General features: G+C 68.0%; 113 protein-coding genes and 1 pseudogene (1 of these 114 only partly in view). 56 read left to right on the top strand and 58 right to left on the bottom strand.

All coding sequences use genetic code 11. The features are described from left to right. Positions 1-566, bottom strand: the 5' portion of a protein-coding gene (locus EAF64_RS12680; protein WP_129069368.1) for a hypothetical protein. The gene continues 223 nt to the left of window position 1, outside the view; only the first 566 of its 789 coding nucleotides appear in the window; the start codon lies at positions 564-566; its stop codon lies beyond the left edge, outside the window. A 52-nt stretch (positions 567-618) separates the two neighbouring features. After that, positions 619-3,099 (bottom strand): DUF5059 domain-containing protein, encoded by a 2,481-nt coding sequence (locus EAF64_RS12675; protein ID WP_129069367.1) that lies wholly within the window; start codon positions 3,097-3,099, stop codon positions 619-621. A gap of 134 nt (positions 3,100-3,233) precedes the next feature. Between EAF64_RS12675 and EAF64_RS12670 the strand changes: the two genes are divergently transcribed. Beyond that, the gene (locus tag EAF64_RS12670; RefSeq protein WP_129069551.1) at positions 3,234-3,746 is read left to right on the top strand and encodes a CinA family protein; all 513 of its coding nucleotides are present in this window, start codon (positions 3,234-3,236) and stop codon (positions 3,744-3,746) included. Here the strand turns inward: EAF64_RS12670 and EAF64_RS12665 are convergent. Together EAF64_RS12665 and EAF64_RS12660 are read right to left on the bottom strand one after the other, a co-directional pair. Beyond that, entirely contained in the window at positions 3,737-4,501 is a 765-nt protein-coding gene (locus EAF64_RS12665; RefSeq protein ID WP_129069366.1) for an SAM hydrolase/SAM-dependent halogenase family protein, read from the bottom strand. The two genes, EAF64_RS12670 and EAF64_RS12665, sit on opposite strands and share 10 nt — an antisense overlap. Positions 4,502-4,526: 25 nt before the next feature. Then, complete coding sequence (locus tag EAF64_RS12660) at positions 4,527-5,060, bottom strand: nicotinamide-nucleotide adenylyltransferase (protein WP_129069365.1); 534 nt, start codon at positions 5,058-5,060, stop codon at positions 4,527-4,529. A 167-nt stretch (positions 5,061-5,227) separates the two neighbouring features. On the opposite strand from EAF64_RS12660, the gene lonB reads away from it, so the two are divergent. Together lonB and EAF64_RS12650 are read left to right on the top strand one after the other, a co-directional pair. Further along, positions 5,228-7,354, top strand: a complete 2,127-nt coding sequence (gene lonB, locus EAF64_RS12655; RefSeq protein WP_129069364.1) for an ATP-dependent protease LonB — start codon at positions 5,228-5,230, stop codon at positions 7,352-7,354. Between the two features lie 3 nt (positions 7,355-7,357). Continuing rightward, positions 7,358-8,254 carry a CPBP family intramembrane glutamic endopeptidase gene (locus EAF64_RS12650; RefSeq protein ID WP_129069363.1) on the top strand — a complete coding sequence of 299 codons (897 nt, stop codon included), beginning with the start codon at positions 7,358-7,360 and terminating at the stop codon, positions 8,252-8,254. Between the two features lie 58 nt (positions 8,255-8,312). Here the strand turns inward: EAF64_RS12650 and EAF64_RS12645 are convergent, their stop codons facing one another. The 6 genes from EAF64_RS12645 to EAF64_RS12625 all read right to left on the bottom strand — a co-directional run bounded on the left by EAF64_RS12645 (position 8,313) and on the right by EAF64_RS12625 (position 11,857). Continuing rightward, positions 8,313-8,981 carry an FAD-binding protein gene (locus EAF64_RS12645; protein WP_129069362.1) on the bottom strand — a complete coding sequence of 223 codons (669 nt, stop codon included), beginning with the start codon at positions 8,979-8,981 and terminating at the stop codon, positions 8,313-8,315. After that, on the bottom strand, positions 8,982-9,587 hold the full coding sequence (locus tag EAF64_RS12640; RefSeq protein ID WP_129069361.1) for a hypothetical protein: 606 nt from the start codon (positions 9,585-9,587) through the stop codon (positions 8,982-8,984). A gap of 50 nt (positions 9,588-9,637) precedes the next feature. After that, entirely contained in the window at positions 9,638-9,877 is a 240-nt protein-coding gene (locus EAF64_RS21030; RefSeq protein WP_193767670.1) for a hypothetical protein, read from the bottom strand. 85 nt (positions 9,878-9,962) lie between these two features. Next, the gene (locus EAF64_RS12635) at positions 9,963-10,424 is read right to left on the bottom strand and encodes an MGMT family protein (protein WP_129069360.1); all 462 of its coding nucleotides are present in this window, start codon (positions 10,422-10,424) and stop codon (positions 9,963-9,965) included. A 35-nt stretch (positions 10,425-10,459) separates the two neighbouring features. Then, a complete protein-coding gene (locus EAF64_RS12630) occupies positions 10,460-11,122 on the bottom strand; it encodes a hypothetical protein (protein ID WP_129069359.1) in 663 nt (220 codons plus the stop codon). Between the two features lie 63 nt (positions 11,123-11,185). After that, positions 11,186-11,857, bottom strand: a complete 672-nt coding sequence (locus tag EAF64_RS12625; RefSeq protein WP_129069358.1) for a hypothetical protein — start codon at positions 11,855-11,857, stop codon at positions 11,186-11,188. Between the two features lie 102 nt (positions 11,858-11,959). On the opposite strand from EAF64_RS12625, the gene trpC reads away from it, so the two are divergent. From trpC to EAF64_RS12605, 4 genes are all read left to right on the top strand, one after another. Further along, positions 11,960-12,739, top strand: coding sequence for an indole-3-glycerol phosphate synthase (trpC, locus tag EAF64_RS12620; RefSeq protein ID WP_129069357.1), 780 nt, complete (start codon positions 11,960-11,962; stop codon positions 12,737-12,739). After that, positions 12,736-13,983, top strand: coding sequence for a tryptophan synthase subunit beta (gene trpB, locus EAF64_RS12615; protein WP_129069356.1), 1,248 nt, complete (start codon positions 12,736-12,738; stop codon positions 13,981-13,983). Before trpC ends, trpB begins: the two co-directional genes overlap by 4 nt. After that, entirely contained in the window at positions 13,984-14,829 is an 846-nt protein-coding gene (trpA, locus tag EAF64_RS12610; RefSeq protein ID WP_129069355.1) for a tryptophan synthase subunit alpha, read from the top strand. It abuts the gene before it with no gap. A gap of 139 nt (positions 14,830-14,968) precedes the next feature. Continuing rightward, complete coding sequence (locus EAF64_RS12605; RefSeq protein WP_129069354.1) at positions 14,969-15,772, top strand: 2-amino-3,7-dideoxy-D-threo-hept-6-ulosonate synthase; 804 nt, start codon at positions 14,969-14,971, stop codon at positions 15,770-15,772. 126 nt (positions 15,773-15,898) lie between these two features. Here EAF64_RS12605 and EAF64_RS12600 read toward each other — a convergent pair whose 3' ends face one another. Beyond that, on the bottom strand, positions 15,899-16,654 hold the full coding sequence (locus EAF64_RS12600; RefSeq protein ID WP_129069353.1) for an SCP2 sterol-binding domain-containing protein: 756 nt from the start codon (positions 16,652-16,654) through the stop codon (positions 15,899-15,901). Positions 16,655-16,883: 229 nt separating this feature from the next. Between EAF64_RS12600 and EAF64_RS12595 the strand changes: the two genes are divergently transcribed. From EAF64_RS12595 to EAF64_RS12575, 5 genes are all read left to right on the top strand, one after another. After that, entirely contained in the window at positions 16,884-17,957 is a 1,074-nt protein-coding gene (locus tag EAF64_RS12595; RefSeq protein ID WP_129069352.1) for a DHH family phosphoesterase, read from the top strand. Between the two features lie 72 nt (positions 17,958-18,029). Beyond that, entirely contained in the window at positions 18,030-18,455 is a 426-nt protein-coding gene (locus tag EAF64_RS12590; protein ID WP_129069351.1) for a DUF5791 family protein, read from the top strand. 2 nt (positions 18,456-18,457) lie between these two features. After that, entirely contained in the window at positions 18,458-19,354 is an 897-nt protein-coding gene (locus EAF64_RS12585; protein WP_129069350.1) for an SDR family oxidoreductase, read from the top strand. Between the two features lie 99 nt (positions 19,355-19,453). Next, on the top strand, positions 19,454-20,626 hold the full coding sequence (locus EAF64_RS12580) for a DHH family phosphoesterase (RefSeq protein WP_129069349.1): 1,173 nt from the start codon (positions 19,454-19,456) through the stop codon (positions 20,624-20,626). A gap of 231 nt (positions 20,627-20,857) precedes the next feature. Continuing rightward, positions 20,858-21,946, top strand: coding sequence for an aldo/keto reductase (locus EAF64_RS12575; protein ID WP_129069348.1), 1,089 nt, complete (start codon positions 20,858-20,860; stop codon positions 21,944-21,946). Here the strand turns inward: EAF64_RS12575 and EAF64_RS21025 are convergent, their stop codons facing one another. Next, positions 21,947-22,117: an HVO_0758 family zinc finger protein gene (locus EAF64_RS21025; protein WP_193767669.1), complete on the bottom strand. Its 171-nt coding sequence runs from the start codon at positions 22,115-22,117 to the stop codon at positions 21,947-21,949. A gap of 145 nt (positions 22,118-22,262) precedes the next feature. Between EAF64_RS21025 and EAF64_RS12570 the strand changes: the two genes are divergently transcribed. Then, the gene (locus tag EAF64_RS12570) at positions 22,263-23,360 is read left to right on the top strand and encodes a glycosyl transferase family 2 (protein ID WP_129069347.1); all 1,098 of its coding nucleotides are present in this window, start codon (positions 22,263-22,265) and stop codon (positions 23,358-23,360) included. Positions 23,361-23,366: 6 nt separating this feature from the next. Here EAF64_RS12570 and EAF64_RS12565 read toward each other — a convergent pair whose 3' ends face one another. Further along, complete coding sequence (locus tag EAF64_RS12565) at positions 23,367-24,146, bottom strand: response regulator (protein ID WP_129069346.1); 780 nt, start codon at positions 24,144-24,146, stop codon at positions 23,367-23,369. Between the two features lie 105 nt (positions 24,147-24,251). Here EAF64_RS12565 and EAF64_RS12560 point away from each other — a divergent pair, with 105 nt between their 5' ends. The 5 genes and pseudogenes from EAF64_RS12560 (at position 24,252) to EAF64_RS12540 (ending at position 27,542) form a co-directional block, all read left to right on the top strand. Further along, positions 24,252-24,722, top strand: a complete 471-nt coding sequence (locus EAF64_RS12560) for a DUF7109 family protein (RefSeq protein ID WP_129069345.1) — start codon at positions 24,252-24,254, stop codon at positions 24,720-24,722. A 57-nt stretch (positions 24,723-24,779) separates the two neighbouring features. Then, on the top strand, positions 24,780-25,379 hold the full coding sequence (locus EAF64_RS12555; RefSeq protein ID WP_129069344.1) for an NUDIX hydrolase: 600 nt from the start codon (positions 24,780-24,782) through the stop codon (positions 25,377-25,379). A 318-nt stretch (positions 25,380-25,697) separates the two neighbouring features. After that, positions 25,698-25,940 (top strand): annotated as a pseudogene (locus EAF64_RS12550) (DUF7388 family protein); the annotation flags it as partial. Continuing rightward, entirely contained in the window at positions 25,937-26,389 is a 453-nt protein-coding gene (locus EAF64_RS12545) for a hypothetical protein (protein ID WP_129069343.1), read from the top strand. The pseudogene EAF64_RS12550 and the gene EAF64_RS12545, both read left to right, overlap by 4 nt. 25 nt (positions 26,390-26,414) lie before the next feature. After that, positions 26,415-27,542: an NAD(P)/FAD-dependent oxidoreductase gene (locus EAF64_RS12540; protein WP_129069342.1), complete on the top strand. Its 1,128-nt coding sequence runs from the start codon at positions 26,415-26,417 to the stop codon at positions 27,540-27,542. On the opposite strand, the gene EAF64_RS12535 is transcribed toward EAF64_RS12540, so the two are convergent. Then, on the bottom strand, positions 27,543-28,028 hold the full coding sequence (locus EAF64_RS12535) for an Hsp20/alpha crystallin family protein (protein WP_129069341.1): 486 nt from the start codon (positions 28,026-28,028) through the stop codon (positions 27,543-27,545). It abuts the gene before it with no gap. Continuing rightward, positions 28,025-28,183 carry a DUF7559 family protein gene (locus EAF64_RS21020; protein WP_193767668.1) on the bottom strand — a complete coding sequence of 53 codons (159 nt, stop codon included), beginning with the start codon at positions 28,181-28,183 and terminating at the stop codon, positions 28,025-28,027. Before EAF64_RS21020 ends, EAF64_RS12535 begins: the two co-directional genes overlap by 4 nt. Positions 28,184-28,252: 69 nt before the next feature. On the opposite strand from EAF64_RS21020, the gene EAF64_RS12530 reads away from it, so the two are divergent. Continuing rightward, on the top strand, positions 28,253-29,044 hold the full coding sequence (locus EAF64_RS12530) for a DUF429 domain-containing protein (protein ID WP_129069340.1): 792 nt from the start codon (positions 28,253-28,255) through the stop codon (positions 29,042-29,044). On the opposite strand, the gene EAF64_RS12525 is transcribed toward EAF64_RS12530, so the two are convergent. Together EAF64_RS12525 and EAF64_RS12520 are read right to left on the bottom strand one after the other, a co-directional pair. Continuing rightward, positions 29,035-29,685 carry a MaoC/PaaZ C-terminal domain-containing protein gene (locus tag EAF64_RS12525; RefSeq protein WP_129069339.1) on the bottom strand — a complete coding sequence of 217 codons (651 nt, stop codon included), beginning with the start codon at positions 29,683-29,685 and terminating at the stop codon, positions 29,035-29,037. The genes EAF64_RS12530 and EAF64_RS12525 overlap by 10 nt on opposite strands. A gap of 94 nt (positions 29,686-29,779) precedes the next feature. After that, positions 29,780-30,604, bottom strand: coding sequence for a hypothetical protein (locus EAF64_RS12520; RefSeq protein ID WP_129069338.1), 825 nt, complete (start codon positions 30,602-30,604; stop codon positions 29,780-29,782). 115 nt (positions 30,605-30,719) lie between these two features. On the opposite strand from EAF64_RS12520, the gene EAF64_RS12515 reads away from it, so the two are divergent. Then, positions 30,720-32,441, top strand: a complete 1,722-nt coding sequence (locus tag EAF64_RS12515) for a radical SAM protein (RefSeq protein WP_129069337.1) — start codon at positions 30,720-30,722, stop codon at positions 32,439-32,441. 10 nt (positions 32,442-32,451) lie between these two features. Here EAF64_RS12515 and EAF64_RS12510 read toward each other — a convergent pair whose 3' ends face one another. Next, positions 32,452-32,637, bottom strand: coding sequence for a DUF7836 family putative zinc-binding protein (locus tag EAF64_RS12510; RefSeq protein WP_129069336.1), 186 nt, complete (start codon positions 32,635-32,637; stop codon positions 32,452-32,454). Between the two features lie 195 nt (positions 32,638-32,832). Here EAF64_RS12510 and EAF64_RS12505 point away from each other — a divergent pair, with 195 nt between their 5' ends. After that, on the top strand, positions 32,833-34,692 hold the full coding sequence (locus EAF64_RS12505; protein ID WP_129069335.1) for a flippase-like domain-containing protein: 1,860 nt from the start codon (positions 32,833-32,835) through the stop codon (positions 34,690-34,692). Here EAF64_RS12505 and EAF64_RS12500 read toward each other — a convergent pair. After that, positions 34,689-35,195: a DUF84 family protein gene (locus tag EAF64_RS12500; protein WP_129069334.1), complete on the bottom strand. Its 507-nt coding sequence runs from the start codon at positions 35,193-35,195 to the stop codon at positions 34,689-34,691. The two genes, EAF64_RS12505 and EAF64_RS12500, sit on opposite strands and share 4 nt — an antisense overlap. 151 nt (positions 35,196-35,346) lie before the next feature. Between EAF64_RS12500 and EAF64_RS12495 the strand changes: the two genes are divergently transcribed. The 6 genes from EAF64_RS12495 (at position 35,347) to EAF64_RS12470 (ending at position 41,268) form a co-directional block, all read left to right on the top strand. After that, positions 35,347-36,660, top strand: coding sequence for a wax ester/triacylglycerol synthase domain-containing protein (locus EAF64_RS12495; protein ID WP_129069333.1), 1,314 nt, complete (start codon positions 35,347-35,349; stop codon positions 36,658-36,660). Positions 36,661-36,890: 230 nt separating this feature from the next. Beyond that, complete coding sequence (locus tag EAF64_RS12490) at positions 36,891-37,862, top strand: transcription initiation factor IIB (protein WP_129069332.1); 972 nt, start codon at positions 36,891-36,893, stop codon at positions 37,860-37,862. Between the two features lie 85 nt (positions 37,863-37,947). After that, the gene (locus EAF64_RS12485; protein ID WP_129069331.1) at positions 37,948-38,991 is read left to right on the top strand and encodes a DNA-methyltransferase; all 1,044 of its coding nucleotides are present in this window, start codon (positions 37,948-37,950) and stop codon (positions 38,989-38,991) included. Between the two features lie 67 nt (positions 38,992-39,058). Continuing rightward, a complete protein-coding gene (locus EAF64_RS12480; protein WP_129069330.1) occupies positions 39,059-40,024 on the top strand; it encodes a calcium/sodium antiporter in 966 nt (321 codons plus the stop codon). A 47-nt stretch (positions 40,025-40,071) separates the two neighbouring features. Then, complete coding sequence (locus EAF64_RS12475) at positions 40,072-40,761, top strand: type I 3-dehydroquinate dehydratase (RefSeq protein ID WP_129069329.1); 690 nt, start codon at positions 40,072-40,074, stop codon at positions 40,759-40,761. Positions 40,762-40,854: 93 nt separating this feature from the next. After that, positions 40,855-41,268: a zinc ribbon domain-containing protein gene (locus EAF64_RS12470; protein WP_227738961.1), complete on the top strand. Its 414-nt coding sequence runs from the start codon at positions 40,855-40,857 to the stop codon at positions 41,266-41,268. 21 nt (positions 41,269-41,289) lie between these two features. On the opposite strand, the gene EAF64_RS12465 is transcribed toward EAF64_RS12470, so the two are convergent. The 11 genes from EAF64_RS12465 to EAF64_RS12415 all read right to left on the bottom strand — a co-directional run bounded on the left by EAF64_RS12465 (position 41,290) and on the right by EAF64_RS12415 (position 57,138). After that, complete coding sequence (locus EAF64_RS12465) at positions 41,290-42,804, bottom strand: aldehyde dehydrogenase family protein (protein ID WP_129069327.1); 1,515 nt, start codon at positions 42,802-42,804, stop codon at positions 41,290-41,292. A gap of 118 nt (positions 42,805-42,922) precedes the next feature. Then, complete coding sequence (locus tag EAF64_RS12460) at positions 42,923-44,089, bottom strand: 3-dehydroquinate synthase II (RefSeq protein ID WP_129069326.1); 1,167 nt, start codon at positions 44,087-44,089, stop codon at positions 42,923-42,925. 126 nt (positions 44,090-44,215) lie between these two features. Further along, on the bottom strand, positions 44,216-47,200 hold the full coding sequence (locus EAF64_RS12455) for a carbohydrate-binding protein (RefSeq protein ID WP_193767667.1): 2,985 nt from the start codon (positions 47,198-47,200) through the stop codon (positions 44,216-44,218). A gap of 278 nt (positions 47,201-47,478) precedes the next feature. Continuing rightward, the gene (locus EAF64_RS12450; protein ID WP_129069324.1) at positions 47,479-50,595 is read right to left on the bottom strand and encodes a DUF7286 family protein; all 3,117 of its coding nucleotides are present in this window, start codon (positions 50,593-50,595) and stop codon (positions 47,479-47,481) included. Further along, a complete protein-coding gene (locus tag EAF64_RS12445) occupies positions 50,592-51,491 on the bottom strand; it encodes a DUF7284 family protein (protein ID WP_129069323.1) in 900 nt (299 codons plus the stop codon). The genes EAF64_RS12450 and EAF64_RS12445 overlap by 4 nt, the downstream gene beginning before the upstream one ends. Then, positions 51,491-51,880, bottom strand: a complete 390-nt coding sequence (locus EAF64_RS12440; RefSeq protein WP_129069322.1) for a DUF7285 family protein — start codon at positions 51,878-51,880, stop codon at positions 51,491-51,493. The genes EAF64_RS12445 and EAF64_RS12440 overlap by 1 nt, the downstream gene beginning before the upstream one ends. Further along, positions 51,858-52,328: a DUF7283 family protein gene (locus EAF64_RS12435; RefSeq protein ID WP_129069321.1), complete on the bottom strand. Its 471-nt coding sequence runs from the start codon at positions 52,326-52,328 to the stop codon at positions 51,858-51,860. The genes EAF64_RS12440 and EAF64_RS12435 overlap by 23 nt, the downstream gene beginning before the upstream one ends. 34 nt (positions 52,329-52,362) lie before the next feature. After that, entirely contained in the window at positions 52,363-54,117 is a 1,755-nt protein-coding gene (locus EAF64_RS12430) for a type II secretion system protein (protein ID WP_129069320.1), read from the bottom strand. Further along, positions 54,114-56,021, bottom strand: coding sequence for an ATPase, T2SS/T4P/T4SS family (locus tag EAF64_RS12425; RefSeq protein WP_129069319.1), 1,908 nt, complete (start codon positions 56,019-56,021; stop codon positions 54,114-54,116). The genes EAF64_RS12430 and EAF64_RS12425 overlap by 4 nt, the downstream gene beginning before the upstream one ends. 26 nt (positions 56,022-56,047) lie before the next feature. Next, a complete protein-coding gene (locus EAF64_RS12420; protein ID WP_129069318.1) occupies positions 56,048-56,542 on the bottom strand; it encodes a DUF7311 family protein in 495 nt (164 codons plus the stop codon). After that, complete coding sequence (locus EAF64_RS12415; protein ID WP_129069317.1) at positions 56,542-57,138, bottom strand: DUF7310 family coiled-coil domain-containing protein; 597 nt, start codon at positions 57,136-57,138, stop codon at positions 56,542-56,544. The genes EAF64_RS12420 and EAF64_RS12415 overlap by 1 nt, the downstream gene beginning before the upstream one ends. 162 nt (positions 57,139-57,300) lie before the next feature. Here EAF64_RS12415 and EAF64_RS12410 point away from each other — a divergent pair, with 162 nt between their 5' ends. The 5 genes from EAF64_RS12410 to EAF64_RS12390 all read left to right on the top strand — a co-directional run bounded on the left by EAF64_RS12410 (position 57,301) and on the right by EAF64_RS12390 (position 61,610). Then, complete coding sequence (locus tag EAF64_RS12410) at positions 57,301-58,761, top strand: CARDB domain-containing protein (protein ID WP_129069316.1); 1,461 nt, start codon at positions 57,301-57,303, stop codon at positions 58,759-58,761. A 96-nt stretch (positions 58,762-58,857) separates the two neighbouring features. Further along, positions 58,858-60,105, top strand: a complete 1,248-nt coding sequence (locus EAF64_RS12405) for an inorganic phosphate transporter (RefSeq protein ID WP_129069315.1) — start codon at positions 58,858-58,860, stop codon at positions 60,103-60,105. 36 nt (positions 60,106-60,141) lie between these two features. Continuing rightward, positions 60,142-60,555, top strand: a complete 414-nt coding sequence (locus EAF64_RS12400; RefSeq protein ID WP_129069314.1) for a universal stress protein — start codon at positions 60,142-60,144, stop codon at positions 60,553-60,555. A gap of 61 nt (positions 60,556-60,616) precedes the next feature. Then, positions 60,617-61,327, top strand: a complete 711-nt coding sequence (locus EAF64_RS12395) for a hypothetical protein (RefSeq protein ID WP_129069313.1) — start codon at positions 60,617-60,619, stop codon at positions 61,325-61,327. 25 nt (positions 61,328-61,352) lie between these two features. Beyond that, entirely contained in the window at positions 61,353-61,610 is a 258-nt protein-coding gene (locus tag EAF64_RS12390) for a hypothetical protein (RefSeq protein ID WP_129069312.1), read from the top strand. A 32-nt stretch (positions 61,611-61,642) separates the two neighbouring features. On the opposite strand, the gene EAF64_RS12385 is transcribed toward EAF64_RS12390, so the two are convergent. After that, positions 61,643-62,989, bottom strand: a complete 1,347-nt coding sequence (locus EAF64_RS12385; RefSeq protein WP_129069311.1) for an alkaline phosphatase family protein — start codon at positions 62,987-62,989, stop codon at positions 61,643-61,645. 620 nt (positions 62,990-63,609) lie between these two features. Between EAF64_RS12385 and EAF64_RS12380 the strand changes: the two genes are divergently transcribed. Beyond that, the gene (locus tag EAF64_RS12380; protein ID WP_129069310.1) at positions 63,610-64,896 is read left to right on the top strand and encodes a carboxylate--amine ligase; all 1,287 of its coding nucleotides are present in this window, start codon (positions 63,610-63,612) and stop codon (positions 64,894-64,896) included. Here EAF64_RS12380 and EAF64_RS12375 read toward each other — a convergent pair. Continuing rightward, a complete protein-coding gene (locus EAF64_RS12375; protein ID WP_077205437.1) occupies positions 64,893-65,423 on the bottom strand; it encodes an inorganic diphosphatase in 531 nt (176 codons plus the stop codon). The genes EAF64_RS12380 and EAF64_RS12375 overlap by 4 nt on opposite strands. A gap of 326 nt (positions 65,424-65,749) precedes the next feature. Here EAF64_RS12375 and EAF64_RS12370 point away from each other — a divergent pair, with 326 nt between their 5' ends. Then, positions 65,750-66,109 (top strand): PadR family transcriptional regulator, encoded by a 360-nt coding sequence (locus EAF64_RS12370; RefSeq protein ID WP_129069309.1) that lies wholly within the window; start codon positions 65,750-65,752, stop codon positions 66,107-66,109. Here EAF64_RS12370 and EAF64_RS12365 read toward each other — a convergent pair. Both EAF64_RS12365 and rnhA read right to left on the bottom strand, forming a co-directional pair. Continuing rightward, complete coding sequence (locus EAF64_RS12365; protein WP_129069308.1) at positions 66,106-66,723, bottom strand: DUF7108 family protein; 618 nt, start codon at positions 66,721-66,723, stop codon at positions 66,106-66,108. The two genes, EAF64_RS12370 and EAF64_RS12365, sit on opposite strands and share 4 nt — an antisense overlap. Then, positions 66,716-67,309 carry a ribonuclease HI gene (gene rnhA / locus EAF64_RS12360; RefSeq protein WP_129069307.1) on the bottom strand — a complete coding sequence of 198 codons (594 nt, stop codon included), beginning with the start codon at positions 67,307-67,309 and terminating at the stop codon, positions 66,716-66,718. The genes EAF64_RS12365 and rnhA overlap by 8 nt, the downstream gene beginning before the upstream one ends. 192 nt (positions 67,310-67,501) lie before the next feature. Here rnhA and EAF64_RS12355 point away from each other — a divergent pair, with 192 nt between their 5' ends. Beyond that, positions 67,502-68,467: a transcription initiation factor IIB gene (locus EAF64_RS12355; RefSeq protein WP_129069306.1), complete on the top strand. Its 966-nt coding sequence runs from the start codon at positions 67,502-67,504 to the stop codon at positions 68,465-68,467. A gap of 67 nt (positions 68,468-68,534) precedes the next feature. On the opposite strand, the gene EAF64_RS12350 is transcribed toward EAF64_RS12355, so the two are convergent. Beyond that, on the bottom strand, positions 68,535-70,226 hold the full coding sequence (locus tag EAF64_RS12350; protein ID WP_129069305.1) for a histidine kinase N-terminal 7TM domain-containing protein: 1,692 nt from the start codon (positions 70,224-70,226) through the stop codon (positions 68,535-68,537). Between the two features lie 145 nt (positions 70,227-70,371). On the opposite strand from EAF64_RS12350, the gene nreA reads away from it, so the two are divergent. Then, on the top strand, positions 70,372-71,628 hold the full coding sequence (gene nreA, locus EAF64_RS12345) for a DNA repair protein NreA (protein WP_129069304.1): 1,257 nt from the start codon (positions 70,372-70,374) through the stop codon (positions 71,626-71,628). 56 nt (positions 71,629-71,684) lie between these two features. Then, complete coding sequence (locus tag EAF64_RS12340) at positions 71,685-71,951, top strand: preprotein translocase subunit TatA (protein ID WP_129069303.1); 267 nt, start codon at positions 71,685-71,687, stop codon at positions 71,949-71,951. Here the strand turns inward: EAF64_RS12340 and EAF64_RS12335 are convergent. The 3 genes from EAF64_RS12335 to EAF64_RS12325 form a co-directional block, all read right to left on the bottom strand. Next, the gene (locus EAF64_RS12335) at positions 71,948-72,385 is read right to left on the bottom strand and encodes a DUF302 domain-containing protein (protein WP_129069302.1); all 438 of its coding nucleotides are present in this window, start codon (positions 72,383-72,385) and stop codon (positions 71,948-71,950) included. The two genes, EAF64_RS12340 and EAF64_RS12335, sit on opposite strands and share 4 nt — an antisense overlap. Before the next feature lie 56 nt (positions 72,386-72,441). After that, positions 72,442-72,729 carry a DUF5789 family protein gene (locus EAF64_RS12330; protein ID WP_129069301.1) on the bottom strand — a complete coding sequence of 96 codons (288 nt, stop codon included), beginning with the start codon at positions 72,727-72,729 and terminating at the stop codon, positions 72,442-72,444. A gap of 83 nt (positions 72,730-72,812) precedes the next feature. Beyond that, complete coding sequence (locus EAF64_RS12325) at positions 72,813-73,892, bottom strand: tubulin/FtsZ family protein (protein ID WP_129069300.1); 1,080 nt, start codon at positions 73,890-73,892, stop codon at positions 72,813-72,815. A gap of 121 nt (positions 73,893-74,013) precedes the next feature. Between EAF64_RS12325 and EAF64_RS12320 the strand changes: the two genes are divergently transcribed. Continuing rightward, a complete protein-coding gene (locus EAF64_RS12320) occupies positions 74,014-74,907 on the top strand; it encodes a DUF7139 domain-containing protein (RefSeq protein ID WP_129069299.1) in 894 nt (297 codons plus the stop codon). 17 nt (positions 74,908-74,924) lie between these two features. Here EAF64_RS12320 and EAF64_RS12315 read toward each other — a convergent pair whose 3' ends face one another. Together EAF64_RS12315 and EAF64_RS12310 are read right to left on the bottom strand one after the other, a co-directional pair. After that, on the bottom strand, positions 74,925-75,473 hold the full coding sequence (locus EAF64_RS12315; RefSeq protein ID WP_129069298.1) for a mechanosensitive ion channel family protein: 549 nt from the start codon (positions 75,471-75,473) through the stop codon (positions 74,925-74,927). Between the two features lie 55 nt (positions 75,474-75,528). After that, positions 75,529-76,821, bottom strand: coding sequence for an MFS transporter (locus EAF64_RS12310; protein WP_129069297.1), 1,293 nt, complete (start codon positions 76,819-76,821; stop codon positions 75,529-75,531). Between the two features lie 145 nt (positions 76,822-76,966). Here EAF64_RS12310 and EAF64_RS12305 point away from each other — a divergent pair, with 145 nt between their 5' ends. Then, positions 76,967-77,290, top strand: coding sequence for a transcription factor S (locus EAF64_RS12305; protein WP_129069296.1), 324 nt, complete (start codon positions 76,967-76,969; stop codon positions 77,288-77,290). Positions 77,291-77,293: 3 nt separating this feature from the next. Continuing rightward, entirely contained in the window at positions 77,294-77,893 is a 600-nt protein-coding gene (locus EAF64_RS12300; RefSeq protein ID WP_129069295.1) for a hypothetical protein, read from the top strand. Here the strand turns inward: EAF64_RS12300 and EAF64_RS12295 are convergent. From EAF64_RS12295 to EAF64_RS12275, 5 genes are all read right to left on the bottom strand, one after another. Then, the gene (locus tag EAF64_RS12295; RefSeq protein ID WP_129069294.1) at positions 77,890-78,288 is read right to left on the bottom strand and encodes a hypothetical protein; all 399 of its coding nucleotides are present in this window, start codon (positions 78,286-78,288) and stop codon (positions 77,890-77,892) included. The genes EAF64_RS12300 and EAF64_RS12295 overlap by 4 nt on opposite strands. Positions 78,289-78,291: 3 nt before the next feature. Next, the gene (locus EAF64_RS12290) at positions 78,292-79,011 is read right to left on the bottom strand and encodes a methyltransferase domain-containing protein (RefSeq protein ID WP_129069293.1); all 720 of its coding nucleotides are present in this window, start codon (positions 79,009-79,011) and stop codon (positions 78,292-78,294) included. 1 nt (position 79,012) lies between these two features. Further along, positions 79,013-79,393, bottom strand: a complete 381-nt coding sequence (locus tag EAF64_RS12285) for a nascent polypeptide-associated complex protein (RefSeq protein ID WP_129069292.1) — start codon at positions 79,391-79,393, stop codon at positions 79,013-79,015. A 99-nt stretch (positions 79,394-79,492) separates the two neighbouring features. Further along, complete coding sequence (locus EAF64_RS12280) at positions 79,493-81,085, bottom strand: LEA type 2 family protein (RefSeq protein ID WP_129069291.1); 1,593 nt, start codon at positions 81,083-81,085, stop codon at positions 79,493-79,495. A 168-nt stretch (positions 81,086-81,253) separates the two neighbouring features. Then, positions 81,254-81,742 carry a PUA domain-containing protein gene (locus EAF64_RS12275; protein ID WP_129069290.1) on the bottom strand — a complete coding sequence of 163 codons (489 nt, stop codon included), beginning with the start codon at positions 81,740-81,742 and terminating at the stop codon, positions 81,254-81,256. Between the two features lie 166 nt (positions 81,743-81,908). On the opposite strand from EAF64_RS12275, the gene EAF64_RS12270 reads away from it, so the two are divergent. Beyond that, positions 81,909-82,091 (top strand): hypothetical protein, encoded by a 183-nt coding sequence (locus EAF64_RS12270; RefSeq protein WP_129069289.1) that lies wholly within the window; start codon positions 81,909-81,911, stop codon positions 82,089-82,091. Here the strand turns inward: EAF64_RS12270 and EAF64_RS12265 are convergent. Further along, a complete protein-coding gene (locus EAF64_RS12265) occupies positions 82,088-82,585 on the bottom strand; it encodes a LabA-like NYN domain-containing protein (protein ID WP_129069288.1) in 498 nt (165 codons plus the stop codon). The genes EAF64_RS12270 and EAF64_RS12265 overlap by 4 nt on opposite strands. Positions 82,586-82,887: 302 nt before the next feature. Between EAF64_RS12265 and dapA the strand changes: the two genes are divergently transcribed. The 8 genes from dapA (at position 82,888) to EAF64_RS12225 (ending at position 90,028) form a co-directional block, all read left to right on the top strand. Beyond that, positions 82,888-83,808 (top strand): 4-hydroxy-tetrahydrodipicolinate synthase, encoded by a 921-nt coding sequence (gene dapA / locus EAF64_RS12260; protein ID WP_129069287.1) that lies wholly within the window; start codon positions 82,888-82,890, stop codon positions 83,806-83,808. Beyond that, positions 83,805-84,563, top strand: coding sequence for a 4-hydroxy-tetrahydrodipicolinate reductase (gene dapB / locus EAF64_RS12255; RefSeq protein ID WP_129069286.1), 759 nt, complete (start codon positions 83,805-83,807; stop codon positions 84,561-84,563). The genes dapA and dapB overlap by 4 nt, the downstream gene beginning before the upstream one ends. Further along, on the top strand, positions 84,560-85,390 hold the full coding sequence (locus EAF64_RS12250; RefSeq protein WP_129069285.1) for a 2,3,4,5-tetrahydropyridine-2,6-dicarboxylate N-succinyltransferase: 831 nt from the start codon (positions 84,560-84,562) through the stop codon (positions 85,388-85,390). Before dapB ends, EAF64_RS12250 begins: the two co-directional genes overlap by 4 nt. Next, positions 85,387-86,634, top strand: coding sequence for a diaminopimelate decarboxylase (gene lysA, locus EAF64_RS12245; protein WP_129069284.1), 1,248 nt, complete (start codon positions 85,387-85,389; stop codon positions 86,632-86,634). The genes EAF64_RS12250 and lysA overlap by 4 nt, the downstream gene beginning before the upstream one ends. Beyond that, positions 86,622-87,530 (top strand): diaminopimelate epimerase, encoded by a 909-nt coding sequence (dapF, locus tag EAF64_RS12240; RefSeq protein WP_129069283.1) that lies wholly within the window; start codon positions 86,622-86,624, stop codon positions 87,528-87,530. Before lysA ends, dapF begins: the two co-directional genes overlap by 13 nt. After that, a complete protein-coding gene (locus EAF64_RS12235) occupies positions 87,530-88,621 on the top strand; it encodes a M20 family metallopeptidase (RefSeq protein ID WP_129069282.1) in 1,092 nt (363 codons plus the stop codon). Before dapF ends, EAF64_RS12235 begins: the two co-directional genes overlap by 1 nt. Positions 88,622-88,662: 41 nt before the next feature. Beyond that, the gene (locus EAF64_RS12230; protein ID WP_129069281.1) at positions 88,663-89,442 is read left to right on the top strand and encodes a sulfite exporter TauE/SafE family protein; all 780 of its coding nucleotides are present in this window, start codon (positions 88,663-88,665) and stop codon (positions 89,440-89,442) included. Positions 89,443-89,575: 133 nt separating this feature from the next. After that, on the top strand, positions 89,576-90,028 hold the full coding sequence (locus tag EAF64_RS12225; protein ID WP_129069280.1) for a hypothetical protein: 453 nt from the start codon (positions 89,576-89,578) through the stop codon (positions 90,026-90,028). Here EAF64_RS12225 and EAF64_RS12220 read toward each other — a convergent pair whose 3' ends face one another. From EAF64_RS12220 to EAF64_RS12210, 3 genes are read right to left on the bottom strand one after another with little or no spacing between them, the layout of a single operon-like run. Continuing rightward, positions 90,029-90,679 (bottom strand): helix-turn-helix domain-containing protein, encoded by a 651-nt coding sequence (locus EAF64_RS12220; RefSeq protein WP_129069279.1) that lies wholly within the window; start codon positions 90,677-90,679, stop codon positions 90,029-90,031. It lies immediately after the preceding gene. Positions 90,680-90,733: 54 nt separating this feature from the next. Then, entirely contained in the window at positions 90,734-92,122 is a 1,389-nt protein-coding gene (purB, locus tag EAF64_RS12215) for an adenylosuccinate lyase (protein WP_129069278.1), read from the bottom strand. 48 nt (positions 92,123-92,170) lie between these two features. Then, complete coding sequence (locus tag EAF64_RS12210) at positions 92,171-92,365, bottom strand: hypothetical protein (protein ID WP_129069277.1); 195 nt, start codon at positions 92,363-92,365, stop codon at positions 92,171-92,173. Between the two features lie 345 nt (positions 92,366-92,710). Between EAF64_RS12210 and purH the strand changes: the two genes are divergently transcribed. Beyond that, positions 92,711-94,324 carry a bifunctional phosphoribosylaminoimidazolecarboxamide formyltransferase/IMP cyclohydrolase gene (gene purH, locus EAF64_RS12205; RefSeq protein WP_129069276.1) on the top strand — a complete coding sequence of 538 codons (1,614 nt, stop codon included), beginning with the start codon at positions 92,711-92,713 and terminating at the stop codon, positions 94,322-94,324. Positions 94,325-94,470: 146 nt separating this feature from the next. Here the strand turns inward: purH and EAF64_RS12200 are convergent, their stop codons facing one another. After that, entirely contained in the window at positions 94,471-95,676 is a 1,206-nt protein-coding gene (locus tag EAF64_RS12200; RefSeq protein WP_129069275.1) for an acyl-CoA dehydrogenase family protein, read from the bottom strand. Between the two features lie 167 nt (positions 95,677-95,843). Here EAF64_RS12200 and EAF64_RS12195 point away from each other — a divergent pair, with 167 nt between their 5' ends. Next, on the top strand, positions 95,844-96,491 hold the full coding sequence (locus tag EAF64_RS12195) for a hypothetical protein (protein ID WP_129069274.1): 648 nt from the start codon (positions 95,844-95,846) through the stop codon (positions 96,489-96,491). On the opposite strand, the gene EAF64_RS12190 is transcribed toward EAF64_RS12195, so the two are convergent. The 6 genes from EAF64_RS12190 to EAF64_RS12165 all read right to left on the bottom strand — a co-directional run bounded on the left by EAF64_RS12190 (position 96,482) and on the right by EAF64_RS12165 (position 101,241). Then, positions 96,482-97,687, bottom strand: coding sequence for an acyl-CoA dehydrogenase family protein (locus tag EAF64_RS12190; RefSeq protein WP_129069273.1), 1,206 nt, complete (start codon positions 97,685-97,687; stop codon positions 96,482-96,484). The two genes, EAF64_RS12195 and EAF64_RS12190, sit on opposite strands and share 10 nt — an antisense overlap. A gap of 178 nt (positions 97,688-97,865) precedes the next feature. Next, positions 97,866-98,429 (bottom strand): SCP2 sterol-binding domain-containing protein, encoded by a 564-nt coding sequence (locus EAF64_RS12185; RefSeq protein WP_129069272.1) that lies wholly within the window; start codon positions 98,427-98,429, stop codon positions 97,866-97,868. Between the two features lie 210 nt (positions 98,430-98,639). Further along, on the bottom strand, positions 98,640-99,371 hold the full coding sequence (locus EAF64_RS12180) for an SCP2 sterol-binding domain-containing protein (protein ID WP_129069271.1): 732 nt from the start codon (positions 99,369-99,371) through the stop codon (positions 98,640-98,642). Positions 99,372-99,581: 210 nt separating this feature from the next. Next, positions 99,582-99,950, bottom strand: a complete 369-nt coding sequence (locus EAF64_RS12175; RefSeq protein WP_129069270.1) for a 2Fe-2S iron-sulfur cluster-binding protein — start codon at positions 99,948-99,950, stop codon at positions 99,582-99,584. Beyond that, positions 99,947-100,207: a hypothetical protein gene (locus tag EAF64_RS12170; protein ID WP_129069269.1), complete on the bottom strand. Its 261-nt coding sequence runs from the start codon at positions 100,205-100,207 to the stop codon at positions 99,947-99,949. Before EAF64_RS12170 ends, EAF64_RS12175 begins: the two co-directional genes overlap by 4 nt. Positions 100,208-100,209: 2 nt before the next feature. Next, a complete protein-coding gene (locus EAF64_RS12165) occupies positions 100,210-101,241 on the bottom strand; it encodes a ribonucleotide-diphosphate reductase subunit beta (RefSeq protein WP_129069268.1) in 1,032 nt (343 codons plus the stop codon). 266 nt (positions 101,242-101,507) lie between these two features. Between EAF64_RS12165 and EAF64_RS12160 the strand changes: the two genes are divergently transcribed. After that, positions 101,508-102,164 carry a helix-turn-helix domain-containing protein gene (locus EAF64_RS12160; RefSeq protein WP_129069267.1) on the top strand — a complete coding sequence of 219 codons (657 nt, stop codon included), beginning with the start codon at positions 101,508-101,510 and terminating at the stop codon, positions 102,162-102,164. A gap of 54 nt (positions 102,165-102,218) precedes the next feature. After that, positions 102,219-104,660: a dihydropteroate synthase gene (folP, locus tag EAF64_RS12155; RefSeq protein ID WP_129069266.1), complete on the top strand. Its 2,442-nt coding sequence runs from the start codon at positions 102,219-102,221 to the stop codon at positions 104,658-104,660. Positions 104,661-104,678: 18 nt separating this feature from the next. On the opposite strand, the gene EAF64_RS12150 is transcribed toward folP, so the two are convergent. Next, entirely contained in the window at positions 104,679-106,127 is a 1,449-nt protein-coding gene (locus EAF64_RS12150; RefSeq protein WP_129069265.1) for an acetyl-CoA hydrolase/transferase C-terminal domain-containing protein, read from the bottom strand. A gap of 54 nt (positions 106,128-106,181) precedes the next feature. Beyond that, positions 106,182-107,240: a glycosyltransferase family 4 protein gene (locus EAF64_RS12145; RefSeq protein ID WP_129069264.1), complete on the bottom strand. Its 1,059-nt coding sequence runs from the start codon at positions 107,238-107,240 to the stop codon at positions 106,182-106,184. 124 nt (positions 107,241-107,364) lie between these two features. Here EAF64_RS12145 and EAF64_RS12140 point away from each other — a divergent pair, with 124 nt between their 5' ends. The 3 genes from EAF64_RS12140 to EAF64_RS12130 are packed head-to-tail and all read left to right on the top strand — an operon-like array spanning position 107,365 to position 111,049. Further along, a complete protein-coding gene (locus EAF64_RS12140; RefSeq protein ID WP_129069263.1) occupies positions 107,365-109,167 on the top strand; it encodes a S9 family peptidase in 1,803 nt (600 codons plus the stop codon). A gap of 53 nt (positions 109,168-109,220) precedes the next feature. Next, positions 109,221-110,162: an ABC transporter ATP-binding protein gene (locus EAF64_RS12135; protein ID WP_129069262.1), complete on the top strand. Its 942-nt coding sequence runs from the start codon at positions 109,221-109,223 to the stop codon at positions 110,160-110,162. Then, positions 110,159-111,049, top strand: coding sequence for an ABC transporter permease subunit (locus EAF64_RS12130; protein ID WP_129069261.1), 891 nt, complete (start codon positions 110,159-110,161; stop codon positions 111,047-111,049). The genes EAF64_RS12135 and EAF64_RS12130 overlap by 4 nt, the downstream gene beginning before the upstream one ends. The last annotated feature ends 104 nt before the right edge of the window (positions 111,050-111,153 follow it).

Genomic DNA, 111,153 nt, shown 5'->3' with positions numbered 1-111,153 from the left:
CCGCCCTCCTCGAACGGGAGGAACCCGGCCGTCGTGTCAGCCACCGCTCCGTCCTCCGTGACGAGCGGGGACGCCGGGTCGGCCGCCTGGAGACTGTAGAGCATGACCGACAGTGAGGCGGTCACCTCACCTTCGGGCGGGGCCGACCGGTGGGCGAAGTAGTCGGTGTCGAAGCAGGTCACTGTCACCGGGCCGACCGTTCCCTCGACCCAGGCCTCGATCCCCGAGGTCCACTCGGTGCGGTCGGTCACGCCGAACGCGTGCTCGACACCGTCGGCGACCGGGTAGCCGGTGGTGACCTGTTCGTCGAGCGTGACGACGGTCGCACCGACCGGGTCCGGCGCGTCCCGGTACCCGACGATGGCCCCATCCCCGTGCGTACCGGCGGCACTCGCGGTTCCGTCTTCCACCGTCGCCAGCAGGACCGTCTGGAGCGCCGTCTCGCGATCACCGGACGCGAGAACGGAGTCCCAGTGGCTGCCGTGACGCTGGCGTGTGCCGTCTCGCCGGCCGTCCGCCGGTCCGCGCTCGCCGAACAGCCCGCCAAACCAGTCGAACAATCCCATGCGTGACCTGCCGGCCGACGGCCCGAAAAAACCACCCCCCGGGGCGCGCCGACTATTCCTCGACGACGATTTTGCCTTTCATCCCCGCCATCTCGTGGGGGACACAGTAGTACTCGTGGATCCCGGTCGTCTCGAAGGTGTGGGTGTAGGCCTGGCCGGACTGGACGGCACCCTTCCCGTTCTCCCATCCGGTCTCGGCGGCAGACTGGGATTCGAAGCCGCCGGAGGCCCAGTACTCCGCATCCTCGGGAATCTCGTTCCCGTAGGCGACGACGTTGTGTGCCTCGCCGGCGCGGTGTGCCCACGCGACTGTATCGCCCACTTTCACCGTGAGCTCGGCTGGCTCGAAGGCGACGGCCTGCATGTCGACGACGTGGGCGGCGTCGTCCGGCACGCCCTCGACGACGTTGGGGCCGCCCTGGAGGTTCGTCTCCTCGCTCTCGCCGCCGGACTCGCCGCTCCCCTCGCCGACGGGGGCCTCGCCGACGGCCCCCACGACGGCGAACTGCGCGCGGATCGACGCGTCGGCGTACGCCGTCGCGGCGCTGTCGACGCCCGCCCCGGAGTCGAGTGCGCCGATGTAGTCGTCCAGCGCGGCCTCGTAGCCCTCGTAGGCGCTCGCGTCGGCGTCTTCGAGCAGCTCGTGGACCTCCGCCCCCTCGAAGGCGGCGAAGGTATCCTGCATCACGGGCGTGACGGCGCTGGCCTCGACGGTGGTGCCGCCCGAACCGACGACGGCGTAGGCGGCGTCGACGGCCTTCCCGTAGAAGGTCGTGGCGGTGCCGTACACGTCGCCGCCGTTGCCGGCTGCGGACCCGACCGCGGAGAGGTCGCGCTCGAAGGTCCCGTACAGCTCCGCGTCGGCTTCCTCGATGGCCTCGTGGAAGCCGCCGGCACCTTCCTCGAAGCCAGCAAAAGTCTCCTGCACGACGCCGTTGGCGCGGGCGGGCTTGCCGAGCGCGGCGACACCCGCGGCGTCGAAGATCCGGGCGGCCATGTACGCGGCCTCGCCGGCACCGACCTGGCCGGTCGACCCGGCGGTCGTCTCGAAGCCGAGCAGTTCGTCGAGTACGGCCGTGGCGTGGGTCTCGACGCCGCTGTCGTTCGTGTTCTCGAAGGCCGTCCGCAGGGAGCCCAGGTGTGACTCGAAGGACTCGTAGGACTCGGCGTCGGCGTCCTCGAAGGCCTCGTGGAAGCCGAGTTCGTTCTGCTCGAACGTCTGGAACAGCGACTGGGCGATGCCGGCGGCGGCGTTGTTGCCGCCGAGCCGGTAGATCTCCCGGGCGTCCTGGACGCGTGTTCGGAAGAACTCGGCTTCCAGAACCGCCCCACCGGTGCCGCCGACCAGCGCCTCGATGCCGGCGACGAGGTTGTCGTCGACCGTCGCGAGCGCGTCCTCGATGCCCGAGGAGTTCCCGTCCCCGATGGCCGAGATCAGCGAGTCGAGACCGGTCTCGAAGCCTTCGTAGGCCTCGCCGTCGGCCTCCTCCAGCGCGTCGTGGGCCTTCGCACCCTCGAAGTGGGCGAACACGTCTCGGGCCGTCGTCTGTGCGGTGTCGGTCTCGCCGCGGGCGGCGACCCAGTGCGCGTCGTGGACGCGTGCGCGATACGTGGTGAGGACGGCGGCGTGGGCCTGTACCTCACCCGCACCGCCCATCGAGGCGAGCGTCACGGCGTCCCAGCCCTGTGCCTGGTAGGCGGCGAGTTGCCCCGCGCCGGCGACCTTCTCGCTGGCCGCGACGGCGTAGGCACCGGTGGCCGACGCGCCGAGTGCGGTACTCGTCGCGCTCCGCAGATTCTCCATGTTCCCGGACCGTGCGGCCGAAATGGCGTCCTCCATCGCGCCTTCGAGGCGCTCGTAAGCCTCGCCGTCGGCGCTCTCGACGGCGTCGTGGGCGGGCGAGGTCTCCCACCAGCCGAGCACTTCCTGCCCGACCGTGGCCGCGCCCTCGGTGTCGCCGGCGGCGGCGAGCAGTTCGACGTCGTTGACGGCCGCGCCGAACCGGAGCACCTCCAGCGCGTTCGCGCCCGTCTCGCCGATGCGGGTGATCGTCGCCTCGCGCAGGTTGGTGTTGGCCGTCCGCCAGCCGTCACGGGCGGCCTCGACGTCGCCCGTGTTCAGCCCTTCGTTCATGACGACCAGTCCGTCCTCCTCGAAGCCGCGGTAGTTGGCCTCGTTCGTGGCTTCGAGGGACTCGTGTGCGCCGTACTCGCCGTTGGCACCCTCGAAGCGGGCGAAGACGTTCTGCCCGACGCTCGCGCCCGCGTCGGCGTGGCCCGCGACGCCGAGGGCCAACGCGTCGTCGAGTCGCGTTCGCATCGCCGTCCACTCCGCGGCCACGGCCGCCTCGACGCCGACGCTCGCCGAGGTGGCCGCCTCGTCGTCCTCGGTCGAAGCCGGCGTGTCAGTGGGCGCGTCCGTCGCCGTGTCCGTCGGCGTGCCGTCCTGATTACTGCCGCTACACCCTGCGAGTCCCAGCCCCGCGGCCACCGCCGTGGCCGTCCGGAGCAACTGTCTCCTGTTCGGTTGCATCTGTTTTAGGTTGGCCTAATCCTCACTTAACTCCGTCGAATTTTAGGCCGGCCGAAAATCCCCGAATAATGTCGGGAGAGAACATGTTCGGACCATTCGTGGGATTCAAATCTATCGGTGTCGTGGGCCTGGGCATGCACGAGTTCTCGGACGAGCCACTGATCGAGACCCGGGTCGGGGACGCGCTGGCGGAGTGTGGCGAGACGCTAGCGGCCGCCGAGTCGTGTTCGGGTGGGCTGATCGCCTCGCTCGTGACGGACGTGCCGGGGTCCAGCGACTACTTCGACCGTTCGTACGTGACCTACAGCGACGAGGCCAAACAGCAGGTGCTCGGGGTCACCCGCGAGGCGCTCGACGAGGCGAGCGCCGTCTCGGCACGCGTCGGCCGGCAGATGGCAAAGGGGGCGCGCGACACCGCCGACGCGACCTGGGGCCTCTCCACGACCGGCGTGGCCGGGCCCGAGCGCGACCGTGCGGACCACCCCGTGGGTACCGTCTTCGTCGGCGTCGCCCAGGCTGCGCCGTGGGGGAGCGGCGAGTCGCGGACCACCGTCGAACGCTACCAGTTCGACGGCTCCCGGACGGAGATCAAAGAACGCGTGGTCAGACAGGCGCTCTCGGATCTGCTCGACCGAATTCAGGAGTAGTCGAGCGACACCGTGTCGCCCACGCGCACGTCGAAGGCCGCCTCGCCACGACCCCGGTTGACGGCCAACTCGACGTTCTCGTGGCTCCCGACGGTCACCAGTCGCTGGCCCGCCCCGACCGCGGCGTACGTCGGCTCGACCGGCGCGTCCGCCCCGTTCACCGTGACTCGCCCCCCGTAGCGACCGTCGAGGACCTCACCGGGAACGTTCGTGATCGCGTTGCCGAAGCCGTCGACGACCAGGATCTCGCCTTCGGCGTGGTCGTCCTCGACCGTCGGCTCGGGGAAACTCGTGTCGACCCACCCGTCGACCGGCGCGAACGCCTCGTGGCTCTCGAACGCGTCCACGCCGGCTTCGTGGACCAGCGCGGCCGCGGGCGCGAAGACGTCTCGCCCGTGGAACGTCGAACTCGCGGGGTCGCCCAGATCTATCTCGAAGACTTCGATCTCCGCCCCGGCCGCCAGCTCGCGGGCCGCCGGCAGGCACACGCCGTTGTCGGGGCCGACGAGGGCGTGCTCGCCGGCGCGGACGACGACGGCGGCCCGGTCGGTGCCCACGCCGGGGTCGACGACGACCAGGTGGACGGCCGGCGGGAACCATGGGAGGACCTCCCGCAACCAGAAGGCCGCGGTCCGCACGTCCTGTCGGGGGAAGTCGTGGGCCACGTCGACGAGGCGAGCGTCGGACGTCTGCAGAACGACGCCCTTCATGGCGGCGGGGTAGGGGGTGCCGAAATCGGAGGCGAGGGTTATCATGTCGGTTGGTGGTTCGCCGCGCGGGTCAGTGGTCGTTCTCGGTGGCGTCGTCGCCGTCGTCCCCGGAGATCTGTCGGAGTCGTTCCAGTCCGTCGACCTCGTCGATCACGTCGACGACGGCGTCGGGGACGAGGTGTTCCCAGTCTTTCCCCTCGATCATCCGCGACCGGATGCGTGAGCCCTTCAGGTCCCCGCGGTTGTACATCTCGGACTGGCGGACCTCGATGCCGTCCTCCTCGAACAGGCGGATCACCAGCGGGTTGTTCGAGTAGGCCACGTCGAAGTTCGGCGACATGGACTCGACGTGGCTGGCCCACACCGAGTTGCGGTTGATGTCCTCCAGCGGGACGACGTAGGTCTGCTTGTCGAGTTCGTCGAGGACGCGCGACAGCATCATGATGCGCTCGCCCGCCGTGAACGGATTCCGGACGGTGTGTGACGCGTCGGCGCTCCCGATGCCGACGACCACCTCGTCGACGTCCTCGGCGATGCGGTCGGTCATCTCCCGGTGGCCGTCGTGGAACGGCTGGAACCGGCCGATGTAGAACCCCCGTGTCATACGAGTACCTACGCGGGCAGTTTCATAAAATCCGCGAGTCGCCGGCGGCGACCCGGTGCCGCACCCATACGGCCGCTGTCTTGCGGTTTTCCCGTTCCCACGGGTCGGAATAGGGGAGAAAGTATATCAGTCGACAGCCCTTCCTTTTCTCTAACAGCAACGGTTCTATGAGCAACAATACGGACACCGACGACGACCCCGAAGACGGGGGGCCCGACTCCGCCGAGGAGTCCCCAGCAGCGTTCGAGGATGCGGTCGACGACATCGACGACGTCGACGGCATCGAGAGCGTCCACGACGGGGACGACGAGGAGCCCGGGGTTCCCGACGGCAACGAGGGCACCATCGACGACCTCGGTAGCGAGGTCGAGATCGACGCGCCGGTCGACGAGGAGAACGCCGAGGACGACATCCTGGGCGGCCTCGAGATCGACTCGACCCACGACATCGAGGTCCCGGACCGACTGGTCGATCAGGTCATCGGGCAGGACCACGCCCGTGACGTGGTGAAGAAGGCCGCCAAGCAGCGGCGCCACGTCATGATGATCGGTTCGCCCGGGACCGGGAAGTCGATGCTCGCCAAGGCGATGAGCCAGTTGCTCCCCAAGGAGGAACTGCAGGACGTCCTCGTCTACCACAACCCAGACGACGGTAACGAGCCGAAAGTTCGGACGGTACCCGCCGGCAAAGGCGACCAGATCGTCGACGCCCACAAGGAGGAAGCCCGCAAGCGCAACCAGATGCGCAGCTTCCTCATGTGGATCATCATCGCCATCGTCATCGGCTACTCGCTGCTGATCGTCCAGCAACCCCTGCTGGGCATCCTGGCGGCCGGTGTCATCTACCTCGCGTTCCGCTACGGCTCGCGGGGCAACGACGCGATGATCCCGAACCTGCTCGTCAACAACGCCGAGCAGAACACCGCGCCCTTCGAGGACGCGACCGGTGCCCACGCCGGTGCCCTGCTGGGCGACGTTCGCCACGACCCGTTCCAGTCCGGTGGCATGGAGACGCCCAGCCACGACCGCGTCGAACCCGGCGCGATCCACAAGGCGAACAAGGGCGTCCTGTTCGTCGACGAGATCAACACCCTCGACATCCGCAGTCAGCAGAAGCTGATGACGGCGATCCAGGAGGGCAAGTTCTCGATCACGGGCCAGTCAGAGCGCTCCTCGGGTGCGATGGTCCAGACCGAGCCCGTCCCGTGTGACTTCATCATGATCGCGGCCGGGAACCTCGACGCGATGGAGAACATGCACCCCGCCCTGCGCTCGCGGATCAAGGGCTACGGGTACGAGGTGTACATGGACGACACCATCGAGGACGACGCCGAGATGCGCCGGAAGTACACCCGCTTCATCGCCCAGGAAGTCGAGAAAGACGGACGGCTCCCCCACTTCGATCAGGAGGCCGTCGAGGAGGTCATCCTCGAAGCCCGCCGTCGCGCCGGCCGGAAGGGTCACCTGACCCTGAAGCTGCGTGACCTCGGTGGGCTAGTGCGGGTCGCCGGCGACATCGCCCGCGCCGAGGACAAGGAGTACACCGAGCGCGAGGACGTGCTGCAGGCCAAACGCCGCAGCCGCTCCATCGAGCAACAGCTCGCGGACAACTACATCGAGCGCCGGAAAGACTACGAGCTCACCGTCAACCAGGGCGACGTGGTCGGCCGCGTCAACGGGCTCGCAGTGATGGGCGAGGACTCCGGTATCGTCCTCCCCGTCATGGCCGAGGTCACGCCCTCGCAGGGCCCCGGTGAAGTGATCGCCACGGGTCAGCTCAAGGAGATGGCCCAGGAGGCAGTGCAGAACGTCTCGGCGATCATCAAGAAGTTCTCGGACGAGGACATCACCGAGAAGGACGTGCACATCCAGTTCGTCCAGGCCGGTGAGGGCGGGGTCGACGGTGACTCCGCCTCCATCACCGTGGCGACTGCGGTGATCTCCGCGCTGGAGGACGTGCCCGTCGAGCAGAACATCGCCATGACCGGCTCGCTGTCGGTCCGGGGCGACGTGCTGCCCGTCGGCGGTGTCACGCACAAGATCGAGGCCGCGGCCAAGTCCGGCCTCGACAAGGTGATCATCCCGAAGGCCAACGAGCAGGACGTGATGATCGAAGAGGAGTACGAGGAGATGATCGAGATCATCCCCGTCTCCCACATCAGCGAGGTCTTGGAGGTCGCCCTCGCGGGCGAACCCGAGAAGGACGGCCTCGTCGACCGCCTGAAGAACATCACCGGTAAGGCGCTGGAACAGCGCGAAGTCGGTCGCTCCAGCGGCAGCCCGAGCCCCCAGTAAGCCGTGGCGCAGTGGGGCGCGTTCGTCGGACTGACGGGCGTCGTCCTCACCCTCTTACTCGCGCTTGCCCGACTCTCCCAGACCCTCGTCCGTGACGACGCGGACGAGACGGGACCGAGCGACGCACCCGCTTCCGTACCCGACCGCCGACGGAGCGACGAGATTCCGCGGTTCGTCCCGCCGGCGGTCGACGACACCCACGCCGACGAGCGACCGCTCCGGGCGGATGGCGAACTCGCGGCGACCGGTGCGCCCGGTGGCCACAGTACGCGTGGGGACCCCGCGGCCGGTGACCTCTCGACCGGAACGCTCCTGGCCAACGTCGCGCTCACGCAAGGCCTGTTCGGCGGGCTCTTGCTCGCCGGCGCGTGGTACTTCGGGATTCCCGCGTCGGCCTTTGGCGTCACCGACGCGGGGCTCTCGACGGGCCTCCCGGCGCTCGCGGTCGGCGTCGTGCTGGGTGTCACGCTGTACGCTGTGAACGAGATCGGTGCGGCCAGTGCCGACGCGGTGGGCGTCGAACACGACGAGCGCCTGCGGTCGATGCTCGCGCCGGATTCGGCCGGCGGGTGGGTCGTCCTCCTGCTGGTGGTCCTCCCGATCATCGCGGGTGTCGAGGAGTTCATCTTCCGGGCGGCGGTGATCGGCGCGACCACTGCTGGCTTCGGCACGTCGGTGTGGGCGCTGGCAGTCGTCTCCTCACTGGCGTTCGCGCTGGGCCACGGCGCGCAGGGACGGGCCGGCGTGATCGTCACCGGGTCGCTCGGGTTCGTCCTCGCGGCGGCCTTCATACTCACCGGGAGCTTTCTGGTGGTGTTCGTCGCCCACTACCTCGTGAACGCCCTGGAGTTCGTGGTCCACGAACTGCTGGGGATCGAGTGGGCGGAAACGGTCGCTTGACCGACCGACGAACGATATTCGCTCGATCTGCTCCGGGGCTCTCCGTTTCCGAGGATAGCTATTTACGTTGTGATCTCGAGCCGACTTCGGGATACGTGAAGTCGCCGTCGACGTGGAGCTTCCCGTCGGGCTGTCGGATGGTGTTCGGCTGGGGCCGGTAGCCGGGTTCGGTGACGTTCTTCACGTCCAGCAGGTCCCAGCCGGCGGCTTCGGCACCCTGGAAGAACAGCTCTTCTTTCGCCGTGACGGGCGCGGGCGCGACCTCGCACACCTCCTCGATCTCCCGGTAGCAGGGCACGCGGTCGGCGTAGTCGAGGGGCCAGTGACCCTGTTCGTCGATGGACGCGGGGTAAGCCCGTGGGTGGTTGCCGGTGTAGTGCAGGGTGGTGCCGCCGACGCCGGAACACTGGAGGATCGCGCCGTCGCCGGGGAACTTCCGGACGTAGAACCCCCGCTCGTGGTCGGCGGGGCCGAAGACCAGCTTGTTCACCATCTCGGACTCGCGGGTGGTGAACTGCTCGTCGAGTAACTCGCCGCTGAGGTCCTCGACCGAGGCGGACGCTTCGCCGCCGGGCTCTTCGTGTGGCTTCGGCCACTGCTCGTTGCCGTGGAACGGGCCGGCTTCCAGCACTAGCACGGAGAGGCCAGCCTCGGCGAGTTTCCAGGCCGCGACGGGGCCGTCGCCGCCCGCACCGACGATCACCGCGTCGTACTCGTTCGAGACCATCTACGCCCCCTCCGGATACGGTTCCTCGTAGCCGCTGGTTTCGTAGTCGTTCTCCCGGAAGTTGCCCGAATCGCGGGCGATGCGTACGTCGCCATCGAGGTCTTTCCAGACGTCACCCCCGCCGAGCGGACTGTCCGGTTTGTCGACGTAGCCTCTGAGTGCGGCGTAGCCGGAGGCGTCGCCGGGATACCCCGTCTGTCGCCAGCTCTGGACCGCGGCTGGGTCGTTCGGGTGCTCGCGCTGGCTCGGCGGCCGGGTGAACTCGTCGTAGCCCTGCCACTCACTGTAGTAGATGACTTCGGCGAACCCGACCACCAGTTGCCCGACGAGGCCGGCGTCGGCCTCGAACAGGAAGCCCGATACGGGCGAGAGCTCCAGTTCGTAGCCGTCGAGCAGGCCGATGGCTCGCAACCGGTCGCGCCGCGAGCGCTTCGAGAACGGTCCGGCGGCGAAGCGGACGGCCCAGGCTGCGGCGTCGTCTGGTTCCAGCAGGGTCAGCGCCCGGTCGACGCTGGGTTCGTCCTCGTTGTCGCCCCGGTCGAGCAACTCCGTCGCGGACAGATCGAGCACCGCCGCCACCGGCCCCGCGATGGGGACGTTCCCCACCTCACCGATGTAGGGGAGCCCGAACGTGAACAGGGCGTTCGCGTAGGTGATCAGGAACTCGTCGAGGCCGACCGCCAGCCCCCCGGGACGTGTTCGGCCCCCAGCGGCTCCGCCAGCTCCGGCGTCTCCGGGAGCACCGCGTCCACGACGGCCCGGACCGTGATCTCCGTGTGTGTCTCGAAGGTCAGCGACGACCCCGTGGCCGAAGCCCGCCCCGAGACGGCGACCGCGCCCCCACCCGCCGCCACGCCGCGTAGAACCGCTCGCCGCGATACGTCGGTCTTCCCCATGACCTGTTGTCTGCAGAACAGGTGTACATAAGTTCGCGGTAGAGCAAGCCGTAATTTACTCGCCACGTCGCGTCGCCGGTTCGATTCAGATGCCTTCGACCGAGCGGAGTTTGTCGACGACGGCCGGTGGGGTCGCACCGGGACCGTCCCGGACGCGGTGGTCGGGGACGAACAGTGGTGCGGGGTTCTCGGTGAGCGCTTCCCGGACTGCCCGAACGTCGTCGTCGCTCTCGTCGTCCAGCCCGGGGGCGATCCGTGCGAGTTGCGCGACCGAGGAGTCCTGGCCGTAGGGAATCTCGCGCACGGCTTCGAGCACCTGTCGCTGGTCGGTCGGGACCGTCAGCGCGACCTGGACGTCCTCGAACCGCTCTTCGACGCCGTCGAGGTAGGCATCGATTCGATCGAGGATGTCGTGGTCGTCCTCGGCACCCTCGTCGGGTGACTCCGGGAACGAGACGGAGATGACCCGGCCCTGTGCGATCCCGACCTGCACGTAGCGGCCGAGATACGCCGATTCGCGTGCGTAGATGCCCGCAACGTCGCTCATGTTCCTCCGAACGGGCGACTGTGCCTTGAAACTGGCTACAGGATGACTGCCCGTTCGTCGGCCAGTGTCGACGGTACGGCGAGACGCACCGTCGTGGTCGCGCCGCTCTCGGTCGCGATCCGCAGGACTGCATCCGCCTCTGGTTCCAGCGGCTCGCCGAACCCGTCAGCCCCCGATACCTCGTCGTCCGTACCGAGAGCAATGGTCAGTTTCAGCCGGTCGCCCGGTTCGTTCAGGACCGGCGCCGAACCGTCGGAATCCTTGATCGGCGTGGTTCGGAAGGTTCCGTCGACGGCCGTGTCCGTCGCGTCACTCGACGCCGCGACCACGTCGTAGGAGCCGTCGTCGTCGACCCACTGGATCACCAGGTCGCGGAGGTCGACGGGGTCAGACCCCGGCGCGAGCGCCACCAGCAACTCGACCGCGCTGATGCGTTCCTCGGCGACGAGACCGACCGTCGAGATCACGTCGAGCCGGTCGGTGACCTGCGGGTCGTCGGTTTCGCGTGACTCGTCTTCGGTCGTCGGTTCGGCGGTCGGTGTTCCCTCGTCCGTCGCCGCGTCTTCGTCCTGGCCCGCCGTGTCGTCCTCGTCCGCCGCGTCCGCAGGGTCGGTCGAGCCGTCCTGCCCGCTGCAGCCGGCTACCGCCAGTGTCGTGGCGGTGACGCCGGCCAGTCTGAGCACCCGTCGGCGATGCATGTGTCCCGCTATCTCATCCCCGACTGGTAACTGTTGGTTCCGTGACGCGCGGCGAAACGCCGTTCAGCGGACGCCGAACTCGACGGTCCCCTCGATCTCCATCACGTCGGTCGGCGCCAGGAGCCGGGCGTCCGTGGTCGACCCGCCGGCCGTCGTGAGCCGGAGGCCGACCACGTCGTCTGCCCGCAACACGCGACCGAAGTGCGTGCTGTCGTCGTCCAGTCGCCGGTGCCGGTCGTCGATCTCCTCGTCGTCGTCCCCGAGGTCGAACACCAGTCGGTGGCGCTCGTCTGCCGTCGTCAGCGTCTCGTCGGCACTGGTGCCCCTGCCGGGTACGATGCCGAAGTAGCCGTCGGCGTCTGTGTCGGTCGACCGCGCGGCCAGGTCGTAGCTGTCGTTCGCCGTCTTCCAGGTGACGGTGACGCCGGTCAGATCCACTTCCTCCACCCAGTCGGCCTTGGCGACGGTCACCTCGACCGTCCCGATCCGACGCTGGGCGACGTTGGTCCCGACCGCCGAAATCACCCGGAGTGCCGACGGCAGCGACCCCTCGTTCTCCGACTCCGCTGGTCCCGCGGACTCGCCCTCGAACCCGCCCGGTCCCACCGTCGTCGGGGTCGGGCCCTGGTCGCCGCCGTCGCGCTCGCCGTCGCCGCCGTCCTCACCGAGACAGCCGGCCGCACCGGCCGCCCCGAGGAGTGCCAGCCCTCGGAGGAACTCTCGTCTACCCGTCATTTCGGTTCGACGGTTCGCCGTGGCACCTCTTCAGCCTATTCCTCGGCTCACCGCCACCGTGGCGCAAGTCTTATGTGCAGTTCCGTCCGTCAATGTACAGTAATGGACGCTAGTGAAGAGATTGCACCAGCGGTGAGGTCGATACTCGCTGCCGCGCGCGAGCGGGGCGGGGGCGACGAGCGGGTGTCGGTCGACGCGCGATCGTTGCCCGACGCGTTCGCGGCCGCCGAGGCCGACGACCGGGTGCCCGTGATCGCGGAAGTGAAGCCGACGAGTCCGACGACCGACGGGGAGCGGACGGACGACCCCGTCGAACTCGCCGAGGCGATGGTCGCCGGCGGTGCGGCGGCCCTCTCGGTGTTGACCGAACCCGATCACTTCGGCGGATCACCGGAGAGCCTCCGGCGGATCCGCGAGGCCGTCGACGTACCGGTCCTGCGGAAGGACTTCGTCGTGCGCGAGGCCCAACTCGACACCGTGGCGGCCGACGTGATCCTCCTGATCGTCCGCTTCCTGCAGGAGGACGACACGGACGACCTGGGGGACCTGCTCGCGGCGGCCCGGGACCGGGGCTTTCAGGTCCTCGTGGAGGTCCACGATGGCGACGAACTCCAGCAGGCACTTGACGCCGGAGCCGATATCGTGGGTGTGAACAACCGCGACCTGGCCGAGCTGGTCGTCGATCTGGACACGTTCGAGCGCGTCGCGCCCGACGTGCCCGAGGACGTGACCCTGCTCGCCGAGAGTGGGATCGAGACCACCGACGACGTGGCCCGGATGCGCGCGGCCGGAGCCGACGGACTGTTGATCGGCAGTGCGATCATGAACGGATCGGTCGCGGAGAACACGTCACGACTGACACAGACGGAGACACAGACATGAGCGAGACAGGCAAATTCGGACAGTACGGCGGACAGTACGTGCCGGAAGCGTTGATGCCGGCGATCGAGGAGCTGACGGACGCCTACGAGCGGTACGTCCTGGACAACGAGGACGGGTTCATGGACGAGTTCCGCGAGCGACTGCGCGACTTCGGCGGCCGCCCCACGCCGCTGCAGTACGCCGACCAGCTCTCGGAGCGCTACGACACCGACGTCTACCTCAAGCGCGAGGACCTGCTCCACGGCGGCGCACACAAGCTGAACAACGCCCTGGGACAGGTCCTGCTGGCCAAGTACATGGGCAAAGACCGGATCATCGCCGAGACCGGGGCCGGCCAGCACGGCACCGCCACTGCGATGGCGGCGGCCCATCTGGACATGCCCTGTGAGATCTACATGGGGCGGACGGACATCAACCGCCAGCGACCCAACGTGTTCCGGATGCGGCTCAACGGGGCCGAGGTCAACCCCGTCACCGTCGGCCGGGGCACGCTGAAAGAGGCGATCAGCGAGACGATGCGGGACTGGGCGACGACCGTCGAGACCACCCACTACGTCATCGGGTCGATCGTCGGGCCCGATCCGTTCCCGCGGATGGTCCGTGACTTCCACCGCGTCATCTCCGACGAGATGCGCGAGCAGAGCCTCGACCGACTCGGCAGGCTACCCGACTCCGTGCTCGCGTGTGCCGGCGGCGGGTCGAACACGATGGGTGCGTTCGCCGAGTTCGTCGACGACGACGCGGTGGACCTGGTGGCCGTCGAGGCCGGTGGCTCCTCCTTGACCGTCGACGAGGACGAAGGCGTCGCGCCGAACTCGGCGACGCTGTCGACCGGCGTCGAGGGCGTCCTCCACGGCGCACGCACCAAGCTCCTGCAGGACTCGGACGGGCAGATCATGGAGTCCCACAGCGTCTCGGCGGGGCTGGACTACGCCGGCGTCGGGCCGGAACTGGCCTACCTCGTCGACGAGGGACGGGTCACACCGGTCAACGTCGGTGACGACGCCGCGCTGGAAGGGTTCCACCGCCTCTCACAGGAAGAGGGGATCATCCCCGCGCTGGAGACCGCCCACGCCTTCGGCTACCTCCACGAGAACCCCGACGCGGTCGGCGACGTCACACTGATAAACGTCTCGGGTCGTGGCGACAAGGACCTGGAAACCGTCATCGAGGAGACCGAGAAGCGCGACCTGGACGTCGACGTGGAGATGAGCGTGTTCGAATCGTCGGGGGGTGCGATGTAGATGGCGAACAACCCTGCCCTCGCCGCGGCGTTCGAGCGCGACGAACCCGCGTTCGTCCCGTACCTGGCGGCCGGCGACCCCGACTACGACGCGTCTATCGAGTACGTCGAGGCGCTGGCCCGCGGCGGCGCGGACGTGATCGAACTCGGCCTGCCGTTCTCCGAACCGATCGCCGAGGGCACGACCATCCAGGACGCCATCGTCCGCGCGCTAGACGCCGGTATGACCCCTGACCGGTACTTCGAGTTCGTCGAAGACCTCGACGTGGACGTGCCGCTGGTCTGTATGACCTACTACAACCTGCTCTATCAGTACGGCGACGAGCTGGGGCCACGACCCTTCGTCGAGAAAGCGGCCGACGTGGGACTCACGGGGTTCGTCGTGCCCGACCTCCCCGCTGAGGAGGCCGACCCGCTCCGGGCGGCCTGTGACGAGTTCGACCTCGACCTCGTGTTCATCGTCGCGCCGACGACGCGGGGCGAGCGCCTCGACCGGATGCGCGAGCAGGTGTCGGGGTACGTCTACGTGCAGGCGCGGCTGGGGACGACCGGTGCGCGCGACGACGTGAGCGATCAGACCGAGGTGAGTCTGTCACGCATCGACGACTGGGACGTGCCCAAGGCCGTCGGCTTCGGCATCAAAGAGGGCGACCACGCCGCGCGAATCGTCCGTGCAGGGGCCGACGGGGCCATCGTGGGCTCCGCGCTGGTCGACATCGTGGCGGCGGGCGAGGAGAACGACGATCCGGTCGCCGACGTGGCCGACCGGCTGGAGACGAAGGCCCACGAACTGAAACAGGGGGCTCTGCGCGGGGCCGAACAGCGCGCCGAGGCCAGCGGCGACTGACGGACGTGTTCCGGGGCCGACGGAATCCGGCACGGCCACACACTGGACGCGAACTCACCGACAGCGACCGCCCTGTCGTGGGCAGTCGTGTCGCAGTCTCGCAACGCTTATGTCCGTACTTGCCACACCTTCACCTAATATGAGTACGGGGAACACAGCGCGGCTGGCGCGCATCGGGACACGGGGACGTCATCTCATCGTCCCCATGGACCACGGCATCACACTGGGGGCCGTCAAAGGCCTCAAGGACATCGAATCGACCATCGACGCGATCACGCGGGGCGGGGCGGACGCGGTGCTCACCCAGAAAGGCGTCGCGGGGCGCGTCCACGAGAACAAGAACGGCGCGGGCTATATCTGTCATCTCAACGGTTCGACGGCCATCGGTCCGGACGAAAACGACAAGCGCACGACCGGGACCGTGGAGGACGCCATCCGGGCCGGGGCCGACGCCGTCTCCTTCCACATCAACGTCGGCTCGACCTACGAGCGCGAACAGATCGAGGAACTCGCGGCGGTCACGAGCGAGGCCGACCGCTACGGGATGCCGGTTCTCGCGATGACGTACGCGCGCGGCCCGGACATCGACTCCGACGCCGAGGACTACAACCAGGCCGTCGGTCACGCCGTCCGGCTGGGCGAGGAACTCGGCGCGGACGTGGTCAAGACCGGCTACACCGGCGACGCCGAGAGTTTCCAGCACGTCGTCGAGTCGACCAGCCTGCCCGTCGTCATCGCGGGCGGCGCGAAAGGCACGGACAAGGAGACCCTGCAGATGGTGCGGGGTGCGATGGACGCCGGCGCGGCCGGCGTTTCGATGGGCCGGTCCATCTTCCAGCACGACGACCCCGAAGCGATCACGCAGGGCGTGGCCAGCGTCGTTCACGACGACGAGACCGCCGAGGAGGCCGCCCGCGAGGCCGGCCTTGCAGTGGAAGCCTGAGCAGGTACCGTTGTACGGTGTCGACCAGCATCCGCGCGACCGAGCGGAGCGAAGTCGCGCCTTCTTCGCCCACGTCTTGCAAGGAGTGGTTCGCCTCCGGCGAACCCGACGCCGAAAAAGGTGGGTTCAGAAGAGAAACCGCTTGTCCGTCTGCGTGGCCACGTCGACCATCACCAGCTGGGCGTCCATGTACTGCAACGTGTTTTTCATGTCGGCGGTCACGTTCAGCGTCCCGCCCATCACGGCGTCGAGGAGGCCCAGTTCGCCCGACAGCAGGCGCTTCCAGTCCTCGTACTCGCCGGTGAGGCGGACGCGGTGGTCGCGTTCGTCCGCCGACTGCATCGTCGCCGTCTCCCGACAGTCGCCGTCGACCATGTTGAGCCAGGCGAAGACGTGGCCCTCGTCGGTGACGTGTTCGTCGAGCTCGTCGACGAGGTCGTCTAGCACCTCCGGCATGATGTTTCGGAGGCCGGGCCAGACTTTCTCGGGTGATTCGTCGATCGACGTTTCGAGCAGTTCCGCGGCCGCTCGCTCCTGGAGGGTGCCGGTGCGAGCTTCGATGTTGGCCTGAATCTCTTCGGGGGCGGTCTGCAGGACGGCTTCGAGCGTGCTGTCGGGCAGGGACCTGATGGCGTCGCCGAGGTTGCGCCAGAGTTCCTCGGGCAGGTCGTTGACGGCGTTCTCGAAGATTGGCAGGTTGCGGATCTCGAAGACGAAATCGCCGTTCCAGTCGGTGCCCCAGCCGTCCATCTCCCGGTCGAGGGCCTCGCTCTCGCAGAGGCGTTCGGCGTAGGTCTCCAGCCACGCCGTCGTCGGGAAGTACTCGTGTAGTTCGTAGTAGGTCAGTTCGTCCGCTGGCGTCCCCTCCTGTTGCGTACTCATGTGGTCTCACCCCGTGGTCGCCACGGACGGCACCCGTCCCGCTGGCGCGGTACCGTCCGGCGTCACACTACCTAACCCAACACGTCGCGCAATAAAATCTTGTCCGATTCCGTCAGCAGGGAACGACGTCGGCGAGCGCCGCGGCCGCTCGTTTCGCGTCCGTCGGTCGCAACCGACCGGTAGCTACCCAGCGAGGACGCTTATAGGCCTGTAACTGCCGGTTGGGACTATGGCTCCCGTACAGCAAGACGAGGAGGGCGGCGAGTCGGAGTCGGCCGTTCCGCGCCCGGCGACCTCGCGCATCGACGAACTGGCCTCTGTACTGGCCGACGCGGGATCGCTGGGCATCGTCTGTCACGACAACCCCGATCCCGACTCCATCGCGAGCGCGCTGGCGCTCGAACTGCTCGCCGACGCCTGGGGCGTCGCCGAGATCGAGATCGTCTACGGCGGGTCGATCACCCACCAGCAGAACCGTGCGTTCGTCAACCTGCTCGACCTCGATCTGTCCCGCCTCGACGAGGTGGACCTCGGCGGGTTCGACTGCATCGCCTTCGTCGATCACTCGATACCCGGCGTCAACAACAGCGTTCCCTCCGCCACCACCGTCGACGTGGTCATCGACCACCACGACTTCCCGGAGCCCCCCGAGGCCGAATACGTCGACGTGCGGGACCGCTGTGGCGCGACCGCGTCGATACTCGTGGGCTATCTCACCCAGAGCGACGTGCCCATCTCCGAACCGGTGGCGTCGGCGTTACTCTTCGCCCTCCACCGCGAGCGGCTGGATTACGTCCGGCACCCGACCGCCGAAGAGTACCAGGCCGCTCTCACCGTCTTCCGGCAGGCCGACGTGCCGCTGGTCGAGGAGATGTACGGGTCGGCCTTTACCCCCGCCATGCTCGATGCCATCGGCGAGGCGATCCGGAGTCGGACGGTCCGCGGATCGAGCCTCGTGGCGACCGTCGGTCGGACCAGCGAGAGCGGCGCGATCCCGCAGGCCGCCGACTACCTCCTGAATCTGGAGGGGATCACGACGGTCCTGGTGTTCGGGCTGGTCGACGAGACCGTCCGACTCAGCGCCCGGTCGATCGACCCCCGGGTCGACATCGCCGACGCGCTCCGCGCCTCCTTCGCCGACGTGGGCCAGGTCGGCGGCCACGGCGACATGGCCGGCGGGCAGATCCCGCTGGGCCTGTTCGCGGACCACGGTGACGACGACCCAGATCTCCTGTCGTTCGCCGACCGCCGGATCCGCCATCGCTTCTTCGACGCGATGCACCTGGAAGACGACGACGGCTGAGTGGGGTCGCTCGACTCGCCACGACCTGCGGGAACTGACACTGATTTAGGGCGGGACGCACTACTCGGGTACATGCTCAGAGACGAGTTCGAGGCAGTCGGGGACCGCGACCCCGAGGACCTGCTGGCCGCCTACGAGGCGGTTCTGACGGACGTGATCGAGCGCCAGGGCGTCGAGACCGTCGCCGCAGAGACCGAGGTCGACGAGGCGACGCTCTCGGCGCTCGTCGAGGGTGCGTCGCCCGACGTGACGCTGGAGGGGGCGGCGTCGATCCTCGCGACCGACCCGGACCGGCCCGACGCCGACTTCCTCGTGGCCGACGCCCGTGACGTCCTCCTGATGGGAATGAGCAGCGCCGTCCTCGACGTGGAGGCGATCCAGTCGGGGATCGACAGCCAACTCGAAGCCAAGGAGATCCAGCAGAAAGTCGAGGGGCGCTACCCGATGACCATCGCCGAGTACGCCCTGCTCCACACGTACATCGAGAGCAAGAAGTGACCATGCACGTCGTGATCCTGGGCTGTGGCTACGTCGGCCTGGAACTGGGACGGCAACTGTCGACCGATCACGAGGTCGTCGGCGTCCGCCGTTCGGAGGCGGGCGTGGATGCCATCGAGTCGGCTGGGTTCGAGGCCGTACAGGCGGACGTGACCGATCCCGCCGATCTGGAGCGGGTCCCCGACGCCGACGCGGTCGTGTTCGCCGCCAGTTCCGGCGGTCGCGGGGCCGAGGCCGCCCGCGAGATCTACGTCGACGGCCTCCGGACCGCCGTCGAGCACTTCGCCGCCCGCGAGGACCCGCCGGCACGCCTGATCTACACCTCCAGCACGGGCGTCTACGGCGACCACGACGGCGACTGGGTGGACGAGACGACGCCGCTGGACCCGACGACCGAGAAGACCGAGGTACTCGCGGAGGCCGAGCGGATCGCCACCGAGGTGGCCAAAGAGTACGGCATCGACGGCACCGTCACCCGCTTCGCCGGGCTGTACGGCCCGGACCGCTACCGGCTGGAGCGCTATCTCGAGGGACCGGTCACGGAGGGGTATCTGAACATGGTCCACCGCGACGACGCTGCGGGCGTCGTGCGCTACCTGCTGGAAACCGACCGCGGCCGTGACGACGTGGTGCTGGTCGTCGACGACGAACCGGCACCGAAGTGGGAGTTCGCGGACTGGTTGGCCGACGAATGTGGCGTGCCCGAGCCGCCAAAACGGACGAAAGCTGAGCGGTTGGCCGACGACTCGCTGTCGGCCGCGGCGCGCCGGCGGATCGAGACGAGCAAGCGGTGTTCGAACGACCGGCTCCGCGAGTGGGGGTACGACTTCTCGTTCCCGACCTACCGCGAGGGCTACCGGGCGGCCATCGCGGCCTATCGAAACGGCGAGTACCAGTAATACCGCCGTACAGCACCGGAACGTGCGCGTTGGTAGCGGCTTTCGAGTTTTGTGCCGATGGGGAACCTTCATGTTAGTCGGGCTTGACACAACGCGAGTATGCCACTTGCAGCCGCGGGTGGTGTCGGGCTCGGTGCAGCCGTCGATACCACCGCGGCGTTCGCCCTCGAAGGTCCATCGCTCGTGGCGGTGGCCGTCGCCGCGCTCGTCGCCCTCGGCGTCGTCGCCTGGCTCGTCGCCCGCCTCCGTCGCTCGAAGGGGGCGAAACTGGAGCGGCTCCTGGCCGCCCGCGACGAGGTGTCGGTGTTGCTGCACCCCAACCCCGACCCCGACGCCATGGCCAGCGCCATGGCGGTCCGGACGCTCGCCGAATCCGTCGACACCGACGCGACGATGCAGTACACCGGTCAGATCCGCCATCAGGAAAACCGCGCCTTCGAGACCGTCCTCGACCTGGACTTCGAGCGCGTCGAGGACGCCAGCGAACTCACGTCCAAGGAAGTCGTCCTCGTCGACCACAACACGCCGAGAGGCTTCTCCGGCGCTGACAGCGTCGACCCCTTCGCCGTCGTCGACCACCACCCCGGCGAGGGCACCGGCTCCGAGTTCACCGACGTTCGCACCGACAACGGTGCCTGTGCGACCATCTGTACGGAGTACTTCGAGAAACTCGGCTGGGAACCCATGGACCCCGACGACGAGGCCGGCACCGAACAGCTCCCGACGGCCCTCGCGACTGGCCTCATCTACGGGATCCAGTCCGACACCAAACACCTCACGAAAGGCTGTTCGGCCGCCGAGTTCGGGGCCGCCTCCTACCTCTACGAGGGTGTCGACGAGGACATGCTCGACCGCATCGCCAACCCCGAAGTCGACGCCGAAGTGCTGGAAGTGAAGGCCCGCGCCATTACCAACCGCGAGGTCCGCAACGCCTTCGCCTTCGCCAACGTCGGCGAGGTGAACAACGCGGACGCCATCCCGCAGGCCGCGGACGAACTCCTCCGGCTAGAGGGCGTCACGGCTGTCGTCGTCGCCGGCGAGAAGGAGGGCACCGTCCACCTCTCGGGCCGCTCGCGGGACGACCGCGTCCACATGGGCAAGACCCTCCGGGCGGCCGTCGACGACATCCCGATGGCCGAGGCGGGCGGCCACGCCCGCATGGGCGGCGGTCAGATCTCGCTGGATCACATGGAGGGACTGGGTCCCTCGAGGGGCATGACGATGCCCGAACTCACGGACCGGCTGTTCGACGCGATGAGCGGCGATATTTAAGCCACCCATTTTTTACAGACGGGGGTGCGCGCCGGGCACCCCCGTCTGCTCACGGGCGGCTTTGCCGCCCGTTCGCATGGTCTGAGGGAGCTTTGCTCCCTCACTATTTCCAAAAACTCGGGGAAAAACTGCCGGACGCGAGCCGCCGGCTCGCGTCCGGTACGACACGGAGTGGTGACCGCACCACCCGCGACCGCCTTCCCTTTACTCCCGGCCGCCCAACCCACGCCCATGGCTACCCGCGAGGCAACCTGGGACTATCGGGACCGCCACCACGAGCGGTTCGCCCGCACCTACTTCCGCTCGTTCGGGAACTGCGTCGTCTCCTCGGTCGGCGTCGGCACGTACCTCGGCGACCCGACCGACGAAGCCGACGAGGACTACCACGAGGCCGTCGTTGAGGCGCTGGAGTCGGGGATCAACGTCGTCGACACGGCGATCAACTACCGGTGTCAGCGATCCGAACGCGTCGTCGGCGCGGCCATCGAGGCCGCCGACGTGGACCGGGAGGCCGTCCTCGTCGCGACCAAGGGCGGGTTCGTCCCCTTCGACGGAGAGCGACCGGCCGACCCAGGACAGTTCGTCCGCGAGGAGTACCTCGACACGGGGCTGGTCGACCTGGACGACCTCGTCCGGGGTCAGCACTGCATCGCGCCCGAGTATATCGACGACCAGCTCGACCGGTCGCTGGAGAACCTGGGGCTCGACACGGTCGATCTCTACTACGTCCACAATCCGGAGACGCAACTGCAGGCGAAATCCCGGGACGCGGTCTACGATCAGTTAGAGGACACGTTCACCCGACTCGAAGAGCGGGCCGTCGACGGGGACCTGCGCCACTACGGCGTGGCCTCCTGGGAGTCGTTTCGGGTGGCGGCGGACGCGGACAGCTACCTCTCGCTTCCCGAGATCGTCTCGCGCGCCCGGACGGCCTCGGATCGGGCGGGGACGGAGGCCACCCACCTCCGGGCGGTCCAGTTGCCGTTCAACGTGTTCATGGCCGACGCGTTCACGGTCGAATCGCACGACGGTGCGGAGGGGCCACAGTCGGCGCTGTGGTTCGCGAACGACGCCGGGCTGGACGTGTTCACGAGCGCGTCGATCATGCAGGGCCGGCTGGCGACGGAGATGCCGGAGCAGGTCGAGGCGAGACTTGACGGGGAGACGCGGGCACAGCGGGCGATCAACTTCGCGCGGAGTGCCCCGGGCGTGACGAGTTCCCTGGTCGGGACGGGCTCGCCCACCCACGTCGCGGAGAACGTCGCGGCGGGGACGTTCGAACCGCTGGGGGCCTCGGCGTTCGATGCGGTCTTCGAGTGACTATCCCACTTTCTTCCACTCGCGGCCACACTCGGGGCAGAACCTGACGGTATTGAGTTCGTCGGGGTCGTTCCTGGTACCGAGTTGCTCCCCACACGCCGCACAGGTGAGTCGCTCGTAGGTGTCTTTCTCGATGTCGCCCGAGCGTAGCCCCTTGCGGACGGATTCCATAGCCGGCCATACTCGTGGGCTCATTAAAAAGCCCGCGCCGTCGCGTCAGACGCGCGTTCGACGGTCGGCTCCGTCCGGTCGCCAGGAGGCCCACACACGGCCGAGAACGGCGGGTTTTTTCGGGCCCAGTCCTTACGACGGGTCGATGGAATACGTCCAGGAGCGGGTGGCGACGCTTCACGCGTTCGCCGACCGCGTTCCGGAGGCCCCGACGGAGAGCGCGGCGGTCGTCGTTCCCCTCACCGAGCGGGAACACGCCAGCCTCGCCGCCGAGCGGGTGCTGACGACGCTGGATCGGGTCGACCCCGCCCGGGTGATCGTCGCGTTGCGGGCCAGCGAGGAGCGCGTCGACACCGTCGCCCGCTGGCTCGACTCCTTCGAACTCGGCCCCGAAGTCCTGTGGTGTAACGCCCCCGAGGTCCGGGACGCGCTCGGCGAACACGGGCTGAACGGTCCCGCCGGAAAGGGGCGGGACGTGTGGCTGGCGCTGGGACTCGCCGCACAGGAGGAGTACGTCGCGGTCCACGACGCCGACGCGACGACCTACTCGCGGGCCCACGTTCCGCGGCTGCTGTTCCCGCTCGCCCGTGGCTACGACTTCTCGAAGGGCTACTACGCCCGCGTCGAGAACGACCGGCTGTACGGCCGGCTGTTCCGGCTCTTCTACACGCCGCTGGTCCGGGCGCTCGACGCGGACGACGACGCCCCCATCGTCGACTACCTGGCGAGTTTCCGCTACGCGCTGTCCGGCGAGTTCGCGGCCACGAGTGACCTCGTCAGGCGACTGCGCGCACAGCGGGGCTGGGGACTGGAGGTCGGAACGCTCGGCGACGCCTTCGAGATCGCCGGCTTCTCCGACACCGCACAGGTCGACCTCGGGCAGCACGAACACGACCACCGCGCGGTCGGCGGGCCACAGGGACTGGGCGACATGTGTCGCGAGGTCGCCACTGCGCTGTTTCACGCCGTCGAGGGCGCCGGTCTGGACCTCGACTACGACCGACTCCGCGAGCGGTACCGGAGGATCGCGGACGACCTCGTCGAGCAGTACGGGGCCGACGCGGCGTTCAACGGGTTCGCGTTCGACGCCGCCGGCGAGCGAGAGCAGGTCGCGACGTACGCCGAGGCCATCGCTCCGCCGGACGAAGACACCAGGCTCCCCGCCTGGGCGGAGACGGACCTCGACCCCGAGACGGTCGAACGGGCCGCCCGACAGGGGCTGGACCGCGCGACCGACCGGTGACTGGTCTCACTTCTCGTCGTCCCGCCCGGACCGGTCCACCGCCACGCCCATGACGGCGGGCTGGCCCTCGTAGCTGATCCGGCCGCCGTGCATCTCGAGGTCGAGCGTGGAGCCGTCGCGGTGTTTGCCGGCGATGCGGTAGTGGATGTCGTCGCTCTCGCCCGCCAGCCGTCTCTCGAGGTTCCGCCGGACGCGGTCGCGGTCGGACTCGGCGACCAGGTCGAGCGGTGACATGCCGACGATCGTCTCCCGGTCGTAGCCGTGGATCGAGGCGAGTTTCTCGTTGACGAACCGGAACTCGCCGCCTTGGATGAGGTAGATGCCGACGAGATCCTGCTCGACGAGGCGCTGGTACTGTTCTCTGGTGGCCCGGAGCTCCCGCTCGGCCCGGTGGCGCGCGACGGCCGTCTCGATCTTGTTGGCCAGCACGTCGTAGTGGTCGATCCCCGACTGCTTCTGGAGGTAGTCGGTCACGCCCGCGGAGATGGCCTCGCTGGCGATCTCCTCGCTCCCCTTCCCCGTGTAGAGGATGAACGGAAGGTCGTCGTACTCCTCTCGGACGCGGTCGAGGAAGGCCAGCCCGTCCATCCCCGGCATGTCGTAGTCGCTGAGCACGCAGTCGACTGCCGACGCCGCGAGCCGCTCCAGCCCGGTCGCGGCCGTGGTCTCGTGGACCACTTCGAGCCGGTCGGACGACTGCTCCAGACAGTCCCGGGTCAGGTCGAGCAGGCCCGTCTCGTCGTCGACGTGGAGCACCCGGATCCGATCGTCGGTCGATGCGCGCACGGTTCCTTACATCTTGGGAATGACACACAATAAACGTGGGCCCTGGTACGAGGAGTCGTCGGTGGGCCCGTCAGAGTAAAGAAGGTGCCACCCGCCGGTCCGGGCATGGACGTGACGGGCGACGAGTTGGCGGGGGTCGTCGACCTGTTCGACGCGCTGACGGCCGCGGAACTCGGGCAGGCACTGGTCGAACTCGCCTACCGGCAGGGCGAGGACCTGGAGCCGGCGGCGTTCGACGGGGACATCGCCGCGGCCCTGGAGACGTACCATCTGGTCGCCTTCGAGCCGTCGGTGGCCGACGAGACGTGGCTGGTGCCCGGGCCGGTGGCGTTCCCGGAACTCCCCGAGGACGCGACGGACCTGCCCCACATCCTCGACGTGCCCGACCGGACGGTCGACCGCGAGCAGTTGGGGGCGGCCGCGGAGGAGCGCTTCCGTGCGGACACGGCACGGGCCGTCGCGGACGGCGACGACGAGCGGATGCGGGAACTACTCGACGTGAGCTACGAACTCGAAGTGTGGGGGCCGGTCGACCTCGCGGCGGCGCGAGAGCGGCTCGACGACGCGCTAGCATGACTCACGGACTCCGGTGTCCCCGGGCAAATTAAGAGCGCGGGGGCCCACATGCAGGGTATGGACCTGGAGCGGGTCGGGAATTTCCGGGCGACCGGAATCAACGACGAGGAGCGCGAGGCCGCCGTTCTCGCGCCGATCATCGCTCGTGACGGCGGTGAACACCTGTTGTTCACCAAGCGGGCGGACCACCTCGGGGAGCATCCGGGTCAGATGAGTTTCCCCGGCGGTGGTCGCGAACCCAGTGACACGGATCTGGAGGCGACCGCGCTCCGGGAGGCCAACGAGGAGATCGGGCTCGATCCCGCCCAGGCCGGCATCGTCGGCCGACTCGACGACATCAGCACCGTGACCCGGTACTCCGTCCGGCCGTTCGTCGCACGGATCCCAGACCAGGAGTACGTCCCAGACGAGCGCGAGGTCGCCGAAATCGCGGTGCTGGCGGTCGCGGATCTCACCGACCTGGAAAACTACGAGTCCGAGCGCCGCGACCATCCCCACTACGGCGACATCCGCCTGCACTTCTTCCACGTCGACGGCTACACCGTCTGGGGCGCGACCGCCCGCATCCTCGTGCAGTTGCTGGAACTCACGACCGACTGGGAGATGCCGGCGGAAGCGGATCGGGAGGTCGACCCGGACGCAGACCTCCCAATGTAGCGGCCGGTGGACGCGAATCGAGGGCTGCGTTCGGAGGATGCAGACCTCCCAATGTAGCGGCCGGTGGACGCGAATCGAGGGCTGCGTTCGGAGGATGCAGACCTCCCAATGTAGCGGCCGGTGGACGCGAATCGAGGACTGCGTTCGGCGAGGAAGCGACAGCGTTTTGCGGGCCACTCCCACACTGGCGCACAACGGGCCGCGGGAACGCGGCCGGTCGAGACCATGGTGACCGAAGGTGCGCTGGCCAGGACCGGCGTCGACGCGGTGGCGCGCAAACCCACGGAGGTCGACCTCCCGCGAGCGCCGCGGCTGTCGGTCGACGCGGTCGGGGCCTACACGGCGCGTCGCGGGCCGGTCCGGGCGGCCCTGCCCGACGGGGCCGCGACGGACGCGACGGCGACGGGGCGGGCCAGGGAAGTCCTCACGCAGGCCGTCCGGGACTACGCGCTGGTCGGCGACGGCGAGACGGTCGAGAACCGGGTGGAACGACTCCGCGACGCCGTGGCCGACACGGTGGTGGCCTACCCGGCCCGCGGTCTCGACGCGCTCCGACGATGAGCGTCGATCGGGCCCGCGTCGCCGGTGTCGTCGGTGTCGTCGGCCTCTTTTTGACCGTGCTGGCCGCGGTCCTCGAGACGTCGCCGGGGCTGGCCGCGACGCTCGCCTGGGCGGCCGAACTGTTCGTCTTCGTCTCCTTCCGGATCGCCGTCCTCGCCGTGTTCTGTCTGGGTTTTGTCGTCATCGTCTACTCGGCGTACCACCAGCGCCAGGGGAGCGTCGACGAGGCGGCCGCCCGCCGGATCGCCTTCGGCGTCGCGGGCGTCCTCGCGCTGTCGCTTTTCTTCCCCCTCGTCGTGCTGGACGACCTCGCCGTGCTGGCCGGTGGCGTCCTGCGGCGGGCCGGTGTCGACGTCGACGGCGTCCTCGCCTTCTACGCGAGCCTCGCCGTGTTCGGCAGCCTGACGCTGGTCGGGTTGGTCGACGCCGTCCGCCGACGCCGGGGCTAAGTACGGCCGCGCCCCACGTCCACCGATGACCGATTCGGTAGCCGTCGTCGGCGGTGGTGCGGTGGGCGTGACCGCGGCCCGCGCCCTCGCCGACCGCGGCGCTGACGTGACGCTGTTCGAGCGTGGAGCCATCGCGGCCGCGAGCACGGGCCGTGCGGCGGGCATCTGCTACGACGCCTTCGCGGGTCGGATCGACGCGGCGGTCGCGGCGCGGGCGATGGCCCACTTTCGCGACCTGGCGGCAGAGACACGGTTCTCGCTCGTCGAACGTCCCTACGTCTGGCTCGCTCGTGAGGGCGACGAGGCGCGGGCCGAGGCTATCCGGGAGCAGGTGCCCAGGATGCGCGAACGGGGCCGTGCCGTCGAACTGCTCGATCCGGTGGCGCTGGCCGCCGAGTTTCCCGCACTACGGACCGACGACGTGGCAGTCGCCGCCGTCGCGCGTGACGCCGGCTGTGCCGACCCGGCCGAATACGCCGCCGCGGTGGCCGAACGGGCCCGTGAGGCCGGCGCGACGATCCGGACCGAGACCGAGGTCGCTCTGACCGACGGTCCCGCGGTCGTGACGCCCGACGGCACCGTCGAGTTCGACGCGGTGCTGGTCGCGGCCGGGGCACACACGCGCCCGCTGCTGGCAGAGGCCGGCGTCGCGGTGCCGATCAAGGCCTACCGGGTGCAGGCGCTGGTCACCGAACCGATCCCGGCGAGCGAGCGCGTCCCGACGTTGTACGACGCGACCGAGCAGTTCTACTGGAGAGCGCGCGACGGCGGTCTGCTCGTCGGTGACGGCGTCGAAAAACGCGACTTCGACCCGGAGGACTGGGATCGGACGGCCGACGAGGCCTTCCTCGACAGCGCAGTCGAGCGTGCCGACGCGGCGCTGGCGACCGGGGAACCGCGACCGGCGGCGGTCGAGCGCTCCTGGGCCGGGCTCTGTACCGCCACGCCGGACCGGGATCCACTCCTCGGCGAGATCGAACCGGACCGCTTCGTCGCGGCGGGGTGGCACGGCCACGGCTTCATGCGTGCGCCGGCGCTGGGAAGAACGATCGCTGGGGAGATTCTGGGCGACGACGGCATCGAGGAGTTCGACCCGACGCGGTTCGACGGGGACGAACAGTTCCCGGTCGTCGAGGGGATGACCGTCGAGTAGCTAGGCGTCGTCCGCTTCGGGTGCGTCTCCGTCCTCGGCTTCGTCGTCGGTGGCCGATTCCTCGACGTCTTCGACGTCTGTCGATTCCTCCTGGACGTCCATCTCGCGGGCGTCCTCGTCCTTTGGAACCCGGACTTCGAGGGTCCCGTTGCGCCGGAGGGTGGCGTCGGCGCCGGTCGGATCGACGGCGGCGTCGGCGGGGAGGGTCACGCGGCCGTCGAGCGACAGGCCGCGACCGGGGACGAGCATCTCGAAACCCTCGTAGAAGTCCCGGAACCGGTCGATTCGGACCTCGACGGCGTTGTCGTCGAACCGGACCTGGACGTCGCTGCTGGTCGCGCCGGGCGCGTCGAACACCGCCAGGAAAGCCTCCTCGGATTCGAGCAGGTCCACCGGGATCGGGCGCCGTTCCTGAACGCGACTGGCGGCCCGGCCGACGGTCTCCATGACCGTGTTGCCGATCGAGCGGCCCAGTTCCCGGATCATAGTTCGATCTCCTCGAGGCCGTCTGTTTCACCGCAGTACGGGCACGTGAAGTCCGTGACCCCGACGTCGTCGGGCATGTCGTAGGTGTAGTGAAGCTCGAACATGTCGAGTTCACAGTCCCCGCTCGTGCACCTGACTTCGAGCGTTTTGGGCATACCCATCGGTAGGGCGGCCTCGCCTATCAATGCCCCGGCTTTTTGCCCTCGTCGCACCCATCTCGAGGCATGCTCCACGGCGTCGACTTCAGCGGTGCGGCCCAGGCCGGCCACAACATCTGGATCGCCGAGGCCACGGTGGACGGGGACGAACTCCGGATCGAGTCCTGTGATTCGGCCGCCGACCGCTTCGGCGTCGCCGAGCGCGCCCCCTGTCTCGGCCAGTTGAGCGCCTTCCTCCGGGACGCAGACACCGTCGGACTGGACTTCCCCTTCGGCGTGCCCGCCGCCGTCCACCAGCGCGATACCTGGGAAGGGAGTCTGGAGTGGGTCGCCACCGCCGCGACCGACGCCGACGAGTTTCAGGAAATCTGTCGTCCCCGGGCGCGCGAGGCGACCGACGGTGAGCGGGCGGACATCCGCCGGGAGACCGACGGGCCCGTCGGTGCGCTCTCGCCCTACGGGAGTCACGTCTGGAAGCAGACCTTCTTCGGCATCCGGGACGTGCTCGCGCCGCTGGCCCGCACGGACGATGTGGCCATCCGCCCGATGCAAGACGACGGCGAGACGGCCCTCTGTGAGGTGTACCCAGCTGCGACGCTCGCCAGCTGTGACCTCCCCGCGGCCGAGTACAAAGACGGCGGCGAGCCCGCGAGGGAGCGCCGTCGGACCATCGTGGAGGGACTGGAAGCCGAGACGCCCCTCGCGTTCTCACAGGGTGTCCGCGCCGAGTTGATCGACGACGCTGGCGGGGACGCGCTGGACGCGGCCGTCGCCGCGCTCGGAACGTATCGCGCACGGGAGGCGAATTTCGAGCCCGATCGCCCGTGGGACTCGACGGAGGGTCACATCTACGTCTGATCGGGCCCGGGCATCTCGTCGACGAGGATGGTCGCGGTCCCCTGGATGACGATGTCGCCGTCGCCGTTCTCGACGCGGGTCGAGACCCGGTAGCGCTCCCGCGCGAGTTCGTCGACGATCGTACACCGGGCGGTGTAGGTGTCACCGACCGCGGCAGGGGCGACGAACTCCAAGTGCTGGTCGAGATAGACCGTCATCCCCGGGAGCGCGGCCAGGGCGGCGCTGATGAGGCCCGCGACGAGCGTCCCGTGGAGGATGCGCTCGCCGAACCGCGTCTCGGCCGCGAACGCGTCGTTGAGGTGGAGCGCGTTGGTGTCGCTCGTCACCTTCGCGAACTGTTCGGCTTCCTCGTCGCCCAGTCGCCGGGTCAGTGTCACCTCGTCGCCCACGTCGAGGTCGTGTTCGTCGGTTACCGAGAGGTGGAACTCGCCAGGTGTCCCGCCGTAGGGCATCCGGGTGGTCTGTATCCCCTCGATCTCCTGGAGGTAGGGAAAGTCGGCCTCGACGTACCGCTCGGGATCGGCCTCGAAGTGTTCCTTGCATCCCTCCGAACAGAAGTGGTACGTCCGTCCTCGATACTCGACGGTCGCGCCGGGATCGTCCGGATCGACTTCCATGCCGCAGGCGATGTCGACGACCATGACTCCGTAGACGGGAACTGCGCCCGTAGTGGTGTGTGCCAGTCGCTCACGGGGTTGTTGCCGTCGGCTGCAGGCTGACTTCGCGCCGCCTGCCTCACCCCTCGCGGGCGACGGCGAGAAACACCAACGCGAACAGTCCCGTGACCGCCGCGGCCCACCAGCCGACCGGACTCCCCAACCGAGTCAGCGCAACCGCGCCGACCACGAGCAGGACAGCGAACGCACCGGCGACCGCCCGAACGGCGGGGTTGGGGTCCCGTTCTGACTCGTCCCCGCTCGTCTCGACGATGGCGTCGAGCGCAGCCGTCGCGTCGTCGGCGACGGCAGCGGGCACGAGGAGCCACGACGGGACCGCCCCGAAGCTCCCCGGCCCCGACGCCGAGAGCCGGACGATCACGAGCGGGCCGATCCGGCGGGTGCTGTAGCCGGTGACCCGCGAGAGGTCCCACTCGCGGTAGTCGTTGCTCGCCGTCCCCGAGTCGGGGTCGATCTCGCCGTGGGTCGAACAGGCGACGCCGACCGCACCGGCGAGGAAGCCGGCGACGAACAGCCCGCCCGCGAGTCGTCGGTCGATCACCAGCGCAGTCGCGAGCGTCGGGCCGCCCGCGATCCCGGCCGCGACCCGCTCTCTACCGGGGATCGTCGGCTCGCGACCGCTGAACGGAAGCTTCCGCTGGGACTCGTCGGTGAGCATCGGCAGGAGGTACAACAGCGAGAACGGGCCGCCGACGAGCGCGAGGACGACGACGAGCAGACGGAGTTCGGTACTGCCGACGACGAACACGAGGACCAGACCGAGCGCGCCGAGTGCGACGATCCCCGCGTAGACGCCGAAGACGGCCGCCATCCCGGCCCGGACGAGCCAGCGGAGCCACGGCTCGGTACCGTAGTCGTACCGCCACGAGACCGCGGAGGACATGAGCGGCGATACGCGGGGCGGTCCCAAGAACGTGGGGGAGGGCGGCCGCGGAGGTCGCGAGCGGGGATCGTGCGAGTCAGTCATCGTTATACGCGTCGGCGGGCAAGGACCGCGCATGACCGACCCGGCCGAGATCGACGTGACCATCGTCGACGGCTACGTCGACGAGCCGGCGCACTTCGGCGTCCCCCCATACATCTCGACGTATCCCCGCTACACCGCCGGGGCGCTGGTCGACGCCGGCGTCCCCCGCGAGCGCATCACCTACCATACCATCGACGCGCTCCGGGAGGAACAAACGCGGTGGCGCGACGTGGAGGACGCGGATCTGCTGATCTACGTCGGCGGGATGACCGTCCCCGGGAAGTACGTCGGGGGGACGCCCGCCGAACCCGACGAGGTGCGGCGCATCGCCTGGACCGCGGAGGGCGTCTCGATGATCGGCGGGCCCGTCCGCTTCGGCGTCGGCGAGGCCAACGAAGGGGCTTCCGAGACCGCCCGGGACGACCTGGACTTCGACTTCCTCGCGATGGCCGACGTGGAAGCGGCGGCCTACGATCTGGTCCACGACGGGCTGGAGGGGTTCGAGGATCGCTACCGTGGCGTGCCCGAGGAGACCCGCTGGGCGAAACAGGGCGCGTTCGTCGTCGAGCAACACCCCAACCACCCCGAGTACATCCTCGCGGAACTGGAGACCTCGCGGGGCTGTCCCTATCGGTGCTCGTTCTGCACGGAACCGATGTACGGCGACCCGGACTTCCGCCCTCCGGAAAGCGTCGTCGACGAGGTGGCCGCGCTGGCAGACCACGGCGTGTCCGACTTCCGCCTGGGCCGACAGGCCGACATCCTCGCCTACGGCGGCGACGGCGAAGCACCCAACCCCGACGCCCTCCGGGAGCTGTACAGCGGCATCCGCGAGGTCGCGCCCGATCTGGACACGCTCCACCTGGACAACATGAACCCGATCACGGTCGTGAAGTGGCCCGAGAAGTCCAGGGAAGGCATCCGGACTATCGCCGAACACAACACGCCCGGTGACACGGCCGCGTTCGGTCTGGAGTCGGCCGATCCGCTCGTGCAGGACGAGAACAACCTCAACGTCTCCGCCGAGGAGTGTTTCCGGGCGGTGAAGATCGTCAACGAGGAGGCCGGCTGGCGGCCGGGCGGCGATCCCGAGACCGCACCCAACTTCGGGAGCGATGCCAGCCCGCGGCTCCCGAAACTCCTCCCGGGGATCAACCTCGTCCACGGGCTGAAAGGCGAGCGGGCAGAGACCTTCGAGCACAACAAGGCGTTCCTCCAGCGGGTGTACGACGAGGGACTGCTGCTCCGCCGGGTGAACATCCGGCAGGTGATGGCCTTCGAGGGGACCGACATGGCCGACACGGGGGCGGAGATCGCCCACGACCACAAACAGCAGTTCAAACAGTACAAAAGCGAGGTCCGGGAGACCATCGACAACCCGATGCTCGAGCGGGTCGCCCCACCGGGGACGGTCCTGCCCGATGTCCACCTGGAGTACCACGAGGACGGCTACACGTTCGGCCGGCAACTGGGGACCTACCCCCTGCTCGTCGGGATCCCGGGCGAGCGCGACCTCGGGCGGACCATCGACGTGGCGGTCACCGACCACGGTTATCGCTCGGTCTCGGGGGTGCCCTACCCGCTCGATCTCAACGCCGCGTCGATGGACGAGTTGACCGAGATTCCAGGGATCGGCAAACAGACCGCCGGGAACATCCTCGTGGACCGGCCCCACGAGTCGGTCGGTGAGGTCGCACCGGACGCGGAGCTGGACCGGTTCGTGACGGTCGAAAACAAACCGAGCGCCGACTGACCGCGACCGCTCAGGCGGTCTGCATCTCTTTCAGGACTTCGAGGTCGCGGTCGGTACGCATGAACTCGGCGGTCCGACGCTCGGCGTCACAGTCCGGGCAGGTGAACGTCGCGTCCGCCGCCGGGAGGTCGGTCGGCCCGTCTTCCCAGTCTTTCTCACACTCGGGACACAGGAGTTGCACGAACGCTTCGTTCATACCTGTCCGTGCGCCCCGCGGACGTGAAAAAGTGACGGCGGTTCCCGGCTCGAAAGAACGGACGGGACGGGTTTTTGTGACGGCGGTCCTGCCCGGCCGGAACCGTCTCTGGTCGGGGCTGTGGGGTCCCGACTTCGACCTGGACCTGCGTGAGCTAACAGAAGGTACTTTTGCGCGCTGGTGGAAAGACCGGCAATGAGTCCGACTCGGGAGGTGAGCGTCGTCCTCCCCGCCTACGACGAGGCGGCGACCCTGGCGGACACGGTCGAGATCACCATCGAGACGCTCGAATCCTTTCTCCCCGCCGAGTCGTTCGAGGTGATCGTCGCCGAGGACGGCTGTGCAGATCGGACGCCCGAGATCGCCGAGCGACTGGCCAGCGAGGACGACCGCATCAGTCACTACCACAGCGACGAGCGCCTGGGCCGGGGACAAGCCCTCGGACAGGCGTTCCGAGCCGCCGAGGGGCAGACCCTCGTCTACTTCGACACCGACCTCGCGACCGACATGCGCCACCTCGAGGAACTCGTGGAGCGGGTTCGCTCCGGCGAGTACGACGTGGCGACCGGGTCGCGGTGGGTCCCCGGGGCCGACGCCGACCGGCCGGCCAAGCGGGGCATCCCCTCGAAGGGGTACAACCGGCTGGTCCGCCTGTTCCTCCGCTCGGACCTGCTCGATCACCAGTGTGGGTTCAAGGCCTTCGAACGCGAGGCACTGCTCGACCTGCTGGACGACGTGGAGGACGACCACTGGTTCTGGGACACCGAGGTGCTCGTCCGAGCCCAGCGGGCCGGCTACCGGGTCGCGGAGTTCCCCGTCGAGTGGACGCCACAGGGCGACTCGAAGGTCGACCTCGTGCGCGACGTGTTCGGGATGGGCAGTCAGATCGTCCGGACCTGGTGGCAACTGACGGTGAGTCCGCGCCTGACCCGCCGGGTGAGCATGGCCGCCGGGTCGGTGCTGGTGTTCGTCGCGCTGGCGCTCATGCTCGTCTATCTGGAGCCGGCCGCCGTGCTGGACGCGATCACGGGGGCCGACCCGGTGCTGGTCGCGCTCTCGGGCGTGGTCTACCTGCTCTCGTGGCCGCTCCGGGGCCTGCGCTACCGGGACATCCTGTCTCGGCTGGACTACGACGGCGACACCTGGTTCCTGACCGGGGCGATATTCATCAGTCAGACCGGCAACCTCGTGTTCCCGGCGCGGGCCGGCGACGCGGTGCGGGCCTACGTGGTGAAGGCTCGCCGGTCGATTCCCTACCCCACCGGGTTCGCGTCGCTGGCCGTCGAGCGGGTGTTCGACCTGCTGGCGATCACGGTGCTGGGCGGGAGCGTCCTGCTCGGCCTGGTCGCGACCGGCGGGACCGAGGAAGTCGCCGCGGCCATCGCGGCGGACGTGGGCACGGTCACCATCGGCGGGGAGACGCTGAACCCGGCCGCGGCGGCCGGTACGGCGATGCGGGTCGCCGCCGGCGTCGGCCTGGTCGCCATCCTCGCCGTGGCGGTCATCGTCGTCAACGCGCGCCGTGACACGAACCTCGTGCGCCGGGCGGTTCGCGCGCTCAGCAACGATTCGTACGCGGAGTACGTCGTGGGTGTGATCGAGCGGTTCGTCGGCGACGTGGAGCGGGTCGTCAGCGACCGCGGGGCCTTCTTCCGGGTCGGCTTCGGGAGCCTCGCCATCTGGACGCTGGACGTGGTGACCGCGGTGATCGTGTTCGCGGCCTTCGGGATCGAGGTGACGCCGTATCTGACTGCGGTGGCCTTCTTCGCGGTCAGCGTCGGCAACCTCGCGAAGATCCTGCCGCTCTCGCCGGGCGGAATCGGACTGTACGAGGGGGCCTTCACGATCATCGTCGTGGGCCTGACCGCGACCCCGGGACTCACGGCGCTGGTCGCGCTCGCCGTCGCCATCGTCGACCACGCGGTCAAGAACCTGGTCACCATCGCCGGCGGACTGACCTCGATGGCCTGGCTCAACGTCTCGCTGACGACTGCGGTGGCCGAGACCGAGGAGGCCAGCGCCAGTGCCGCCGACGCCGGCGACGAGGCGGCCTAGTACTGGTCGGTCACGAACGGGCCGGCGGCGCTCGCGACGGCGTGAACCAGCGCGGACTCGCGGTCGATCCGTTCGCCGGTGAGCACGCCCGCCGCGCCCTCCTGCTCCGCGACACCCTCGGTGTCGAGCAGGTCGTCCATCACCGGCCCGAGTTCCGCACCGTCCGCGACGCGGGCGGCCACGTCGTCCGGGAGTGTGAGACTCGGCCCGCCGCCGATACCCCAGCGCTCGCCGTCGGTGACGGCAGCCCACATGATCAGGAAGAGGCCGTCGGCCCCCTCGACGCGGGCGACGCCGCCCTCGATGCCGACGCCGAGTCCCGCGCCGGTCGCGGCCAGCGCGGCTTCGGCGCGGTTCCGTGCCCCGCTGATCGTCTCGTCGCGCCCGCGGGGTTGTTCGGGGACGCCCGACGCCACGTCGACCGGTTCGGCGACCGCGTCGGGGAGCGCTCGTCTGGTCGCGGCCACCTTCACCGGATTCTCGCTACCGACTGCGACACGCATGTCGGACCCTGGGGCGGGGGTGATCTTGTGCGTTGTGTCCGAACCCCGCTCTCAGGCCGTCCGTTCCCAAAAATCGAAGCGTTTGGTGTGAATTTATGTGCGACCACGGTTTTCTCCCGTGTATGTGGGGTAAAAAACGGGGTGACGACCGGTGAGTACGACAGTTCCGTTCTCGATGATCGAGGAGTCGGTGCATCACATCGAACACGAGTTCCAGCCCTGGAACATCCAGGCGGAACTGGAGACGACGGTGACGGTCGACGTCGACCGGCTCGGCCAGGCCGCGGCGACGGCCTGTGCGGTCCACCCGATCGCCGGGGCCCGCAAGCGCCCGAGCGATCTCGCCTCGACCCGCTTCGAGTGGGAGCTTCCCGACGACGAGTACGAGGTCGAGGTCGGCGCGATCGACGGCCAGGGTCGGGACCTCGAAGAGATCCAGAACCAGCTCTACTACCGGCGGTTCGACCTGACAGAGGAACCGCCGTTCCGGGTGCTGGTCGTCCGGGGCGAGGGGATCGACGGCGGCGACCGGATCCTGGTGAGCATGAACCACGTCGCCGCCGACGGCGTGGGGACTCTGCGGATCGCTCAGGCACTCTGTGAGGCGTATCGTGGCGACGAGCCGATGCAGGACTCCGTGACCTTCCGGGAGTCGCGCTCGATGCTCGACGACCTGCGCCCCTCGTCGCTGGACGACGGGCTGAACGTTGTCGATTCGGCGACGCGACACATCCAGAACGTGGTCGACTCCCCGACCCGTATCGCCGAGGTCGGCGGCACGGACGACCTGGGCTGGCGGTTCGCTCGCCGCAAACTCGACGCCGGGCTGACGGCGCGACTCGTCGGTGACCGGCCCGACGGCGTTTCGGTCAACGACGTGTTGCAGGCGGCCCTGCACATGGCTATCGCGGAGTGGAACGAGGATCACGGGAAGTCGGCCCGAAAGATCAGCGTCATGATGCCGATCAACCTCCGGCCCGACGACTGGTTCTACCAGGTCGCCGGGATGTACTCGATGTTCGAGAGCGTCGAGACCCGTTCCCGTGACCGGGTCGATCACACGACGGCGGCCCGGGAGATCGGCGAGCAGACCGAGGAACTCACCGAGCGTGACCGGGCGGCCGCCCTCTACAAGATCCTGGAGATGTTGCCGCCGGGGACGCCCGTGGAGCTGAAACGCCAGTTGCCGCGTCTGCTCCGTGGCCCCGGCCGGCGACTGCTCGACACGGCCATGCTGTCGAACCTCGGCCGGATTCCGGCGATGCCGTCGCTCGAACCGGACGCCGAGGAGCGGCCGTGGTTCTCGCCGCCGGCCTGGCGGGGGACGCCGGTCTCCATCGGTGTCGCCACCTTCCAGGGCGAAGTCAACCTCTCCTTCCGGTACCTGCGCAGCCAGTTCGACCAGCAGGCCGGCGAGGAGTTCGCGGACTACGTCGTCGACCACGTCGAACGCGCCATCGAGTGACGGCCGACCGACCCCGTTTCTCGACGAGCCACGTGTGGGGTGTCACACCGTAACAACGTATTAATACTCTAACCATCCGGTCGAAATCAGATACGTAGAACCCGTTACCCGGGGAACAGCGAAAGACACCGAAACATTTAAATAAGTTTCGCCGTAATGTATTTGCTACCCACGACTGTCCGGGAATTTTCAGGTCACAGCCTGCCCGGATAGCATTCGCCTTCGTACCAATGAGCGAGAACACGAGAGCGCGAACGCGCACGACCGACGAGACGACAGAAGAGGAGACTGGCGAGGCCGAAGCGGTAGACTGCCCGGAGTGTGGCGGTCACCTCGTCATGGACAACGAACACGGCGAGACGGTCTGTGAGGACTGCGGCCTGGTCGTCGAGGAAGACGAGATCGACCGCGGGCCCGAGTGGCGTGCGTTCGACGCCAGCGAGAAAGACGAGAAATCGCGTGTCGGTGCCCCGACCACGAACATGATGCACGACAAGGGGCTCTCGACCAACATCGACTGGCGCGACAAGGACGCCTACGGCAACTCCCTGGGCAGTCGCCAGCGACAGAAGATGCAGCGGCTCCGGAAGTGGAACGAGCGGTTCCGCACCCGTGACTCCAAGGAGCGCAACCTCAAGCAGGCGCTCGGTGAGATCGACCGCATGGCCTCCGCCCTGGGCCTCCCCGAGAACGTCCGGGAGACCGCCAGCGTCATCTACCGCCGCGCGCTGGACGAGGACCTCCTGCCAGGCCGTTCCATCGAGGGCGTCTCGACGGCCTCGGTCTACGCCGCCGCGCGCCAGGCCGGCGTTCCACGGAGCCTCGACGAGATCACGGACGTCTCGCGGGTCGAGAAAAGCGAGATCGCCCGCACCTACCGGTACGTGGTTCGGGAACTCGGCCTCGAAGTGAAGCCGGCCGACCCCGAGAGCTACGTGCCGCGGTTCGCCTCGTCGCTGGAACTGTCCGACGAGGCCGAACACCGCGCCCGCCAGCTTCTCCAGAACGCCAAGGAACAGGGCGTCCACTCCGGGAAGTCCCCGGTCGGCCTCGCCGCCGCCGCCGTCTACGCGGCCGCCCTGCTGACCAACGAGAAGACCACCCAGGCCGCCGTCTCCGAGGTCGCGGACATCAGCGAAGTCACCATCCGCAACCGCTACCACGAACTGCTGGAAGCCGAGCAGGACCTCCCGATGGCCTGACTGGCTGAGGCTTTTCTCCCACAGTCGGTACCGCCGGAGCGACAGGACCACAAGAGTCGAAAGGGGGCCGCGCGTGGCCACTCGCATGGAGACCGAGCACAGGGTCGTCCTCGACGACGCGCGCACGCTGGCCGCCGTCGACGACGACGCTGTCGACCTCGTCGTGACTTCGCCCCCCTACCCCCTGGTCGAGCAGTGGGACGACCTCTTCGCGGAGCTGGACCCCGCCATCGAGACCGCACTCGACGACGGCGACGGCGACCGCGCCTTCCAGCTGATGCACGACGTGCTCGACACCGTCTGGGCCGAGCTCGAACGCGTCCTGGCCCCGGGTGGCCTCGCCTGTATCAACGTCGGCGACGCCACTCGTACTGTGGACGGCCAGTTCCAGCTGTGGCCCAACCACACCGAGATCGTCAGCCGGATGCGCGACCACGGCTTCACCAGCCTGCCCGAGATCCTCTGGCGGAAACCCACCAACAGCCCGAGCAAGTTCATGGGTTCGGGCACACTGCCGCCCAACGCCTACCCGACACTGGAGCACGAACACGTCCTCGTCTTTCGCAACGGCGACCTCCGGGAGTTCCCGCCGGGCGACGACGACCGGTACGAGAGCGCGTACTTCTGGGAGGAGCGCAACGAGTGGTTCTCGGACTGCTGGGAGATCCTGGGCGAGGACCAGCACCTCGACGGCGACGGCACCCGCCAGCGGTCCGCGGCCTACCCCCTCGAAATCCCGCTCCGCCTGATCCGGATGTTCTCGACGTACGGAGACACGGTCCTCGACCCGTTCCTCGGGACGGGGACGACGACCATCGCGGCGATGGTGGCCGGTCGTGACTCGGTGGGCTACGAACTCGACCCGGCTTTCGCCGAGGCCATCGGCGAGAGCGTCGAGCGCGTTCCCGGACTCTCCGAACGGCTCGCCAGCGACCGGCTCGACGCTCACCGCGAGTTCGTCGAACGCCGCCGGGCCGAGGGCGACCCGCCGGGCTACGAGGCGGAAAACTACGACTTTCCCGTGACGACGCGGAACGAACGGGAGATTCAGCTGTACACCGTGGCCGACGTGGCGAGCGAGCGGACCGACGACGGCCACCGTTACCTGGCGACCCACGAACCGTACTGACTCCGGCCGCCCACGTCAGCGTTGCCGGGAGGTCGGGGCTTTTGCCGTCGAACGGTGAACTCGATCCATGGCGAGTCTGTCGGTCGCAGTAGCGCTGTTCGTCGGCGGACTGGCGGTGCTGCTGTGGTCGGCCGACCTGTTCACCGACACCGCACAGAAGATCGGCCTCGCGCTGGGGCTCTCTCCGTTCGTCATCGGGATGACCGTCGTAGCCATCGGGACCTCGCTGCCGGAACTGGTCGCGGCCGTCCTCGCGGTCCTGCGGGACGAACCGGGCATCGTCGTCGGCAACGTCGTCGGGTCGAACGTCTCGAACGTCTTCCTCGTGCTCGGCATCGCTGCGGTCGTCGGCCGGGGCCTGCGCGTCGAGCGCGACCTCATGCAGGTGGACCTGCCGCTGTTCGCGGCCTCGGCCGCCTTCCTCACGCTCGCGATCTGGTCGAGTCCCTTCACCAGCATCGAGGGCGTCCTCGCTCTCGGCGCGCTCGCGGTGTACATCCACTTCACCATCGCCGAACGCGACGTGTCGGTCCCCGAGATCGTCGAGGAAGTCGAGGAGGTCGAGGCCGACATCGAGGCGTCACCCATCGGCGTGATGACCTACGCGGCGTTCGTCGGTAGTCTCGTCCTCGTGGTCGCGTCGGCGTCGGTGCTGGTCGATTCGGTGGTCACCCTGTCGTCGGTGCTGGCGGTCGAACCAGCCGTGATCGCCGTCACCGCGCTCTCCATCGGGACGGTCCTGCCGGAGCTGACCGTCAGCGCGATGGCCGCGCGGCGGGGCGACACGGCAGTCGCCGTCGGCGCGATCCTGGGCTCGAACGTCGTCAACGCCTTCGGTGTCATGGGAGTCGCGTCGCTGGTCGGGCCGCTCACGATCCCACCGACGATCCGGGCCTACGGCCTGCCGGCGATGGTGCTGGCGACGGTGCTGTACCTGTTCGTGACCCAGGACCGCGAGGTCACCCGGTGGGAGGGGGCGACGCTGGTACTGCTGTACCTGCTTTTCCTGGTGAACCTGGCGTCGGTCACCTGAACTGCCAAGTGGACAGGTTTTTGTTCGGACTCGGACCTACCGGAGGTATGGACTTCGAGTCGTTCGTGCTGGCGGCGGCCACGGCCGACCTGGGGGACGCGCCCGCCGCCCGCGAGCACGCTGACGCTGTCGAGTTCCGGATGGACCTCGCGAGGGACCCGCTCGCGGCACTCGCCAACTACGACGGAGCCCTGCCGCTGATCGTGACCAACCGCGCTGACTTCGAGGGCGGCGAGGCCGAAGACGACGACGCCCGCCTCGACGCCCTCTGTACTGCGGTCGAACACTCCTCAGTCGAGGCCGTCGACGTGGAACTCACGACCGCATCCGAGGGTGGCGGCGAGCGCGTGATCGATCACGCCCACGCCAACGGTGTGTCGGTGATCGTGTCGACACACGACTTCGCGAAGACGCCCGAACCGCCCAAACTCCGGCAGTTGCTCGACCGGGCCTGCGAGTACGGCGACGTGGGAAAACTGGCGGTGACGGCCCGCTCGACGGACGACGTCCTCGAACTGCTGGCGGCGACCCGGGCCTCCGTGGCCGGCGGCGACCGCGTCGCGACGATGGCGATGGGCGAACCCGGCCGCCACTCCCGCGCCGTCGCGCCACTGTACGGGTCGCGCATCGGCTACGCGCCGGTCGATCCGGCCGAGGCGACCGCGCCCGGCCAGTACGACCTCGCGACCCTGCGCCGACTCGTCACCGAGTTGCAGTCTGATCCGACCGAGGACTGACCGACGGCCCCGCCGAACCGCCGGAGACGGGCCGAAAACGCCGCTTTTCGAAGGCGGAAGCTTAACAACCGACCGTCACAGAATTCCGGGATAGTGCCAGATAGCGCACGGAAGCGACCGCTACTCGCCGCGGTGCTGGGCCTCGTCTACCCGGGACTCGGGCACGTCTACCTGCGGGAGTGGGCGCGTGCGCTCCTGTGGTTCGGCCTCATCATTCTCACCGGCTCGCTCATGATCCCCGACTCGGCCATCCCGACGACGCTGACCGTCGACTCGCTGATGCAGATGTCCCGCGCGATGCCACTCCGCGCGGTGGTTGCCCTCTCGGCCGTGACGGGCATGAACATGGTCGACGCGTACGTCCTGGCCTCGCGGACCAACGAGACCAGCCAGCGCGTCGCCGACGGGACACAGTGCCCCAGTTGTGGTCGTGAGGTCGACTCCGATCTGGAGTTCTGTCACTGGTGTACGACGAAACTCGACGCCGGGGACGCCGAAGAAAACTGACCGGCGAGTCGGCGGCCGCTCCTACATCGGGAACTGGCGCGGTTCGCGCTGGACCGAGATCCACTTGGTCTCGGTCAGCTCCCGCATGATCGCGTCGCCGTGGAACCGGCCGATGCCGGAGGCCTTCATCCCGCCGAAGGGAACGTTCGCCTCCTCGTTGATCGGCTGGTCGTTGATGTGGACCATCCCCGCGTCGATGGCGTCGGCCACGTCCTCGGCGCGGTTGCGGTCGCCCGACCAGACCGAGGCCGCCAGCCCGTACTCGGTGTCGTTGGCTAGTTCGACGGCCTCCTCGTCGTCCGAGAAGGGGATGACCGGTGCGACCGGGCCGAAGTGCTCGTTGCAGGCCGCGGTCATGTCGTTGGTCGCGTCCGACAGCACCGTCGGCTCGACGACCAGCGAGTCCTCGACGCCGTCCAGGTCGACCGTCTCGCCGCCGGTTTCGAGGGTCGCACCCTGCTCGACCGTGTCCTCGACGAACTGGAGGATCTGGTCGCGCTGGGACTCGTTGATGATCGGCCCGACGATGTTGCCGTCGTGGACGCTGCCGGCCGGGAGCATCTCGGCCTTCTCGACCAGGCCCTCGACGAACTCGTCGTAGATGGACTCGTGGACGAGGTGGCGGTTGATCGAGATACAGACCTGGCCCTGGTGGGAGAAACTCCCGAAGGCACTGCCCGAGAGAGCGTTGTCCAAGTCGGCGTCTTCGAGGACGACGTTGGGGCCGTTTCCGCCCAGCTCCATCGCGGGGAAGGCAAGCGAGTCGACGGCCTGTTTCGCGACGTGGCGACCGACCTCGGTGGAGCCGGTGAAGGCGACCACGTCCACGTCGGGGTGGCCGGCGACGCGGTCACCGATCTCCGAGCCCTCGCCGGGGACGCAGTTGACCAGGCCCGACGGTGCGCCGGCCATCTCGAACAGTTTGGCGATGGCCAGGCCGCTCGTGACCGGCGTGTCGGAGGCGGGCTTGATGACGACGCCGTTGCCCAGTGCGACCGCGGGGGCGACCGCACGGATCGCGAGGTGGAAGGGGAAGTTCCACGGCGGGATGACGGCGACGATACCCGCCGGTTCCCGCTTGACGAGGTTCTCCTTGCCCTCGATGGACGAGTCCCGAATGTCGCCACCGGCCCGGGAGGGGTAGGTCGCCGCCTCGGCGACGCCGCCGGCCGCGGTCTGGAGTTCGACGTTGCTCTTGAGCTGTGCGCTGCCGGACTCGGCCATGAGCAACTCGGTGAGTTCGTCCTCGTACTCGTCCATCAGCTGGTAGACCGTCTGGACGACCTCGGCCCGCCGGTCCGGGCTCTTCTCGGCCCAGCGCTCCTGAGCGCTTTTCGCCGACGCGTAGGCGTCGTCTACGTCCTCGGTCGTACCCGCCGGGACCCGTGTCCACTCCTCCCGTGTCGAGGGGTCCTCGACCGAGATCGTGTCACGGTCGCCCGGGCCGTGCCAGTCTCCGTCGACGTACAGGCAGTTCCAGTCCGCGTCCGCGGACAGTTCCGGTTCGGATCGCTCGGTCTGTGGTGTCTGTGCCATCAATCACCAATCGTTACGCAAGTGCAAAAATCCCGAGGTAGCGGAAACATCGTTAGTTACATCCGAGCTACTGAAAACAGCGTTAGAGTCCGAACCCCGTCAGGCAAAAACGGTCCGGTTACTTTTCGATGATGCTCTCGTCGACGGCCTCGCCGAAGTGGCGGGCGGTGTCCTCGTAGAACACCTTCAGTTCGTCGCCGGCTTCGAGGTCCGTGATCGCTTTCCGGCCCTCGCTCGTGGCCACTTTGATCGTCTCGGCGTTCTGGAGCAGGGTCTCGATGCGGTCGCCTTCAGCGGTTTCGGCCTGCACCCGGAACATGGGTCGTTTCTCGATTTTTACGCGGCCGACGATGGCCTCGCGGGTGTTCCCGTTCGTATCGACGACCTGCACCTCGTCGCCGCTGCGGAGTTCCGAGAGGTACTTCGTCCCGCCGTCGGGCGTACGGACGTAGGCGTGGACCGCGCCGGCGTTGACCCGGAAGGGGCGAGAGGCGACGTAGGGCGATTCGGCCGTCTCGGCGTGGACGAAGAAGAGACCGCGGGACATCGAACCGACGAGCATCCCCTCGTCGTGTTCCATCAGATTGCCCGTGTCGACACAGACTCGATCCGCGGAGCCAGTCTGTTCGATGGCCGTGACCTCGGCGAACTGGAGGTCGACGGACTCGCGCTGGCTCTCGTCGCGGACCTCGACCGTCTTCCGGATCTCGTCGGGGTCGTCGGCGTCGAGCAGGACGCCGTCCGAGCCCAGTTCCAGCGTCTCGAAGGCGGTGCGGGCCTCCTCGGCGGTCTGGACGCCGGCGATCAGGTCCGTCTCCTCGCCGATGCGAGCGATGAGGTTCTCCAGGGGAATGATCTGCCAGTCGTCGCCGATGACGAGGGTGTACTCGGCCTCGGTGGCGACCGCCTGGGCGAAGGCCTCGTAGTCCTCGTTCAGGATGCGGACGTAGCCGCCCTGCGGGCTGTCGCCGTTCGAGCGTAGCGAAGAGAGGTCGGCAGAACCCGAGAAGTCCGTCGGCAGGTCGACGGTGCCGTCGCCTTCGCCGTCCTTGCCGACGACGACGGCCTCGGCGTTGGTCTCGTCTTGCTCGGCTTCCATGACGTGCACGTCGCCGTTCGAGAAAGCGGCGACGTTCACTTCACCCAGTTCGCGGACCCGCTCGACGTCGTGTTCGTCGACCAGTACCCAGTCCACGCCGGCCTCCAGGCCGGCCGTGATGCGCCGTTTGCGTGTCTCCCACTCGCCGACTTCGTCGTCGGCTTTCAGCCAGACGGAGCGTGTCATGTGTCACGCCTCGCAGTCGGCCGGCTTGAACATGGCGAAGTCGGGGACATTCACCGTCGGCCGGTCGCGTCGGTGCCGCCGGAATTCCCGATCAAAGAAGAAAGTTCGCGGCCCTCTGCGGCCCGTTCAGGGTCGCGTCAACGATAGCGAGTAGTCGAACCGACCCTCGTAGGCGTCCGCACCGACGACGATCGTGTACTCGCCGGTCTGGTTCAGCACGTGGGCCGGAATCGTCTGGTCGACGGTGAACGCTCGCGCCTTGGCGACGACCGTCCCGTTCGGGTCGACCAGATACAGCTCCGTCCGCGTGTTGGGCTCGTCGGAGCGCAGTTCGATGTCGACGGCGTTGCCGGCCGTCCCATCGAACGTCACTGGTTCGTACGTCCCGTTGTACTCGCTGGCAGTCGGGTCGAACCGGTCGGTGGCGCCGAACTTCGTCTCACCGACAGTGATCGAGCGCAGGTCCGGCAGGTCCTGTGGCCGGTTGACCGTCAGGTTGTACCGGAACAGATCGTCGAACCCGTCCGGGGCGGTGCCGCCGACGACGATGGTGTACTCGCCCGTCTGCTGGAGCGTGGTCGGGCCGATCAGGGCCTCGTCGTACTCGCCGGCCGTGGCGACGACCGTCCCGCTCGGGTCGACCAGGTACAGGTCGATCGAGGCAGGGTCGCTCGGTTCCGAGTTCATGACGGCTTCGATCGCCACTTCTTGGCCGGCTTCCGCCGAGACGGTGACGGGTTCGTAGGAGCCGTTGTACGTCGCGGCGGACGGATCGGCCTCGTCGATCTCGCCGAACAGCTTCTCGCCGAAGGTGACCGAACGGAGGTCCGTCGTGTCGGTACCGTTCACCGAGAGGTTGTAGCCGAGCGTCGTTCCGCCCGCGTTCGCCGCGGCGATGGTGTACTCGCCGGACTGGGCGAACCGGTGGGTGAGTTCGGCCGTCGAGCCGTCGCCGGTCGACTCCGCGACGACTGCCCCGTCGGGATCGACCAGGTACAGGTGCGCGGCGGCACCGTCGTCGTCGGCCGTCATCGTCACCTGTCGCGTCTCGCCGGCCGTCGCCGAGAGATTCACCGGTTCGTAGTAGCCGCCGAAGTCGAGGTCGATGGCGTCGTCGTCACCGATCTCACCGGCCTCGCGCTCGCCGGTGCCGATCGAGCGCAGGTCGGCGGTGTCGTCGACCCGCCCGTCCGCGTCGACGAAGTACGACATCTCGTACTCGAAGCTGTCGTCGCCACCGCTGGCGAGGACCATGTCGTAGCTGTACGAGCTGTCGAGCTGGTGTGCGGCGATCGCCTCGGGACCGCTGGCGTCGGACTCCGCGACGACGGTCCCGTCGTTGCGGACGATGTACGCCCGGGCCGTCGCAGTCGGGTCGTCGGCTTCGAGTGTGACCCGGCCGTACGGCTCCCGGGAGCGACTGATCGCGATGTCGAGCCGGTCGTAGCGACCATCGAACCGATCCGCGACCGGATCGAACTTGGCGACCTCGCCGGTCACTTTCTCGTCGGGGCCGACGAGGTTCCAGGGTGCGCGACCGACCGAGAGTGTGTAGTTCAGCGGCGTGCCGTCCTCACTGGCCGCGATGATCGTGTAGTTGCCATCGTTCGTGAGCTGGGTGTAGATCGTCGACGAGGCACCGTCCTGGGTGCTCGTCGCGGCGACCGTCCCGTCCGGGCCGACGAGAGTAACGTTCCCGGCCGTACTGCCGTCGGCCGCCGTGAGGTTGATCCACACCCGATCTTTGTACCCGATGGACTGGTTGATCGCGATCGGTTCGTAACTGCCGCCGTACTTTGCCGCCGACGGATCGTCGGCGTCGACCTGGCTTGTGCGCCGGTCGTTCACGTCGATGGCCCGGAGGTCGCTGGCGGGGTCGTCGACCTGGACCGCCGAGACCGACAGCGAGTAAGTGAACGCCTGGCCGTCGCCGCTGGAAACCACGACCTCGTACTCGCCGGCCGTGTCGGCCGTGTACGGGCCGAGCGCGGCGGTTCGATCGGCACTGGTGTCGCTGGCAACGACCGATCCGTCCGGCGCGACCAGTCGCACGTTCGCGTCGTCGTCGGTCGCGTCGGGCGTGGCGTCGAGCTCGACCGTCTGACCCGCCTGGAGCGAGAGTGCGACGGCCTCGTAGTGACCGCCGTACGCGTCGGCGGTCGGGTCGAGTGTGTCGACCGCGCCCGTCTTCGTCTCACCGACGCCGATGGACTCCAGGTCGCCGACCGGCTCGATCCGCTCGGTCGTCAGCGTGTAGTTGAACGACACGTTCTCCGCGCTGCCGGCGGCGATGGTGTACTCGCCCGAGCGACTGAACCGGGTGGCCAGTTCGGCCGTGGAACCGCTCCCGTCGGCCGTCGCGACGACGGTCCCGTTCGGTGCGACCAGATTCAGCGCGACGTCGACGTCCTCGGTCGCGGGCGACATCGTGATCCGGGCCGCCTCGCCGGTGTCAACGTCGAACGCGACCGGTTCGTACAGAACGCCGAAGCGGTCGGCATCGGGGTCGTCCGTGCCGACCTCGCCGGCTTTCGTCTCGTCGAAGCCGATTGTCCGCAGGTCCGCGGAGACGTTCTCCTCCTCGTCGTCCGCGAACTCGAAGTCGAGGTAGTCGAAGTTCCACTTGTCCGCCTCGGCCGTGACGCGGACGACGTGTTCGCCCTCGGTCAGTTCGACCTGCCCGGCGGAGACGTTCTCCCAGGACTGCCAGCCGCCGGTTGCGCCGAACTCGACGGTATCGGTCACGTCCTGGCCGTCGACTTTCACCGAGAAGGCGCCGCCGCCACCCCAGAAGTCGTCGGAGGCGACCCGCGCGCTCAGGTTGTAGGTTCCGGCCTGCTGGACCGAGACGGTGTATTCGAGCCACTCGCCGCTCTCGATCCAGCCGACGTTGTAGCCGCCACCGTCGCTCGCTTCGACGTCGACCCGATCGTCCCGGTAGTCGTCACCGAGGTCGAACCAGCCTTCTTCGTTGAAGGCGACACCGTCGCCCCCGGTGTCGTAGTTCTCCGCCTGGACTCGACCCGGCAGTTCGACGGGGTCGCCCCCGTACGGCGCCTGTCCGTCGGCGCTCGCGACCGAGTCGGCCACTGCCTGTTGCCCGGTCGTCACAGCAGCGGCTGCTGTGAGGCCCGGTATCGATGCCAGCAGAGACACCGCGACGAGTGCGGAAAGAACGGCTGCACGCGCCTTTCCCCTCCCGTTGTCGGCGTCCCCAACCGCCAACCGAAAGATCTCTGTCGACTGCACGTCTTGGTTCTCCGATATCGGCATAAAATTAGTTTCGATCTAAGTATAAAGTTAATCAATAACGGACCTCAAATATGCAGCCTTTCAAGTAAGATCGCGGTGCTTCCGTGGCACGGTTGGCGGGTGGCCAGCGTCCCGGATCACCCGCGGTCGGGCCAGGTGTCTGGTACCGCTCGGCCGTTGCTTCGAGCCGGTTCGACGGCCCGCCAGTCGGTCCAGCTCGCGGATCGCTCGTCCACGTTTCCGTCCTTGTCCCCGACGCCCTGTGGCCCCGGCGGGACTGCGATGACGACGCTGGTCTGTGATGCGAATGATATCCGGTCGGCGTGCCCGAGTCGTTCGGCCTCGCCGTCGCCGTCGTAGTCGACGTCCGCGACGCCGCCGTCCCGGACGTAGGTGAGCGAGCCACCGGGTTCGGCGGCCGCGCCGGTTCCCGCCTGGACCGCGAACCGGTCGTAGCCGCCCCGAACCTCGACGATCCAGGCGTTCACCGTCACCCACCACGCCGGGCCGGCCGGGACGATGGGGAGACCCGCGGGAACCCTGTTCACCGACCGGGTAAGCCGCGCGTCGAGTCTGTCGGCGAGGCGGCTCGCACCCTCCCGAGTCGCGTTCTCGACCCCGGCGGCCAGCTCCATCTTGACCTTCTGCCGGAGCAACTCGCCAGTCGTGCTGATCTTCGCCCGCGAAACACGGGTGTCCGTTCCGGTCGCGGTCGCGTGTAACAGCAACTGGAGGGTCGCGCGCAGGCTGTCGCGCCCGGTCTCGTTGTGCTCGACCGCCCGGTCGGCGATAGCCCCCGCGGCCGATCCGTTCGTCAGCGCCAGGGCTTTCGCACCCGGCCCGTCCCACCGTGCGAGCGCGTCACCGACGATGCGGCGGCGGTCGGCCTCGCCGTCGCCGACCCCCATGCCGGCTAGCTGCTCTCTCAGTAGTTTCCTGGTGTCCCCGACTTTCCGTCGGACCACTCCGTCGAGGGACGCCGATCTCCGGTCGAGCGCGTCGTCCAGCGTCTCGTTTTCCGTCGTCAGTTCGTTCGCGGTTCGCGTCGCACGGAGCGTTCGCGCGGCCGTCCGGAGGCCGACCGTCGATCCGAGGTCGACGCTCCGGAGCAGGGTGTCCGCGATATCGCCGTGTGGCGACGCGAACAGATTGATGTTTCTCGCCGCCAGCGGACTGATGCGCGCGTCTTCGGGCAACGAATCGGCGTATTTCGGGCCGACTTCGGCGACGGTCAGGTACGCCGGTGAGCCCTCGACGGCGGTGACGTCGACGCCGTCGATGCCCGCTTCGACCGCCTCCGTCTCGATACCGGTCCGGTTCTCCAGCGCCGTCCCGAGCAGTTCCGTCGAGCCGGCGCCGGCGCTCCCGACCGCGTCATCCAGGCTCCGCTTGCGCCGTGTTTGCCTTTCGGCCCGTTTCTCGAGGAGTTTCCGCGTCCGTTCGACGTACACGCCCCGGGCGGCAAAGCGCGCCTTCTCGGCGACGCTCCCGTACTCGCTCGGCGGGTCCACCAGTCCGGCGAGCTCCCGGTGTAGCTCGGCGGCCGGGTTCGCCTCGAACGCGCCGGCACGGCCACGCTCGACGGTCACGGAGACGTCGGCGACGCGGTCGCGGAAGGCCATCAGGTCGGCCCGTAGCCACCGCCGAATCCCCTCGGGAACCTGTCCGTGGATCGTCCGGACGCCCGTGACGTTGTCCCCCTCCCTGACCGCCGTCTTCGCGAGTGCGTCCGGACCGCCACGCCCCTCGACGAGTCGGAGCCGGGCCCGCCGACTGACGTTCGCCAGGTTCGGCCCGTCGAGTGGCCCTTTCCCTGCTTCGTGAACGCGTTCGATCCCGTTGGCAGGTGCGTACTCCGTCCTCGCGTGCCGACCGACCAGCGCGACGCCGACGTCGAAGCGGAACGTGTCACTTGCCTGCGTGACGGCCGTCTCGTTGCCGTTCACCCAGTTACAGTACTTCGTTCGCTCCTGTCTCACCCGCCGACCGTACGAGTCGAACGCGTGCCAGCCGTCCGGAATCTGCGGGGCGACCTCCGTCGTCCCTCTCACGACCGGCTCGCTCCCGTCGACGTTCACGTAGTCGAGTCGCCACCAGCCCTCGGGCTGGCGGGCCCAGCAACTCGGCAGTGACCCGCTGGTCCGATCGACGTCGCTGATCGTCTCGACCTCGGCGCTGTAGATCGACCGAACGAGCGACTGGAGGCTCACCGGCGCGGCGGCCCTGGCCAGTCCCCGGTCGGCGGTGCCGTTGACGCCGACGGTCATCCGGTCCCCGGGGTCCGGTGCCCCAGTAGTCGTATCTAGCGACGGGATCTCGACTGGGACGTTCGGTCCCGGTCGGCCGCCCCGGAACAGCGTGCGGACGTAGCCACTGGGGATTCCCGCACCGCGTAACAGGTCGGTCGTGGTGACGCCGACCATCGCTCGATCCAGCGCCCGCCGGCCGGCCGCGTCGCTCCGACCGAACAGGTGGCGCTGTTCCCGCAGGATCGCGCCGTTGGTCGTGATCTCCACGTGGCGGTTCGCGAGCACGTTCTCGACAGCGGCTCCGCCGGAACCGTACTGGGCGTAGCCACGCGCCCAGACGACGCCGTACAGTCGTGCGGTCAACCGGGTGGTCAGACCCGGCCGTCCGATCCCGGCGTTCAGCCGGCGGTCGAAGCGACCGACGCGATCGTGTACGGCCAGCACCGGCGTCCGAACGACGACCCTCGGGCTCACCGTCTTCCGAACCACCGTCCTGTTCCCCCGTCGGGCGGTCACGGTGACGTTCTCGACGCGCACCCTGAGCCGCGTCCGGTTGTCGTCGGCCGCCTCGACGTGTACGCGTGCCATCGCCGACGACAGACTGCTGACGTTCGGTGTCGCCGGGAGCGACGCCGTCGCCGTCACGTCGCCGCGGGTGACGGTCAGGTCGTCCAGTCGCTCCCGCGCTCGCAGGTAGATCCGGAGGCGCAGGGCGTCCCGGAACGGTGCCTCGTCGGAGAGTATCCGCCCGGTCGACGTGTTCGCACGGTCGAGCACCGGGTCCCGCGCCGCGGCGTCGCCGGCCGCGACGACCGCCGTCCGGACCGCGGTCCCCGTCTCGCCGACTACGCGCTCGACGGCCACGTCCGTCGTCGGGTCCGCGGCCGGCCGATCCGGCTGGAGCCCTACGAACAGCGCCACGCTCCCGACGAAGAGGACGACACCGACCAGCGCGACGGGGAGCCACCCGCGGTCGTCCTCCCGGAACCGGGTATTCCGGGTCACGGCGACCACGTCCGGACGGTGATCCGGACCTGCCCGACCGACACCGCGTCGGCGGCGTCCCGGGGCGAGCGAAAGCGGGTGCGCATGTCCGCGGCCAGTCGGTCGGCGAGCGCCGTCGCGAGCCGCTCGTTGGCCTTCGAGGCGTTATCGGCGACCGTAGGGCCCGTTACGCTCGCGCCGAGCAAGTGCCCGAGTCGTTCGTACCGGTAGGTCACGAGTTCTTCGACCGGGTAGTCGCCGAGCAGTGCGCTCCGGGTGCGATCCCGTGGGAACAGCCCCCGAACGACCCGCCGGGCCACGACCGTCCCCAGTCGCTCGAAGGTGGCGTTCGCCCCCTGCTGTGCCGTCACGCGCCGCGCGGCTCCCCTGGCCGACGGGAGCCCGCTCGCCACGACGACGGTCTCGGCGTGGACGGTCTCGTCCGGCGGTGGCGTGGGACCGACAGTGAACGCACCCCGGATCGGTGCGCCGGGATACGGAGCCCAGCGTGCCTGGAGCTGCGCGAGGTGTCTCCGTCCCCGTGTCAGGTTTCGCGTCGCGTTCGCCACTGCGTGCTGGTAATCCGCCCGCGTGTGGCTGACGCGCTCGCCCCGAACGGACAGACTACCCAGCGCGGCCGTCGAAAGGTGGTTCGCGAGCGTTCCGTGGGCGGTCCGCTGGAAGGTCGGCCCGCTCGTCACCGGGAACTCGACCACTTGCGACGAGGCGTGCCCTGCGCCCGGCGCGAGCGTGTAGCGGATCGTCGCCGTACTCGTCGTGACCGTGTCGGCCACCCCGTCGGCCGCGTCGCCCTCCGCCGTCGGCGGCGGACTCGCCCCGAGCGTGAGGACGCCGACCGCGGCCCCGACGAGCAGGAGGAAGAGTGCGGCGTCGAGTACCGTGCTGATCGCCCGCATCACCACACCCTCACCGTGAGCCGCCCCGGCTGGACCCGCCCCGATTCCAGGCCGACGCTCACTCGCGTACTGGCCAGTTGCGCCGAGTCCGGCGGTGACGTGCCACGGCTCCACCGCCGGTCGCCTGCGGTGAGCGTCACGTTCAGCCGCCGTCCCGCCGGTGCCGCCGATTTCGTGCCATCGAGTCGACCCGGCCGGACCACACCCGCGGTTTCGACGGTGTCCTCGACCGCCGACAGGGTGGGCTGTGCGACGTTCCGTGGTTCGGTCCCCGGGAGCGCGTCGTCGACCGCGCCCGCGTAGACGGTCAGTCCGACGCCGAGCGCGAACACCGCGACGATGGCCGCGAGCGGCTCGACCTGTCCCCTACGCCCCGACGAGCGTGACATCGACTCCCTCCCAGGTGACGCGTCGGACGACGAGTCGACCCTCCGTCTCTCGCCACGCCCGGGCCCGATTGCGCGCCTCTGTGGCGGCCGCCCGGAACGTCGTCGCGTTCGAAAACACCGTCGCTGGCGGTTCGCCACGGAGGACCGCCGCGAGCGCCGTCCCGTTCCGGACCGGTGTGACGGGACCGTAAGCGAACGCCGCGTGTGTGGTGCCGCCGTCGTTTCGGAGAGCGATGCGCCGACTGCCGATCTCGACCGCCGTGGCGTCCACGCTGTGTTCGCCCGTCGCGTCGTGCGGACTCGTCGCCACGGCGTCGACCGTCGCCGCCGCCCGCTGGGCGTCCGGCGGGACGGTGGCCGGGAGTGCAACCGCGACCCCGAACGCGAGGGCGCTCGCCGTCGCGACGCCGAGCCATAGATACCAGGTATCGATCGGTGCGTCGAACATGCACGGGGGTGGTCCCGTTTCGGTACTTAAGTGTTCAGACGAACAGGCCGACGGCGTGGATCGCGGCCATGTAGGTCGCGGTCGCGACCAGCAGTGCCCACCCGACCCGGTAGCCCACTAGCGCGCGGTCGAGACCGTGGGCCAACCCCGTCGAGAGCGTCGTCAGGATCACCGCGAGGACGAGGACGTACGCGCCCACGGCCAGTCCGAGACCGGCCGTCGAAGGCCCGGACGCCGTGCCCGCCGTGGCCGCCGTTCCGGAGGCTCCCGCGGCCCCCACCGCGAACGTCCCGCCAACGTCCATCCCGGCGGCTAGCGCGACGGTCGCGCCCGCCACGAGCGGACCGAACAGCGCGGCGGTGTTGGCCAGCGTCCCGGTCACCGTCCCGATCTCGTGGCGTGCGTCGCGTTCGACCCCCGCGAGTTCCTCGACGTTGTCGGCCATCGCGACGATTGCACCCCCGGCGGGCCGGCCTTCGCTGGCGGCCAGCGCCAGGAGCGTGGCGGTACTTCGCGCCCGCGGGCTCGGTACGTCGGCCAGCGCGCCGTGTTCGCCGAGGAACGCCTCCCGGACGCCGATCTTGAGCCGGCGCTGTCGCTGGGCCGCCTCACGCAGGACTGCACCGGTCGGGTCGGCTACCTCCTCCCCGGCCGCTGCGACGGCGCGCTCGACTGCTTCGCCCTCTTCGACGCGCCGCCCGATCTGGTAGAGGGCGTCGGCGAGCCCGTCTTCGACGGCCCGAACGCGCTCGCGGACGGTCGTGATCGGCCGGTAGGAGACCACGAGCGCCGCACCACAGGCACCGCCGGCGGCTGCCAGCGGCCCCGTCCACGGCGCGACGAGTCCCCTGGCCAGGACCCACCCGGTCGCGCCGGCCGCGAGTCCGGTGGCCAGCGCCGGCCACCGTCGACTCGGCACGTCAGGATGCTCTCGCCCGACCGACGGGGGTGGGAACGTGACTGGCCGGCGGATCAGGAGCCACGCGCTCGCTGCCAGGAGGACGGCCGGCAAGGTGAAGTCGTACAGCACGACGACGGCCGCGAGTGGGACGGACGCCCCCGCCGTTCGGACCGCTGGCAACATCGCCACCATCGCGAGCGGGAGCAAGACGCCGAAGGCGTACAGTCCCGTCGCCGGCCCCTGCAGGCCGGAGGCGAACTCCGCCATCCGGTCCCGGGTGCCGTCGAGAACCGCCGCCATCCCGCGGTCGAGGGCGCGTTCGCGCTCGCCGTCGGGGGCCGTGCCGGCCGACTCCACGAGCAAGAGCGCGCGCCGCAGGGCCGGGAACCACTCGTCCCACTCCGCCGTGAACGAGGGGAAGCCCGACCCGGCAGACCCGGCGGCGCGGCGTACGTGCTCGCCGAGGCTGTCGGCGAGGGGCCCCTGTCCCGTCTCGGCCGCGAAGGCTGCCGCCGTCTCCGTCGCCGGCGTCACCCGCATCCGGAGGACGGCCCGGCTCACGAGCGCCGGCGCTTCCCCGAGCGCCCGGGTCCGCCGGGCCGTCGCGAGCGCGTGGGGTGCGGTGTGGACCGCGTGGACGACGGCCAGTGCACCTGCCGCACCACTGCCCAGGGCGAGCGCTACTGTCCCTGCAGGTGCGACGGCGCCCGCGAGTACGACCGCGGGCACACACAGTAGCCCCGCCCCGTAGCCCGCCCGGACGACGGTTTCGGGGCACAGATCAGAGCCGAGAAATCCGAGTGATCGGTCGAGGTCCGCGCTCCCCTCGGCCGGCCACGGATAGCACTGCGCGAGCAGTCGGACGACCCACTCGATGTCCGTCTTCATGTCGTCTGCCCCGCTCGTCGCCGGGCGTGGGCCCGACGGACCGTCTCGGCGTCGATTCGGCCGCCGTCGGCGAGGTCGGCCAGCCAGTCCGCCCGGTCCTGCAGGTGCTTCCTGACGGCCGCGTAGCACTCCGTCGAGCCTGCGAGGGCGTCGACCAGTCGGCTGTTCCCGCGCTCGATCCGCCCGGTCGGCGTCAACTCGCCGTCTCGCAACTCGAACAGGGACTCGAAGCCCACGCCGTCGACGGTGACGACTTCCTCGATTCGGTTGACCCGGCGAGCGCGACCGGCCGGCGACTCGTAGGGCTCTAGCGTCACCAGCAGGTCGGTCGCCCCGAAGGAAGACTCGGGAACGCCCAGGTCGGTGACGACTCGCTCGCGGACGGCTTCGCCGCCGTCGCCGTGGATGGTCCCCAGCACCGCACTCCCGCTCGCGCCGACCCGCATCGCCTCGTAGAGGACGCCCGCCTCTTCGCCGCGGACTTCACCGAGAACCAGCGCGCCCTCGCCGAGTCTGAGTGCCGTGCGGAGCGCCTCGGCGGGGGCCAGTTCCCCGCCGCCGTCCTCCCCCGTCCGAAGCGACTGCACGTCCCGGCCGGCGTCCTGTAACTGTGCGACCGGTAATTCGGGCGTGTCCTCGATGACGACGGTTCTGGTCTCTGCCGGCAACTCCCACAGCAGAGCGCCGAGCATACTGGTCTTGCCGGCGCCGCGGGTCCCGGCGAGCAACGCCGCGGCGTCGCGTTCGACGGACAGCGAGAGAAGCGCCGCCGCTGCCGCGGTGAGCGTCCCGTTGGCGACCAGCGCCGGCAGCGTCCACGCTTCCCGCTCGTGCGCGCGGAAGGCGAACGCGACGCCGTCGCTGACCGGTTCGGTGACGCCTGCGACCCGGACGCGCCGGCCGGCGACCGTCGCGGTCGCGTCCAGCGCCGGACTGGCTCGCGAGAAGGCACGCCCGCTCTCCCGACGGAACCGCGAGGCCAGCGCCTCGATGCCGCCCTCGGTGAGCCTGACGTTCGTCGTCAGCGTCTCGCCGTCGACGCGGACGCGGATCCGATTCGTCGCTGCGGGCGCCGTCACGAACACGTCCGTGACCCGCTCGTCGGCGAAAAGATCCGCGACGACGCCGTGGCCCCGCGTGTGCTTCTCGAGGACGCGTTCCAGGTCCCGCACCGTCGCGTCCATCGCGGACTCGTCGTCGACCACGCGCCGAACCGCCCGGCCGGGCGCGCGCTCGCCGCCGGTCACCGCACCGCTTGCCAGGCGATCGTAGGCCGCGACCAGCCGTTCGGTCGCCCCCGGACCGAACCCGTGTTCGACCGGTTCGAGGTGGTAGGTCCGGCGCTCGCGATCCGGTCGTTCGTAGATCCGCACGACTGCCCCCGTCTCCAGTTCCCGGCGCGACGCGAACCTGGCCGTCGCGGGCGGCTGGAGTCGCACGCGCGACCGGCTGATGGTCGGCCCTACCGCGGGCGCGAGCAAGTCGTCGTACCCGTCGGCCCCCGCGGCCACCTCGGCCAGTCCAGTCTCCGCCGCCAGCGTCGCGACCGGTCCCGCCCGCCCCGTGGCGGCCCGTGCGGCCCCGAGAGGGTCGTACAGTGCCCGGTCGGCGACGGCCTCGTCGTGGAACGCGGCTGCGTCGGCGAACCGGCCGGCGGCCACGAGCGCGGCTGCCGCCACCCCCTCGTATGCCCGCTCGACTCCGGCGGTACGCGTCCAGACCGCCTCGGCGTCCCGCTCGCGGAGCGCGTCGACGACCGCGGCCCGACAGGTCGGTTCGGTCGCGAGTCGCCCCCCGCCCGGACACTCTTCGGCGTCGATCACCAGTCGGTCGCCGTCGAACGACGGCGTACAGCGACAGCCCGACTCGTCGCCACTGCCTCGGACGCGACTGAGTACTCCCATGGGCGTCGCTCGTCCCGTTTCCGGACTTAAAGCTCCGGGAGCCGCCGGACCGCGAGCAGTCGCCTGCCGCCACGCTCGATACGCGTCAGGGCGAGCCGGTGCTCGCCTGGTGCCTCCAGCACCAGTGGTTCGTCGCGGATACGCCCGTCTCGGTAGTGGACTACCCGGAGGCCGGGGAGCCGACGTGTGGTGATCGGCCCGCCGTCGATTCGCCAGGCGAGGTCGACGGCGGATCGACCGTCCGACCGCGACTCCCACGGGACACCGCCGAGCGCGAGCGTCGCACCACCGGCGGCCGTCCGGGCGCGCGCCGGTATCTCGACCGTGACGACCCGGCGTGCGCCGACCGCCGCTCCCACGGCGCTTTCGCGGTGTCGGAGGTCCGCGATGGCCGTCCGGAGTCGGTCCGCCTCGGCCGTGAGCGTCGCCTCGCTTCGTTCCCGGGCCGCCAGTTCGATCCCCGGCAGACCGGCCGCGAGCAGTGCCGACGCGAGCACGACCGCCACGAGCACCCGGAGCATCAGAAGGCGTCGCGCAGGCCCGAGAGGAATCCGTCCTCGTCGTCACGGCCGTCCGATCCAGTGGGGGCCCCGCTCTCGTCCCGCGACCGGGCGCGTCTTCCCGCCCCCTCTCGCTGGCGTCGCACGCCGCCACGGTCGCGCCCGTCACGTGGTGGTCGTCGCTCGTGCTGGCCTTCCTCCCGACCGGTGATCCGTCGCGCGATGTCGCCGGGCGATTCCGGTGGATCGCCGTCTCTCCCGTCGGATCGCGGTCGGTGTCGCCCGGGCTGGCGCGACACGTCGGCGTCCGGGATAGAGTCCCGTCGGCCACGGTCGGTTCCGTGGCGATCCAGTTCTTCGACCCTGGCGAGGGCGGCGTCGGCCCGGCGCTCCACGTCCCGGTTGACGGTCCGCACGTTGCCGACGTACCCGCGCACCGCCTGGACGCTGGCGGACAGATCCGTGACCTGCGATTCGAGGTCGTCGACCCGCGCCCGCAGTTCCTCCAGTTTGCGCTCCCGCTCGGCGGCCTCGCCGATTCCCGTCAGGTCGGCGTCCCCGTCGGCGAGTGCCCGTTCGACCGCTTCGAGACGTGCTTCCACGTCGTCTCCGTCCATGATCGTGGCTGGTTCCGTACCGGTATTTCAACACTCGGGTCCCAACATTCAATACGTGTGTCGTAATTGATTACGTCCTGTATCGGCAGCAACAAACTGCCCGACGTGGCGACGGTGGCGGTCGTGACGACGCGTGCCGCTCGCGAGGATCACAGACCAGCTATGCACTCTAGCACACGGACTGGCGCGACGCTCGCACTGTTCACACTGCTTGTCGCCGGCGTGATCGTCGGAACCGCTCCGGCGGTCGCACAGGCCGACGAGACGGAACCGTCCTTCGAGTTCGACGACGGCTCCTCGGCCGACTTCGGCCTCGCCGCCGGCGACGAGTCGCCGGCGTTCGGCGGGGACGCCGACGAGAACGACAGCGACGACGGAGGCCCCGGATTCGACTTCGGCGGCGGCGAGGACGACGGTGGTCCTGAGTTCGAATTCGGCGGCAACGACAGCAGTGACGGCGACGGCGGCGAGAGCGACGACGGCGACGGCAACGAAACCGACGGCAACGAGACAGACGGCGAGAGCCGCCCGATCGCCACGTTCCGGCCGACGATCACGGGGACGAACTCGCCGGTTACGGCCGGCGAGGCCCTCGACGTGATCGCCGCGGTCGAGAACACGGGCGAGGGCGACGGCCAGCAGACCGTGACGCTCACGGTCGACGACGCGGTCCGCGACAGCCGACAGGTCGTGGTCGCGGCCGGTGAGCGTCGAACCGTCACGCTCTCGTGGGACACCGCCGCGGACGACGCCGGGACGTACACCGCGACAGTCGCCACCGCCAACGGGACCAGCACCGCGAGTCTCACCGTCGAGAACGACACGGCCGACGGTGGGGACGACTCCGTGGGGAACGAGACCGGTGGCAACGACAGCGAGCAGGTCCTGCCCTTCCGCCCCTCGTCGTTCGACGCGTACGTGCAGGGCGAGACGGCGTATCTCCACTCCGGCGTCGACAACGGCTCGTTCCCCATCGAGTTCACCGAGTGTGAGGACTTCCAGCCGACCGCTGCGGCCCGGGCGGAGAACCCAGACTACCTGCCGCTGGATTCGTGTATCCGGCTGAACGGGACCGTCGACGAGGAGACCGACACCTGGACCGGGGAACTGAATTTCCCGCGAATCACCGGTGCGATCGCCGACACGCGACCCATCGGCGACGTGTACTACAGCGCCGAGATCGTGACCACCGAACCCGTGACCGGGACGTTCGACCTCTCGACCGGGGAGATCACGGGCGAGACGTCGATCCGGCTCAACATCACCGTCTTCAACGTCGACCACATCGGTGTGCCGTGGGACCAGCGGCTCAACTCCGAAGAGAGTCCGCCGCTGACGAACGCGACCTGTCACATTCCGTCGACGGAACTGCGACTCTCGACGGAAAAGAGCTTCGAGGCCGACTCGCCGGTCGCCGCCGCGGACGTGATGGCCGGCCAGCGGCTGAACGACAACAACGAGACGCAGGTCGTCACCGACGACTTCGCGGCCGACGGGGCCGCGGGCTGTGGCGAGACGTTCGGCGTCGACGTCAACCGGGAGATCGACTACGAACTCGGGCTCCCGGCCGGTCCCGGCGAGAACGAACTGGCGCTCGACTTCGCGCTGGACCTCGAACGCTGATCGGTCGGGGGCCGCCGGCCGACCGCCGCGAATCCCCTGCCGACAAACCGAAGGGCCGCGGGCTGGAACCCATCGCCACCGAGGAAGCATTTCACCATGGTCTCGACACTCGTCGTCGTCGGTCTGCTCGTGGCCGCGTTCGTCGGATACAACATCGGCGGCTCGTCGACCGGGGTCGCGTTCGGCCCGGCGGTAGGCAGTCGCATCGTCCGGAAGACGACGGCGGCCGCGCTGTTCACGGCCTTTGCCTTCGTCGGCGCGTGGACCGTCGGCCGCAACGTCATCGACACGATGAGCAACGGGATCGTCCCCGCTTCGCAGTTCTCCGCGGTCGCCAGCGTCGGCGTGCTCTTTTTCGCCGGCCTCGCCCTGCTCATCTCGAACATCTACGGCGTCCCCGCATCGACCTCGATGACGGCCGTCGGGGCCATCGCCGGCCTGGGGCTGGCAACCGGTACGCTCAACGAGGCGCTGATGTTCACCATCGTCTCGGCGTGGATCGTCGCGCCGCTGACCGGGTTCGCCGTCGGCGGTTTCATCGGGCGCTACCTCTACCCCCATCTCGACGCCCGGCTCTCCTTCGGCCGACTGAGCGACCCCATGATCCACCTCGATCGCTCGGGGACCGTCCCGCGGCTCGGCCTCAACGAGAACGCGACACGGCGGGACCTCGTCGGTTCGATGCTCGTCCTGCTGATCGCCTGCTACATGGGCTTCAGCGCGGGGGCCTCGAACGCGGCCAACGCCGTCGCGCCGCTGGTCGGCAACGGGTCGATCACGATCGAACAGGGCATCGTGCTGGCCATCGGGGCTATCGGCCTCGGTGGCTTCACCATCGCCCGGCGCACCCTGGCGACCGTCGGCGACGACATCACCGACCTGCCCATCCTCGCGGCGTTAATCGTCTCGCTCGTCGGCGCGACGATCATCACGGTCCTCTCGCAACTGGGCATCCCGGCGAGCCTCGCGGTGAGTACCACCTGCTGTATCATCGGCCTCGGCTGGGGGCGAGCCAGCCGGACCGCCACGCTGGCCGAACTGGCAACCCCCTCGCCACCAGGCGAAGGGGAGACAGAACTGGCGACCGGATCGCTGACCGCGTCGCCGACCGCCGAGGAAGGTGCGGGGCCGACCGTCGGGGACCTCGCGACCGGGGAGGCCGAAGCGCCGACGAAACCGCCCGAAGAGGTCGAAGTGCCCGGGATCGGCACGGAGGAACCGGAGGAAGTGACCGCAGAGAGCCTGTTCGACCCGGCAGCCACGGCCAGGATCGTCACGCTGTGGATCCTCTCGCCCGTGTTGTCGGTCGTCGGCTCGTACCTCCTGTTCGCGCTCGTTCTGTGACCCAACACGTTTGTCGGCGTCCGTCGTAGGGCGAGTATGCGCGTTCTCGTCCCGATGGACGACTCCGAGATGGCCGAACGGGCGCTCGAATATGCATTAGAGGTGTACGACGACGCCGAGATCACCGTCCTGACCGTGGTCGGGGAACCGTCGTTCATGTGGGGAGAAGCCGCCTCGATCGCACTGGCCGACGACATGGAGGCGGCGGCCGAGGAACACGGCCAGGCGGTCACGGACCGGGCCGGCGAGATCGCGGCCGACCACGACGCCGAGGTCGACGTGACGATCCGGACCGGGCACCCGGGACGGGCGATCCTCGACACCGTGGACGAGTACGACGCCGTCGTCCTCGGGAGCCACGGGGGGTCGATGGCCGACCGGCTGGTGGTGGGCAACGTCGCGGAGACGGTGTTCCGGCGAGCGCCGGTCCCGGTGACGGTCGTCCGCTGACGCCCACCAGGAGGGGTAAGCCGAGCATAACCAAACGCCACGGCGTCCCGTAGGGCCGTCCATGGGCGACAGCGACGACCGGGAGGTGTACCTGGAACTCTACCGGCAGTCGATCTCGGAGGCCCACCGTTCGATGGACCGGCAGTTCGAGCTGTTCGAGACCAACCGTGCGGCGCTCGAACGGGTGTTACAGCTGACGACGATCCTGCTGGGGCTGTTGCTCACCGCCGGCACGTTCGCCTGGGAACTGGACGGATTCGAGGTGTCACCGTTCGTGAATCCCTACACACTCGCCGGGCTCGGATTCCTGCTGGGTTCGTTCGCCGCCGGAACGTTCGGGTTCAGGTTTCACAGTCAGATCATCGGGATCGGTCCCCAGTCGCTCGCGTTCGTCGCCACGGCCTTCGACGAGGAGGCCACACCGCCGACGGAACCGGCGAGTGACTTCCAGACGATTCGGCGGCTCGTCGTCGCTGCCGACGACGCGTCGCCGGCCGAACACCGCGAAGAGTTCTACGTGTGGCTGACCCGGGAGTACGGGAAGTGGATCGAGCGCAACGAGCGGGTAAACGCGAAGAAGTCGTTGTCGACGATGCTCGTCATCCTGCTGTTGCTCGCGGCGCTCGCGGCGCTGACGCTCGGTGTCCTCGACGCCGTGCTCGGTGCCCTCCCGCTGTGGGTCCGTCCGGTGACGGCGCTCGCTCTGCTCGTCGTCACCTGGGTCAGCGGTGTGCCGCAACTGATCGCGAAACTGTATCTGCCCTATACTTAACCCGGCCGTCGTGGTACCCACGGGTATGTCCGACGACGAGTTCACCGAGTACCGGCTCCGGGTGCCCGAAGACGTGGGCTTCCCCAACGGCCACGGTGGCGGGACCGGCGGGCCGATCCCGAGAGACCGGGGGCTCGACGTGGACCCCGACATCCAGTCGGTCGATCGGTTCGACGCGGTGATCGGCGGCGTCATCGCCGCGTCGCTCGCCGACGTGCCGGCCGACGAACTGGAGCAGAGCCTCCGAGCGTTCGCGGACGAACTAGAAACCAGCGAGTACTGACGACGGGCGAAAGAAGCGCCGGCGTCGGCCGCTCAGGACAGCAGCGTCGACCCGTCGAAGGCCGTTCGGTCGTACTCGAGGTCGAGCAGGTCCATCAACGTCGGCGCGATGTCGAGCAGGTCGGCGTCCTCGATGCGCGCGTCGGGATCGTCGACGAACAGACAGGCGTTGTCGAAGCTGTGCATGCCGTTGCGCGGCCCCTTCCCGAACACGTCGTCGTCGCCCTTGAACCCGGACTTCAGGTCGAAGCCGTGGTTCGGGACGACCACGAGGTCGGGCGCGATGTCGTCGTGGTCGCCCCGGAAGGCGTCTTCCCGGGTGACCACGCGGTCGGCGATCTTGTTACCGTCGGGGCCTTCGAGCGCTTCGAGTTCGGCCTTGAGTTCGTCCCGGACCTCCTCGTACTCGTCCTCGGGGACGCTCCCGCGGGGTTCGCGGTCTTCGAGATTGATGTAGAAGCGACCCGGGATCAGCGAGTACGCCTCGGTGTCCTCGGCGATGTCGCCGAGTTCGTCGTGATCGTCGTCCTCGTAGCTGAGCCAGCCGTTCTGGGCGAGCCACTCGTTGCAGTGGACCTCGTAGTTCAGCGTGGTGAAGCCGTGGTCGGAGGCGACGACCATGGTGACGTCGTCGGGCAGGAGTTCGCGCATCTCGCCGAGGTACCGGTCGACTTTCCGGTAGAACTCCAGAAACTCCTCCTTGTACTCGCCCTCTTCCTCGTAGTCCTCGAACAGGAAGTGGTTGACCCGGTCGGTCGTCATGTAGACGCCGAAAAACAGGTCCCAGTCGTCCTGTTCGACGTAGTTTTTGAACGCCTCGTGGTTCCGGTCGATGGTCTCGTGGGCGTCCTCGACGAAGTCGCTCTTGTCGTCGTCGTGCCCGAGCTTGGCGTTGACGTCGATGCGGTAGTCGATGTCGTCGAGGTAGTCCCGGAGGTCGTCCGGGTAGGCCGCCTTGTCGATGCCGGGCGAGAGAAAGCCCGAGACCATCCGCTGGACGTCACGCTGGGGTGGGAACGTCACGGGGACGTTCATCACCGTCGCCTGCCGGTCGGCGTCGTGCACGCGGTCCCAGATTCGGGTCGCCTGGACGTCCCGTCCCATCGGGACGTACGTGTCGTAGGAGCCGACCTCCCGGTCCTGGAAGCCGTAGACGCCGGTCTCGCCGGGGTTGACGCCGGTCGTCAGTGACGGCCAGCAGGCGCTCGATTCGGGAGGCACGATGCTGTCGATGGCCCCCGCACTCCCCTCGTCGGCCAGCGCCGCGAGGTTCTCGAACTCGTCGAAATGCTCCGCGAGCATGCTGTACGGCACGCCGTCGATGCCGAAGAAGGCAACACGGGGACCGTCGTCGCCACGAAGCCGGTCGAACAGACCCATACCGCCCGTTACCGGGAGCGGGCACAAGAAGCTTCTTTTCGCGGTGGAATATCGGCGGCCGTCCGGGACACCGGCAAAACCTGTCCTTACTCCCGAGCGTCTCGCTCGGCGTCGTCGACCGACGGCTCCTCGCCGGACTCGAAGTTCTCGGGGACCACCGTCACGTGAAACATACCGACGGACTGTCGTTCGGTCGCCATCACGTCCGCATGTAGGCCTCCCTGCCTCTAATAATTACCCATAATCATAATACATCCGGGAGCGGGGGGTGGATAACTGAGAGGTATCGCCCGGCACCACGTAGCCGGCCGTCCGCCGGGGACCCACGCCCGTCCCGGTGGACGGTTCGACGGCGAGGTAGCCGTCGGATACTCGCCCCTGTTTCCGGTTTCCATTGCCGGAAGCTCGGGTTCGTTGCCGGGTGGGACCCGGTACGCTCGGCTTTCGGCACTCGATCGTGGTGGGGTCCGACACCGCCCGCTCCTGTCCGGGTCGTCCGACCGACAGATCAGCTGTAGAACGGTCGTAATACCGTCGTGTCGGTGGACCGCTTCGAGCGGGCGTCCACACCTCGGAAAAAACCGAGCAATACTAATCCGGATCGCTGTCGGGGGGAGCGTATGGCCACAGGTAGCGCGCTGGTGTTGACCACTCAGAAACAGAGCGGACTCGCGATCGTCCGGTCGCTGGGGCGTCGGGGGGTCCCGGTCGTCGCCGGTGGACCGTCCGCGCCCACGCTGGGGATGCTCTCACGGTTCAGTGACGGTCGGTACGTCCACCCCGACCCCGAGGCCGGCGCACAGCGATTCCTCGACGATCTGCTCGCGTATCTCGACGACGCGGACCACGACTACGTGTTCGGCCCGACCGACTGGATGACGTCGCTGCTCGCGAAACACCGCACGGAGATCGCGGCCACGGGGACCCGACCGGCCGTCGAGGACTGGGCGACGTTCGAGCAGGTGTTCGACAAAGGCCAGTTGTTCGAGCGCCTGACCGACGTGGACGTGCCGTGTCCGGAGACACACGCTCCCGAGACCGTCGACGACGTGGATTCGGTCGCACCCGAACTGTCCTATCCGGTGGTGGTCAAACCCCGGAGCAAGACCTACTGGGACGAGGAGGGACAGTACGCGACGTACCTCGTCGACGACCGGAACTACGCCGCGTCGCCCGCCGAACTGCGTGACACCTTCGAGTCGCTGTTGCGCGAGGAGCCGAAGCTGCAGGAGTGGCCTCCTATCGTCCAGGAGTACGTCCCCGGCGAGACGACGACGACGGTCGTGCTGGCCGACGACGGTGAGGTACGCGCGCACTTCCAGGAACGACGGCTGCGGACCGTCCCGCCGTCGGGCGGGAGTTCCGCGCTGTTGGGCGTCGTCGACGACCGCCGGATGTACCGGTACGCCGAGCGCGTGATCGCGGCCTTCGACTGGACCGGCCCGGCACAGGTCGAGTTCATGGAGCGGCCGGACGGTGAGTACGTCCTCATCGAGGTCAACGGCCGTTACTGGGGATCGCTCCCGTTCGCCATCAACTGCGGCGTGGACTTCCCGTGGCTCCACTACCGACAGCTCCGGGGCGAATCCGTCCGCCACGACGGCGACTATCGGACCGACGTGATTCAGCGGCGGACCCGACAGGATCTGGAGTGGCTGGGTCACCAGCTGGCCGAGCGCAATTATCGGGCACTGGGCCCCTTCCTCGCGGATATCGTCCGTGCCGACCACACGTTCGTCTCGCTTCGGGACCCGTTGCCGACGCTGTGGGTGTTACGACAGGTTCCGGGGACGCTGCTCGGCGCGGGACCAGGGACGGACGACACGGAGGCGGCGGAGTCCGACGAGCGCCGGACGCGTCGCTCGGCGGCCCGTGACGAACGAAAGAACGCGAGGGAACCGAGCTAGAAGTTCTCCTCGTAGAGGTCCATCGCGTGCTCGATGGCGTCCATCGCGGCCTGCTTGTCCTCCCAGCCCTGGGTCTCGACTTCCTTGCCCTCCTCGAGGTTCTTGTAGGTCGCGAAGAACTCGTCGATCTCGTCGAGTTGCTGCTGGGGGATGTCCGAGAGGTTCTGGATGTGATCGAAGCGCGGGTCCTCGGTGGGGACGGCGATGACCTTGTCGTCCTGTTCACCGTCGTCGTCCATCTTCATCAGCGCGACCGGGCGGGCCTCGATGACACAGCCGGGGAACGTCTGGTCCTCGACGAGGACGAGGACGTCGAAGGGGTCCTCGTCGTCGTAGTACGACTGCGGGATGAAGCCGTAGTCGGAGGGGTAGTGGACGTTGCTGTGGAGGACCCGGTCCAGCACCACGCCGGGAACGTCCTTGTCGTACTCGTACTTGTTGCGCTCGCCTTTCAGGCACTCCACGACCGCGTAGATCTCTTCGGGCGGATTCGGCCCAGTTTCGAGGTCTTCCCAGAGGTTCGTCATCACCTCCCCGTGCGACAGCAGGCCAAAAAGTACTTTCGTAATCCGTGTCCAACAGTGTACGAACCTCGACTCTCTCTGTGTGGCTGATCGACCCAGCGACACGGGACTCCACAACGCGTGAACCAGCCCGCGTCCGTCATCACTGGCTTGTACCGCACACGAATAAGAAATCAGACATGTAGATGGCTGAAAGCCACCGCCAGCGTTCAACAATATTCATTCCGACACGTACCTCCAAGGAGAAATCACACTACACTGGGGCCGAGTCGGCGAGAACGCTGTCCGAGTTAACAAGCGTTAAATGCCTTGGTGACATTTAGCTAAGCATGTCAGAGTCACAAACTGTGGAGGCGGACCTGGAGGTCGCGCGTGAACTCACGGCGTTTCAGCGGAACATTCTCGTCATCCTGAGCGAGGAGCCCCGATACGGTCTCGCGATCAAGCGCGAACTCGAGGCCTACTACGACTCGGAGGTCAACCACGGGCGGCTCTACCCCAACCTCGACGACCTCGTCGAGATGGGACTCGTCGAGAAGAGTGAACTCGACAAGCGGACCAACCAGTACTCGCTGACCGAGGCGGGCCACGACGTGCTGCTCGACCAGCTCTCCTGGATGTTCGGCCGGTTCGTCACCGACGAGGGTCGGGCCGACGAACTGGAAGCGCTCATCGACGAACAGCGTTAAAAGGAGTCGGCGACGTCGAGAGTGAGCGCGACCGACCGGTCGATCCGGTCGCGCTGTTTCTCACTCGGCCACGCGTTGCGCGGAAAGTACTCGGTTACGAACTCCTCTATTTCGTCGTCGGTCGCGGAGTCGATGGGCTGGGCGTAGTGGTTGTTCATGAACTCGGCCAGCGCCGTGGCGTTCTCACCGTGGACCGCGCCGTGGTCCTCGGCGACGGCCTCCGCGATGGCGTGGTTGCGCGCCGCGATGGCGTCCCAGTCCTCGCCGTCGCCGGGCCCGCCCAGCGGTCGTTCGATGCCACGGTCCACGTCCTCGACCGCTTCCATCTGGACGACGCCGCCGTCCACCCACTCCTCTGGGTGGAGTACCAGCGTGTCGTGAGTGTCGTCCTCGCGGACGCGGGCCCTGAAGTCGAATTCGGCGAGCAGGTCGGCCCGCCGTTCGCGGTAGGCGGCTGCTTCCTGCTCGTCGACCGCCTCGCGTGCGAGTCGCGTCAGCCGTTCGACCTCGTCGAGCACGTCCTGTGGGACCTCGGTGGACTCCTCGCTGGTCTCGTCCGTCTCCGCCAGTCCCGCGACCGGCGCGTCCTCTGGGTCGGGTGTCTCGTCAGTCATCGTCGAGTGCGTCGTTTGCAAGTTCGTCGGCGCGTTCGTTTATCTCCCGCGGTACGTGGGTGAGCGTCCAGTCGTCGAACCCCGCCAGCAACTCCCTGACCGTCACCCGGTGTTCGCGTAGTTGCGGGTCGTTGGTGTCGTACTCCCCGCGAACCTGCTTGACGATCAGCTCGGAGTCGCCCCGCACCTCCACCGTGTCGAACCCGAAGTCCCGGGCCACGTCCAGTGCCTTCGTCAGCGCCTCGTACTCGGCCTGATTGTTGGTGGCCCGGCCGATCCGCTCGCCGCCCTCCGTGACGATACCGTCGTCCGTGACGACGACCCAGCCGACCGCCGCCGGGCCCGGGTTGCCACGGCAGGCACCGTCGAAGTAGACGTGTGCGCGGCCACCCTCCTCCCGAAGAAGCGCCTCGATGGCCTCGGGCGACTCCCCTTGGACGACGACCTTGTCCTCGTAGGCGACGGCCGTGGCACCCCCGCGTGTGGCGCGCCAGCGCTCGTGATCGGTGTTTCCCGCCCGAACGTCGACACCGGCGTCGGCCAACCGCTCGCGGGCCTCGGCCACGTCACACTCGATGACCGGCATTGAAGTTCACTCACCAGTGGCCGGGCTTACCGTTTGTGATCCGCGCCGAGTGACGCCGATCGTTCCTCCCGTACAGAGATCCCCGAAATCAAGCTGTAGCGGGCCGGAGCGAACGTCTGACGCGCGCGATACGAACCATAAAGTATTTGTCCAAGGATTTAAGTCGCCAGGTGTTACTACTATAAAAGTGCGATGACACGGTCCACCCGTCAGCGGGAGCGCGAGCGCGAGGCCGAGACCGAATCACAAGATCAGGAGGGGGTACGTGCGTGTCCGGAGTGTAACTCGGACAACCTGGTCAAGGACGCCGACCGTGGCGAACTGATATGTGACGACTGTGGTCTGGTCGTCGAGGAGGAGAACATCGATCCCGGACCGGAGTGGCGGGCGTTCAATCATCAGGAACGACAGGAGAAGTCCCGGGTCGGTGCCCCGACGACGAAGACGATGCACGACAAGGGGCTGACGACCACCATCGACTGGAAAGACAAGGACGCCTACGGGCGCTCGATCTCCTCGAAAAAGCGGAGTCAGATGCACCGCTTGCGGAAGTGGCAGGAGCGAATCCGGACGAAAGACGCCGGCGAGCGAAACCTCCAGTTCGCCCTCTCGGAGATCGACCGCATGGCCTCCGCACTCGGCGTTCCCCGATCGGTGCGGGAGGTCGCCTCCGTCATCTACCGACGAGCCCTGAGCGAGGACCTGATCCGGGGTCGATCCATCGAGGGCGTCGCCACGAGCGCACTCTACGCGGCCTGCCGGAAGGAAGGTATCCCGCGAAGTCTGGAAGAGATTTCGGAGGTTTCCAGGGTCGAGCGCAAGGAGATCGGACGAACGTACCGATACATCAGCCAGGAACTCGGCCTGGAGATGGAACCGGTCGACCCGAAGAAGTACGTCCCGCGCTTTTGTTCCGAACTCGATCTCAGCGAGGAAGTCCAGTCCAAGGCCAACGAGATCATCGAGACGACTGCCGAGAAAGGGCTACTCTCCGGGAAATCGCCCACCGGCTACGCGGCGGCGGCCATCTACGCCGCCTCGCTTTTGTGCAACGAGAAGAAGACCCAGCGGGAAGTCGCCGACGTGGCGCAGGTCACCGAGGTCACCATCCGGAACCGCTACCAGGAACAGATCGAAGCCATGGGCATCCACAGTTAGCCCCACCCTCTTCGGTTTTCGCCGGCCGTGAGCGACTGGTCTCCCGTCGGCCGGTCCCGCGTCCCCCTCACTCTGACCGGGGACCGCCCGTCGTCGGCAGTCGAATCGAGACGGTCGTCCCGGACTGAGCCACCTCGAACGCCACGTCGCCGCCGAGCAGCGTCACGCCCCAGTGGATGAGCCACAGGCCGACGCCGCTCCCGTGGTCGAGTGCGGTCTCGCCACCGTCCTCGATCACGCGGCGCTCGTGTTCGGGGATGCCGGGGCCGTCGTCCCGGACCTGAATCCGAAGCGAGTCGGGATCGCCGTCGTCCGCGGTGACGGTGACCTGCGGTTCACCCTCCTCGTTGTGCTCGATGGCGTTCTCCAGTACGCTCGTGAACACGAGCGTCAGGACTTCGGGGTCGGTGTGGAGCGTCACGGACGCACCCACGTCGAGGTCGACCCGTGCGTCGGGGTGGTTCGCCCGTACGTCGCGAACCACGTCGTCGAGAACGTCACGCAGGCTGACGGAGTGATAACTCGCGTCCTCGAGCGCCTGTGCGGCCCAGCGGGCCTTCTCCCCGAGGTCGACGAGTTCGTCGGAGATGTCCTCGATGGCCGCGGCGTGGCCGCGTCGCTCCGGATCGGTCAGCGTGAGTTCCAGTTCCTGTGCGTGGAGCTGGACCACGTTCAGGTCGTTGCGGAGGTTGTGCCGGAGGATGCGGTTCAGGACTTCCAGGCGCTGTTTGCGCTGGATCTCGGCCGTCACGTCCTGCATGATGACGGTGAAGCCGCCGTGGAGGCCGCTTCTCGTCTCGAACGGCGAGAAGACGAGTTTGAACGTCTGTCGCTCCCCGCCGACGAGGAGGTCGACGCGCTGTTCCTCGGCCGCCATCGCCAGGTCCTGGCCCAGCAGGTCGTCGAGCGGCCGCCCCAGCGCCGGATCGGGATCGACGTCGAACATCCGGACGGCGGCGGCGTTGGCGTCGATGACTCGCCCGTCGTCGGCGACGATGAACACGGGACTGCCGAGTTCGTCCAGGGCCGCCCGTTCGCCGGCCCGGCGGAGTCCGGGCGGCAACTCGAACATGTCCCGGCCGAACAGCGCGTACACGTCCAGCGTGAGGTGGGGGAGAAAGGAGAGCGCGACGAGGTTCAACTGCGGGTAGGGGCCGATTCCGAGCAACCAGATCAGACTCGCGACGATGGGGAAGAGTGGCGTCGTCGCGATGGCGACGGCCTGCCGGCGGTAGGACGGGCCGTAGCTGGCGACGGTCTCGACGAGCACGACGATCCCGATGCCCACGACGAGGTAGGTGACGCCGGCGACGGCGAAGAGGAGCGGTTCCTTGTCGTACAGCACCGTGGCGGACCCCAACACCGGGTCGAGTCGGAAGTTCGTCCACAGCAGCCGATGGACTGGGTTCGAGAGGAGCAGCGCCGTCCCGACCCCCTGGGCGACCACCAGACAGCGAACCCACCAGCTGTGGAGCAGGTGGGCGCGACCGGTGTAGGTGAGCGCGAACGAGAGGAAGAACACGGCCGTCCAGAGGAGGGTGGTGAGCGCAGCCATCTCGAACAGGAGGCGGAGACCCTGGTCGAACACGAGCAGCGACGCGCCGAACGCGAACGTCGTCGCCGCCATGAGGACGACCACTCCGGCCCACAGCTGTGCCCCAGGCCGCGACCGGAACGACCAGACCGGGCCGAGCAACCCCAGAATGGCCACGCCGGTCCCGAAGTGAGCGATGGCGAGCCAGGAGACCCCCAGGGGCATGTCCGTGAGGAGTGAACACACAGACTCTTAATTCTAGTCTCGTTTCACGACAGTCGAGACAAGCGAGCGGTCGATATCGACCGCGCGAACGGGCTCCGACCCCCACGGGACAGATTGATACGCCGGTGCCTCCAAGTGCGCGCAGATGCGGCTCGACGAGTTCATCGAGGACTTCCAACGAGACGAGGCAGCCGACCTGCGCCGGCTGGCCGCGGAGAAGTCCTACGCGATCACCGAGTACCTGGACGACGTGGAGCGCCAGCTCGACGAGACCGTCCAGGGCGACGCCCTCTTCGGGTCGACGGCCCCCTCGATCTTCGTCGGCCGGTCGAACTACCCCGACGTGTCGACCGGCCTGCTCTCCCCCGTGGCCGGTCCCGAGACCGACCCGACCGACTACGTGACCAGCGGCGAGTGGTACCAGCAGGGCTACTCCATCGACGACGTGTTCCAGCGCCGAACCGGTCTGCTCAACTCGACGCGATCCGCGAGCGTGAACGTCGCAGACGTGTGGGACGGCTTCGTCGGCGTGCAACGCGAGGTCGCCATCGCCGACGAACCCGTCGACGTGGAGATCGGCCTCGACGGCCAGCCCGATCTGGACGTTGACTTGGACGACATCGGCGCGCCCCGCGGTCCGCGTGCTCGCGCTCGCGACGCCGAACTCGCGGAGAACCCCTCCGTGCCCCTGGAGGTCGAGAAGACGCTCGAAGACGACGACTGGCGGGCCGACGGCGCGATGACCTACCTCTACCGCCGCGGCTTCGACGTGTACGAGATCAACAAGATCCTCTCGGCCGGCGCGCTCGGGCAGGGTGCCAATCGCCGACTCGTTCCGACCCGCTGGTCGATCACCGCCGTCGACGACACGGTGGGGCAGTACCTCCGGGGGACCATCCGCAACGCGAACTCTATCGACACGACCGAGGTCCGGGTCAACGAGTACATGGGTAACACCTACTGGGTGATCATGACGCCCGGCCAGTGGGAGTTCGAACTCGTGGAGCTGAAAGCGCCCGGGAGCATCTGGAACCCCGACCCCGACGCCGGGATGTACATGGCCGCCGACAGCGAGGGCTACGAGGGCCGCACCGACTACGTCGACGAGACCTCCGGCGCGTACTACGCCACTCGGCTCGCCGTCCTCGAACACCTCCAGGAACGCGGCCGGCAGGCCAAGGTCCTCGTGGTCCGGCACGCCTCTCCCGAGTACTGGGCCCCCGTCGGCGTCTGGCAGATCCGCGAGGGGGTCCGCCACGCCTTCGAGCAGGAACTGGGCGAGGCCGAGAGCTTCCGGGACGCCCTCACCGAACTCGCGCCGCACTTCCCGATCTCGCTGGCCCAGCTCCGCCGAAAGTCCGAGATGGTGTCGGGGTTGCAGGCACAGATATCGGACTTCTGAATCGGGCGAGTCCGGTTCCCGACAGAGTGAAGCGCCCGCCGTGAGTACCGGCGCGCATGGTCGCGCCTCCGTCGGTTCCGTCGCTGGCAGCCTTCCCCGCCGGTCCGCTGGTCGTCCCCGGTGTCCCGGGCGGGCCGGAACTGCTCGTCGTTCTGCTGGTCGCGATCCTCCTGTTCGGGGTCCCGCTGGTGGCGGTCGCCGGCGCGTATCTCTACCTGAAGCGTGACGTGACCATCGAGGAACTGGAGGGGCGTATCGCCGAACTCGAAGCCGAACGCGAGGGAAGCGTCGACGCCACTGGAACCGACGGCGAAGAGTCCTAGAGGTTCTGGAAGGCCTCGTCGACGAGTTCGCCAGTCGTGGCGACGATGTCGGCCCACGCCTCGTCGTCCTCGGCCAGGCCGAGCAGGCGGGCGACGCGCATGATCGAGAGGTGGTAGACTTCCTGCCGGCCGGGTTCGACCTCGCGGACGATCACGTTACACGGCATCAGCCCGCCGAGTTCGAGACACTCGTCGAGCGCGCGGTCGGCCACCTCCGGGTTGCAGGCCCCGAGAACGTAGTAGGGGTCGCGGTCGGCACCGATCTTCTCGGCGAGCATGTCCGAGACGGAGAACTCGACGGCGACGCCGAAGCCGGCGTCCGCGAACGTCTCGCGGGTGTGTTCGATGGCGGCCTCGTGGTCCATCGAAAGCGTCGCGCGTTTCTCGCCGATATCACCGGATTCGATCAGACTGGGGTCTATCGGAAGCGTCATCGTCGGATATCGGTCGCCGGGAGGGAAAAAGGTACCTCGGCCGTGCGAATGTGGTGTCACTCGGCCAGCGGGACGGGGCCGGTGCCGACGACCTCACGGACCGCCTCTTCGAACTCCTGGCGGCGCTGGAAGTAGGTCTCCTCGACCTCGTCGAGGACGTCGCCGAGTTCCTGCGGGCCGTCGGGCGTTCGGACGACCGTGTCGCCCTCGCGCTGCTGGATGTAGCTCTTCTTCGCGCCCCACATCAGTCGCGCCGAGACCTGCGCCAGCGGCACGCCATCGACCGGTTCGCCGGTGCCGAGTTCGACGGCGGGCTCCTCGTCTTCGGATTCGTCCTCAGCCATGCGCCACACTTCTCGGGGGCGCTGATTAGTTGTTTCGAAGCCCCCCGAGAACGGACACCGACGCGGGAGATCCGTCGGACACCCTACATCAGGTCGTCGAGTTCGTCGTTCTGGAACGCGTCTTCGGCGCTCTCCTGGGGTTCGTCCTGTTGTTTACTGGCCTCGCGGGCACGATCCATGAACTCCTGGACGCGCTGGGAGCGTTCGACGCCGCCCAGCAGGACGAGGGCGGCGATGCGTTCGCTACTGAGTGGGAAGTCACCGCCCCGAACTTCGAGGCTGCCGGTCTCCTCTTCGAGCCACTTGCGGGCGCGCTCGACACCTTTGCGGGCGATGCGGTCGGGGTGGCCGGCGATGACGAGGAGGGCTTTGTCGGCTTCGACGGCCTGGGGGAGAGAGGTGCCGGTGAGGAGGGCTTTGCGCGCGGTGGCGGTGATCGCGTTGATGTTCTCGCCGGCGTCCTCGTCGGCCAGCGCGGAGGCGTAGCCCAGCGAGGCGATGCCGCCGTTCTTGAGCGTGTTGATGATCTCGCTGGAGTCGACGACGGACTCGCCGACGCCCTCGACGATCTCGCCCGCCGCCAGTAGCAGACCGACCCGCTCGGCGATGCGGTCGTTGATCGCCGCGAAGCCCTCCTCGATGCTCTCGTCGGAGGTCTTCCAGGCGTCGTTGTCGATGACGAGCACGGAGTCGGCTTCCCGGGTGAAGGTCTTGAGCGAGCGGCCGGCGTTGGCCTGGTAGATCGCACCCTCGTCGCGGCCGGGGAGGACCGCGAGGCCGTAGACCGGCATCGTGTACACGCGCTTGAGTTCGCGGGCGAGCATGGGTGCGCCACCGCTCCCGGTGCCCCCGCCGAGGCCGGCGACGACGAAGACGGCGTCGGCCTGGCTGGTGACGCGGCCGTCGAGTTCGTCCATGACCTCGGTGGCCTCGGCCTGCATGATCTCGGCCCCGAGTTCGTTGTCGCCGCCGACGCCGTGTCCTTTCACCCGGTCTTGCCCGATCAACATCGTGTCGATGTCGAGATTCTGCAGGTCCGCGCGTGCCGTGTTGACGGCGAAGGCCCCCTGGACCGCCTCGAATCCGCGGTCGTAGTCGAATTGCGCGAGGGCCTGCGCGATCTTCCCTCCTGCTTGTCCGACACCAATCAGGACGACTTTCATATCGGCATAGTCGTGAGGCCGGCTAATCAAAGATGGGGTGACACGAAACCAGTCGCTCACTGCCTCCCGTCTGCCGCGTGTCTGACGGGTTGTTTTGTGGACTGCTCACGTACCGCCCCGCATGGCAAACCTGACGGACGTCTACGACGGCGGCGTCGGCGGCGTCGTGGGTCGACGCCGGCGGTTCCTCGGCCTGTCGCTGTTCGGCCTCGGGGCTGTGATGGTCGTCGCCGCCATCGTCGTCGCGACGACCGGACTGGCCGATCAGCTCGGCCTCACCACCTTCGGCGCACGCGAACTGGCCGGCGTCCTCGCAGGGCTGGGGTTGCCGGCGGCCTTCCTCGGGAGCTTCGCCGTCCTCCCCGCCTCGCGGCGCGCCCGGGCGGCGGCCCTCATCGGCGCGAGTCTCTCGGTGTTCGGCGTCGTCCTCTTCCGCGAGGCCTACCCCTACGAGTGGGTCGGCTCCGGGAGCGGCCCAGGCCTCACGCTCCCGGTGGTCGTCGTCTACTTCCTCGGGACGATCACGCTGTTCTGGTGCCTGTTCGTCGCCGTGGCCAACTTCAAGACGCGAACGGACCCCGGCGGCACTGTCCGCATGGAAGTGACCGACGAAGGGACCACCCGGATCCTCGAAGTCTCCGGCTCCGTCCCCGGACTGGGCGGGATCGGGCTGTTCGGGCAGAACCCCGACGGCGAAGTCCAGACCCAGACCAACCGGGAAGACGAAGATGACGTCCTCTACGCGCGCGGGGAGACCCACACCCCGACGGGCGGACAGACCGCAGCGAGCGACGGCGGTGCGGCCACCCAGCAGGGCGGGATGGCGGACGCCGAACCCGTCCCCGACGAGGTGGTCGAGGCCGCCTCGACCCGCGGCCAGCCCGACGCCTACTGTGGCAACTGCGAGCACTTCCAGTACGTCCGGGTCGACGGCGAGATCCGGCCCGCCTGCACCCTCCACACGGAGGTCATGAACGACATGGAAGCCTGCGACGACTGGCAGGCCAACAACTGACCTCCGACGTACGCCCGTCAGGCCGTCTCTTTCGTCCACCTCTTCTCCACGTCCCGGTTGGCGACCACGTGCCGATCACCGCTGTCGAGCTCGAACCGACCCTTCCGGAGCCCGATGTCGACGACGCCGGTCCCCGCGCTCGTCGTCACGGTGTCGCCGGAGTCGAAGTCGGGGTCCCGGAGCAGGTAGATGCCGGCGACGGTGTCCTCGATCATCTCCGAGAGGGCGTAGGAGACGCCGAGGGCGATGAACCCGACGGCGGTCCAGAGACTCGCGGCTAGGTCGCCCAGGCCGACGATGTTCAGCAGTGCGAGGCCGGCCCCGAACCACAGGAAGATGCTGACGACGAGGACGACCAGATCCACGACGAGCCCCTGCTCCCCGGCCGTGGTTCTTCGCAGGACCGACCGGAGCACGGTCGTCACGACCGTGATCCCGACGTAGGCGAGGACGACGAAGACGAGACTCCCGACCAACTGGGGGATCGCACCGACGAGACCGGCGACGAACCCCTCGAACGATCCGAGTACCAGTTCCGAGAGTTGCGCGCTCTGACTCACGCCCATATCAAGCGACGGTACGGTGATAGTGGGTGTCCCGGTGGCGCTCGACACAGAGCGGTCAGTCCTGCGGCACCGCGTCCGTCCTCCCGCCGGCATCCGGGAGTGTCTCCTCGACCTGCGTGTAGACCAGTGCCAGTGCCACCAGGCCCAGCACACCGCCGAACGCGAAGGGGACGACGAAGCCAAAGCGGACGAGATAGCCCGACAGCAGGGGGCCAAGCGCCGTCCCGAGCCCGAACGCCATCGTCAGCAAGGAGAGTTTCGTCCCGGACTGGCCCTCCCCGGTGAGGTCACCGGCCAGTGCCAGCCCCGGCGCGTACACCATCCCGACCGCGACCCCGTGGAGCGTCCGGGCGGCGAGCATCCCGACTGGCGTGGTCACGAGCCCCTGCGCGAGAACCGCGGGCGCGAGCAGGGCCGACCCGACCAGCAGGAAGGGTCTGCGGCCGTACCTGTCGCTGGCCCGGCCGATGGGGATCTGGAAGACGACGTTGGCGACGACGACCGCGGCGAACTGGAGACCGAAGAGGACCGGTGCCTGTCCGAGCCGGGCGTTGATCCGGCCCTGCAGGGTCGCGAAGAGCGCGATCCCCACGGACAGACACAGCGTCGCGACCGCCAGCGTGAACACCGGATCGAGCAGGTGCCGACCGCTGGGATCCCTGATCGCGAGTCCGAGGTCCTCGCCCGCGGTCGCCTGTGTCTCTTCGGGGTCGGAGACGAGCAGACTCACCAGCCCGAAACTCACCAGCGCCCCGACGACGGCGACGAGGAACGCGGCGTCGAATCCCGAGAGGCCGCCGACGACCGGGAACCGGTAGGGCCCCGCCTCGACGACCGTCCCGGCGACGACAGGGCCGAACCCGAACCCGAGCAGGCGGAACGTGTTGAACACGCCGAAGTTCCCGCCGCGACTGGCCTCGGTCGCGAGTTCGTTGACCAGCGCGATGGTGCAGGGGATCGTGAACGCCGCACCGACGCCCTGCAACATCCGGAGGACGACGATGACGGTGTAGTCGTCGGTGTAGAGGTAGCCCGCCGACGCGACGGCCAGCAACGCCAGCCCCAGCAGGACGTACAGCTTCCGCTTGCCCGTCCGGTCGGAGAGTCGGCCGGTGAAGGGCTGGCCGAAGCTGTTGAGCAGGCCAAAGAGCGAGAGCACGACGCCGATCAGGAGTTCTTCGGTGACGGCGAGGCCGACGACCGGGACGCTGGTTCCGACCAGGCCCGTGATGTCGACGCCGCCGCTGGCGATGAACAGCGGCAGGACGACGATCAGAAAGGAGTTGGCCACCGCGTCGGCCATCCGAGCCAGCGCGAGCACCAGTACCCGACGGTCCGTCCCGAACATCTGTCCACACACGGGGGCGCTCCTCGTATGGTCGTTGTGGTCCCGGCCGGCGGTTCCGACGCGGATCGCCCGGCCCCGGATCGCGGCGCGGGGTCTGTGGGATCCGAGGGGGTTTTAGGGGGGCATCCTGTAACTGGTAGCTAACATGGAGTTCTGTGACGAGTGCGGTTCGATGATGAAAACCGACGACGGAATGTGGATCTGCGGGAGTTGCGGGTACGAGACGCCGCGCGACTCGGAGAAAGAGGCGGCGATGACCTCCACCCAGTCCCAGGAAGAGAGCGAGGTCATCGACACCTCGGAGGTCGACGCCGAGGACATGGGCCCGACGACCGAGGCCCGGTGTCCCGAGTGTGGCAACGACCGCGCGTTCTGGGAAATGAAACAGATCCGAGCCGCCGACGAGAGCGAGACGAGATTTTTCACCTGTACAGAGTGTGAACACAAGTGGCGTGAGGACGATCACTGACGGATGAGCGGTGACGGGACCCCGCGGGTACCCGACGACCACCTCGACGGCTGGGCCGTCACCGACAGGTCGAGCGAGACCGTCTTCGAGCTCCCGGTCGCCCGCGTCGTCGGTCACACCGCCGTCTACGACGACGCGGACCTCCGGTCCACGGTCAGCACCCTCACCGGCGGTAGCGTCGACCGCATGTGGCGCTTTTTCTTCGCGACCCGACTGGAGTTCACGCCCGCGCTCCCTCCGGCAGTCGGGCCTGCGGCCGTCTTCACTACCGTCCGCACCCAGGCAAACAGCGTCTTCAAGAACCGACTGCTGGACCGCGGTTTCGGCGAGATCTCGAAGAACGGCCACGACCGCATCCGCGTCGAGACCGGCGACCGCGCCTCGCTGCAGGCCTACGAGGCGTCCATCGAGACCAGCGTCGTCGACGTGCCCGTCGAGGGGTACCTCGCCGTCTGGTCCAACGGCGGCGAGTTCCGCCTCGCCGGCGGTGCCTACCCGGCGGCGTCGCTGTCCGATCTGCTGGGCATCTCGATCCCCGGCATCGACATCGACCCCAACTCCTTCCGGCAGGAACTGCTCACCCTGGTCAAATCCGTCCGCTAGCGCCGGCGAACGGCCGCCGTGACGACCCCACGCGCCAGCAACTCGGTCCGCCCGTCACCGAGCCACCGGCTCACGCGTCCGGGATCGGCACCGACACCGAGCAACGCCACCTGGGTTTCCCCGACGTACACCTCCGCCGTGTACCCGCCGGTCCGTAGCGTCGCGTCGAGTCGCTCCAGCGTCTCCCCCTCGGTCCGGACGATCCGGACGGCTTCCCGGAACCGTTCGATCTCGATGTAGACCGGTCCACCGACCGACGGGAGTCGCAGGCGCGCATCGTCGAGGTCCATCAACAGGTTGGCGGCGGTCTCCACGGCCGGCGCGGTCGCCAGCGTGAGCGCGCCGTCGACGACGCCGAGCAGGCCCTGCCGGTCCGGCTCGCGTCGGTCGGACATGGCTCACTCCCGTCGAGCGAACGTCAGGAAGCCGGTGTGGCCGACGCCCGCCGTCGACGGCCGCGACCCCCGGTCGTCGAAGTCCATCTCCCGCTGGATGGTCTCCAGCGTCTCGACCCCCTCCAGCCCGACGCCGCGCGCGGTCCGGGCGACCTCGCGGGTCCCCTCGACGAACGGCGAGTACACCGCGAGACACCCGCCCGGCGTCAGTAGGTCCGCGGCGTGTTCGACCACCGTCGCCGCGTCCTCGGTATCGAGCGTCAGCACGTCAACCGGTCCCACGTCGAGGTGCTCGGTCACGTCGCCCGTGCGCACGTCGACTGTGTCGGCGACGCCGGCCAGTGCCATATTCTCGCGGGCCACCTCGGCGAACTCGGCGTCCTGTTCGTAGGTGATCACGTCGGCTCCCGCTCGGCCCATGTACGCCGCGAGGACGCCGGTGCCAGTCCCCGCGTCCAGCACCGTGTCGCCCGCGGAGACGCCGGTGTGGCCCATGATCAGCCCCACGTCACGGGGCATCATCGGCGCGCCCGTGCGCTCGAAATGGTTGAAACAGTCCGGGCCCCGCAGTTCACGAACCGTGAACGCCTCGTCGAGGTGGGTCGTGACGACCTCGCCCGCCGCGGCGTCCTCGGGTACTTCGAGAATCCCCAGATCCGTCTCCAGAGTCTCCCCCCGTTCCAGGAGGTACTCGCGGTCGTCCCGGACCAGCAACAGCGCCACGTTACTCCAGGCGCTCGACGGCCGCCGCGAGGTTGCCGTCCTCTTCCTCGAGGGCCTCGCGGGCGTCGTCTTCGCTCACACCGGCACGGTTGGCGACGATCTCCACGTCGGCGTCGGGGATGCCGCCGTTCCCGCCCGAGTCGCCGTCACCGCTCTCGACCGCCGACGCCTCGCCGGCCTCGCGGGTCTCGGGCGTGCCGATGACTTGGTAGGTCTCCTGGCCCTGGGCGTCCATCCGCTGGACTTCGGCGTCGGTGAAGACGAGCTCCTCGTCGGCCGTGCGGATGATCACTTCCTCGGCGTCGAGCTCGTCGATGTCGATGCCGAACTGGTCCATCATCTGTTGCATCTTCTGCGGATCGAAGCCGCCTCCTCCGAACATACCCGGGAGGTTGCGCCCTGCACTCAAAATCTCTTCGCAACCACCTTTTTCCCGAGGGGGTCGCGGCTCCGCCGCGACCCGCTCGGCGCAAAAACGTTCTCAGAAATCTGATATTTCTGGTGGGTGGTTCGAGAGACGCCATCGGCGTCTCTCGTCATCCCGAAAGACGCAGTCTTTCGGACGACTGTACGAGAGCTTCGCTCTCGTGAACGTGGGCGAAAAAAGCGGAACTCGCGCACAGTGCGAGTTGCGGTGCTGTGCTGCGGTCCCTATCCCACTCTGCTGTCGACGGTCACCGTGACCGTCGTCGAACCGCCAGACGTACCGCAGGATGTCACCGTTGGGATCGGTGGCCCCACTTGCGTCGAATTGCACGTCGAGTGGAGCCCGGCCAGCATCCGGAGACGCCTCCGCGACGGCAGTGGGCGGTCGTGGCTCACCCAGACTCCCGTTTTCGGTCCCGGGTTCGCTCGGTTCGTCTCGACTCCCGTTTTCGGTCCCGGGTTCGCGGTCGGTGTCGTCCTCCTCGTCAGACGGCGCGTCCGTCTCGTCGACGAGTTCCAGACTCTCTACCCGTCCACAGTTCGTGCCGGTGTTCTGATCGTCGACCAGGATGTTCGTCTGCAGGTCACAGGTGTACGCGACTGGACTCTCGCCCGGGAGCTCGAATTCGATGTCATGGAGGCTGAACACGAACTTTCCTTCCGTCCGGAGTTCGGTGTGTTCGCCCTGCCGAACGTGACTCCCGAACCAGTCGTCGACGTTCTCGTTTTGCATCTCGACGGCGTAGACCGCGTCCTCGGTTTCGCCGGGTTCGAGAACCCGTTCCCCGAACACGTCACTGTCCGTGAAGTCGCCAGGGTTTCGCAGCGACGTATCGTTCCCCTCGGCGGCGAACAGCTCCACGTCGTTCATCTCGACGTCCACGCCCAGGTTGGACGGTGCAGCCGGGACGGGGACGTCCCCGGGATTGTGTATCCGGAAGTGGAAGTACACGGTCGTCGTCTCCTCGCTAACCGGTCCCCACGCGGCCCGGCCATCTCGAACCTCGTATCCGGCCCTGAGTTCGCTGTCCGGGTCGGTCACGTATCCTCCCGAGCGGAGGGACGTCAACGCGACGCCGGTCCGCTCGCTGACCCTGTCGGGCGAGAGCGTCTCCGTGTACGTCCCTTCGGTTCCGCTGGCCACCTCGGAGAGGGCGGTTATGATCGGTGTCTCACCGGCCAGGAGCGTGTCCTCGTGTGTCGGGAAGTCGGCCGTCGCCGAGACCGGTCCACTCACTCTCGTGGCTGTGTCTACCTCGAGTGGTATCGTCTCGTTGTCTCGAACGAATGCGACCCACCAGGGCGGAATATTTCGGTTCCGAATGTCGGTCGAAAGCTGAACGGTGCCGTTTCCCGGCGGGATGTCTATCCCGCTCTTCTCACCGCTGGCCAGGCGCACGTCGTTCAGAGAGAGCTGGTAGGACACTTCGACGGAGTCGCCGACCGTGAGGCCGACTGGATTCGGGTTGTTCACCCAGACTGTGGTGACGACTTCCGTTCGCTCCTCACTGACGGATCCCCAGTCCCCGCGGTCTTCGAGGCCGGCCGACGGCGTCCCGAGCACGCCGGTGAGAAACGCGGCGCCTACCCCCGCCACCACGACCGTCATCAGCAACACACCGATTCCTACCGTCCGCGCGAGGCTCATGTTCCACGCGACGGCACGCCGATTAATATCGCCTGTACCGATTACGGCTGTGGATACCCTTGCTGGTACGAGAACGTTATCGAGCCCGAAACCCGCGCGTCCCCCATTCCGAATATCCTTCGTGGCCCTGAATGGCCTCTCACCGCCATCGAACTGTCCGCGACAGCCCTACTCGGCCGCCTCGTCCTCGGCCGGCCCGACCCCGTGGCGGACGAACACTGCCATCCCGGTCTCGAAGTCGAGCATGTCCTCGCCGGCCAGTTCCGCGCGGCCGACGCCGAGCAGGGTGTCGTCGTCGCGGACGACCGCCACTTCGTCGCCCGGCCGGATTGCCGGATCGGCCCGCTTCACGAACTTCGCGAAGGTGTTGCGCCCCTCCCGGACGAACGGGTCGCTGTCTTCGCCGACCACCACGCGATGCGTGGGATCGTCGAGCGCGTCGAGCAGGCGTCGCGAACCGGCCGGACTGAGCGTAAACCGGCCGTCCACCGCGTAGGTCACCAGTCGGCCGCCGTCGGCGACCACCTGCTGTGGGCGGCCGGACGTCGTCCGATAGACCTCCAGGTCCTCCGCGGCGGGAAACAGCGCCGCGCCCGCGCCCGCACCGAACTGGTAATCCGCGACCCGGCGGAGCATCCGCCCGTCCTCGTCGTTCATCGACTCCCCGTTGCCGAGCCAGCGACTAAACACCTTCCACCCGCGGTGAGAACTGTGCTTTTCGTTACCAATCGACGTGGTAATCGCTCCCTGTCACGAGGTATCGTCGCCCACGCCGGTGGTTTTGGATGGATTTATAGGCGAGAATTACATACTCCCGGGCAACATGCCAAACAACTCGACGAAAATCGTGGCCGGTGCGGTCTTGCTGCTGATCGGTTCGGCGCTGATCCTCGGGGCGGGGCTCCGGCAGGTTCCGCTGCCGGCCATCGCCGGGAGTATCGCGGCGCTGTTGCTCGCGGCCGGATCGGTGCTGCTGGGGACCTCCGAAGGCGGCCAGCCGGTCTAGAGCAAGAACGTCTCCTGTTCTTCGCTGAGGTCGCGGAAGGTGTCCGCTGCCTCGATCAGTTCGTCGGCGGTCGACTCGCGGAACGCCATGATCTCGACCTTGCACCCCTCGTGTTTCAGGTGGCGACAGAGCCGCGAGAAGTCGCCGTCGCCGGTACAGAGGACCACGGTGTCGACGTGATCGGCCAGCGTCACCGCGTCCAGGCTCATCCCAACGTCCCAGTCGGCCTTCTTCGAGCCGTCTCCGAAGGTCTTGATGTCCTTGATCTTCGTCTCGAACCCGATGTCGACCAGTGCCTCGAAGAAACTCTCCTCGTCCTCGGCTTCGGCGCGGATCACGTAGGCGATCGCACGTGTCAGCTCGCGGTCGTTGACGCCTTCTTCCAGCAGTGACGCGTAGTCGATGTTGCGCGTATAGAGACTCCGGGCGGTGTGATAGAGGTTCTGCGCGTCGGCGAGCATCGCCACGCGCTGCCCGGGATGCACGTCAGTCATACGCGGTGTTTGGAGAGCCCGCCGGATAAACCCTGTCGGACGGGCGACGCTCCCGAACTGCCGGGGAAGTGTCGCAACGCCTAAGTCGTCTCGTCACAGTCGCTGGTGTATGCAACGGGCCACGCTGGAACTCGCTGGGTCGTCGACCAGCCACCGGTGTGGCGCGGTCCGTTTTCGGGGGACCAGCAAACTGAAACGCGCGCGGTAGGCTCACGGCGGGCGTAGCACCCCTGTCGCGGGCCGTGTTCGTTGTCTCGCGCGCACCGATCTCCGACCGACCCCCACCCGTACACAACACAGCAATGACACACGAGACGTTCACCGGCGTGTTCCCCGCGATGACCACGCCGTTCCACGAGGACGAGAGCATCGACTTCGAGACACTCCGCGACCACGCACAGTGGCTCGAACAGCGCGGCGTCGACGGCGTCGTGCCCATGGGCACCACCGGCGAGAGCGCCACCCTCTCACACGACCAGCACGTCGAGGTCATCGAAGCCGTCACCGACGCCGTCGACGACGTCCCCGTCATCGCCGGTTCGGGCAGCAACAACACCCGCGAGGCCCTGCACCTCTCCGAACGCGCCGCCGACGCCGGTGCCGACGGCCTCCTGCTCATCTCGCCGTACTACAACAAGCCCGAGCCCGCCGGCATGGAACATCACTTCCGGCAGGTCGCCGACGCCGTCGACCTCCCGCAAATCATCTACAACGTTCCCTCCCGAACCGGACGTAATATCGCCGTCGAGACCGCCGTCAACCTGGCCGACCACGAGAACATCGTCGGCTACAAGGCCGCCTCCGGCGACATGAACCGCATCACCGAGGTCATCGAGCGCACGCGCGAGGAGAACTTCGAGGTCCTCTCCGGTGACGACGCGATGACCCTGCCGATCATCGCCACCGGCGGGAGTGGTTGTATCTCCGTCTCCGCCAACGTCGAACCCGCGCGGACCTGCGCGCTGGTCGGTGCCGCCCTCTCGGGTGACTACGAACGTGCCCGCGAGTACCACCACGAACTCGGCGAGCTCTTCCGCGTCCTGTTCACCGAGAGCAACCCCATCCCGATCAAGGAGGCCATGGCGATCCGCGGCCACTACGACTCGGGCCGGATGCGCTCGCCGCTCTCGCGGGCCACCGACGAGACCCTCGACGCGCTCCGCGCGGTACTCGACGACCTCGACGACGGAACCGCCCCCGAACCGGCGGAGGCCCAGCGATGACACGGGTCGCAGTCAACGGCGCGGCCGGTCGGATGGGCGAGACCGTGATCGAGACCGCGGCCGACCGCGACGACGTGAGCGTGGTCGTCGGTTTCGACGTAGACGGCGTCGACGAAGTACAGGGCGTGCCCGTCGTCGACGCCGGCGAGGCCGCCGACGCGCTCGCGGAGTACGACGCCGACGTGGCCGTCGACTTCACCGTCCCCGAAGCCACCCTGTCGCTGGCCGAGGCCTGCCGCGAGGCGGGCGTCGGGATGGTCGTCGGCACCACCGGCTTCGACGAGGACGGCTTCGCTGCGCTGGACGACACCGCCGAAGACGTGCCGCTCCTGAAGGCCACCAACTTCGCCCGCGGCGTCCACGCACTCCTCCGGGCGATCAGCGAGGCTCTGCCCGCGGTCCCCGACTACGACCTCGAGCTGATGGAGACCCACCACAACGGGAAGATCGACGCGCCCTCCGGGACGGCCAAGACGATGCTCGAAACCGTTCAGGAAGAGCGCGACGTGGAACCCGTCTACGGCCGCGAGGGCCACGCGCCCCGCGACGAGGACGAGATCGGTGTCTTCGCGCGCCGAGCGGGCGACATCCGCGGCGAACACGAACTGATCGCGGCGGGCAACGACGAGGTACTCTCGTTGTCCCACCACGCCGAGGACCGGAGTGTCTTCGCGGCCGGCGCGCTCGACGCCGCGGTCTGGATCGAAAACCAGGAACCCGGGCGGTACGACTTCGGGAACGTCATCGACCAATGAGCCTGCAACCCGAGATCGAAGACCTGTGGAATCGCTACGACGACGGCCTCACGGCCGAAGACGCCACCGCCGAGGACGCCGACACGCTCGACGCGTTCCTCGAAGCCCTCGAAGCCGGCGAGGTCCGTGCGGCCGAACCCGCCGGCGACGACTGGCAGGTCAACGAGTGGGTCAAGCAGGGCATCCTGTGCAACTTCGGCCTCCGTGAGATCGAGTCCCGCGAGTACGGCGACGTGGCCTACCACGACGTGCTCCCCCTGCGTGACACCGCCGATATCGGCGAGCGCGGCTCCCGGAACACGCCCGACGGAACCGTCATTCGACGCGGTGCCTACGTGGGTAGTGACGCGATCATGATGAGCCCCTCTTTCGTCAACATCGGTGCACACATCGGCGACGGCACGCTCGTCGACTCCTGTGATACCGTGGGCTCGTGTGCGCAGATCGGCGAGAACGTCAAGCTGGGCGCGAACACGCTGATCGGCGGCGTCCTCGAACCGGTCGAGGACGACCCGGTCATCGTCGAAGACGGCGTGTCGCTGGGGGCGGGCTCTCGCGTCACCTCCGGGTTCCGCGTCGGCGAGAACTCCATCGTGGGCGAAAACACGCTCCTGACGCCCCGCATCCCGGTGTACGATCTGGTCGAGGAGCAGGTCCTGTACGGTGAACTGCCGCCGGAGCGCCGGGCGTTCGCCCGCTACGTCGAGTCGTCGGTCAGCGACGAGGACCTGATTCCCGGCGCGGCCTACAAGCCGGCGGTCGTCGCGACCGACATCGAGACAGAAACCCTCGAAGGCACCGAGCGCGAAGACGCCCTGAGAGAATGACGGCCGGGTCCGCGGTCCGCCGGCTGTCCACCTGGGACGCCGAGCGACTGCGCGGCCTGGCCGAGGAGTTCGCGACGCCGCTGTACGTCCTCGACCTGGATCGGGTTCGCGAGAACGCCGCCCGAATCCAGGCTGCGTTCGACCGGGAAGAGATCAGTTACGCCGTCAAGGCGAACACGACGCGGCCGGTGCTCTCGACCATCGAATCGACCGGCGTCGGGGCCGAGTGTGCCTCCGCGGGCGAGGTCGAACGTGCCCTCGCCGCCGGATTCGACGGCGCGGACGTGCGTTACACGGCCGTCAACCCGCCCGCCCGGGACCTCGACTACGTCGTCGACGCCGCGGCCGACCACGACCTGATTGTGACCGTCGGCGCGGCCGACACCCTCGATGGACTCGCCGAGCGCGGCTTCTCCGGCCGGCTCTGCATCCGCGCCAACCCGGGTGTGGGCGCCGGCCACCACGAGAAAGTCTCGACCGGCGCGGCCCCGAAGTTCGGCGTCCCGCTGGATCGGGTGCCCGACCTCGCCGCCGAAGCAGTCGACCGCGGGTTCGACCTCGTGGGTCTGCACGCCCACGCCGGGAGCGGTATCTCCGGCGAGGACCTCCAGGCCCACCGCGAACTCGTCGCACGGATGGGCGAGCTGGCGCGAAGCGTAATTGCCGACGTGGGCAGTATCGACTTCGTCAACGTCGGCGGCGGGCTCGGGGTTCCGTACCACGAGGACGAGGACCCACTCGACCTGGACGCAGTAGCGACGGCGACCCGCGACGCGTTCGGTGACGTGGACGCCAGGCTTGGGATCGAGCCCGGCCGGTACTTCGTCGCGGACGCCGGCGTCTTGCTGACCCGCGTCAACACGGTGAAATCGACGCCCGAGACGGCGGTCGTCGGCGTCGACGCCGGGATGACGACGCTGGTCCGGCCGGCGATGTACGATTCCTACCACGCGATTCGTTCGCTGGCTCCCGAGGCAGCCGACCGCGAGACGGTCTCGTCGACCGTCGCCGGCCCCATCTGCGAGACCGCGGACGTGCTGGGCGAGGACCGGCCGCTGCCCGACCCCGAGCGGGGTGACCTGCTCGCAGTGGGCAACGCCGGAGCCTACGGCTACGAGATGAGCAGTAACTACAACTCCCGGCCGCGGCCGGCGGTGGTTGCCCTCGACGGCGACGACGCGCGGCTGGCGGTTCGTCGGGAAACGGTCGCGGACATCACAGGACTGGAAACATGGTCGGAGTAGAGAAATACCACGGCACGGGCAACGACTTCATCATCGTCGACGCGGCCGAGGACGTCCCGGACCGCCGGGCGTTCGCGGCCGAACTCTGCGACCGGGAGACCGGACTCGATCACCCCAACGCGCGGAAACGCGGGGCCGACGGCGTCCTCTTCCTGGCGCTGGAATCGGAGTACTCCCCGCCCAGGGTCGTGATGACGCTGGTCCAGCCCGACGGCAGCGTCGCGGCCATGTGTGGCAACGGCGCGCGCTGTGCGGCCAAGTGGGTCGCCGAGCGCACCGGCTCGAACGAGGTCATGATCGACACGCAGGCCGGCACGCGCCGCGCCGAGATCGGCGACCAGGGCGTCACCATCGAGATGGGCGCGCCCGCGTTCGATCCCGCCGGGGTGCCTGTGGCCGGTGACGAACCGCTCGTCGAACGCGAGGTCGAGGGTCTGACCGTCACGGCGGTCAACACCGGTGTCCCCCACGCCGTCGCGTTCGTCGACGACGTGACGACGGTCGACGTGGAAGCCGTCGCGCCCGCCGTCCGGGACGCCGACGTGTTCCCCGAGGGCGCGAACGTCAACTTCGCGGCGCCCCGTGCCGATAGCGAGGACACCGACGGGACGGTTCGCGGGTTCGACCAGCGGACGTTCGAGCGCGGCGTCGAGGCCGAGACCGACTCCTGCGGGACGGGCGCAGTGGCCATCGTCGCCGCTGCCGAGCGCCTCGGGGAGGTACAGCGGGGCCAGCGCGTCCCGGTCCACCCGCCGGGCGGTCGCCTCGTCGTCCAGCTGACCGAGCGCGACGCACTCCTGCAGGGGCCGGTCGAGCGCGAGTACACCGGCACCGTCACCGTCGTCGACCCGTCGACCTTCGACGTGGAACTCGACGGCGTCACGGGTGACGACTGATGGCGTTCGACCCACTCGGGTTCCACGAGACCGCCGTCGGTATCGAGTCTCACGAGGACGTGACCGAGATGCGCGAGTTCCTCCTCGAGACGCTCGAAGACGAGGGCGTCGACCCGCGCGTCGACGACGCCGGCAACACGCTGGCCACGCGGACGGCCGAGGGGAGCGGTGACGGTGGGACCGACGGCCCACACATCGTCCTCAACACACACATCGACACGGTGCCGCCCCACGTCCCGCTCGAAATCGACGGCGAGGTCGTCCGCGGTCGCGGGTCCTGCGACGCGAAGGGGCCGCTCGCGGCGCTGTTGTCGGCGTTTCTGGACGCCGAGATCGGATCGGGACGGCTGACGCTGGCGGTCACACCCGACGAGGAGGTATACTCGACGGGCGCGGCGGCGCTGGATCTGGACGCGGACGGCTACGTCGTCGGCGAGCCCACGGGACTGGACATCTGCAACGCCGCGAAGGGACGATTCGAGGGCACAGTCGAGATCGAGGGCGTCGCGGCCCACGCCGCCGAACCCGGGAGCGGCGTGAGTGCCATTCGTGCGGTCGCGCCCGTCCTGCAGGCGCTCGAATCCTACGACGAGACGGTCGGCCCGCCGGAACACGACTCGCTCGGGCGGCCGACGCTCGAACCCACCGTGATCGAGGGTGGAGCGGCCACGAACCAGATCCCAGCCGAGTGTGCGATTACCGTCGACCGTCGGAGCGTCCCCCCGGAGACCCAGCAGGGCTTTCGCGAACAACTGGAAGCGCACCTCCAGTCGTGGATTCCGGATTCGATGGGACTCTCCTTCCAGTACACCGAGCGGGAGACACCGTTCCTCGAAGCGTTCGCGACGCCCGAAGACAGCGACGTGGTGCGTGCGTTCCAGGACGCCAGCGCGGGCGAGGTCCGGCCGTTCGGGGCCGCGACCGAGGCCTCCTACTTCGCGGCCGACGCGCCGACGGTCGTGTTCGGGCCCGGCGTCCTGGCCGACGAGGACGGTGCGGTGGCCCACGCCGAACGCGAGTACGTCCGCCGTCCCGAGGTCGAACGGGCCGGCGAGATCGCGACGGCGGCCGTCGCGTCCCTGCTCGACTGACCGGGACGCGTCTTTTTTACCGGGGCGGTCGATCCACCGACGTGGCCTACGACGTGACGACGCTGGCGCTCGTGTTCGCCGCCGTCTTCGCCGGTGGGTTGGTCACCGGCGTCACCGGATTCGGGTACGCCATCGTCGCGACGGCGACGCTGGCCTCGCTGCTGGAGCCCCGGACCGCCATCGTCGTGGTCATCCTGCCGATCCTGGCCGCGAACCTCTCGCTCGTCGGTGAACTCGACCGCGCGGGAATCCGTTCGTGCGTCCGACGGTTCTGGGCGTTCGTCGCCGCCGGCGCGGTCGGGACCGTCGCCGGAATGATCGCCCTGACGCGGATTCCCGCCGCACCGCTGTCGGTCGGGCTCGGGCTGTTCACGCTGGGCTACGTCGTCCTCACACAGCCCTGGCTCGACCTCCCGGGCCAGCGGCGGGTCGAGTCGGTCTGTCTCGTCGAGACCCACGCCCGCAAGGGCCTGCTCGGCGCCGCCGCTGGCCTGGTGTTCGGCGCCTCGAACGTCGGCGTCCAGGTGGTCGCGTACCTGCGGTCGCTCGACCTCGATCACGAGACGTTCGTCGGCGTCGTGGCGATGATCTTCCTCGGCGTGGGCGTCGTCCGCGTCGCGACCGCCTGGGTCCTGGGCCTGTACGGGTCGTCGTCGCTACTCGTCGTCTCGGCGGCCGCCGCGATCCCCGGCCTCGTCGGCGTCACCGCGGGCAAGCGACTCCGACCGCTGATCACGCCACGGATCCGGACCGCCGTCGTCTACACCATGCTGACGGTCATCGGAGTCCGCCTCGCGGGCACCGGGCTGGGCGGGCTGTGAGCGAAGAACCGAAAGGCGAATTGTCCCTCCGGCGACTGGAATTTCCAGTCCTGATAGCGCCCGGCAGCCGGGCGGCAGACGCCCGTCAGACGCCGCGTAAACGCTTTTGTCGGCGGATCGGAGAGGTACAGGTATGGCAATGGCACAGCGGCGACGGTTCGACGCGGAATCGATCGGGCGAGCGGGGGCGCTGATCGCGACCTGCACGCTCGTCCTGACGGCGAGTTTCCTCGGATTGGTGGCGCTGGTATCCGGCGAGGCGGTCGGACTGAGTGACCGGCTCCCGGCGTACGTGCTGGGGATGGCGACGGCGTTCGTCGGCGCAGTGTTGATCGCGGAGACCCAGGGGCTCGACGGGCGGACGGTCATCGCCGGTGCGGGCACGGTGGCGCTCGGGACGCTGGTCGTCCTGACGCTGGGCGGTGAAGGCCTCCTGCACGCGATCCGGAATCCCGGGGCGCTGGTCACATCGCACCTGCTCTTTTACTTCTTGGCGGCGGGGATGATCGCCACTGGCTTCGGCTACTGGGCGATCAACCACTGGCAGGAACTGTCGGTCCGGCCCAAGACCGGCTTCGGGCGCTGACTACCCGAGCAAGGCGTTCAGCAGACGGGACTCGACTTTTCTGAGGATCTCGCCGACGGTGCCGGGAGCCACGTCGACCGCTTCGGCGATGTCGTCGTAGGTGACCTGGCGCGGTGTGTCGTAATAGCCCATATTGACGGCAATCTCGGCGACCTCGCGCTGGCGGTCGGTGAGCCGCGAGAGGAGACGCTCGTTCTCGGGGGCGTAGTCGCCGAGCTTCTGGAGTTCGACCGTGATGCCGTCGGGGACGGCGTCCATCGCCTCGCGGATCTGGTTCTCGTCGCCGACGATCGTGAGCCTGATCCCGCCGTTGCTGGCGAACTCGATGGGGAAGTCCGGCACGATCTGGTAGGTGTGTGGCAGTTCCAGCAGGCCGGTGAGCATCTCGTTGGATTCGAGGTGGGCGTAGGTGATGATCCGGTCCTGCATCGGCGAGACCTGATAGGTGATGAGCTCGGGGACGTACTCGGCGGCGAGCTCGATGACATCGCGGTCGCCGCTGAGTTCGTACATCGTCGTCACCGTTCCGTCGTCGAGCAGCTCCATCTGGAGGATCCGTTCGTTCTTGATCCCCGGTGCCTGCTGGATGCGCCGCTCGATAGGGTGGATCCACCCCCGATCCGGCGTCAACAGGCCCTCGACGTATCGCATTTGCTCAGTGATTGCGCCCGACCAGCATATGCGTTTGGTACCGACAGCTCGCTGTCAGTCGTCCAACTCCTCGACCAGTTCGTCGCCCACGCCGACGTACCCGGCCGGCGTCAGTTGGGTCAGTTCCTCGCGCACGTCCTCGCTCACGTCCAGATCCGCGAACAAGTCCCGGAAGTCCTCGATGGTGACCCGACGGCCCCGCGTGAGTTCCTTCACCCGCTCGTAGGCGTCGGTGTGACCCTCCCGCCGGAGGATCGTCTGGACGGCTTCGCCGACGATTTCGGGTGTGGAGTCCAGCTCCTCGCGCATGACCTGCTCGTTGGGAACGACCTTCTCCAGTCCGCGTTCGCACTTTCGGTAGCCGATGAGACAGTGGGCGAGCGCCGCGCCCATGTTCCGCTTGACCGTCGAGTCCGAGAGGTCCCGCTGGAGCCGCGAGGTGGTGACGTAATCGCCGAGAAACACCAGATCGGAGTTGGCCTTCGAGAGGTTGCCCTCGCTGTTCTCGAAGTCGATGGGGTTGACCTTGTGTGGCATCGTCGACGACCCGGTCTCGCCGGCGGTGGCCTCCTGGCCGAGGTAGCGGTCCGAGACGTAGAGCCACACGTCCACGTCCAGATCGAGGAGGACGTTGTTCGCGCCACGGAGCGCGTCGAACAGCGCTTCGAAGTCGTCACAGGGGTTGACTTGCGTGGTCAACTCGGTGTGTTCGAGACCGAGACCGGTGACGAACGACTCGGAGACGGCGGGCCAGTCAACGTCGGGGTAGGCGGCGTCGTGGGCGGCATAAGTGCCCGAGGCACCGGCGAGCTTGCCCGAGAGGCCGTCGGCGGCGCGTTCGATGCGGCCCAGCGCCTTGCCCAGCCGGGCGGCGTAGACGGCCATCTCCTTGCCGAAGGTTGTCGGCGTGGCGGGCTGGCCGTGCGTGCGGGCGAGCATCGGTACGTCGCGGTGGTCGTGGGCCATCTCGGCGAGCGCGTCCCGGACGTCCCGGAGTGCGGGCACCAGCACGTCCGCGACGGCGGGCTTGACGAGCAGGCGGTGGGCGAGGTTGTTCACGTCCTCGCTGGTGAGGCCGAAGTGGATCCACTGGGCGGCGTCGAGACCGCCGGGCAGGTGTTCCCGGACGAAGTACTCGACGGCCTTCACGTCGTGGTTGGTCGCCGAATAGTCGTTCCAGCCCTGCGTTTCGAGGGCTTTGACGATCTCGGCGTCCTCGGTGTCGAACTCCTCGTAGAGCGCTCGCAGGTGGTCGCGCTGGTCGGGGTCGATCTCCAGTGGCGTGGCGTCCAGATCGGCGAGCGCCAGCAGGTACTCGACCTCGACCCGGACCCGGGCACGGATCAGCGCCTGCTCGCTGGCGTAGGGAACGAGCGGTTCGGTGTAGCGGGCGTACCGCCCGTCCAGCGGCGAGACGGCGGAAAGCGGACTGCGGTCTGTCATACCCGTCGATGGGCGAGGCCAGCCCAAAGGGATGTCGAAGCCCGCCGGTCAGGCGAGCTTCCGGTACACTCGCAACAGCACGGAGACGGCGACGCCCAGCCCGGGGATTCGGGTCGACAGCGCTGCCGCCCCCAGCAACAGCGCGCCGGCTTTCGGTCGGCCGCGGGCGAACGCGACCATTGCGTCGACCAGCGTCGAGACGATTCCGAGGTCGCGGGCACTGCCGCCAGTGAGCTGTGTCATCACGACGACGAAGGGCGACACGATCAAGACGCTGGTGCCTGCGAGTGCAAGCTTCTACCGGGTCGACCAGTTCGAGCGGTAATTACACAAAATATAATTATCTTCCACTCTCCGAACGTTGTAAGATTGTCCTGGCCGAATTAGAAACAATGATAAGCAACGAACGAAGATTTGCCATTGGGGAAACTAATCACCCCAAGTGTGGTTCACTCCACTCTCACTCTCCCTTGTCCCCCCAACACCCCCCACATCTCTCCCCCCACATTCCCTCTTCGGGACGCGAACCGCGGAGTCACGGCTGAGCGATTCGCAACGCCTTTGCGCCCGGACCACCCCCCTCCGCACATGAAGCTAGCGGGCATGGCCAGCAACCGCGGCCGCAATTTACTGAACGTCCACGACCTGGCACCCGGCGGGGCCGAACTCGCCGTCGTCCTCATCAACTCCGAAGACGCGCCGGTCGTCGAGAAAGCCCAGAAACGGGGGATTCCGACCGAAATCGTCGTCCAGCGCGACGACGAGAGCCGACGCGAGCACGAGGAACGCGTCGTCGCGGCCCTCGAGGACTACGACTTCGACCTCGTCTGTCTCGATGGCTACATGCGCGTCCTCTCGGACACCTTCCTCGACCCGATGCCGACCACGCTGAACGTCCACCCCTCCCTGCTGCCCGCCTTCCCGGGCATGGACGCCTGGGGCGACGCCCTGGAGTACGGCGTCGACGTGGTGGGCTGTACCGTCCACGCCGTCACCAACGCCGTCGCCGAGGACGGTTCGCTCGTCGAGGACGAGGTCGACGGCGGTCCCGTCGTCACGCAGGAACCGATCCCCGTCTACGACGGCGACGACGCCGAGGACCTCAAAGAGCGCGTCCTCTACCGGGGCGAGATGAAAGCGTACCCGCGGGCCGTCAAGTGGTTCGCCCAGGACCGCGTCGAGATCGACTGGGCGGCTAATCAGGTCCACGTCGCGGACGACACCGGCGGCGACTTCCCCGAGCGCCGGGTCACCAGCGAGGACCGTCACGCCGACCTGCGCTACGGGGAGAACCCACACCAGGACGCGGCGCTGTACGCCGACCGGACCTGTGAGGAAGCCAGCGTCGTCTCCGCCGACCAATTGAACGAGGGCGCGAAGGGGATGTCCTACAACAACTACAACGACACCGACGCCGCCCTCAACATCGTCAAGGAGTTCGACGACCCCGCGGCCGCGGTCATCAAACACACCAACCCCGCGGGCTGTGCGACCGCCGACACGCTCGCCGAGGCCTACGCCGACGCGCTCGCTACCGACCCGAAGAGCGCCTTCGGTGGTATCGTCGCGCTCAATCGGGAGTGCGACCAGGAGACGGCTGCACAGATCGTCGACTCGTTCAAGGAAGTCGTCGTCGCCCCTGGCTACACCGACGACGCCCTCGACACCCTGTTCGAGAAGGAGAATCTTCGCGTGCTCGACGTGAGCGACAACTACGACGTGACCGAACCGGTCACCGAGAAGGACCTCGTCGGCGGCACGCTCGTCCAGGAACGGGACACGCAGGCCCCGGCTCGCGAGGATCTTGAAGTGGTCACCGAGCGCGAACCCACCGACGAGCAGATCGAATCCCTGCTGTTCGCCTGGCAGACGATCAAACACGTCAAATCGAACGCCATCCTCTTCGCGAAAGGGACGGAGACGGTCGGCGTCGGGGCCGGACAGGTCTCCCGCGTCGACGCCGTCGAGATCGCGAAGATGAAAGCCGAGAAAGACGCCGAGGGCAAGAGCGCCGACGGTGCCGTGATGGCCTCGGACGCCTTCTTCCCGTTCCCGGACGGCATCGAGGCCGCCGCCGAGGCCGGCATCGAGGCGGTCGTCCAGCCCGGTGGCTCGGTCAACGACGAGGACGTGATCGAGGCCGCCGACGAACACGATATGGCGATGGTCTTCACCGGCTCTCGGGCGTTCCGACACGACTGAGCGGCTGACTGCTCTGGTCCTCGGGACAGAATCGAAGCCCCGGGAAGATCCTGGGGCGGAACACTGGCCAGGGTACGGACCCTGACTCGACAGGCCCGCCCGGCCAGCGATCGCAACTCGAAGTCGAAACCGAACTTGCAGGCCGATCAGGCGTAGGCCGACATGTCGGTCATCTCGTAGCCGACGATGAGCTTCATTATCTCCTCGGTGCCGTCGGGGATCGTCATCGTCTGAGCGTCGCGGTAGTACCGCTCCAGCGGGTAGTCGGTCGAGAGCCCGTTGCCGCCGTACAGTTCGACACCGTGGCGGGCGGTCTCGACGGACTTGTCACAGGCGTAGCCCTTCGCGAGCGAGGAGTACATCCGAGACTCGTCGTCCGCGTTCGAGAGCTTCTCGACGGCCTCGTGGGTCAGCAGGCGCGAGGTCTCGACGTTGGCCTTCATCTCGTAGAGGCGGTTCTGGACGAGCTGGTGCTGAGCGATCGGCTTGCCGAAGGTCTCGCGGTCGGTCGCGTACTCCAGCGCGTCCTCGTAGGCCGCCTGCTGGATCCCCACGGCCATCGCGGCCATCCCCGTCCGCATGAACGAGAAGATGGCGTTGAGCGGCTTGTGGGAGAGGAATAGGTCGACCATCTCGTTGGGGAAGGGGAGCGCTTCCGCGAGGTCGCCGTGTTCGAGGATCAGGTTGCGGATGGCGTTGCTCAGCTTGTTGTCCTCGGGCACGCGCACGTCGTCGAAGAACATCTGACCGGTCGGCGAGCCCTTCCAGCCGAGTTTGTCCAGCTTGCGCGTGTCGAACGGTGAGTTCTCCTGATCGACGATGAACATGTCCTGGGCGTCGTTCTCCTCGTCCCAGGCGACGATCATCGTCAGGTCACAGATCTGGGCGTTGCTCACCCAGGTCTTCTCGCCGTTGATGACGTACTCGTCGCCGTCCTTCCGGGCGACGGTGTTGGGCTTGCTGGAGTGACTGCCCGAACCGGGCTCGGTGACGCCCAGCGCGCCGATGGCTTCGCCGCTCTCCAGTTTATCGCCCAGCGCGTCCTGGGTCTCCTCGCTCGCCCAGTTGGCGAACATGGCCGGGAACGACATGTTGAGCATGACGTTCAGGCTCGGCCAGACGCGGGAGATCTCCTCGGAGCCGATGACGTAGTACTTCAGGTCGCCGAAGTAGTCCTGTGCGGTCTCCTGGTCGAAGCCGATCCCCAGCTTCCGGAGGTCGCGCAGGTAGCCGACGGCTTCCTCTTTGGTCATCTCCTGTTTGTCCAGTTCCTGCACGTCCGGTTCGATCTCGCTCTCGAGGTAGTCCCGGAGCGAGTCACGGAACATCTCGTGTGTCTTGTCGAATTGCATGTTGTCGTTTCCCCCATGGCGGCACCGACGCGGCACACGTCGGCGGCCAGGTTAGCAGAGCGTTATCGTGGAACGTCGTAATGCCTACCCCGTCACATACGAGGTAGCTTTATGTCCGAGACTGGTTGCCACAAACGTAATGGGCTGGCCGTCGTAGCTGGCCCCACATGGATCGACCGAACCTCCAGGGGCGGGTCCCCGACACGCTCACCTCGCGGCTCCCGGGTGGGGAGTCCGATGGACCCGGGGACGCCACGGGTGGATCGAGCGTCGACGATTCGGCCCCCGACACCGACGGCTCCGACTCCCGTCGACTGACGACGGTGCTCACCCTCTCCGGGCTGGGGCTGGCGGCGCTGGGCGTCGCCCTCCGCTACGTCCTCGACAGCCGTGGGGCTGGCGAGGTCGACGACGAGCCAGACCGCGACGGGCTGGACCGCGACCAGGACTTCGAGGGGAGCGTCCAGGTCGTCGGCGACACCGGAGCCATCGACGTTGCCGACGGGGCAACGAGTGACGCGACGACTGAGGAGCGCAACACGGACGAAGACGAGCGCGACGAGTCGACCGCCGACACCAGCACCGAGCAGGAGACCGACGTGGCCGTCGAGACGTTCGGGGCGGATCGAACCGCCGACGAAGACGACGGTGACGGCGTGGAGATCGACGACGGCGACGCGGAGACCGAACGGGAGGGGCCGCCGCGGGTCGCACCGCTGGTCGGGATGGTCGCGCTGGTCGGAATACGCCTGTTCGTCGAGCGCGTGCGAAAACGGGACGAAGCGTCCCCGGACGACGCCGCCGGTCAGTTGTAGGCCGAGCGGCCCGTAATCTCCTTGCCGACGATGAGTTTCTGAATCTCCGTCGTGCCGTCGGGGATCGGCATGACGCGGGCGTCACGGAAGTAGCGTTCGAGGCGGTTCTCGGTCTTGAGGCCCTCGCCGCCCATCACCTGGATGGCGTTCGAGGTGGCCTCGTGGGCCTTCTCGGCGGTGTATCCCTTGGCCATCGAGGTGAGCAGGCGCGCGTCGCTGGAACCGTTCTCCAGTGATTCCAGGGCCCGCCGCGAGAGCTGCCGGGACGTCTCCAGGTCGACCCGGATGTCGTAGAGCAGTTCCTGGACGAGCTGGTGTTCGGCGATGGGTTTGCCGAAGGTCTCCCGTTCCTGGACGTAGTCGACGACTTCGTCGTACGCCGCCTGCATGATGCCGACGGACATGAACGACATCCCGGTCCGCATGAACGAGAACGTCGCGTTCAGCGCCTTCTGGTCGAAGAACAGTTCCGCGACCGAGTCCGGGAACGGCACTACGTCGGTCAGCTGGTTCCCGTCGCGGATCGCGTTGCCGATGATCGCCGACAGCTTGTTGTCCTCGGGAACGCGGACGCCGTCGAGGTACATCCGCCCGTTGTTGACGGCTTTCCAGCCGATCTTGTCGAGTGTCTCGGCCTCGTAGTCCGAGTACTCGCGGTCGACCAGGAACATGTCCTGGGCGTCTGCCTCCTCGTCGTGGGCGACGATCAGCGACACGTCAGCGATGGGCGCGTTGCCGACCCAGGTCTTCCCGCCTTTGAGGACGTACTCGTCACCCTCCTTGTGGGCGACGGTCCGGGGCTGAGCGGTGTCCGAGCCCCCCTCAGGTTCAGTGACAGCGAGCGAGCCGATACACTCGCCGGTCTCCAGTTTCGAGAGCTGGTTGGCCCGCGTCTCCTCGCTGGCGAAGCGGACGAACTGGGCGGGAAAGCCCATCAGTAGCCCCACGTTCAGACTCGGCCAGTAGTAGCTGATCTCCTCGGAGACGATGGCGAAGCGTCGCAGGTCCCCGAAGAACTCCTCGACGGTGTCGGGGCTGAACCCGATCCCCAGCTCTTCGAGATCCTTCATGTACTTCACCATCTCGTCGCGGGTGAACGGTTCCTGATCGGCTTCGTCGACGACTGGCTCCACTTCTCGCTGCAGGTACGACCGCAACTCCTCCCGGAACGCTTCCTGTTCTTCGGTCAAGTGCATAAGTAATCGTGTTTATTCGGTGTGTCGGCTCGGAGTGTCGGTCACGACACTCGGTGTCGATACGTAGTTCCGGCCCTCGACGGACCGAATCGCGTTCGCTGTCCCGCGTGCCCGAGACGGTGTCCACGTGCCGCGCCCGCTGGACCTCGGGGATCCCCTGATCGCGACGCTGGCGGCGTCAGTTCGGGACGTTGTCCGTAATCTCGCCCATGACGGAGGCGAGCTGGGTGCCCTTCTGGACGGACCCGTCCAGTTCGTACTGTTGCTGCATGAAGCCCTGCACCGGGTCGATGCCGCCGGTGATGAGGCCGGTCAGCGTGTCGGCGGGGCCGGTCAGCGTGAGGTCGGCGTCCGAGACAGTGCCGGAGCCGCCGGTGATGGTCTCCTCGCTGGCGTTGACGTCGAGGTGACCCTGCATCGGGCAGTCGTCGGCCTCGAAGTTCGCCGTGATGTCGGCGGCGATCTGATCCTTGATCTCCGGGTTCTCCTCGACGAGCATGTTGACGCCCGTCCAGAGCAGGTCCTGGAACTGGTCGCCGGCCTCGGGCTCGTCCTCGTAGAAGCTCGCGATGTCGATATCGCCCATGCGGCCGATGACCTGCGCGAACAGTTCGGGGTTCTCGCCGATGAGTTCTTCCTCCTGCCCGTCGATGTCGTCGAGCAGTCCCGGCAGGTCCTCTTTGAGCTGTGCTTCGTCCTTGTCGAGCGTTTCTTCGACGCGTGTGATGAGTTCGTCTGACATAGTTTCGCCCATTCCCCACCGGCACCCTGTGGCCGATGGCTACCTCCCTGTTCTTGCGCTATCCCCCTGAGGGTACCCCGTCGTATGTGAGGGGGGTTTATATACGAACTCGGAACCCGTTCGATTTGTTGAACAACACGAAGGAAATTTACACGCTGATCGCTCTGAAACCGGACAGTATGCGCGAAGAAAATATTCGGAGTGGGACAGTTAGAACAGGAAGCGCTTGTCCAGGTCGCTGGCGACGTCGGTCATCGTCAGCGCGGCGTCGGAGTACTGGAGGATCTTCTGCATGTCGCCGTCCAGTTCTAGCTTCCCGGACATGATGGCCTCGACGACGTCGAGGTCGCCGTTGACCAGGTCGACCCACTGGTCGAAGTCGCCGGTCAGGACGAATCCGTGGTCGCGCTCGTCGAGCGTGTCCATGGTCGTCGTGTCGTAACAGCCACCGTCTTCAAGACCGATCCAGGCGTAGACCGTCCCGTCGTCGGTGACGTTCTCTTCCAGTTCCGTGAGCAGGTCGTCCATGATGTCCGGCATGACGCGGCGGAGTCCGGGCCAGACCTTCTCGGGCGCTTCCGAGATCTTCGTCTCCAGCAGTTCCTGGGCCGCCCGCTCGGGGAGCGGCCCGTCGCGGGCTTCGATCCCGTCGGCGACGTCTTCGGGCGCGTCTTCGAGGACGGTCTCCAGCGTGTCCTCGGGCAGTTGGGTGATCCCCTGTTCGAGGGCCTCCCAGACCTCCTCGGGGAGGTCGTTCACCGTTCGCTCCTCGATCGGGAGGTTCAGCATCTCGAAGACGAAGTCGCCGTTCCAGCCGACGCCCCAGCCCTCGCCGGTGTCTTCGAGTTCCTGACTGTCGTCGAGTGCGTGCTGGTACCTGGTAAGCCATGCCGTGGTCGGGAAGTAATCGTCGAGTTCGAACTGTTGTTCCTGTGTACTCATAGGTATCACCCCGTTGCGCGGTCACGCGTCCCCCAACTGGGTGCCCGCCAACGGATCCACCCAAACGGACACCGGAGATATCAAAAACATTTCCCCCGTCAATGTGAGGTTATTTAAATACTGTGTAGTGCCGAAAGCTAGGCTCAGTAAGTCACTCGACGCCGGCGTCGAAAGCCACCGAAAGTCGATAAAACAGTCGTCTCGGCCGACCTAGAGGATGTCCATGTCGCCGCCGAACATGTCGCTCTGGGTGTCGGTCTCGATGGTGCAGTCCGACTTGGGATAGGTGATACAGAGGAGGGCGAACCCGTCGTCCTCCTGCATCGGGTCGAGTGCCGCGCCTTCACTCTGGTCGATCTCTCCCGCTTCGACCGTCCCGACACAGGAGGTACACTGTCCCTTCCGACAGGAGTAGGGCAGGTCCAGGCCGGCCTCCTCGGCCGCGTCGAGGATGTATTCGTCCTCGTCGACCGAGAGGGTGATCTCCTCGCCCTCGTGTTCGAGGGTCACCTCGTGGGTCCCGCCGTCCGTGACGGGTTCGTCGGTCGTGTCCTCGCCCGTGTCTGCCCGCCCGCTCATAGCTCCTGGCGAAGCTTGTACATCTCCAGCGCTTCGAGTCGCGGATCGTTGTTGGTGTCCTCGTTGTCGCTGGCGGCCGCGCCGGCGACCCCCTCGTTGTTGGCCCGGCCCGTCCCCGAATCGAGGATGTAGGCCACTTCTTCCTCGACTTTCTCGGGGGGCATCCCGAGGTCGTCTGCTGCTTCCTCGATGGCATCGTCGATCTCGTCGTCCGATGCGGTGAACTCCGCACCTTCGATGTCTTTGAGTTCCGTCATGATCAGTCACCCGCCATCTTGGCCGAGTAGATGTGGTCGTACTTCTCGATGACCGCCTCGTAGTCGCTGCCCTGTGCGTCCTCCATGGCGTCGGCGGCGGCCTGCATGAACTCCGTGGCGCTCCCAGCGTCCAGGTCGAGCGTGTCGAACATCATGTCCCCGGCCAGCCGCGCACCGCGGTTCACGAGTTCGTCGAAGTCCACGTCGAGTGGGTCGCCGACGGACTCGGTGATGAAGTAGGCTGTGTCCGTGATGTAGCCGATGTCTTCGACGGCCTGCTCCCAGATGGCGTTCTCGACGCCCTGGTACGCCGGAACCCCGTCGCGTTCCTTCTCGATGAGCTCGTTCAGCACTTCGAGCCCGAAGGTAATGTGTCGGCCCTCGTCGGTACTGATGAACTGGAAGCCCTTGTTGAGCAGCTTGAGCGGGGCTTCCTGCATCATCCGGTTCTTGGCGAAGTAGCCACCCCGGGCGAGGATTCCCTCGACGCCGATGTGGTAGTTCGTCGCCGCGCGGGCGATGTCGGTCGGGTCACCGCCGTCGGCCGCCTGTGCCTGCAGCGTCCCCTGGCGCTCGAACATCTCGCCCGCACCGCAGGCCTCGGTCCGGGGGATCTGGATGCCCCCGCGACGCGTGTCGAGCTCGTACTGCGGGAACTTGTCGACCATCACGTTCGTCAGGTACAGGTCGAAAAACTGCGTGTGCTTTGCCTCCTCCAAAGCCAGCGCGGAGGCGAACATCTCCTTCTCGATCGACCGGTCGAACCACGGCGAGGACACCGTCTTCATGATGCGACGGGCGTCCTGTGCGACCGCGTGTTCGCCGTCGATGAAGTACGAAATGAGCCGCGCCCACTGCTCTTTCTCGTTGTCGTCGAGCGAGTTCCAGACTTCCCGGTCCTCCTCGAAACCGACCTTGTGCATCAGCTTCTCGGCGTCCCACGTCCCCAACTCGACCGACTTCTGGTACAGTTCGTAGTACGTATTGTCGGTATCAATTCGCCCCGCTTTGATCTGATCAGTGCTGGCGTCCATACCCACGAGACGGTACAACAGACAGGTGGATACATATACCCCCGATAATATGAGGAACTTTTTAACAGCGGGTTCGACGCTGGAATCAGCCGTCGAGCCACCGATACAAACGCGTGTGTGATAATACCACTGCAACCACGACGCGTCTCTTCCACTCGTCTGTCATCATCGAACAGGACGTTCAGCGCCTGTGACTCCCGTTACCGGGCCCCTCACCTCACATCACTGCCGAACCCCTTTTGTTCCCATGGCTGGAACTGGAGGACATGCGGGAGTTCAACATCGTCCTCCGGACGGAGGACGGAACGTACAATCCGCTCGACGAGGCGATCGTCGAGCATCCCGAGTTAACCCGCGAGGCCGCGCTCCACTTCGATCTGATGTCCGACGGGACGAGCGTCCTGCTCTATCACCTCACCGGTGACGCCGACGAACTGGAGGCCATTCTGGAAGACGAGGAGAGCGCCCTCTCCTACGACGTGTTCGACGTGGCGGACGACGGCGTGCGCGCACACGTTCGCTTCGCGGCGAACACGGTCCTCTCGGCGATGATCCAGCTCATGGACGAGTACGACCTCATCATCGACCCGCCGGTCGACATCGACGACGACGGCGGCCTGCACATGAGCGTCGCGGGCGACTTCAAGAAGATCCGCGAGGCCGCACGGATGCGCCCCGGCGATCTGGACATCGAACTCCAGGAAGACGATTCGGGACCGGTCGATCGCGTCGACGTCACGACGCTGTTGACCGAGCGCCAGCTCGAGGTCCTGGAAGTCGCCCTCGCGAAGGGGTACTACGAGATTCCCCGGCAGGCGACCAACGAGGACATCGCCGGGGAATTGGACTGTTCGACCAGCACCGTCGGCGAACACCTCCGGAAGATCGAGTCCCGAATCATCTCACAGGTCGGGCCCGACTGACCGCAGAGGCCCGAGTCCGACAGTCTAAAGCGCGCCGCTGTGTTCGGACGCGATATGGAGTTCCACGACGCGGCGAACTTTCTGTTCGACCTGCGCCGGTACCCGCCGCGGCCGGGCACGACGGCGACGCGGGACTTCCTGGCCCACCTCGACGACCCACAGGAGTCCGTTCGCGCGGTGCAGATCGCCGGCTCGAACGGGAAGGGCAGCACGGCGCGGATGACCGAACGCGTCCTCCGCGAAGCCGGACTCGACGTCGGCCTCTACACGTCTCCCCACCTCGACGACGTCCGCGAACGCGTCCGGATCAACGGCCACAAACTCACCGAACGCGCCCTCGTCGAGTTCGTCGACGACGCCAGGCCCTACGTCACCGACCGCGCGGCCGACGGGGACGCTCCCACCTTCTTCGAGACGCTCACGGTGATGGCGCTGTGGGCCTTCCGGCGCGCCGACGTGGACGTTGCCGTCCTGGAAGTCGGCATCGGCGGCCGCCACGACGCCACCAGCGTCGTCGACCCCGTCGCCAGCGCCGTCACGACTGTTACCCTCGAACACACCGACCTGCTGGGCGACACCGTCGCCGAGATCGCTCGCGACAAGGCCCACGTCGCTCCCGACGACGCACCCCTCGTGACGGGCACGACCGGTGACGCTCGCGAGGCCGCCCGCGACGTCGCCGGCGACCTCTACACCGTGGGCACCGACGCAGACGAGGACTGCACCGTCGCCTACGGCGGGCGCGACGGACTGGAAGCGGCCGTCTCGCTCGACGGTGGCGACTGGTCGGTCGACACCAAACTGCCGCTGCTGGGCGAACACCAGGCCCGCAACGCCGGGGTGGCGGCTGCGCTGGCCCGGCAGGTCGCGGACCTCGATCGGGACGACATCGCACGCGGCCTGCGCAACGCCCACTGGCCCGGTCGGTTCGAGGTGATGGGACGGGACCCCCTCGTCGTCCTCGACGGCGCACACAACCCTGGTGGGTGCGCCGCCCTCGCCGACACGCTCGACTCGTTCGACTACGACGACCTGCACGTCGTGATCGGCGCGATGAGCGACAAGGACCACCGCGGTATCGCAGCCGCTCTGCCCGACGCCGAGCACGTCGTCGCCTGCGAACCGGACCTCGGCCGCGCCGAGGACGACGACGTGCTCGCACGCGCGTTCGAGGCCCAGGGCGAGGCCACCGTTGAGACCCGCAGCGACGTGGCCGGCGCGTTCGAGCTGGCCCGCGACGCCGCCGGTCCCGACGACTGCGTCCTCGTGACCGGCTCGCTGTACTGCGTCGCGGAAGCCCGAGCGGGCTGGACCCGTCCGACGGTGCCAAAGCGCGTCGACTCGGTCGCCGAGGCCCGCGAGACGCTCTCGGCCGCCCACGTCACCGACGCCGGCGCCTGGCGGATGGGCGGGAAGGGCGTCCACCGCGTCCTGCGAACCCGTGTCCAGCCACGGCAGGCCCAGTACCTCAAAGAAGAGATGCTCTCGCTGGGCGGGGAGTGTGCCGTCTCCGGGCTGGTCGATCAGGACCGCGAGAACGTCGACGCCGTGTTGATGGGGACGCTCGCGCAGTTCAAGCGCCTCGCCGGCAAACTCGACGGCCAGCCCTACGGCCTGTCGCCGCTGGCCGACGAGTTGCGGGCAGCCCTGGAGATCGAGGGCCACGGCCCCGACGAGCTCGGTTACCCCTGGGAGGACGGGACGGCAGTCATGGGCATCCTCAACGTCACGCCCGACAGCTTCCACGACGGCGGGGAGTACGAGGCCGTCGAGGCCGCCGTCGCCCGCGCCGAGGAGATGGTCGACCACGGCGTCGACATCGTCGACGTTGGCGGCGAGTCGACCCGGCCCGGAGCCGAGCCCGTCCCTGCGGCCGAGGAGATCGACCGCGTCGTCCCGGTGATCGAAGAAATCAGCGACCTCGACACCACTATCGCGGTCGACACGCGCAAGGCGGCGGTCGCCCGGGCGGCCCTAGACGCGGGTGCGGATATCCTCAACGACGTGTCCGGCCTCGAAGACCCGGAGATGCGGCTGGTCGCGGCCGACCACGACGTACCCGTCGTCGTGATGCACAGCGAGGAGACGCCGGTCGACCCCGACACCGACCGCGAGTACGACGACGTGGTCACCGACGTCGTCGACGAGGTGACCGAACGCATCGTCCTGGCGGAGAAGGCGGGGCTGGACCGCGAACAGATCATCGTCGACCCGGGCATCGGGTTCGGGAAGTCCCCCGCCGAGGACTTCGAGTTGCTCGGTCGGATCGACGAGTTCAGAGCGCTTGGCTGTCCCGTCCTCGTGGGCCACTCTCACAAGTCGATGTTCGGGCGGATCGACCGGGGTCCCGACGAGCGGCTGGCCGCGACCGTCGCGGGGACGACGCTGGCCGCCGAGCGCGGGGCCGATATCGTCCGCGTCCACGACGTGCAAGAGAACGTCGCCGCCGTCCGGGCGGTCGAAGCCGCCGACGAGTCGCTCGACGTCGACGAGTGACGGCGGTCGCCCGTCCGTTCACTCGCCGTGCATGCCGAACGCCGTCGGCAGGTCGTGTGGCATGTGTCCGCCGCCCCGGGCGGCGCGTTCGCCGTACCGTCTGAGCTCCTGCCGGAAGTCGGGATCCGCGCACTGCTCGACGACCGTCTCGAACCGCTCGTCCGGCGTCAGCCCGCGCAGGTCGGCCACGCCGTGTTCGGTCACCACCACGTCCACGTCGTGATCCGGGTGATCCACGTGAGAGGCCATGGGCACGATCCGCGAGACTGCACCGTCTTTTGCCGTCGAAGGTAACACCATCGTCGAGAGCAGACTGTTGCGCGCGAAGTCGCCGGAGCCGCCGATGCCCTGCAGGAGCTGTGAGCCCTGGACGTGCGAGGAGTTGGTGTGGCCGTACACGTCGACCTCGACGGCGGTGTTGATCGCGACGACGCCGAACGCCCGGATCAGCCCAGGGTCGTTCGAGACGCTCATCGAGCGCGTACAGGCGTTCTCGGCCACGAGTTCGGGGCGGTCGAGCAGGCGGTCCACGCCGTCTTCACCGAGGACGAGCGCGGTCGCGCTCGCGGCCGAGAGCGTCCCCGCCTCCAGTAGATCCAGCAACCCGTCCTGTGCGACCTCGCCGTAGTAGTCAACCCGGCGGTCGCCGAAGTCGAGGTCGCCGATCCGCTCGGTAATCTCGTTGCCCAGCGAGCCGATGCCGACCTCGAAAGTGAACCGCTCGCGGAACGCGCGGTTGTCGACGAGTTCGTCGGCCAGGAAGTCGACCACGTTGTCGGCGATGGCGGCTTCTGCGTCGGTCGGTTCCCGGAAAGGGTAGGGGACCGGGTCGTTCTCGGTGCGGACGACGGCCGCCAGTTTGTCGGGCTCGAACCGGACGAACTGGTCGCCCAGACGTTCACCCGGGTCGGACAGCGAGAGTGGGTCCCGGGGTGGCGGCGACGGTGTCCAGGTGTCGTGCAGACGCTGGAGTTCGAGCGGGAGCGCTTCGTTGACCTCGACGATCACTGCGTCGGCCGCGGCGACGAACGCCGGAACGGCGCCGACGGCGGTCGTGGGCACGAGCCAGTCTTCCCCTACTGCGAGGGCTTCCACGACCGCCACGTCGGGGTCGCCGAAGTGCCCCCGTGCGACCGACTGCTCGACGACCGAGAGGTGATCGTCGACGAAGTCCACGCGGCCCTCGTTGACTGCCCGCTTGAGGTTGGGCCACGCCGAGAAGGGATACCGGAGGTCGAGCGCGTCGGCGTTGGGTAACTCGGTGTCGGCCACGAAGCCGGCGTCGGCGCTCGCGGGGACCGTCAGCGAGCGGTCCCGATTCGAGGCGGCCAGTTCGTGAGCCACGTCTTTCGGGCCGGCGCTGAGACCGCTCATCGGGACGATACCGTCGTCGGGGATCGTGTCGGCGGCCGCGGCGGCGTCGGTGGTCGCGACGCCGTCGGCGACGCGGTCTGTCGTCTCGTGCATACCGATACTTCCAGCCCGCGAGGGAAAGCCTGGACGCCGTAGAAGTGAGCCCCATCAAAACAGGCCGCGTTCCTCGCGCAGGTCCCGATAGCAGTCGAGGTACTGATCGAGGACTTCCTCGTGGTCGTACTGGTCCATGTCGGGGTCTCGATCCAGCCGTTCCATGCCGGCGGCGTCCCGGATGGCCTCGGTGAGTTCCTCGTCGTCGGTGACCCGAAAGCTCCGGCGGTAGGTCTCGATGAGTTCGTGCGCGCTGGACTCGGCCTGGTACTCGACGATACCGATACAGCCACAGGCCAGCGCCCAGAGCAACTCCGTGGCGAAGTTCTCCCGGAATGCGGTGTGGACGAAGGTGTGTGCGCCCCGGTAGATCGAGAGCCGCTCCTCGCGGTCGAGGTCGCCGGCGAAGGTGATCCGGTCGTCGATCCGGAGGTCTGCGGCCTGTTGTTCGATCTCCTCGCGCCGGGGGCCGTCGCCGACGATCGTCGCCGACCAGTCCCGGCGGCGCAACTCGGCCAGCGCGAGCAACAGCGTCTGGACGTTCGCGTCGGCGTCCAGATCCCGGGCGTAGACGATGTCGGCGTCCGCGTCCGGTTCGACCTCGTCGATCAGCGACGTGTCGATGCTCTCGGGGACGACTCGCGTGTTGTCGCTGGTCGCTCCGTGTTCGCGGACGTGAGTCCGGACCAGTTCCGAGGGGGTGATCACGGTATCCGGCACCTTCGCGGCGTATCTCGTCGTTCGCGAGTCGGGTAGGCTCTCGTCGCCGAACCACTCGACGACCAACGGTGCGCGGGCGGGGAGGGCCGCGAGTTTCGCCGCGGTGACGACGGCCGGCGGTTCGGGCGTCGCGTGAATCACGTCCGGGCGGTCCAGTGCCACCACCCAGGGAATCCGGGCGAGAAAGGCCGCCTTCGAGTCGGAGACGGTGATCCCGCGGTAGGTGATCCCCTCGTGCTCGATGGTCTCGGGGTAGTCCGGCCACCACTGGGCGCAGTAGACGATCACGTCGTGGCCGCGAGCCTCGAGGTTCGTCGCGATGCGGTGGAGGCGGTCCCGCCCCTCGGTGGATTCGTGAAACACCGTCCGCTCCGACACGAAGGCGACCCGCATACCCGGGGGGACACGGCGACCGATCAAAAATCCCTGTCCTTTGTCCGACACGGAGGCGCTCCTTTCGGTCGCGTCGCCGGGTCGTCGGATAAAAACGTATACGCTGTCCGTCCGACCGACAGCCATGCACGACCTGGAGCGGTACCTCAACGTCCGCAGCGCCTACGGCGCGTCCATGGGTCCGGACGGCACCGTCGCCTTCCTGATGGACACGACCGGCACGCCACAGATCTGGACGCTCGACGACCCCGCCGGCTGGCCCGATCAACGCACCTTCTACGACGAACGCGTCACCTTCTGTTCGTTCTCGCCCGAGCGCCGCGAACTCGCCTTCGGCATGGACGAAGGCGGCGACGAGTTCACCCAGCTGTTCAGCCTCGACCTGGACTCGGGCGACGTCCACCCACTCACCGACACGCCCGACGCCATCCACTACTGGGGCGGCTGGTCCCACGACGGCGACCGCATCGCCTTCGCCGCAAACCGCCGCGACGAGTCCGTCTTCGACGTGTACGTGCAGGGCCGCGACGAGCAGGGGGAGGCGACCGACCTCGTCTACGAGGGCGACGGCTGGCTCGCGCTGGCGGGCTGGAGCCCCGACGACGACTGCCTGCTGGTCACCGAACACACCTCCTCGTTCGACAAGGACCTGTACGTCCTCCATCTCGACTCGCGCGACCTCGAACACGTCACGCCCCACGACGGGGACGTCAGGTACAACAGTCCCTCCTGGGGTCCCGACGGCGAGGCGATCTACTGCTGTACCGACCGCGATAGCGACACACTCCGGCTGGAACGGCTCGACCTGGACACGGGGGACTTCGCCGTCGTCGAGGACGGCGGGGAGTGGAACGTCGACGGCATCGCGCTGGACGACGAGACCGGCCGCCTGGCGTTCTCCCGGAACGTCGACGGCTACACCGATATCACGGTCGGCGCGTTGACGGGCGCGACCGAGTACGACCCCCGGCCCGCGCCCGACCTGCCCGAAGGTACCGCCGGCGGCGTGAGCTTCGGTCCCGACGGCGAGACCTTCGCGCTCTCTGCGTCGAGTCGGACCAACAACACGAACGTCCACCGCGTCGCCTTCGAGTCCGGCGAGACCGAGCAGTGGACCCGCGCCTCGACCGCCGGCATCCCCCGATCCTCCTTCCGGGAGCCCGAACTCGTCCACTACGAGACCTTCGACGGCCGGGCGATTCCAGCCTACTTCACGCTGCCAGCCGAGGAGCACAGACCGTCCGGTGGCGTCCCCGTGATCGTCGACATCCACGGCGGGCCCGAGAGCCAGCGTCGCCCCTCTTTCTCGGGGCTCACCCAGTACTTCCTCTCGCGGGGCTACGCGGTCTTCGAGCCCAACGTCCGGGGCTCGACGGGCTACGGCACGGCCTACACGCACCTCGACGACGTGGAAAAGCGGATGGACTCGGTGCAGGATATCCGGGCGGCCGTCGAGTGGCTCACCGACCACGCCGCGGTCGACCCCGACCGGATCGTCGCCAAGGGCGGCTCCTACGGCGGGTTCGTGGTGCTGGCGGCGCTGACGGAGTACCCGGACCTCTGGGCAGCCGGCGTCGACTCCGTGGGGATCGCCAACTTCGTCACCTTCCTCGAGAACACGGGTGCGTGGCGGCAGGAACACCGCGAGGCCGAGTACGGCTCGCTGGAGGACGACCGGGCCTTCCTCGAATCGATCAGCCCGCTCAACCACGCCGACCGAATCACGGCTCCACTGTTCGTCCTCCACGGCGCGAACGACCCACGGGTGCCCGTCGGGGAGGCCGAACAGATCGTCGAGGAGGTCCAGTCCCAGGGCGTCCCCGTCGAGAAACTGATCTTCGAGGACGAGGGCCACGGGATCTCCAAGCTGGAAAACAGGATCGCGGCCTACACGGCCGTGGTCGACTTCCTCGACCGGCACGTCTAACCTGTTACTGTCGAAGGGGAAAACTTGTTGACGGGGCAGTAGAGAGGGTGAGTATGGCAGCGATCGAGACGGACGCCTTGACACGGCGTTACGGGGAGGTGGTCGCCGTCGATTCGGTCGACCTGACCGTCGAACAGGGGGAGGTCTTCGGCTTTCTGGGACCGAACGGGGCCGGGAAGTCGACGCTCATCAACATGTTGCTGGACTACACGCCGCCGACCTCGGGGGAGGCGCGCGTCTTCGGCCACCGGACGCGGGGGGAGGCCGTCGCCATCCGCGAACGGGTGGGCGTCCTGCCCGACGCCTACAAGCTGTACGAACGGCTCTCGGGCCGGCGACACCTGGAGTTCGTCGTGCAGGCTCGCCAGGCCGACGACGATCCCGACGACATCCTCGACCGGGTGGGGCTCGACCCCGAGGACGCCGAGCGGAACGCCGGGGACTACTCGAAGGGGATGGCCCAGCGGCTCGTCCTCGGGATGGCCCTGATCGGCGAACCGGACCTGCTGATCCTCGACGAACCGTCCACGGGGCTGGACCCGAACGGCATCCGACTGATGCGGGACATCATCCGGGAAGAGGTCGACCGGGGTGCGACCGTCTTCTTCTCCAGCCACATCCTGGGGCAGGTGGAGGCGGTCTGTGATCGGGTCGGTATCATGAACGAGGGCCGACTCATCGAGGTGGCGACCCTCGACGAGATCCGCGACACTATCGGCGTCGGGACGACGCTACACGTCACCGTCGACCAGCAACCGGACCTCACGCTGTCGGATCTGGAAGCGATGGACGACGTGAGCAACGTCCGGGCCGACGGGCCGGAGCTGACGATGAACCTGTCGGACTCGACGGCGAAGGCCAAGGTCATCAACCGGCTCGAAGAGGGCGGCGCGACCGTCGTGGACTTCGAGACCGCCGAATCGTCGCTCGAAGAGCTGTTCGCCGAACTGATCGACGAGGACGCGGACGAGCCCGAACCGGAGGTGTCGGCATGAGAGACCACCAGCTCGTCACGATGGCCCGGAAGGACTTCGACGACGCCATCAGGTCGAAGACGGTCTGGGCTCTCAGCGGTGCCCTGGCACTGATCGCTATCTTCGCTACGTTCCGTGTCTCACAGGCGCAACTCCCGCAGGGCTTTCCCCAACGGTTCCTCCCGGTGCTCGTCCTCGGTGGACTGACGCAGTGGATCTCCTGGATCGTCTGTATTCTCGCGCTGATCGCCGGCTACGTGTCGATCGTCGGTGAGCGGCGAACGGGGAGTATAAAACTCCTGCTCGGACTGCCCTTCGAGCGCGCGGAGATTCTCGTCGGGAAGGTCCTCGGCCGGACGGCCGTGATCGGCGTCGGTATCGCTGCCGGGTTTCTCACCATGATCGCTAGCATCCTGGTGCTCGTCGGCCTAACCTCGCCGCTCGATTTCCTCTGGCGGTTCGTCGGTATGTTTCTCGCGACGGTCCTGCTCGGGGGTGTCTACACGACCCTGTCGGTGAGTACCTCGGCGATCGTGAGCACCCGACGGCGAGCGGTGATGGCCGTCGTCGCCCTGTTCGTCGTGACCCAGGCCATCTGGACCGGCATCACCCAGTTTTTCTACTCGGTGTTCGCCGGTGGAGCGGTGCCCCTCCAACCACCGAGCTGGTACCTCTTTCTCACGTACCTCTCCCCGAGTGCCGCGTACTCTCGGGTCGTGTCGCTCGTCGTCCCGATCGCGAGGTATCCCGGTCTCGGACTGGACGGTGTCCCACGACGCGCAGTCCAGGCTCAGCAATCGGGCGCGTTCTACCTGTCGGAGTACTTCGCCTTGCTCGTCTTGCTCGTCTGGGTGGTCGGCTCCGTGCTGGTGGCCCACTCCGTCTTCCGCAACGCCGACCTCGGCTGACCACCGCTTTCGGTCGGCTCATCGCTCGATACCATCCGCTCTCCGTCCGGCGTCAATCGGGGGTTGCGTCCTTACCGAGAGGTCGAAAAGATGTGACGGGTTTA

Origin of the sequence: Halorientalis pallida, from assembly GCF_004118325.1 — an archaeon.
GTDB classification, from domain to species: domain Archaea; phylum Halobacteriota; class Halobacteria; order Halobacteriales; family Haloarculaceae; genus Halorientalis; species Halorientalis pallida.
Note: the sequence above shows the minus strand (reverse complement) of the source record. Positions and strands in the feature narration are given on the sequence as shown.

Bases quoted from the DNA above. Each gene is read 5' to 3' on its own strand.
- EAF64_RS12675 (WP_129069367.1), bottom strand. From the start codon at position 3,099: ATGCAACCGAACAGGAGACAGTTGCTCCGGACGGCCACGGCGGTGGCC.
- EAF64_RS12670 (WP_129069551.1), top strand. From the start codon at position 3,234: ATGCACGAGTTCTCGGACGAGCCACTGATCGAGACCCGGGTCGGGGAC.
- EAF64_RS12665 (WP_129069366.1), bottom strand. From the start codon at position 4,501: ATGATAACCCTCGCCTCCGATTTCGGCACCCCCTACCCCGCCGCCATG.
- EAF64_RS12660 (WP_129069365.1), bottom strand. From the start codon at position 5,060: ATGACACGGGGGTTCTACATCGGCCGGTTCCAGCCGTTCCACGACGGC.
- lonB (WP_129069364.1), top strand. From the start codon at position 5,228: ATGAGCAACAATACGGACACCGACGACGACCCCGAAGACGGGGGGCCC.
- EAF64_RS12645 (WP_129069362.1), bottom strand. From the start codon at position 8,981: ATGGTCTCGAACGAGTACGACGCGGTGATCGTCGGTGCGGGCGGCGAC.
- EAF64_RS21030 (WP_193767670.1), bottom strand. From the start codon at position 9,877: ATGGGGAAGACCGACGTATCGCGGCGAGCGGTTCTACGCGGCGTGGCG.
- EAF64_RS12635 (WP_129069360.1), bottom strand. From the start codon at position 10,424: ATGAGCGACGTTGCGGGCATCTACGCACGCGAATCGGCGTATCTCGGC.
- EAF64_RS12630 (WP_129069359.1), bottom strand. From the start codon at position 11,122: ATGCATCGCCGACGGGTGCTCAGACTGGCCGGCGTCACCGCCACGACA.
- EAF64_RS12625 (WP_129069358.1), bottom strand. From the start codon at position 11,857: ATGACGGGTAGACGAGAGTTCCTCCGAGGGCTGGCACTCCTCGGGGCG.
- trpC (WP_129069357.1), top strand. From the start codon at position 11,960: ATGGACGCTAGTGAAGAGATTGCACCAGCGGTGAGGTCGATACTCGCT.
- trpB (WP_129069356.1), top strand. From the start codon at position 12,736: ATGAGCGAGACAGGCAAATTCGGACAGTACGGCGGACAGTACGTGCCG.
- trpA (WP_129069355.1), top strand. From the start codon at position 13,984: ATGGCGAACAACCCTGCCCTCGCCGCGGCGTTCGAGCGCGACGAACCC.
- EAF64_RS12605 (WP_129069354.1), top strand. From the start codon at position 14,969: ATGAGTACGGGGAACACAGCGCGGCTGGCGCGCATCGGGACACGGGGA.
- EAF64_RS12600 (WP_129069353.1), bottom strand. From the start codon at position 16,654: ATGAGTACGCAACAGGAGGGGACGCCAGCGGACGAACTGACCTACTAC.
- EAF64_RS12595 (WP_129069352.1), top strand. From the start codon at position 16,884: ATGGCTCCCGTACAGCAAGACGAGGAGGGCGGCGAGTCGGAGTCGGCC.
- EAF64_RS12590 (WP_129069351.1), top strand. From the start codon at position 18,030: ATGCTCAGAGACGAGTTCGAGGCAGTCGGGGACCGCGACCCCGAGGAC.
- EAF64_RS12585 (WP_129069350.1), top strand. From the start codon at position 18,458: ATGCACGTCGTGATCCTGGGCTGTGGCTACGTCGGCCTGGAACTGGGA.
- EAF64_RS12580 (WP_129069349.1), top strand. From the start codon at position 19,454: ATGCCACTTGCAGCCGCGGGTGGTGTCGGGCTCGGTGCAGCCGTCGAT.
- EAF64_RS12575 (WP_129069348.1), top strand. From the start codon at position 20,858: ATGGCTACCCGCGAGGCAACCTGGGACTATCGGGACCGCCACCACGAG.
- EAF64_RS21025 (WP_193767669.1), bottom strand. From the start codon at position 22,117: ATGGAATCCGTCCGCAAGGGGCTACGCTCGGGCGACATCGAGAAAGAC.
- EAF64_RS12570 (WP_129069347.1), top strand. From the start codon at position 22,263: ATGGAATACGTCCAGGAGCGGGTGGCGACGCTTCACGCGTTCGCCGAC.
- EAF64_RS12560 (WP_129069345.1), top strand. From the start codon at position 24,252: ATGGACGTGACGGGCGACGAGTTGGCGGGGGTCGTCGACCTGTTCGAC.
- EAF64_RS12555 (WP_129069344.1), top strand. From the start codon at position 24,780: ATGGACCTGGAGCGGGTCGGGAATTTCCGGGCGACCGGAATCAACGAC.
- EAF64_RS12545 (WP_129069343.1), top strand. From the start codon at position 25,937: ATGAGCGTCGATCGGGCCCGCGTCGCCGGTGTCGTCGGTGTCGTCGGC.
- EAF64_RS12540 (WP_129069342.1), top strand. From the start codon at position 26,415: ATGACCGATTCGGTAGCCGTCGTCGGCGGTGGTGCGGTGGGCGTGACC.
- EAF64_RS12535 (WP_129069341.1), bottom strand. From the start codon at position 28,028: ATGATCCGGGAACTGGGCCGCTCGATCGGCAACACGGTCATGGAGACC.
- EAF64_RS21020 (WP_193767668.1), bottom strand. From the start codon at position 28,183: ATGCCCAAAACGCTCGAAGTCAGGTGCACGAGCGGGGACTGTGAACTC.
- EAF64_RS12530 (WP_129069340.1), top strand. From the start codon at position 28,253: ATGCTCCACGGCGTCGACTTCAGCGGTGCGGCCCAGGCCGGCCACAAC.
- EAF64_RS12525 (WP_129069339.1), bottom strand. From the start codon at position 29,685: ATGGTCGTCGACATCGCCTGCGGCATGGAAGTCGATCCGGACGATCCC.
- EAF64_RS12520 (WP_129069338.1), bottom strand. From the start codon at position 30,604: ATGTCCTCCGCGGTCTCGTGGCGGTACGACTACGGTACCGAGCCGTGG.
- EAF64_RS12515 (WP_129069337.1), top strand. From the start codon at position 30,720: ATGACCGACCCGGCCGAGATCGACGTGACCATCGTCGACGGCTACGTC.
- EAF64_RS12510 (WP_129069336.1), bottom strand. From the start codon at position 32,637: ATGAACGAAGCGTTCGTGCAACTCCTGTGTCCCGAGTGTGAGAAAGAC.
- EAF64_RS12505 (WP_129069335.1), top strand. From the start codon at position 32,833: ATGAGTCCGACTCGGGAGGTGAGCGTCGTCCTCCCCGCCTACGACGAG.
- EAF64_RS12500 (WP_129069334.1), bottom strand. From the start codon at position 35,195: ATGCGTGTCGCAGTCGGTAGCGAGAATCCGGTGAAGGTGGCCGCGACC.
- EAF64_RS12490 (WP_129069332.1), top strand. From the start codon at position 36,891: ATGAGCGAGAACACGAGAGCGCGAACGCGCACGACCGACGAGACGACA.
- EAF64_RS12485 (WP_129069331.1), top strand. From the start codon at position 37,948: ATGGAGACCGAGCACAGGGTCGTCCTCGACGACGCGCGCACGCTGGCC.
- EAF64_RS12480 (WP_129069330.1), top strand. From the start codon at position 39,059: ATGGCGAGTCTGTCGGTCGCAGTAGCGCTGTTCGTCGGCGGACTGGCG.
- EAF64_RS12475 (WP_129069329.1), top strand. From the start codon at position 40,072: ATGGACTTCGAGTCGTTCGTGCTGGCGGCGGCCACGGCCGACCTGGGG.
- EAF64_RS12465 (WP_129069327.1), bottom strand. From the start codon at position 42,804: ATGGCACAGACACCACAGACCGAGCGATCCGAACCGGAACTGTCCGCG.
- EAF64_RS12460 (WP_129069326.1), bottom strand. From the start codon at position 44,089: ATGACACGCTCCGTCTGGCTGAAAGCCGACGACGAAGTCGGCGAGTGG.
- EAF64_RS12445 (WP_129069323.1), bottom strand. From the start codon at position 51,491: ATGCGGGCGATCAGCACGGTACTCGACGCCGCACTCTTCCTCCTGCTC.
- EAF64_RS12440 (WP_129069322.1), bottom strand. From the start codon at position 51,880: ATGTCACGCTCGTCGGGGCGTAGGGGACAGGTCGAGCCGCTCGCGGCC.
- EAF64_RS12435 (WP_129069321.1), bottom strand. From the start codon at position 52,328: ATGTTCGACGCACCGATCGATACCTGGTATCTATGGCTCGGCGTCGCG.
- EAF64_RS12430 (WP_129069320.1), bottom strand. From the start codon at position 54,117: ATGAAGACGGACATCGAGTGGGTCGTCCGACTGCTCGCGCAGTGCTAT.
- EAF64_RS12425 (WP_129069319.1), bottom strand. From the start codon at position 56,021: ATGGGAGTACTCAGTCGCGTCCGAGGCAGTGGCGACGAGTCGGGCTGT.
- EAF64_RS12420 (WP_129069318.1), bottom strand. From the start codon at position 56,542: ATGCTCCGGGTGCTCGTGGCGGTCGTGCTCGCGTCGGCACTGCTCGCG.
- EAF64_RS12415 (WP_129069317.1), bottom strand. From the start codon at position 57,138: ATGGACGGAGACGACGTGGAAGCACGTCTCGAAGCGGTCGAACGGGCA.
- EAF64_RS12410 (WP_129069316.1), top strand. From the start codon at position 57,301: ATGCACTCTAGCACACGGACTGGCGCGACGCTCGCACTGTTCACACTG.
- EAF64_RS12405 (WP_129069315.1), top strand. From the start codon at position 58,858: ATGGTCTCGACACTCGTCGTCGTCGGTCTGCTCGTGGCCGCGTTCGTC.
- EAF64_RS12400 (WP_129069314.1), top strand. From the start codon at position 60,142: ATGCGCGTTCTCGTCCCGATGGACGACTCCGAGATGGCCGAACGGGCG.
- EAF64_RS12395 (WP_129069313.1), top strand. From the start codon at position 60,617: ATGGGCGACAGCGACGACCGGGAGGTGTACCTGGAACTCTACCGGCAG.
- EAF64_RS12390 (WP_129069312.1), top strand. From the start codon at position 61,353: ATGTCCGACGACGAGTTCACCGAGTACCGGCTCCGGGTGCCCGAAGAC.
- EAF64_RS12385 (WP_129069311.1), bottom strand. From the start codon at position 62,989: ATGGGTCTGTTCGACCGGCTTCGTGGCGACGACGGTCCCCGTGTTGCC.
- EAF64_RS12380 (WP_129069310.1), top strand. From the start codon at position 63,610: ATGGCCACAGGTAGCGCGCTGGTGTTGACCACTCAGAAACAGAGCGGA.
- EAF64_RS12375 (WP_077205437.1), bottom strand. From the start codon at position 65,423: ATGACGAACCTCTGGGAAGACCTCGAAACTGGGCCGAATCCGCCCGAA.
- EAF64_RS12370 (WP_129069309.1), top strand. From the start codon at position 65,750: ATGTCAGAGTCACAAACTGTGGAGGCGGACCTGGAGGTCGCGCGTGAA.
- EAF64_RS12365 (WP_129069308.1), bottom strand. From the start codon at position 66,723: ATGACTGACGAGACACCCGACCCAGAGGACGCGCCGGTCGCGGGACTG.
- rnhA (WP_129069307.1), bottom strand. From the start codon at position 67,309: ATGCCGGTCATCGAGTGTGACGTGGCCGAGGCCCGCGAGCGGTTGGCC.
- EAF64_RS12355 (WP_129069306.1), top strand. From the start codon at position 67,502: ATGACACGGTCCACCCGTCAGCGGGAGCGCGAGCGCGAGGCCGAGACC.
- EAF64_RS12350 (WP_129069305.1), bottom strand. From the start codon at position 70,226: ATGCCCCTGGGGGTCTCCTGGCTCGCCATCGCTCACTTCGGGACCGGC.
- nreA (WP_129069304.1), top strand. From the start codon at position 70,372: ATGCGGCTCGACGAGTTCATCGAGGACTTCCAACGAGACGAGGCAGCC.
- EAF64_RS12340 (WP_129069303.1), top strand. From the start codon at position 71,685: ATGGTCGCGCCTCCGTCGGTTCCGTCGCTGGCAGCCTTCCCCGCCGGT.
- EAF64_RS12335 (WP_129069302.1), bottom strand. From the start codon at position 72,385: ATGACGCTTCCGATAGACCCCAGTCTGATCGAATCCGGTGATATCGGC.
- EAF64_RS12330 (WP_129069301.1), bottom strand. From the start codon at position 72,729: ATGGCTGAGGACGAATCCGAAGACGAGGAGCCCGCCGTCGAACTCGGC.
- EAF64_RS12325 (WP_129069300.1), bottom strand. From the start codon at position 73,892: ATGAAAGTCGTCCTGATTGGTGTCGGACAAGCAGGAGGGAAGATCGCG.
- EAF64_RS12320 (WP_129069299.1), top strand. From the start codon at position 74,014: ATGGCAAACCTGACGGACGTCTACGACGGCGGCGTCGGCGGCGTCGTG.
- EAF64_RS12315 (WP_129069298.1), bottom strand. From the start codon at position 75,473: ATGGGCGTGAGTCAGAGCGCGCAACTCTCGGAACTGGTACTCGGATCG.
- EAF64_RS12310 (WP_129069297.1), bottom strand. From the start codon at position 76,821: ATGTTCGGGACGGACCGTCGGGTACTGGTGCTCGCGCTGGCTCGGATG.
- EAF64_RS12305 (WP_129069296.1), top strand. From the start codon at position 76,967: ATGGAGTTCTGTGACGAGTGCGGTTCGATGATGAAAACCGACGACGGA.
- EAF64_RS12300 (WP_129069295.1), top strand. From the start codon at position 77,294: ATGAGCGGTGACGGGACCCCGCGGGTACCCGACGACCACCTCGACGGC.
- EAF64_RS12295 (WP_129069294.1), bottom strand. From the start codon at position 78,288: ATGTCCGACCGACGCGAGCCGGACCGGCAGGGCCTGCTCGGCGTCGTC.
- EAF64_RS12285 (WP_129069292.1), bottom strand. From the start codon at position 79,393: ATGTTCGGAGGAGGCGGCTTCGATCCGCAGAAGATGCAACAGATGATG.
- EAF64_RS12280 (WP_129069291.1), bottom strand. From the start codon at position 81,085: ATGAGCCTCGCGCGGACGGTAGGAATCGGTGTGTTGCTGATGACGGTC.
- EAF64_RS12275 (WP_129069290.1), bottom strand. From the start codon at position 81,742: ATGAACGACGAGGACGGGCGGATGCTCCGCCGGGTCGCGGATTACCAG.
- EAF64_RS12270 (WP_129069289.1), top strand. From the start codon at position 81,909: ATGCCAAACAACTCGACGAAAATCGTGGCCGGTGCGGTCTTGCTGCTG.
- EAF64_RS12265 (WP_129069288.1), bottom strand. From the start codon at position 82,585: ATGACTGACGTGCATCCCGGGCAGCGCGTGGCGATGCTCGCCGACGCG.
- dapA (WP_129069287.1), top strand. From the start codon at position 82,888: ATGACACACGAGACGTTCACCGGCGTGTTCCCCGCGATGACCACGCCG.
- dapB (WP_129069286.1), top strand. From the start codon at position 83,805: ATGACACGGGTCGCAGTCAACGGCGCGGCCGGTCGGATGGGCGAGACC.
- EAF64_RS12250 (WP_129069285.1), top strand. From the start codon at position 84,560: ATGAGCCTGCAACCCGAGATCGAAGACCTGTGGAATCGCTACGACGAC.
- lysA (WP_129069284.1), top strand. From the start codon at position 85,387: ATGACGGCCGGGTCCGCGGTCCGCCGGCTGTCCACCTGGGACGCCGAG.
- dapF (WP_129069283.1), top strand. From the start codon at position 86,622: ATGGTCGGAGTAGAGAAATACCACGGCACGGGCAACGACTTCATCATC.
- EAF64_RS12235 (WP_129069282.1), top strand. From the start codon at position 87,530: ATGGCGTTCGACCCACTCGGGTTCCACGAGACCGCCGTCGGTATCGAG.
- EAF64_RS12225 (WP_129069280.1), top strand. From the start codon at position 89,576: ATGGCAATGGCACAGCGGCGACGGTTCGACGCGGAATCGATCGGGCGA.
- EAF64_RS12220 (WP_129069279.1), bottom strand. From the start codon at position 90,679: ATGCGATACGTCGAGGGCCTGTTGACGCCGGATCGGGGGTGGATCCAC.
- purB (WP_129069278.1), bottom strand. From the start codon at position 92,122: ATGACAGACCGCAGTCCGCTTTCCGCCGTCTCGCCGCTGGACGGGCGG.
- EAF64_RS12210 (WP_129069277.1), bottom strand. From the start codon at position 92,365: ATGACACAGCTCACTGGCGGCAGTGCCCGCGACCTCGGAATCGTCTCG.
- purH (WP_129069276.1), top strand. From the start codon at position 92,711: ATGAAGCTAGCGGGCATGGCCAGCAACCGCGGCCGCAATTTACTGAAC.
- EAF64_RS12200 (WP_129069275.1), bottom strand. From the start codon at position 95,676: ATGCAATTCGACAAGACACACGAGATGTTCCGTGACTCGCTCCGGGAC.
- EAF64_RS12195 (WP_129069274.1), top strand. From the start codon at position 95,844: ATGGATCGACCGAACCTCCAGGGGCGGGTCCCCGACACGCTCACCTCG.
- EAF64_RS12190 (WP_129069273.1), bottom strand. From the start codon at position 97,687: ATGCACTTGACCGAAGAACAGGAAGCGTTCCGGGAGGAGTTGCGGTCG.
- EAF64_RS12185 (WP_129069272.1), bottom strand. From the start codon at position 98,429: ATGTCAGACGAACTCATCACACGCGTCGAAGAAACGCTCGACAAGGAC.
- EAF64_RS12180 (WP_129069271.1), bottom strand. From the start codon at position 99,371: ATGAGTACACAGGAACAACAGTTCGAACTCGACGATTACTTCCCGACC.
- EAF64_RS12175 (WP_129069270.1), bottom strand. From the start codon at position 99,950: ATGAGCGGGCGGGCAGACACGGGCGAGGACACGACCGACGAACCCGTC.
- EAF64_RS12170 (WP_129069269.1), bottom strand. From the start codon at position 100,207: ATGACGGAACTCAAAGACATCGAAGGTGCGGAGTTCACCGCATCGGAC.
- EAF64_RS12165 (WP_129069268.1), bottom strand. From the start codon at position 101,241: ATGGACGCCAGCACTGATCAGATCAAAGCGGGGCGAATTGATACCGAC.
- EAF64_RS12160 (WP_129069267.1), top strand. From the start codon at position 101,508: ATGCGGGAGTTCAACATCGTCCTCCGGACGGAGGACGGAACGTACAAT.
- folP (WP_129069266.1), top strand. From the start codon at position 102,219: ATGGAGTTCCACGACGCGGCGAACTTTCTGTTCGACCTGCGCCGGTAC.
- EAF64_RS12150 (WP_129069265.1), bottom strand. From the start codon at position 106,127: ATGCACGAGACGACAGACCGCGTCGCCGACGGCGTCGCGACCACCGAC.
- EAF64_RS12145 (WP_129069264.1), bottom strand. From the start codon at position 107,240: ATGCGGGTCGCCTTCGTGTCGGAGCGGACGGTGTTTCACGAATCCACC.
- EAF64_RS12140 (WP_129069263.1), top strand. From the start codon at position 107,365: ATGCACGACCTGGAGCGGTACCTCAACGTCCGCAGCGCCTACGGCGCG.
- EAF64_RS12135 (WP_129069262.1), top strand. From the start codon at position 109,221: ATGGCAGCGATCGAGACGGACGCCTTGACACGGCGTTACGGGGAGGTG.
- EAF64_RS12130 (WP_129069261.1), top strand. From the start codon at position 110,159: ATGAGAGACCACCAGCTCGTCACGATGGCCCGGAAGGACTTCGACGAC.